This is a genomic window from Isoptericola luteus (assembly GCF_020297055.1).
In the GTDB taxonomy this organism is placed as follows: Bacteria; Actinomycetota; Actinomycetes; order Actinomycetales; family Cellulomonadaceae; genus Isoptericola; species Isoptericola luteus.
In genome coordinates, this window is record NZ_JAIXCQ010000003.1 from 1 (window position 1) to 115,343 (window position 115,343).

The 115,343-nt window shown below is 73.0% G+C and carries 83 protein-coding genes and 2 pseudogenes (1 of these 85 running past the window's edge); 35 read left to right on the top strand and 50 right to left on the bottom strand.

Translation table 11 applies throughout. The features are described from left to right. From LEP48_RS05060 to LEP48_RS05070, 3 genes and pseudogenes are all read right to left on the bottom strand, one after another. Positions 1-518 (bottom strand): annotated as a pseudogene (locus LEP48_RS05060) (UDP-N-acetylglucosamine 1-carboxyvinyltransferase); the annotation flags it as partial. Between the two features lie 288 nt (positions 519-806). Continuing rightward, a complete protein-coding gene (locus LEP48_RS05065) occupies positions 807-2,528 on the bottom strand; it encodes a Stealth CR1 domain-containing protein (RefSeq protein WP_225564501.1) in 1,722 nt (573 codons plus the stop codon). Positions 2,529-2,540: 12 nt separating this feature from the next. After that, a complete protein-coding gene (locus LEP48_RS05070) occupies positions 2,541-4,037 on the bottom strand; it encodes a stealth family protein (RefSeq protein WP_225564502.1) in 1,497 nt (498 codons plus the stop codon). A 558-nt stretch (positions 4,038-4,595) separates the two neighbouring features. Between LEP48_RS05070 and LEP48_RS05075 the strand changes: the two genes are divergently transcribed. The 5 genes from LEP48_RS05075 to LEP48_RS05095 all read left to right on the top strand — a co-directional run bounded on the left by LEP48_RS05075 (position 4,596) and on the right by LEP48_RS05095 (position 14,089). Beyond that, the gene (locus LEP48_RS05075; RefSeq protein ID WP_225564832.1) at positions 4,596-5,855 is read left to right on the top strand and encodes a nucleotide sugar dehydrogenase; all 1,260 of its coding nucleotides are present in this window, start codon (positions 4,596-4,598) and stop codon (positions 5,853-5,855) included. A gap of 73 nt (positions 5,856-5,928) precedes the next feature. Beyond that, positions 5,929-6,927, top strand: a complete 999-nt coding sequence (locus LEP48_RS05080; RefSeq protein WP_225564503.1) for a class I SAM-dependent methyltransferase — start codon at positions 5,929-5,931, stop codon at positions 6,925-6,927. A 45-nt stretch (positions 6,928-6,972) separates the two neighbouring features. Continuing rightward, entirely contained in the window at positions 6,973-9,096 is a 2,124-nt protein-coding gene (locus tag LEP48_RS05085; RefSeq protein ID WP_225564504.1) for an acyltransferase family protein, read from the top strand. Positions 9,097-9,135: 39 nt separating this feature from the next. After that, complete coding sequence (locus LEP48_RS05090) at positions 9,136-11,493, top strand: glycosyltransferase (protein WP_225564505.1); 2,358 nt, start codon at positions 9,136-9,138, stop codon at positions 11,491-11,493. Positions 11,494-11,587: 94 nt separating this feature from the next. Beyond that, the gene (locus LEP48_RS05095) at positions 11,588-14,089 is read left to right on the top strand and encodes a glycosyltransferase family A protein (RefSeq protein WP_225564506.1); all 2,502 of its coding nucleotides are present in this window, start codon (positions 11,588-11,590) and stop codon (positions 14,087-14,089) included. Here LEP48_RS05095 and LEP48_RS05100 read toward each other — a convergent pair whose 3' ends face one another. From LEP48_RS05100 to LEP48_RS05145, 10 genes are all read right to left on the bottom strand, one after another. After that, positions 14,090-14,509: a hypothetical protein gene (locus LEP48_RS05100; protein ID WP_225564507.1), complete on the bottom strand. Its 420-nt coding sequence runs from the start codon at positions 14,507-14,509 to the stop codon at positions 14,090-14,092. A 118-nt stretch (positions 14,510-14,627) separates the two neighbouring features. Continuing rightward, positions 14,628-15,701, bottom strand: a complete 1,074-nt coding sequence (locus LEP48_RS05105; protein WP_225564508.1) for an ATP-grasp fold amidoligase family protein — start codon at positions 15,699-15,701, stop codon at positions 14,628-14,630. Beyond that, positions 15,698-16,468 carry a hypothetical protein gene (locus LEP48_RS05110; protein WP_225564509.1) on the bottom strand — a complete coding sequence of 257 codons (771 nt, stop codon included), beginning with the start codon at positions 16,466-16,468 and terminating at the stop codon, positions 15,698-15,700. Before LEP48_RS05110 ends, LEP48_RS05105 begins: the two co-directional genes overlap by 4 nt. Positions 16,469-16,637: 169 nt before the next feature. Next, positions 16,638-18,734, bottom strand: a complete 2,097-nt coding sequence (locus LEP48_RS05115; RefSeq protein WP_225564510.1) for an acyltransferase family protein — start codon at positions 18,732-18,734, stop codon at positions 16,638-16,640. Between the two features lie 57 nt (positions 18,735-18,791). Next, on the bottom strand, positions 18,792-21,041 hold the full coding sequence (locus LEP48_RS18710; protein ID WP_225564511.1) for a CDP-glycerol glycerophosphotransferase family protein: 2,250 nt from the start codon (positions 21,039-21,041) through the stop codon (positions 18,792-18,794). Positions 21,042-21,071: 30 nt separating this feature from the next. Then, positions 21,072-22,331, bottom strand: coding sequence for a nucleotide sugar dehydrogenase (locus LEP48_RS05125; RefSeq protein WP_225564512.1), 1,260 nt, complete (start codon positions 22,329-22,331; stop codon positions 21,072-21,074). A gap of 70 nt (positions 22,332-22,401) precedes the next feature. Beyond that, complete coding sequence (locus tag LEP48_RS05130) at positions 22,402-24,084, bottom strand: CDP-glycerol glycerophosphotransferase family protein (RefSeq protein WP_225564513.1); 1,683 nt, start codon at positions 24,082-24,084, stop codon at positions 22,402-22,404. A 204-nt stretch (positions 24,085-24,288) separates the two neighbouring features. Further along, a complete protein-coding gene (gene cysN / locus LEP48_RS05135) occupies positions 24,289-25,596 on the bottom strand; it encodes a sulfate adenylyltransferase subunit CysN (RefSeq protein ID WP_225564514.1) in 1,308 nt (435 codons plus the stop codon). A gap of 3 nt (positions 25,597-25,599) precedes the next feature. Continuing rightward, positions 25,600-26,502: a sulfate adenylyltransferase subunit CysD gene (gene cysD, locus LEP48_RS05140; RefSeq protein WP_225564515.1), complete on the bottom strand. Its 903-nt coding sequence runs from the start codon at positions 26,500-26,502 to the stop codon at positions 25,600-25,602. Next, entirely contained in the window at positions 26,499-27,353 is an 855-nt protein-coding gene (locus tag LEP48_RS05145) for an inositol monophosphatase family protein (protein WP_225564516.1), read from the bottom strand. Before LEP48_RS05145 ends, cysD begins: the two co-directional genes overlap by 4 nt. A 147-nt stretch (positions 27,354-27,500) precedes the next feature. Here LEP48_RS05145 and cysC point away from each other — a divergent pair, with 147 nt between their 5' ends. Then, positions 27,501-28,784: an adenylyl-sulfate kinase gene (gene cysC / locus LEP48_RS05150; RefSeq protein ID WP_225564517.1), complete on the top strand. Its 1,284-nt coding sequence runs from the start codon at positions 27,501-27,503 to the stop codon at positions 28,782-28,784. 76 nt (positions 28,785-28,860) lie between these two features. Here cysC and LEP48_RS05155 read toward each other — a convergent pair whose 3' ends face one another. Both LEP48_RS05155 and LEP48_RS05160 read right to left on the bottom strand, forming a co-directional pair. Beyond that, positions 28,861-29,820 carry an ABC transporter ATP-binding protein gene (locus LEP48_RS05155; protein WP_225564518.1) on the bottom strand — a complete coding sequence of 320 codons (960 nt, stop codon included), beginning with the start codon at positions 29,818-29,820 and terminating at the stop codon, positions 28,861-28,863. Beyond that, the gene (locus tag LEP48_RS05160) at positions 29,813-30,814 is read right to left on the bottom strand and encodes an ABC transporter permease (protein ID WP_225564519.1); all 1,002 of its coding nucleotides are present in this window, start codon (positions 30,812-30,814) and stop codon (positions 29,813-29,815) included. Before LEP48_RS05160 ends, LEP48_RS05155 begins: the two co-directional genes overlap by 8 nt. Before the next feature lie 146 nt (positions 30,815-30,960). On the opposite strand from LEP48_RS05160, the gene LEP48_RS05165 reads away from it, so the two are divergent. After that, positions 30,961-32,247: a CDP-glycerol glycerophosphotransferase family protein gene (locus LEP48_RS05165; protein WP_225564520.1), complete on the top strand. Its 1,287-nt coding sequence runs from the start codon at positions 30,961-30,963 to the stop codon at positions 32,245-32,247. 73 nt (positions 32,248-32,320) lie between these two features. Here the strand turns inward: LEP48_RS05165 and LEP48_RS05170 are convergent, their stop codons facing one another. The 3 genes from LEP48_RS05170 to LEP48_RS05180 are packed head-to-tail and all read right to left on the bottom strand — an operon-like array spanning position 32,321 to position 35,748. After that, complete coding sequence (locus tag LEP48_RS05170) at positions 32,321-33,013, bottom strand: phosphocholine cytidylyltransferase family protein (RefSeq protein WP_225564521.1); 693 nt, start codon at positions 33,011-33,013, stop codon at positions 32,321-32,323. Next, positions 33,010-34,329: a CDP-glycerol glycerophosphotransferase family protein gene (locus LEP48_RS05175; RefSeq protein ID WP_225564522.1), complete on the bottom strand. Its 1,320-nt coding sequence runs from the start codon at positions 34,327-34,329 to the stop codon at positions 33,010-33,012. Before LEP48_RS05175 ends, LEP48_RS05170 begins: the two co-directional genes overlap by 4 nt. Before the next feature lie 21 nt (positions 34,330-34,350). Beyond that, positions 34,351-35,748, bottom strand: coding sequence for a glycosyltransferase (locus tag LEP48_RS05180; RefSeq protein ID WP_225564523.1), 1,398 nt, complete (start codon positions 35,746-35,748; stop codon positions 34,351-34,353). Positions 35,749-36,065: 317 nt separating this feature from the next. On the opposite strand from LEP48_RS05180, the gene LEP48_RS18715 reads away from it, so the two are divergent. Next, a complete protein-coding gene (locus LEP48_RS18715; RefSeq protein WP_225564524.1) occupies positions 36,066-38,438 on the top strand; it encodes a glycosyltransferase in 2,373 nt (790 codons plus the stop codon). Between the two features lie 12 nt (positions 38,439-38,450). On the opposite strand, the gene LEP48_RS05190 is transcribed toward LEP48_RS18715, so the two are convergent. Further along, the gene (locus LEP48_RS05190; protein ID WP_225564525.1) at positions 38,451-39,308 is read right to left on the bottom strand and encodes a TylF/MycF/NovP-related O-methyltransferase; all 858 of its coding nucleotides are present in this window, start codon (positions 39,306-39,308) and stop codon (positions 38,451-38,453) included. A gap of 152 nt (positions 39,309-39,460) precedes the next feature. Between LEP48_RS05190 and LEP48_RS05195 the strand changes: the two genes are divergently transcribed. Both LEP48_RS05195 and LEP48_RS05200 read left to right on the top strand, forming a co-directional pair. Then, the gene (locus LEP48_RS05195) at positions 39,461-40,480 is read left to right on the top strand and encodes a hypothetical protein (protein WP_225564526.1); all 1,020 of its coding nucleotides are present in this window, start codon (positions 39,461-39,463) and stop codon (positions 40,478-40,480) included. Then, positions 40,477-41,769, top strand: coding sequence for a DUF6716 putative glycosyltransferase (locus LEP48_RS05200; RefSeq protein WP_225564527.1), 1,293 nt, complete (start codon positions 40,477-40,479; stop codon positions 41,767-41,769). The genes LEP48_RS05195 and LEP48_RS05200 overlap by 4 nt, the downstream gene beginning before the upstream one ends. Before the next feature lie 62 nt (positions 41,770-41,831). On the opposite strand, the gene LEP48_RS05205 is transcribed toward LEP48_RS05200, so the two are convergent. From LEP48_RS05205 to LEP48_RS05215, 3 genes and pseudogenes are all read right to left on the bottom strand, one after another. Further along, a complete protein-coding gene (locus tag LEP48_RS05205; protein ID WP_225564528.1) occupies positions 41,832-42,917 on the bottom strand; it encodes a glycosyltransferase in 1,086 nt (361 codons plus the stop codon). Positions 42,918-42,929: 12 nt separating this feature from the next. Next, on the bottom strand, positions 42,930-43,844 hold the full coding sequence (locus tag LEP48_RS05210) for an N-acetylneuraminate synthase family protein (RefSeq protein WP_225564833.1): 915 nt from the start codon (positions 43,842-43,844) through the stop codon (positions 42,930-42,932). 189 nt (positions 43,845-44,033) lie between these two features. Next, a pseudogene (locus LEP48_RS05215) lies at positions 44,034-45,143 on the bottom strand (cytidylyltransferase domain-containing protein); the annotation flags it as partial. Between the two features lie 196 nt (positions 45,144-45,339). Here LEP48_RS05215 and manA (LEP48_RS05220) point away from each other — a divergent pair. Further along, a complete protein-coding gene (gene manA / locus LEP48_RS05220; protein WP_225564529.1) occupies positions 45,340-46,602 on the top strand; it encodes a mannose-6-phosphate isomerase, class I in 1,263 nt (420 codons plus the stop codon). Between the two features lie 191 nt (positions 46,603-46,793). Continuing rightward, positions 46,794-47,843 (top strand): type IV toxin-antitoxin system AbiEi family antitoxin domain-containing protein, encoded by a 1,050-nt coding sequence (locus tag LEP48_RS05225; RefSeq protein WP_225564530.1) that lies wholly within the window; start codon positions 46,794-46,796, stop codon positions 47,841-47,843. Positions 47,844-47,913: 70 nt separating this feature from the next. Here LEP48_RS05225 and glf read toward each other — a convergent pair whose 3' ends face one another. The 4 genes from glf to LEP48_RS05245 form a co-directional block, all read right to left on the bottom strand. Further along, the gene (gene glf / locus LEP48_RS05230; RefSeq protein WP_225564531.1) at positions 47,914-49,050 is read right to left on the bottom strand and encodes a UDP-galactopyranose mutase; all 1,137 of its coding nucleotides are present in this window, start codon (positions 49,048-49,050) and stop codon (positions 47,914-47,916) included. Between the two features lie 23 nt (positions 49,051-49,073). Continuing rightward, positions 49,074-50,918, bottom strand: coding sequence for a glycosyltransferase (locus tag LEP48_RS05235; protein WP_225564532.1), 1,845 nt, complete (start codon positions 50,916-50,918; stop codon positions 49,074-49,076). Between the two features lie 10 nt (positions 50,919-50,928). Beyond that, positions 50,929-52,788: a glycosyltransferase gene (locus LEP48_RS05240; RefSeq protein WP_225564533.1), complete on the bottom strand. Its 1,860-nt coding sequence runs from the start codon at positions 52,786-52,788 to the stop codon at positions 50,929-50,931. Positions 52,789-52,889: 101 nt separating this feature from the next. After that, a complete protein-coding gene (locus LEP48_RS05245; protein WP_225564534.1) occupies positions 52,890-54,908 on the bottom strand; it encodes a peptidoglycan recognition protein family protein in 2,019 nt (672 codons plus the stop codon). A gap of 149 nt (positions 54,909-55,057) precedes the next feature. On the opposite strand from LEP48_RS05245, the gene LEP48_RS05250 reads away from it, so the two are divergent. Next, entirely contained in the window at positions 55,058-56,386 is a 1,329-nt protein-coding gene (locus LEP48_RS05250; RefSeq protein WP_225564535.1) for a SpoIID/LytB domain-containing protein, read from the top strand. 82 nt (positions 56,387-56,468) lie between these two features. Here LEP48_RS05250 and LEP48_RS05255 read toward each other — a convergent pair whose 3' ends face one another. The 3 genes from LEP48_RS05255 to LEP48_RS05265 all read right to left on the bottom strand — a co-directional run bounded on the left by LEP48_RS05255 (position 56,469) and on the right by LEP48_RS05265 (position 60,189). Then, the gene (locus tag LEP48_RS05255; protein ID WP_225564536.1) at positions 56,469-58,385 is read right to left on the bottom strand and encodes a glycosyltransferase; all 1,917 of its coding nucleotides are present in this window, start codon (positions 58,383-58,385) and stop codon (positions 56,469-56,471) included. Positions 58,386-58,549: 164 nt separating this feature from the next. Then, positions 58,550-58,753, bottom strand: a complete 204-nt coding sequence (locus LEP48_RS05260) for a Trm112 family protein (RefSeq protein WP_225564537.1) — start codon at positions 58,751-58,753, stop codon at positions 58,550-58,552. A 2-nt stretch (positions 58,754-58,755) separates the two neighbouring features. Beyond that, positions 58,756-60,189, bottom strand: coding sequence for a phosphomannomutase/phosphoglucomutase (locus LEP48_RS05265; protein ID WP_225564538.1), 1,434 nt, complete (start codon positions 60,187-60,189; stop codon positions 58,756-58,758). Between the two features lie 90 nt (positions 60,190-60,279). Here LEP48_RS05265 and manA (LEP48_RS05270) point away from each other — a divergent pair, with 90 nt between their 5' ends. Beyond that, a complete protein-coding gene (gene manA, locus LEP48_RS05270; protein ID WP_225564539.1) occupies positions 60,280-61,527 on the top strand; it encodes a mannose-6-phosphate isomerase, class I in 1,248 nt (415 codons plus the stop codon). A 25-nt stretch (positions 61,528-61,552) separates the two neighbouring features. On the opposite strand, the gene LEP48_RS05275 is transcribed toward manA (LEP48_RS05270), so the two are convergent. Both LEP48_RS05275 and LEP48_RS05280 read right to left on the bottom strand, forming a co-directional pair. Beyond that, positions 61,553-62,989 carry a polysaccharide pyruvyl transferase family protein gene (locus LEP48_RS05275; protein WP_225564540.1) on the bottom strand — a complete coding sequence of 479 codons (1,437 nt, stop codon included), beginning with the start codon at positions 62,987-62,989 and terminating at the stop codon, positions 61,553-61,555. 207 nt (positions 62,990-63,196) lie between these two features. Beyond that, positions 63,197-63,556 carry a DUF3499 domain-containing protein gene (locus tag LEP48_RS05280; RefSeq protein ID WP_225564541.1) on the bottom strand — a complete coding sequence of 120 codons (360 nt, stop codon included), beginning with the start codon at positions 63,554-63,556 and terminating at the stop codon, positions 63,197-63,199. A 141-nt stretch (positions 63,557-63,697) separates the two neighbouring features. Between LEP48_RS05280 and LEP48_RS05285 the strand changes: the two genes are divergently transcribed. Next, positions 63,698-64,057 (top strand): metallopeptidase family protein, encoded by a 360-nt coding sequence (locus tag LEP48_RS05285; RefSeq protein WP_225564834.1) that lies wholly within the window; start codon positions 63,698-63,700, stop codon positions 64,055-64,057. A 7-nt stretch (positions 64,058-64,064) separates the two neighbouring features. Here LEP48_RS05285 and LEP48_RS05290 read toward each other — a convergent pair whose 3' ends face one another. The 3 genes from LEP48_RS05290 to LEP48_RS05300 form a co-directional block, all read right to left on the bottom strand. Next, the gene (locus LEP48_RS05290) at positions 64,065-65,690 is read right to left on the bottom strand and encodes a DUF5719 family protein (RefSeq protein WP_225564542.1); all 1,626 of its coding nucleotides are present in this window, start codon (positions 65,688-65,690) and stop codon (positions 64,065-64,067) included. After that, positions 65,687-69,136 carry a glycosyltransferase gene (locus LEP48_RS05295; RefSeq protein ID WP_225564543.1) on the bottom strand — a complete coding sequence of 1,150 codons (3,450 nt, stop codon included), beginning with the start codon at positions 69,134-69,136 and terminating at the stop codon, positions 65,687-65,689. The genes LEP48_RS05290 and LEP48_RS05295 overlap by 4 nt, the downstream gene beginning before the upstream one ends. 89 nt (positions 69,137-69,225) lie before the next feature. Then, on the bottom strand, positions 69,226-69,558 hold the full coding sequence (locus LEP48_RS05300) for a WhiB family transcriptional regulator (RefSeq protein WP_225564835.1): 333 nt from the start codon (positions 69,556-69,558) through the stop codon (positions 69,226-69,228). A 159-nt stretch (positions 69,559-69,717) separates the two neighbouring features. Between LEP48_RS05300 and LEP48_RS05305 the strand changes: the two genes are divergently transcribed. Both LEP48_RS05305 and rfbA read left to right on the top strand, forming a co-directional pair. Beyond that, positions 69,718-70,473, top strand: coding sequence for a TIGR03089 family protein (locus tag LEP48_RS05305; RefSeq protein ID WP_225564544.1), 756 nt, complete (start codon positions 69,718-69,720; stop codon positions 70,471-70,473). Between the two features lie 79 nt (positions 70,474-70,552). Then, on the top strand, positions 70,553-71,416 hold the full coding sequence (gene rfbA / locus LEP48_RS05310) for a glucose-1-phosphate thymidylyltransferase RfbA (protein WP_225564545.1): 864 nt from the start codon (positions 70,553-70,555) through the stop codon (positions 71,414-71,416). A gap of 34 nt (positions 71,417-71,450) precedes the next feature. Here rfbA and LEP48_RS05315 read toward each other — a convergent pair whose 3' ends face one another. Beyond that, on the bottom strand, positions 71,451-72,218 hold the full coding sequence (locus LEP48_RS05315; protein ID WP_225564546.1) for a class I SAM-dependent methyltransferase: 768 nt from the start codon (positions 72,216-72,218) through the stop codon (positions 71,451-71,453). A 4-nt stretch (positions 72,219-72,222) separates the two neighbouring features. After that, positions 72,223-73,068 (bottom strand): dTDP-4-dehydrorhamnose reductase, encoded by an 846-nt coding sequence (rfbD, locus tag LEP48_RS05320; RefSeq protein ID WP_225564836.1) that lies wholly within the window; start codon positions 73,066-73,068, stop codon positions 72,223-72,225. Between the two features lie 111 nt (positions 73,069-73,179). On the opposite strand from rfbD, the gene LEP48_RS05325 reads away from it, so the two are divergent. Continuing rightward, entirely contained in the window at positions 73,180-73,794 is a 615-nt protein-coding gene (locus tag LEP48_RS05325) for a dTDP-4-dehydrorhamnose 3,5-epimerase family protein (protein WP_225564547.1), read from the top strand. Between the two features lie 41 nt (positions 73,795-73,835). Here LEP48_RS05325 and LEP48_RS05330 read toward each other — a convergent pair whose 3' ends face one another. From LEP48_RS05330 to LEP48_RS05345, 4 genes are read right to left on the bottom strand one after another with little or no spacing between them, the layout of a single operon-like run. Continuing rightward, on the bottom strand, positions 73,836-74,801 hold the full coding sequence (locus LEP48_RS05330) for a lysylphosphatidylglycerol synthase domain-containing protein (protein ID WP_225564548.1): 966 nt from the start codon (positions 74,799-74,801) through the stop codon (positions 73,836-73,838). After that, positions 74,798-75,973 (bottom strand): glycosyltransferase, encoded by a 1,176-nt coding sequence (locus LEP48_RS18720; RefSeq protein ID WP_225564549.1) that lies wholly within the window; start codon positions 75,971-75,973, stop codon positions 74,798-74,800. Before LEP48_RS18720 ends, LEP48_RS05330 begins: the two co-directional genes overlap by 4 nt. Further along, positions 75,970-77,016 carry a glycosyltransferase family 2 protein gene (locus LEP48_RS05340; protein WP_225564550.1) on the bottom strand — a complete coding sequence of 349 codons (1,047 nt, stop codon included), beginning with the start codon at positions 77,014-77,016 and terminating at the stop codon, positions 75,970-75,972. Before LEP48_RS05340 ends, LEP48_RS18720 begins: the two co-directional genes overlap by 4 nt. Then, positions 77,013-78,671: a DUF2142 domain-containing protein gene (locus LEP48_RS05345; protein WP_225564551.1), complete on the bottom strand. Its 1,659-nt coding sequence runs from the start codon at positions 78,669-78,671 to the stop codon at positions 77,013-77,015. The genes LEP48_RS05340 and LEP48_RS05345 overlap by 4 nt, the downstream gene beginning before the upstream one ends. Before the next feature lie 71 nt (positions 78,672-78,742). Between LEP48_RS05345 and rfbB the strand changes: the two genes are divergently transcribed. The 4 genes from rfbB to LEP48_RS05365 all read left to right on the top strand — a co-directional run bounded on the left by rfbB (position 78,743) and on the right by LEP48_RS05365 (position 83,877). Further along, entirely contained in the window at positions 78,743-79,738 is a 996-nt protein-coding gene (gene rfbB / locus LEP48_RS05350) for a dTDP-glucose 4,6-dehydratase (RefSeq protein WP_225564552.1), read from the top strand. Positions 79,739-79,853: 115 nt separating this feature from the next. Next, the gene (locus tag LEP48_RS05355; protein WP_225564553.1) at positions 79,854-81,206 is read left to right on the top strand and encodes an LCP family protein; all 1,353 of its coding nucleotides are present in this window, start codon (positions 79,854-79,856) and stop codon (positions 81,204-81,206) included. 14 nt (positions 81,207-81,220) lie between these two features. Continuing rightward, the gene (locus LEP48_RS05360; RefSeq protein WP_225564554.1) at positions 81,221-82,615 is read left to right on the top strand and encodes an LCP family protein; all 1,395 of its coding nucleotides are present in this window, start codon (positions 81,221-81,223) and stop codon (positions 82,613-82,615) included. 203 nt (positions 82,616-82,818) lie between these two features. After that, positions 82,819-83,877 (top strand): DUF389 domain-containing protein, encoded by a 1,059-nt coding sequence (locus LEP48_RS05365; protein ID WP_225564555.1) that lies wholly within the window; start codon positions 82,819-82,821, stop codon positions 83,875-83,877. 25 nt (positions 83,878-83,902) lie between these two features. Here the strand turns inward: LEP48_RS05365 and purE are convergent, their stop codons facing one another. From purE to LEP48_RS05385, 4 genes are read right to left on the bottom strand one after another with little or no spacing between them, the layout of a single operon-like run. After that, on the bottom strand, positions 83,903-84,433 hold the full coding sequence (gene purE / locus LEP48_RS05370) for a 5-(carboxyamino)imidazole ribonucleotide mutase (protein ID WP_225564556.1): 531 nt from the start codon (positions 84,431-84,433) through the stop codon (positions 83,903-83,905). Continuing rightward, positions 84,430-85,683 (bottom strand): 5-(carboxyamino)imidazole ribonucleotide synthase, encoded by a 1,254-nt coding sequence (locus tag LEP48_RS05375; RefSeq protein WP_225564557.1) that lies wholly within the window; start codon positions 85,681-85,683, stop codon positions 84,430-84,432. The genes purE and LEP48_RS05375 overlap by 4 nt, the downstream gene beginning before the upstream one ends. A 35-nt stretch (positions 85,684-85,718) precedes the next feature. After that, entirely contained in the window at positions 85,719-87,065 is a 1,347-nt protein-coding gene (locus LEP48_RS05380; RefSeq protein ID WP_225564558.1) for an ATP-binding protein, read from the bottom strand. Positions 87,066-87,091: 26 nt separating this feature from the next. Continuing rightward, positions 87,092-87,775: a response regulator transcription factor gene (locus tag LEP48_RS05385; protein ID WP_225564559.1), complete on the bottom strand. Its 684-nt coding sequence runs from the start codon at positions 87,773-87,775 to the stop codon at positions 87,092-87,094. A gap of 177 nt (positions 87,776-87,952) precedes the next feature. On the opposite strand from LEP48_RS05385, the gene LEP48_RS05390 reads away from it, so the two are divergent. Both LEP48_RS05390 and LEP48_RS05395 read left to right on the top strand, forming a co-directional pair. After that, positions 87,953-89,326, top strand: a complete 1,374-nt coding sequence (locus tag LEP48_RS05390) for a sensor histidine kinase (protein WP_225564560.1) — start codon at positions 87,953-87,955, stop codon at positions 89,324-89,326. Continuing rightward, positions 89,323-90,033: a response regulator gene (locus LEP48_RS05395; protein WP_225564561.1), complete on the top strand. Its 711-nt coding sequence runs from the start codon at positions 89,323-89,325 to the stop codon at positions 90,031-90,033. Before LEP48_RS05390 ends, LEP48_RS05395 begins: the two co-directional genes overlap by 4 nt. A 130-nt stretch (positions 90,034-90,163) precedes the next feature. Here the strand turns inward: LEP48_RS05395 and LEP48_RS05400 are convergent, their stop codons facing one another. Continuing rightward, a complete protein-coding gene (locus tag LEP48_RS05400) occupies positions 90,164-91,096 on the bottom strand; it encodes an endonuclease domain-containing protein (RefSeq protein ID WP_225564562.1) in 933 nt (310 codons plus the stop codon). A 418-nt stretch (positions 91,097-91,514) separates the two neighbouring features. On the opposite strand from LEP48_RS05400, the gene LEP48_RS05405 reads away from it, so the two are divergent. Genes LEP48_RS05405 through LEP48_RS05415 form a run of 3 tightly spaced genes read left to right on the top strand, consistent with a single transcriptional unit; the run spans position 91,515 to position 98,994 of the window. Beyond that, the gene (locus tag LEP48_RS05405) at positions 91,515-92,315 is read left to right on the top strand and encodes an ABC transporter ATP-binding protein (RefSeq protein ID WP_422723799.1); all 801 of its coding nucleotides are present in this window, start codon (positions 91,515-91,517) and stop codon (positions 92,313-92,315) included. After that, a complete protein-coding gene (locus tag LEP48_RS05410) occupies positions 92,312-94,924 on the top strand; it encodes an ABC transporter permease (RefSeq protein WP_225564563.1) in 2,613 nt (870 codons plus the stop codon). The genes LEP48_RS05405 and LEP48_RS05410 overlap by 4 nt, the downstream gene beginning before the upstream one ends. 59 nt (positions 94,925-94,983) lie before the next feature. Then, complete coding sequence (locus tag LEP48_RS05415) at positions 94,984-98,994, top strand: FtsK/SpoIIIE domain-containing protein (RefSeq protein ID WP_225564564.1); 4,011 nt, start codon at positions 94,984-94,986, stop codon at positions 98,992-98,994. 7 nt (positions 98,995-99,001) lie between these two features. Here LEP48_RS05415 and LEP48_RS05420 read toward each other — a convergent pair whose 3' ends face one another. Continuing rightward, on the bottom strand, positions 99,002-99,487 hold the full coding sequence (locus tag LEP48_RS05420) for a hypothetical protein (protein WP_225564565.1): 486 nt from the start codon (positions 99,485-99,487) through the stop codon (positions 99,002-99,004). 233 nt (positions 99,488-99,720) lie between these two features. Between LEP48_RS05420 and LEP48_RS05425 the strand changes: the two genes are divergently transcribed. Continuing rightward, positions 99,721-99,969: a WhiB family transcriptional regulator gene (locus LEP48_RS05425; RefSeq protein WP_166849954.1), complete on the top strand. Its 249-nt coding sequence runs from the start codon at positions 99,721-99,723 to the stop codon at positions 99,967-99,969. Between the two features lie 209 nt (positions 99,970-100,178). Here the strand turns inward: LEP48_RS05425 and LEP48_RS05430 are convergent, their stop codons facing one another. Beyond that, a complete protein-coding gene (locus tag LEP48_RS05430) occupies positions 100,179-101,660 on the bottom strand; it encodes a sensor histidine kinase (RefSeq protein ID WP_225564838.1) in 1,482 nt (493 codons plus the stop codon). A gap of 63 nt (positions 101,661-101,723) precedes the next feature. Between LEP48_RS05430 and LEP48_RS05435 the strand changes: the two genes are divergently transcribed. The 6 genes from LEP48_RS05435 to LEP48_RS05460 all read left to right on the top strand — a co-directional run bounded on the left by LEP48_RS05435 (position 101,724) and on the right by LEP48_RS05460 (position 108,681). Beyond that, positions 101,724-102,245, top strand: coding sequence for a DUF2505 domain-containing protein (locus tag LEP48_RS05435; protein ID WP_225564566.1), 522 nt, complete (start codon positions 101,724-101,726; stop codon positions 102,243-102,245). 212 nt (positions 102,246-102,457) lie between these two features. Continuing rightward, positions 102,458-103,789 (top strand): ABC transporter substrate-binding protein, encoded by a 1,332-nt coding sequence (locus tag LEP48_RS05440; RefSeq protein ID WP_225564567.1) that lies wholly within the window; start codon positions 102,458-102,460, stop codon positions 103,787-103,789. A 122-nt stretch (positions 103,790-103,911) separates the two neighbouring features. Continuing rightward, positions 103,912-105,072, top strand: coding sequence for a carbohydrate ABC transporter permease (locus LEP48_RS05445; RefSeq protein ID WP_225564568.1), 1,161 nt, complete (start codon positions 103,912-103,914; stop codon positions 105,070-105,072). Beyond that, positions 105,069-105,992 (top strand): carbohydrate ABC transporter permease, encoded by a 924-nt coding sequence (locus tag LEP48_RS05450; RefSeq protein WP_225564569.1) that lies wholly within the window; start codon positions 105,069-105,071, stop codon positions 105,990-105,992. Before LEP48_RS05445 ends, LEP48_RS05450 begins: the two co-directional genes overlap by 4 nt. A gap of 96 nt (positions 105,993-106,088) precedes the next feature. Continuing rightward, positions 106,089-107,660: a glycoside hydrolase family 1 protein gene (locus LEP48_RS05455; protein ID WP_225564570.1), complete on the top strand. Its 1,572-nt coding sequence runs from the start codon at positions 106,089-106,091 to the stop codon at positions 107,658-107,660. A gap of 10 nt (positions 107,661-107,670) precedes the next feature. Continuing rightward, positions 107,671-108,681 carry a LacI family DNA-binding transcriptional regulator gene (locus tag LEP48_RS05460; protein ID WP_225564571.1) on the top strand — a complete coding sequence of 337 codons (1,011 nt, stop codon included), beginning with the start codon at positions 107,671-107,673 and terminating at the stop codon, positions 108,679-108,681. 318 nt (positions 108,682-108,999) lie between these two features. On the opposite strand, the gene LEP48_RS05465 is transcribed toward LEP48_RS05460, so the two are convergent. The 3 genes from LEP48_RS05465 to LEP48_RS05475 all read right to left on the bottom strand — a co-directional run bounded on the left by LEP48_RS05465 (position 109,000) and on the right by LEP48_RS05475 (position 114,557). Beyond that, on the bottom strand, positions 109,000-110,049 hold the full coding sequence (locus tag LEP48_RS05465) for a 1-acyl-sn-glycerol-3-phosphate acyltransferase (protein WP_225564572.1): 1,050 nt from the start codon (positions 110,047-110,049) through the stop codon (positions 109,000-109,002). Continuing rightward, positions 110,046-110,876: a patatin-like phospholipase family protein gene (locus LEP48_RS05470; RefSeq protein ID WP_225564573.1), complete on the bottom strand. Its 831-nt coding sequence runs from the start codon at positions 110,874-110,876 to the stop codon at positions 110,046-110,048. The genes LEP48_RS05465 and LEP48_RS05470 overlap by 4 nt, the downstream gene beginning before the upstream one ends. Before the next feature lie 114 nt (positions 110,877-110,990). Further along, on the bottom strand, positions 110,991-114,557 hold the full coding sequence (locus LEP48_RS05475; protein WP_225564574.1) for a proline dehydrogenase family protein: 3,567 nt from the start codon (positions 114,555-114,557) through the stop codon (positions 110,991-110,993). Positions 114,558-114,610: 53 nt separating this feature from the next. Between LEP48_RS05475 and LEP48_RS05480 the strand changes: the two genes are divergently transcribed. Then, positions 114,611-115,343: the 5' portion of a helix-turn-helix domain-containing protein gene (locus LEP48_RS05480; protein ID WP_225564575.1), read on the top strand. It continues 53 nt past the right edge of the window; the window shows 733 of its 786 coding nt (coding positions 1-733); the start codon lies at positions 114,611-114,613; its stop codon lies off the right edge, out of view.

Here is a 115,343-nt window from a genome sequence, read left to right on the forward strand (position 1 = left end):
TCCGTGGCACCCACCGACGGATACGGCAACGCGATCTTCGTCCCCTGCAACCGCCGCGGCGCCCGCAGATGAATCCCGTTCGGCAGCTTGTCCACCACCGCACCGAACTGCCGCAAGATATCCAGATGGAAATTGATCGGACGATCCCCGATCCGACACCCACCCAGATCCGGGATGAACGCCTCCCCCAACCGGTGCAGCAACGGACCACAGAACAGAATCGGAATCCGGCTCGACCCCGCATGCGCATCAATATCCGCCACATGCGCCGACTCCACGTTCGACGGATCCAGCACCAACGTCCCCGCACCCGGATCCGACGCCACCGTCACACCATGCAGCTCCAACAAACCCGTGACCACACCCACATCACGAATCTGCGGCACATTACGCAACACACTGGCCGACTCACCCAACAACGACGCCACCATCGCCTTGGACACGAAGTTCTTCGCCCCACGCACCGTAATCGTGCCCTCGAGCGGAGTACCACCGTTCACATACAGCAGATCGTTCACAAGGCACCTTCCAAGAACAACGGGCAACGAGTGGGTGACGTCGGGGTGCCGACGGCTCCCCGGTCGGCAGAATACGCGACGGTCCCGTCCCAGACTGCGCCCTGCGCCACCGTGGTACCCCGCACGGAACGTCACCGTGCCTCCTAGCAGGAACGACAGGTTCGGCTCGAACTTCCGAGCCGGCTGGGGTCCGCGTGTAGCGTCAGACCGTCAATGCCGAGGCTGACCTGAGGGTCTCGACGGCGTCGAGCGAGCATCGCGGGGAGTGGCCGCACGTCGTCGTGGATCTCAGGCGCCCCGCGCGACCGGCCCCTCGTCCTCGATCTCGAAGGGAGCTCGGATCGGGTACACACGCTGGAGCCAGTGCGCGAGCCACTCGGGATCTGCCTCCTGCTCGCCACCGGGCGGAGGGACGTCGTTCAGGCAGATCACCTGGAACTTCCGGACGAACTCCAGGCGGTCCATCTTCTGCCGAACGGCCGTGTTCCCGATGTTGAAGTACCCGAACCTGATGTTCGCGCGCACGGCACGGCCGGTGAAGAGCGCCGTGTAGAGGTGCAGCCAGGAGTTGATCACCACATCGGTCTCAGCTCGGAACGGGCTCGCGACGGTACGGCGGATCTCCTCGCCGTACCGCTGCTCCAGCTCGAGCGCGACGTCCTTGCTCTGAGGTACCGGTACGTGGCCGAAGAGCGACGAAGCCCGGTGCCCGTGGTCGCGCTCCAGGAGGGCGGCAGAGTTCGACCGGGCCAGCTCGAGCGAGGTCTGGCTCTCGCGCGGGATGTCAGGGCGACGTGACCGTGAGAAGTTGACCCGGAGCTGCCCGGTCGAGGTGAAGAATGAATACGGCGTGACCGGTCGGTTGAACATCACGTCGTCGTTCATCAGCAGGTAGTGGTCCGCGAGGCCCGGGATCCTGTGGATCTGGGAACTGATCGCATGCGAGTTATACGAAGGCAGCACTCTCGGATCGGCGAAGATGTCGCGGTGGTCGACTACCTGCACCCGGCCGTGCTCCGAATCCAGCCAGTCTGGGCGCTGCTCGTCGGTGACGAGGTAGATGTTCCGGATCCAGGGCGCGTACATCTCGAGGGAGCGCATCGAGGCCCGCAGCTCGCCTCGATCCCGGAACCGGTGCGCCGCGACGCTCTCGTCCGTCGACGCGGGTGACGGCTCCATGCCGAGGGAGAGCCGCACCGCCTCGCGCTTCTCACGCCACCGCGGATCAGAATCGTCGACCCACAGGTACACCGCGTCCACGGGAAACTCGATGGAGAACGCGTCGTGCTCCGATGCCGCCAGCCGCCGCTCGAGGCGCCCGTCCCATCGAGGACGCTCCACGAGCTCCGGCGCGCTTGCGGCCCCGATTTGCTGGATGATGCTGTCGCGATCCGGAGATCGGAGGTTCCCGTCCTCGTCTTCGTCCCACACGGCGACGTCGCAGCCCTCTGGCGGGCCAAAGAGGCGCCCCGTCTCGGAGCATCGCACGTACTGGAAGAGGGTGAAGGACCGTACTGCCTCAAGTTCGCGGCTCGTCAGCCCGCGAAGCACCAGCTGCGAACCGCGCTCAATCCCTTCGAGCGCGTAGTAGAACCCCAGCTCCCCCAGCTCGTCCTTCAACACCTTGACCAGAGCGGGAAGGTCCTTTCGCCGCACGGCCCAGCGCGACACGCGGGTATAGGGGGCGTGCGTGGCAAAGTACTCCACGCCCGCTTGGTCGAGCGCTCGCACCACATGGTCCGCAGCGACGGCCGACAGGTGCCAGGGTGTCGCTCGTTCCGAGAATGTCGAGATCACCTGGCGTCCGCGATACACGGTCACCTCGCGGCGCGGAGCAAGCGTTTCGAGCCTCAACAGCTCGGGGTCGACAAGGCGCCGCAGGACGGGGAACCGCCGACGCCGAGCGACGACCGCGCGATTGGCTCTCGACCAGGCCCGGATCGCACTTCGTCTGGCGATGCGCCTGAATCGCGCCGCTACTTTACGCATGAACTCCTGCGCCTCCGCCATGATGGAACACGGTCATTTCTTCTCGAATCCGCTTGGCAGCGGGAATCGTCGTGCAAGATATTTGGAAAGCAGTCCGACAGCCCGGTCGGCCCTCGGCCCGGGCTGGAGCTGCGTGTCGTTGAGGCAGAACACGTCGTGTCCTTCGTCGTCGATCAACGTCAGGTCGCGCAGAGTCCTCAGCGTGGAGATGTCACGATAGTGATACCTCAGCGATCCGATCACTGCCCGGCCGGTCGCGTGCGCGTAGTAGTGGTACAGCGACGAAGCAACCGAGATGTCGTCGGGATGCCGGAACACCGACGCTGCGACCCGCGCGAACTCTTCCGGGAACCGCGCCTCCATCTCCGCCAGGACGTCGCGACGCTGCGGGTGGGGAGTGTGCTGGAACTTGTTCGTCACCGTGCGCCCGAACGTCCGCTCCAGAAGCTCCCGGTTGTTCTTGGCCGCTGACAGCACCGGCAGGTCACAAGCGCTCGGCGGGCCTACGTCCAGGAGCATGGTCGACAGGAAGAACCGGGTGAGCCCGTTCGCCTCGAAGAACTGCTCGGGCGTGACGGGACGACCGAAGAACACGTCGTCGTTGAGGTACAGGTAATGGTCGGCCAGCCCGTCGATGTGGTGGAGCTGCGACTCGATCGCATGCGAGTTGAACACTGGGAGCACCGACGGGTCGCGGAAGATCTCGCGATGGTGCACGACGTTCACGCGAGGGTCGCTCTGGTCGAGCCACTCCGGGACCTGCCCGTCAGTGACGATGTGTACCTGCCGGACCCAGCCCGCGTACATCTCCAGCGACCGCAACGAATATCGCAGCTCGTCGCGGGCGGTGAATCGCGAGGCGGCCATCGCCGTCGCGTTGTGGGCACCCTCGTCGATCGACCGTAACGCCGCCTCCTTGCGCCGTAGCCAGCGGGGGTCGCTCCCGTCCACCCAGGTGTAGACCACGTCGACGGGAAACTGGACGTCCAACAGGTGCGGTGAACGAAGCACCGCCCCTCCGCCCTGGGCGGTGGCGACGGACCATGCCTGTGGGGTGAGGTAGGGGAACGACGAGTTCGGGCCGGGTGCGACGCGCGTGTCCTGCACGTGCCCGCCACCGTCAACCCGCGCCGTGCCCACCGGGACGGTGGGCCACAGCTCGACGGTGACGCCGTGCTCCGCGTTGCCGACGACCAGGCCCGACGGTGAGGCGAGCACTCGGAAGAGGGTGAATCGAGGCGGCAACGTCCCGACGCGCCGTACCCACGACGCCAGGGGACGATGCCACGCACGCCACCCGCTGCCGAGGGCCACTCCCCACTCACGGTCGCTGGAAAGAGCCTTCAGGGCGCTCGCGACGGCCAGTTCGTCGTCACCGTCGAGAGCGACGAACGCGCGCCCCTCCACCGGCCGGGGTAGCACCACATGGGCGATCCCGGCACGATCGAGGGCGGCGCGCAGCGACTGCAGCGTCTGCTCCTCGACCTGCGGCGACTCAAAGGCGTTGACGATCCGGGCGTCGTAAGCCACACCACCGAGCCTTGCGGCCACGTACCCCGGCGACGGCCGACGTGACGCGTCGAGCCAGGCTCCGACTCGGGAGGCCAGGCGAAGTCGCAACCGTCCCGCTCGGCGCGCCACGGCACGCGCTGCTCCGACAATGACTCGCTTCGCCATGATCCGTCGTTCGTCCGGTTCCCCGAACGCACTTCTCCCTCTTTGTGCACCACTCGGTAGGCCTTGCGTTCACGGCTGTCGACGAGCACGGTCGCCGGTCCAGCCCGACCGATTGTGGCAGACATCGGGGGCTCATCCGATCTGAAAGTGTCGGTGCGCTCTGAGCCCGCCGGCGTCGAGGAGGTGGAATGCCGGTACGTCGGCGGCGCGCTCGGTCACGGCTTCGACCGAGGACGATGAGCCCTCGATGCCCGGATGTCTGCGGAACCTCGCCCGAGCCGTTGCTCGTCGCGAGTATCCTCGAGCGTTGACTGGACCTCACGTCCTGTTCGTCAGATGTACGCCGTGGCCTCCTGCCGGTCACGTGCGGACGTCCACGCCACATTCAGGAATGGAAGGGACATGGGCTCCATGCCTATCGACATCGCCGTCATCGGACTCGGCTACGTCGGGTTGCCGCTCGCCCGCGAGGCCGTGCACGCCGGACTGCAGGTCCGCGGCTTCGACGTCACCACGCCCATCGTGCAAGCCCTGAACGATGGGCGCTCCCATGTCGACGACATCTCCGACTCAGACGTCGCGGCGATGGTCGCGGCGGGATTCCGTGCAACCGGCGATGTCGAGGAGATCCGTGGCACGTCTGCGGTGGTGATCTGCGTGCCGACGCCGTTGGGTCCTGACGGTGGTCCGGACCTGGGTGCGGTGATCGCGGCGACGCGCACGGTGGCCGGGATCCTGGAGCCGGGGATGCTCGTGGTGCTGGAGTCCACGACGTACCCGGGCACCACGGAGGAGGTGCTCAAGCCGATCCTGGAGGAAGGCGGTCTGCAGGCCGGTCAGGACTTCCACCTGGCCTTCTCCCCGGAGCGGATCGACCCCGGTAACGCCGTCTACGGCATGAAGAACACCCCGAAAGTGGTCGGTGGGCTGACTCCGGCCTCCACCGAGCGTGCGGCGGACCTGTACGGCAGGTTCGTGGACACGGTCGTGGTGGCCAAGGGTGCGCGGGAGGCGGAGACGGCGAAGCTGCTGGAGAACACCTACCGGCACATCAACATCGCGCTGGTGAACGAGATGGCGCGGTTCTGCCACGAGCTGGACATCGACCTGTGGAACGTCATCGACCTGGCCAAGACCAAGCCGTTCGGCTTCCAGGCGTTCTACCCGGGCCCGGGTGTGGGTGGGCACTGCATCCCGATCGACCCGAACTACCTGAGCCACAACGTGCGGTCGCGTCTGGGGTACCCGTTCCGGTTCGTCGAGCTGGCGCAGGAGATCAACGCGACCATGCCGACCTACGTCGCACGCCGGGCACAGGACATCCTCAACGAGGATGCGAAGGCCGTGCGCGGCTCGCGCGTGCTGCTCCTCGGCGTCACGTACAAGCCGGACATCGCCGACCAGCGCGAGTCGCCCGCGGTCGCCGTCGCGCAGAACCTCATCGCCCAAGGGGCCGACCTGGTCTTCCACGACCCGCACGTGGAGCAGTGGCGGGTCAACGGTGACGTCCTCGACCGGGTCGAGGATCTCGACACGGCCGTCCTCGGCGCAGACCTGGTGATCCTGGTGCAGAACCACAGCGCCTACGATGTTGACGCTCTCGCGGAGAAGTCCGCGCGCTTCTTCGACACCAAGGGCGCGTCGACGCACGAGGGCGCCGTCCGTCTCTGACCGGCACGCGGAGACCAGGATCAGGCTCGACGGCCTCTGACCCGACCCGAACACCCGACGTCGAAGGAGTTCCATGCGCTCTCGAAGCTTCGCAGCCCTCGTCGCGACTGCCGTGGCGGTGGCCGTGGGGGTCGTTGCTGCGCTGCTCGGCAGGACCGACGTCGCACTTGCTGTCGTGGTGGTCCTGCTCGGGAGCACCGCCCTGCTCACCGTGCAGGTCTACCGCCGCACAGGAGCCGCGGCCGTTGGGGCGCGGGCCGCTGGACGCGAGGTGGGGCGCCTGCGCAAGGAGCTCGCACGACGGGAGAGCGCCGTACCGACCGCCACGGCGGTTCACCGTGATGCCGCAGCGGCCCGCGCGTCGGTGGCGAAGCTCGATGACCTGGCCTCGCAGATCGGTGAGCTCCGTGAAGAGGTCACCGCCGTCCACAGCCTGGCCCATGCCGCACGGCCAGGAAAGCTCCTCTCGCAGATCCAGGCGCTCGACCAGCTGCGCGACAAGTTCCGGGTCGAGGGTCCGCTCCCGGACGTCGGCGGCTGGGCCCTCGATCCGACGGAGCTGCTGTGGCTGATCGACGAGGTCGAGCGACGTCGTCCCGAGTTCGTCGTGGAGTGCGGGAGCGGCACCTCGACCTTCTGGATCGCCATGGCACTGAGGAGGAACGGCCACGGCCGGATCATCTCGCTGGAGCACCAGGGCAAGTTCGCCGCGCGCACGCGGGCCGTCCTGGAGCGCCACGAGCTGTCCGACGTGGCTGAGGTCCGGCACGCGCCGCTGGCCGAGGTGGAGACGCCGCGCGGCACGTTCCGCTGGTACGACGTCGAGCCCGACTCCCTCGGACCGATCGATCTGCTCGTCGTCGACGGTCCGCCGGGCACCACCGGACCTCTGGCGCGCTACCCCGCCCTTCCCGTCCTGCATCGCGCGCTCAACCCGGGAGCGTGCGTCCTCGTCGACGACATGCACCGTACCGACGAGCAGGAGGCCGTCAGGCACTGGCTCAGAGAGCTGCCGGCGCTGCATCGTGCGGGCTACACGAACGGCAACTCGGAGGTGCTCACGTATGGGTGAGCGCTCCCCGGACGCAGGCAGCTTCGGGACGGCGAGCCCACGAGCATGAGCACGGGCATCGAATCCCCTACCGCCCAGACGACCTCCTCCACCGAGGCCGCCGAGGCCGTGCCGACTTCTCGCGCCACCCGATTCCGCCCGGACGTCGAAGGGCTGCGCGCGATCGCGATCGGCAGCGTCCTGCTCTTTCACGCCGGGATCGTCGCCGTGCCCGGCGGCTTCGTCGGGGTCGACGTCTTCTTCGTCATCTCCGGCTTCCTGATCACCGGGCAGCTCGTGCGCGAGGTGGAGGGAACCGGGAAGGTCTCACTGGTCCGCTTCTACGCACGTCGGGCGCGACGCCTGCTCCCCGCCGCAGCACTGGTGCTCGTCGTCACGGCCGGGCTGGTCCTGTCCCTGGGAAGCATCGTCGACCGGAAGGTCTTCGCGGGTGACATCGTGGCCGCCGCCGCGTACGTGGAGAACTGGCGCTTGGCGGGCAGGTCCGTCGACTACCTCGCCGAGGGGGTCAGCGTCTCGCCCGTGCAGCACTTCTGGTCGTTGTCGGTCGAGGAGCAGTTCTACATCGTCTGGCCGATCCTCCTCCTCGTGGTCGCCCTGCTGGCCCGGCGGTTCCACTGGCCCACCCGGTGGGTCATGGCCGCCGGCCTCGCCGCCATCGTCGTCCCGTCGTTCGTCTGGTCGGTCGTGATGTCCGCGGCGAGCCCTGCCAACGCGTTCTTCGTGACCACGACCCGCCTGTGGGAGCTCGGGGTCGGTGGCCTCGTGGCCGTCGGCATCACGCTCTGGCCGCACATCCCGAGAGCCGTCGGACTGGTCCTGGGCTGGGGCGGAATCGCCGCCATCGTCGCCGGGGCGCTCCTGCTCGACGAGTCGGCGATCTGGCCCGGCCACCTGGCGCTCGTTCCCGTCCTGGGCACGGCGGCAGTGATCATCGCCGGCACGACGGACTCGTCTCCCGGGTTCCTCGGCCACCGACTCATGGTGTGGCTCGGAGGGCTCTCGTACTCCCTCTACCTGTGGCACTGGCCGCTCCTCATCGCCGCCACCTGGGTCTGGGGCGAGCTGGGCCAGAAGCGCGGCCTCCTCATCGTGGTGCTGGCCGTCATCCCGGCCTGGCTCTCGTACAAGCTCGTCGAGAACCCGATGCGACGGATCGCCCAGGCGCGGTGGTCCCCTGGCGTGACTCTCTCGGTCGGGCTCAACCTCACGGCGCTCACCGTGATCGCCGGTCTCCTGCTCGCCAACAGCACCCCGACGAGCGCACCCGCGAACGCCAGCACTCAAGGGAAGGGCGCTCAGGAGCTCGAGCTCCAGGACGGCCGGGCGACCGGAGTCCCCGATCCGGTCACCGTGGAGAGCTTCGCACCACTCCCCCAGGACGTCGTGGCGGACCGGCCCGACGCCTACGACACCGGCTGTCAGGTGGACCAGCAGACCAATGAGCCTCACCCGTGCGCGTACGGGGACAGGACCGGGTCCACGCACGTCATGCTCCTCGGCGACTCGAAGGCACTGCAGTGGATCGACGCGCTCGACCCGATCGCGAAGGACCAGGGCTGGGTTCTCGACGTGGCGACCAAGAGCTCGTGCGGTTTCTCCCCGGCGTTGCAGGCGAAGGCGAGCGGTGCCCCGTACAAGAGCTGCCTCGCCTACAACGCCGCCCTCCTCGACCTCGTCCTCGAGGAGCGGCCCGACGCGGTGATCGTCTCGCAGGGGGCGGGAACGGCTCTTGACAGCTCAGGCGACCTCACGCGGGACGAGATGGTGGGCGGTCTTGTCTCCGTGTGGCGAACACTGGAGGACGCCGGGATCGACGTCGTCGTGATCGCGGACAACCCCCGCCCGCACGAGCTGCCCTCGGGTGGGCACGAAGCCTACAAGTGCGTGGCGCAGCACCTGGATCAGCTGCCGAGCTGTGCCTTCGACACCGGGACCGGGCTCGAGCAGAGCGGCACGTTCGCCCTGGAGCCCGCGGCCGACCTGGTGCCGGACGTCGACCTGATCGACATGAACGACCTCGTCTGTGACGACGTCTGCCCGCCAGTCATCGGCGAGGTCCTCGTCTATCGACAGGGTTCTCACCTCTCCCGCACCTATGTGCGGTCCACCGTCCCCATCCTCAGCTCGAGGCTCGTCCCCGTGCTCCACGACGCCGCCGCCTCGTAGCACCGCGCAGTCGCCAGACCCCCGCAAGGAGACCCACCCATGGTGAACGAACTCACCGCGTCCGCACAGGGCGTCTCGTTCGGCGTCGACCCCGAGGTGGTCCGCGCGCACGCTGATCTCTTCAGGACTCGTCGCGGCGGGGTCGACCGCCTCGTGGCCACCGCGCTGCGCACGCGGTCGTACGACTGCCGACAGGTCATCGCCGCCGTGATCGACCCCGAGCTGTCGCTCCCGGACCTCGTAGCCCAGGTGCGTGAGGCGCGGGTTCCCCACGGAGACGATCTCGAGACCGCGGCACAAGCCCTTGCCGGTCTTGCGCGTGTGTTCGCGCTCCAGTCGCTGCTTCCGACCGACAGGGCGGACGCGATCGCGTTGTACCGGGCCGCTGGGACCCTCCAGCCGTACACGGCGTGGAAGCGTGTCGACGTGCTGACCTTCGCGCAGCTTCTCCTGGAGGCCGGTGAGCTGGACGACGGCGACCACGACCGCGTCCTCGGTCGCGTCACCCGGCTCGAGCGGCACTTCCTGCGCGCCGACCTCGAGGCGCGTCGCACGCCCGCGGAACGCGAGGGATGGTTGTCGCACGTGAATGCCGCACTCGAGTCGCTCGGTGTCGCACCCGTGGCCCTCCGATCGCCGGCCGCCGCGTTCGACGACCTGACGGGTGCGGCACCGCTGCCCCCGGTCGAGGGCCCGCTGGTGACCGTGATCATGCCGGCGTACGAGCCGGGCGACGAGATCTTCACGGCTGCACGATCGATCCTCGAGCAGACCTGGTCCCACCTCGAGCTCATCGTCGTGGACGACGGATCCGGGGCCCAGTTCTCGACGGTCTTCGCGGACGTGGCAGAGCTCGACCCCCGCGTCACCGTGCTGCGGAACGCCCTGCACGACGACGGCGCCACCACGTGCGACGGTGCTCTTCGTGCGGCCCACGGCGATCTCGTGACCTTTCAGAGCGCGGACGGCTGGTCGCACCCCGAGCGTCTCGCCCACCAGGCGCAGGCACTGCTCGACGACACGGACGTCCCGTACACGCGGGTCCGCGCGGCCCGGTGCCGCACAGACCTCTCCTTCACCCGACTCGGGTACGGCACGGTGTCCGATGACGCCGATTCCCTCATGTTCCGCCGCGCCACCCTCCAACGGCTCGAGGAGTCCGGCCCACACGCGAACACGGCCGCACGTCTCGGCGAGCACCTCGACGAGGCATTTCCCGGCGAGGGCCGCACCCTCAACACCCTGCTCGCCTTCGCCAGGGACGTCGAGCGCCGCTCGACGACTTTTCCGCTCCCCCGTGCCGGCTCCGGCACCGACGAGCGCGCTCACTTCGACGTCGTGTTCGCAGGCGACTGGCGACGGTTCGGAGGGCCTCAACGCTCGATGCTCGAGGAGATCGGGGCTCTCGTCCCGGCCGGACTCCGGATCGGCGTCATGCAGATCGAAGCCCTGCGCTTCGCGACGACCCGGGACGAACCCCTGTGCGCAGCGGTCCGGGAGCTCATCGCTGACGGTGTCGTCCACCTCGTGAACCTTGACGACCCGGTCATGATCGACGTCCTGCTCATCCGTTACCCCCCGGTCCTCGAGTTCCTGAGCTCGGTCTTGCCGACCGCGCAGGCGGCGACCGTCGTCATCGTCGCGAACCAGGTCCCCATCGAGAGCGACGGCACCGACCGGCGGTACACCGTGGCTGACTGCGACGCCCATGCCCGCGCCATGTTCGGTATCGAGCCCTACTGGCTGCCGCAAGGACCACTGGTCCGCACAGCGATCGAGGCCGAAGGAGCTCCGGCCGGACTCCTGCCCTATGACAACCCGGGGATCATCGACGTCGACGCGTGGTCGACTCCGCGCCAGCGCCTCCGAGGCGTCCGACCTGTGATCGGCCGGGTCTCCCGGGACGCCGCACTCAAGTGGCCGAGCGATCCGGACGAGCTCTTGGAGATCTACCCGGTGACGCCCGACGTCGACGTCCGCATCATGGGAGGCCGCCGCACCGTCACGGCCGTCCTGGGTGCTGTCCCCGCGGAATGGCTCGTCTTCGACATCAACGAGGTGCCCCCGCGGACGGTCCTCAACCAGATCGACTTCTTCGTGTACTTTCACCACCCGGTGTTGCAAGAGGCGTTCGGCCGGGTCATCCTTGAGGCGCTCGCCGCCGGGTGCGTGGTGATCCTTCCGCACCACTTCGAGCCCGTCTTCGGTGATGCCGCTCTCTACTGCACGCCCTCCGAGGTACAGGATCTTGTCCGCCGCTACCACGCCGACCCGCCTCTCTACCGGGCGCAGGCACGCCGTGGGCAGACGGCTGCGCGGGATCAGAACGGACACGAACATTTCCGCGAGCTCGTGAAGAACCTCGCCGCCCTCCCGACGCTGGCGGGTGCCCGATGAGCCACCGTCCCGGTGCGGCAGCTGTCGCACACCACCGTCCCGTCCGCGCGCACCGTACGCCGGTGCGGGCTCGCCCTCTTGCGGAGAAGCCTCAGTGAGCCACCCCCTCGACTCGACATTGCGCACCGATCAGGACGTCGTCCTCACTGCTGCCCGCCACTTCGCACAGGATGTCGAGACTGGCGCCGCTCGTGCCGCGACCGCGGCGCTCGACATGAAGTCGGTCAGCGCCCGCGAGGTCATCGCGCGGATGATCGACCCGCACTCCGACTACGCGACGCTCGTGTCGGGCGCCGCCGACCCGACGGGGTCGCTGATCAGCGGGCCCGGCGGGGAACCGATCGGCAGGCTCCTGACCGCTCTCGCGCGGACCGTGGCGCATCAGCGGTTGCTCGAGGACGACCTCGGTGACGCGCTGAAGCTGTTCCGCGACGCTCGTCGCCACATGCGCGTCGAGGACTGGGAGAGGCAAGACGTCATCACCTTCGCCCAGACCTTGTGGATCGGCGGCGGGCAGGAGGCGCTGAAGTCAGACGAGGAGCTCCTTGCCGCGCTCCCTCGCGAGACGCAGAAGTTCCTCAGGATCGACCTCCACGGGATCGAGCGCGGCGTCGGATCCGACTCATGGCTCGAGCTGCTGAACAACTATCTCGTGGACCACGGGGTCACGCCGATCGCCCTGGGCCCCGCGACCGCTGCGCCGACCACCTTCGACCGGCTGCGCCCGGGCGAGACCAGCGTGGCAGCCTCCGGCCCGTTGATCACCGTGGTCATGCCGGCCTTCCGGCCGGGCCGTGAGATCGTCACCGCCGTCCGGTCGATCGTCGACCAGTCCTGGCAGGACTGGGAGCTTCTCGTGGTGGACGACGCCTCAGGGCCGGAGTTCGGCGCCGTCTTCGACGAGGTCGAGGCCATGGACCAACGTGTCCGGGTGCTGCGACAGCCCGTGAACCTGGGCACCTACGCCGCCCGCAACCGCGCGCTCGACGAGTCCTCCGGCGAGTTCATCACCTGTCAGGACATCGATGACTGGTCCCACCCTGAGCGCCTCGAACGACAGGTCCGCCCCCTGTTGGAGGACCCCCGGCTCCTGAGGACCCTGAGCCGTTCCATGCGCTGCAGCGACGACCTCGTCTTCCAGTACCCCGGATACCCGTCGTCGCGCAGCAACGCGTCGTCGCACCTCTTCCGCAGAACCGTTCTCGACACCGTGGGTCGGTTCGACTGGGTGCGCAAGGGTGGTGACACCGAGTTCGACTGGCGGCTCGAGGCGGCGTTCCCCGGACGACGCCTCCAGGTCCGCGAGCCTCTGGCCTTCGTCCGCCTCCAGCCCGAGTCGCTCTCACGTGGAGACTTCACGCCCGAATGGATGCACCCCGCCCGGGTCGAGTACCGGGCCTCGGTCCTGCACTGGCACAGGCAGATCACCGCGGGCACCGCGAGTCCGCTGATCCCGCCAGACGTCGCAGACCGGCCCCTCACGGCCCCCCGGCCGTTCCTACCGGATCGGGGCGCGAGCCAGCGGCCGGTCGACATCGCGTTCGTGGCCGACTGGACCATGAACGGAGCCGCCCACCGCGCCGCGCTCGACGAGATGCGCCTGCTCGCACGCGCGGGGGCGCACGTCGGTATCGTCAACGTGCGCAGCATCTTCAGCGAGGCTCCGCGGCGCGCCGAGTTGACGATCGAGACGCGTCGTGCCCTCGCTGCGGGAACCCTCACGTCCGTGTCGCTCGAGGAGTCGGACCACATTCCCACCATCGTGGTCCGGCAGCCCGAGGTCCTCGAGTTCCCGCCGTTGCGTCCCGTGCGGCTCACGACCGACCAGGTCCTGGTCGTGGCGGACTCCGTTCCCGAGGAGGGCGTCCGCGACCGTCGGTGGACCGTCTCCGACGTCGACCGCCATGCGCAGGCGATCTTCGGGGGCCCGGTCACCTGGATGGCGCCGGGCGACGAGACCCGGCGCTCGATGTCACGCCAGATCGAGGCCGACCGGCTGTCGGACGTGCCGTATCCCGTGGTGCTCGACCTTGACGCCTGGCCGAGCGTGGGACCACGTCAGCTCAGGGGCGAGCGCGCCGTGGTCGGCTGGATCTCCGGCCACGACGCGACGAGCGTCCCGGCCGACGAGACGAACCTGCTCCGCGCTCTGCCCACCGACGGATCCGTCGATGTTCGCGTTCTCGGCGGCCGCGCGGCCGTGAGTCGGACGCTCGACAGCCTTCCCCCGCACTGGCTCGTCTACGAGACCGGGGAGCTGAGTGCGCGTGCGTTCGCCCAGCAGATCGACTTCATGGTCGGCTTCCCGCCGAGCGGGCCCACGTCGGAGACGCTGCGAACGGTCAGCGAAGGTCTGGCGGCCGGCTGCGTGACCGTGGTCGACCGATCCTTCGAGCCCTACTTCGGGGACGCCGTCATCGGGTGCGAGCCCGAGTCGGCCCCGGCAGTGGTGGACGCGCTCCGAGCAGACCCGGCCGCATTCCGTGCTCAGTCGGACCGGGGAATGCAGTGGGCGGCAGACCGCTTCTCGAGCTCGGGCGCGCTTCTGGCGGCCGTCCTCGGCACGGCGAAGCCGGCACGCGCCGTGCCTGCCTGATCAGTCGGAGGCGGCGGCGAACCGATCGGCGGCCTCGAGCCTCGCAGCGTTGATGTCGGCGATGATCCGTCGGGTCATGGCGTCCGTCCGCTGCTCGACGCGATCGCCCTGGGCCGTCGCCACACGGGCGGTCTTGCGCTGTGCCCTGACCACCTGGTCCGTGTGGGTCGCGATCTCCTTGACGCTCGCCTCGAGCTGCGCGAAGCTGCCCTTCGACGCGGCGGCCAGCTTCCGCGTCCGCTCATGAGCGAGACGCTGCTCCCGCGCGGCGCTGTGGATGAGCAGCGCACCGAATGCCATGCCCCCACCCAGCGCCGCACCACCGAGCTCCGGACTGGACAGGGCGTACCCGACGGCGGCCCCGATCCCCGCGATGACGACGAGAACCGTGAGGACGTTCGTCCGCGACAGCTGGTGCATCTGTACTCCCGAATCTGGATGGACCTGCGCGACCGTCGTCGAGGATACCCGGTGCACGCCTATCGGCGGTCCCGCGCCCGTTCTCCGGTATGGGAGCAGCGAAGCGAGGCCACGTCCGTCAGTCTGCCGACCGCGTCAGCCGCTCTGCGTCGTCGCCGAACTCGACGTGCAGCGCACCCTCGGCGACGAGGTCGGTGAGAAGCCGGGCATAGGCGTCCTCGTAGGCCTCGCCGAGCTTCTCGTCCCACTCCGGCACCAACGCCGGGAGATGACCGGGGTTCTGCGTGACCTCGCCGAACACGAGTCCGTCGTCCGTCTCGAAGAAGTCCAGCCGTTCCAGCGGGCGACGGATCGCCCCGGACAAGGTGGCGCTCGCCTCCAAGATCTCGGCCAGGTCCGCCGGCGCCTTGAGCTGGTCGCCCATCTCGATCAGCGCCCGGACGTCGACGAGCTCCGTACCGTCCGCCGCGAAGGCGCGGGCCTGCGACCGTACGTCCTTCGCCCGGGACCAGTCCCCGGTGCGCACCTCGAGGTACATCGGCCGGCCGTAGAAGCAGAACACCTTGACGTCGCTCGGTACCGTCCCCGGCCCGCCGCCGCGTGCCGTGAGGAACTCCTCCGCGAAGTAGTACGAGCGTCGCTCGTGCTTGGCCCAGAGCTTCTGCCGGACCTCGTCGCTCGTCGTCGACTCCCCCGTCAGCACGTCGGTGTACCCACCGTCCGCGTCCCGCACCAGGGGGAAGACGTTCACCCCGCCGCCGCCCACGTTGCTCTTGAGCACGAACCGCTCGGGCAGCGACTCCCACTCGACCGCGTCCGGATCGGCCCAGCGGCCCAGGACGCGCGGGACACGCACGCCGTGCTGCGCGGCGAACTCCTGCCCCGCCAGCTTCGTGTACAGCTGGAGGATCGGCTCGTTGAGACCCTCGCGCACGTTGACACCCTGCGTGTTGTGGCGACGGTGCATCCTGGCGGCGAGCGAGTAGGACGGCCGGCCCAGCGTCGTCTCGGGATCGCGAGCGTCGCCGATCGTGCGTTCCGCCGGCGACCTGACCTCCTCGGAGAGGATCGCCACCTGCGCGGTCACCGTCGCGACCGACCGACGCCGACGACGCAGGGTCTCCTCGATCCGCTGCATCTTGGCCCGTCGGCCGCTCACCGGAGCCTCGCGGTCCGCGGTCTCGTCGCTCATCGGGTCTCCTCAGGCCGGAAGGTGCCACCGGGCACGCGGTTGGCGAGCGCTCCCGCCCGGTACGGCTGGAGCAGCATCCGAGCGTGCGCGGAGTCGAAGAGACTCCCCAGGCGCAGGTCCCACTCGGGTTGCAGCACGGGGATGCGTTCGGGGTCGACGTCCACGGCCACCAGCACCGGGCCGTCGTGCGCCTCGACCCAGATGAGCTGCACGTACGGTCGCGAGATGTGGCTCGACAGCGTGACGCTCCACGAGCACAGGGTGGAAAGTGATGCCGGTGCGGGGAACTCGGGGTCATAGGTGGCCGCCGGTCGGATGTCCCCAGGGTCCTCGCCGGCGGGGTCCAGGTGACGTACACGGTCACCCTGCCGCAGCTCGACGAGCCCCACCACGCCGTGGAAAGCGTGGATGACGACCAGGGCGCCCGTCCCGGGGCCCGCGGCCGGCGCGACCGTCGCCGGGACGCCGTGCGACCGGACGAACTCCTCGGTACGCGCGGGGTCCGCGAAGATCGCCCCCGCGCCGTCGATCCCGTGCGCCGGGTTCGCGGCCCTCCGGTGGACCCGCTGGAGGAGCCGCACCCCGGCGACGAAGCTCGGGGTCCCGTTGGTCTTCTCGACCTTGGCCAGGGACATCACGCTCTTGCCCGCCTGTTCACCCAGGACGCGCTGCAGACGGCGACGCTCCTCGACCAGAGCGGTCCGCTCGGCGTCGAGGGCAGCCACCTCCTGCCGGGCGGCGTCGAGCTGCTCGCGGGTGGGGGGCACGACCGGGGCCGCGACCGTGCCGATCGGGAGCGGGGAGCTCAGCCTGGCACGACGCCGGCCGATGAGCCGGAGCAGTGCACGGGGACGCGTTGCCAATGAAGACCTCGGGGGGTGAGTCGCGATGAGGGCGGCTCATCATACAGCCGCGACTCCCCCCGGAAGTCCGTCGTCAGAAGGCCTTCTCGACCGCCGGAACGAGCTGCTCGCGCAGCGGGTCGATGAGGGTCTGGGCATAGGTGTCGGTCAGGTGCGACGTCTGCCGGTACACGAGCACGTTGCCGATCACCGGCACGCACTCCTCGCCCGGGCAGATCTCCGGTGCCATGTCGACGACCTGCGTCCCGGGCACCTGCTCGGCGGCCGGAGCCTGGGCCGCAGCGCCGCTCTCCTTGATGCCCTGGTCGCGGTCGAACGTGCACGCGGCCAGGTCGTCCGGGTTCTCCGCCACGCACTCGTAGACCGTCAGGCCCTGGGGATTCGGGTTGTCGAGGATGACGACCAGCGGGATGTCCGCGTCGGTGAGCGCGGTCCATCGCCGCACCTGCGCGTCGACCATGGCGTCGACGGACCGGCTCTCGACGTCGGACGGGTCCGCCAGGACGTCGTTGACCCGCTGCGACGTCAGGACGAGGTCCGGGTCCAGTGCCACGAGCTCGTCGAAGACGGCGTCGTTCCAGGCCGCGCACGACTCGTAGGGCTCGCCCTTGTTCACCTGCATGCCGTCGTGGAACCCGCACGCGGACTTCGTGTACGACACGATCCGCCACCCCTCCTCCTCGGCGATGTCGCCGAGCGGGGTGTACCACTGCATGATCTTCGAGTCGCCCACGACGGCGACGGTGACGTCCCCGTCGGGGTCGCCCCACTCGCAGCGCACGGGGTCCGGAGAATCCTGGGAGACCTGGCACTCCCGTGGGTACGGGGGCACGTCGTCGACCGCGACCACGGCGTCCGGCACGAACCACTCGACGCTCGCCAGGCTCTCCACCGTTCCCGCCTCGGGCTCGGTGTCCGAACCGACCACCGCCGCACCCGCAGCCTGCCGGTCGCCGCCACCGCCACCGCCGCTCGTCGTCGGGACGAGCAGGACGAGGACCAGCCCCGCGACCACGCCGATCGCGGTGAAGTTCGCGCCCACCGAGAGAGTGAGGCGGTTCGACCTCGACAGCGACGGCGCGAACCGCACCGGGTTCTCGATCAGCTTCAGCGAGAGGTACGCCGGGATGATCGCCGCAGCGACGACCAGCAGCCCGCGCTTCGCGCCCAGCTCGCCCCAGTACGCCGTGGCCGCCACGATGAGCGGCCAGTGCCACAGGTACAGCGAGTACGACATCCCGCCGATCCACACCGCCGGCTTCCACGACAGCAGACCGGCGACGCCCACCCGGCCCGAGGTGTAGCCCGCCACGATCATCGCCGCGGTGCCCACCGTCGGGGCGAGCGCCGCAGAGCCCGGCCACGCCGACGCCGTCGTGAAGAAGAGGCCGCTGACCACCACGACGACGAGGCCGACCCAGCCGCCGACGATGGCGGCCGCCCGCGGGATCCGCAGCCACATCGGCGCGCCGATGGCGACCAGCGCACCGATCCCGAGCTCCCACAGTCGGGTGGGCGTCACGAAGAACGCCGTGGCGGGGGTCGAGGCCGTGAGGTAGATCGAGTACACGAACGACGGCACGATGACGGCGAGGATGCCCACCATCAGCACGGGGCGCAGTCGCAGCCCCGCATACCGGCGGAGCAGCCACGCCAGGAGGACCAGCAGCAGCGGCCAGACGATGTAGAACTGCTCCTCGACCGCCAGCGACCAGAAGTGCTGCACCGGCGAGGCGCCGACGTCCTCCGCGAGGTAGTCGACCGAACGGTCGGCCAGGCGCCAGTTCACCACGTACGTCGCCGCACTGACGATGTCCAGGCCGAACGTGCGCCACTGGACCGGGGAGACCGTCAGCCAGGTGAGGACGGAGGTGACGATGAGCACGAGCCCCGTGGCCGGGAGCAGCCGCTTGGCCCGCCGTGCGTAGAACGTCACGAGCGAGACGCGGCCGGTCCGCTCGATCTCACGGATCAGGAGCCCGGTGATGAGGAACCCCGAGATCACGAAGAACACGTCGACGCCGACGAACCCGCCGGGGAGCTGGCGCACCCCCGCGTGGTAGATCAGCACCAGCCCGATCGCGATGGCACGCATGCCCTCGATGTCGGGCCGAAAGGATGCCGCACCACGGCCCTTGACGGGGCGCACGCCGGTCTCGCTGCTGGTCAAAGTACCTGGTCCTCAAGAATCGTCTGGCTGGGTGGGCGGTGCGGGACGTTCACGCGCTCAGCGACCCCGTCGCTCAGGGATGCGGGCCTCGATCGCGGCGACGGTCCGTGCGCAGTTCTGCTGGTCCCGCGAGGCGAACGTCGCGTCGACCCGCGCAGCGTAGTAGGGGTCGGGAGCACAGTCACGCTCGAGCAGTGCCTGCACGGCATCGAGGGTCTCGTCGAGGGTCCTCACGACCGGCCCGAACCCGTCCTTCTCGTAGTCGAACCACGACGGCGACGCGTGCTTCGTCTCGAAGTCGTCCTCGTCGAAGCGGGCGTAGACGATCGGGGTCCCCACGTACGCGACGTCGAAGTGCACCGAGGAGTAGTCGGTCACGAAGGCGTCACAGCCCCGGATCAGGTCCTGGAACGACACCGTGTTGGTGTCGGCGACCTGGATCCGGTCGCCCGCGACCCTCGCGTCCACGAAGCGCGGCGCCATGTTGTAGTGCGGCACGAACTGGAGCCGGTAGTCGTGCTTCTCCAGCATCTTCTGGAGACGCTCGCTCTCCAGCAGCCCGGTCATGAACCGCTGGTAGACGGAGCCCTCGTACGGGACCTCGCCGTCCGTCGCGCCGTCCAGCACCTTGGTCACCAGGTACTTGCGCCACGTCGGCATGAACAGGATGGTCCGGCTCGGCGGCGTCGGCGTCAGCGCGTCGTACCGGGGCATGCCGGCCTCCACGAGCTGGCGGTGGTACCCCGAGCCGGAGGCCAGGGCCTTGGTCTCCCCGGGCATGACGGTGAGGCAGACGTCGTAGCCCGTGGTGCCGCGCTTGACGGCGTTCGGGCTCAGGTGGACCCCGTGCTTGAGGTAGACGCGGATCGCCCCCACCCGCCAGACAATGTGTCGCGTGTACGCCCCACCCCAGCTGTCGGGGATCAGGTACCGGATCGAGTAGGCGTTGGCGACGACCGCGGCGTGGAGCATCAAGAGCTGATGGCGCCAGGACGAGTGCGCGATCACGTTGCCGTAGGGAGCCACGCGCTGGTACTGGGGGCTCGAGGGATCGATGATGTAGTAGACGCTTCGCCGGGGGTACGTCTGGCGGAGGTGCTTGAACAGGTGCACCCCGTTGTCCTGGGCCGTGTCCCGGCGCTCGCCGATCAGCCAGATCTCCCGCCCGGCGAAGAACGGCATGGTCAGCAGCCGCAAGAGGCGCAGCCAGCGCATCCGCCGGAGCCTGCGGCCGCGAAGGATGAAGCCGAGGTCCTTCTTCAGCAGCGTTCCGGCCCATCGCAGGCGAGACGTACGGCCGGACCCCACCTGCGTCGTGAGGTACGACGCACCGCCGCCGCCCGTGGTGTGCAGCAGGTACGTGACCACTTGCGGGTCCTCGGCGTCCGGCGCCGCCTCGCCCGCGACGGGCATGCGCACGGTCCGGGCGCTGATGAGGGCACCGCGCCGCGGCCTCAGGTTGCGCCGCAGTGCGAGCTCCGGGAACTGCGTGTCCAGCTCGATGACGAACTTGCTGTGGCCGTTCCCCGCACCGGCCAGCGGCAGGCGCGCCCGCAGCTCCTCCCAGCGGACGACGCCCTTGGGGTCGATCCGCGGGGTGAGGGAGATCGGGTCCGAGCTCACGACGTCGCCCGCGGGGCGCGTGAGCACGTACCGGTAGCGCCACAGCGGCTCGTCCATCTCCGGCATGAGCTGCGCCGAGAGGAACGCGAGCACCTCGATGTCCCCGTCCAGCGGGTCCACCGCCTCGAGCATGGGGATCGCCGACGCGAGGGCCAGCCGGCCGAGGAAGTCGGCCCGCAGCGTCCCGGGCTCCACGTCGAGTGTCAGCAGCGTGCGGTGGATGTACAGCGACGAGCACTTCCGGATGCAGTGATCCGTCCACACGAACAGCGGCACGCCGTCCGACAACGGGACCTCGTCGAGACGCCGGACCTCGCGCAGGATCTTTCGCTGCCACGAGTTGACCTTCGTCGCTCGCGGCACCAAGGAGGCCGAGACGTACCGGGTCGTCGCAGCCTCGAGCCAGTCGCAGGCGGCGACGGCCAGGTCGGCCTCGGACTCCGAGGCGGACTCGATGACCGTGACCGCGCGGCCCCCGACCTGTGGCCCGCCGACGTCCACCCCTGGCGCGCGGACGATCGCGAGCGAGATCTCCTGCAGCGCCGGCGAGACCTGGACGTGCTCGAGCGCGGCGGGGAGGTCCTCGACGTTCTCCTCGGTGACGAGAAGGACGAGGGACAGGTCGGCGGGCTGGTCGACGTCGTCCGCTGGGTCGTACACGAGGTCGTTCACGAGGTCGTTCACAGCCAACTCACTTGGGGCGTCGGTACAGGGTCAGAGACGGACGGCGCTCGGGTCGCTCGACGCGCCCTTCGCGTCGAAGAAGCGCCGGGACCGGGCCACCAGGTCGTCGACGTCGTAGGAGGCGTGGTTCTGCACCAGGATGACCAGGTCTGCCTCGCGGACCGCCTCGTCGAGGTCGGGGACCCGCGTCAGGACGGTTCCCTCGACGCTCCACTCCTCCACCGCGGGGTCGTGGAACCACAGGTCCGCGCCCTGGGTCATCATCGCGTTCGCGAGGGGCTTGGCCGGAGACTCGCGCTGGTCGGCGATGTCCGGCTTGTACGTGACGCCGAGCATCAGGATCTTGGACCCGCGCATCGCCTTGCCGTCCTCGTTGAGGACGTCCTGGACACGGCGTGCCACGTACGTGGGCATGGTCGCGTTGATCTCCTGCGCCAGCTCCACGAACCGGAACGGGTAGCCCAGCCGCGACCGCACGTTGTGGCTCAGGTAGTTCGGGTCGATCGGGATGCAGTGCCCACCCACGCCCGGGCCGGGGTAGAACGCCTGGAACCCGAAGGGCTTGGTCTTGGCCAGGTCGATGACGTTCCACAGGTCGATGTCGAGCTCGTGGCAGAACCGCGCCATCTCGTTGACCAGCGCGATGTTGATGTGCCGGTAGGTGTTCTCCAGCAGCTTCGCGGTCTCCGCCTCGCGGGCACCCTTGGCCACCACGACGGTGTCGACGAACTTGCCGTACAGGTCCGCGGCACGCTGGGTGGAGTCAGGAGTCAGGCCGCCGACCACCTTCGGGGTGTTCTTCATCCCGTAGACCGGGTTGCCCGGGTCGATCCGCTCCGGCGAGTAGGCGAGCTGGAAGTCGCTCTCGACGCTCAGGCCGCCCTCCTCCAGGATCGGCTTGAGGACCTCCTCGGTGGTGCCCGGGTACGTCGTGGACTCCAGCACGACCAGCATCCCCGGCTCCAGGATCTTGGCCACCGTGCGCGTCGCCGCGATCACCGCACCGAGATCAGGACCGCCGTCCGCCCCCAACGGCGTCGGAACGCAGATGACCACCGCGGACGCGCCGCGGATCTCCTCGAGGTCCGCCGTCGCGACGAACCCGCCGTCGACCATGGCTTGCACGTCGCCGTCAGAGAGGTCGTCCACGTGCGACGCACCCGAGTTCAGCCCGTCGACGATCCGCGGGCTCACGTCGAACCCCCGCACCGAGAGGCCGGCCCGGACCGCCTCCTGCGCGAGCGGCAGGCCTACGTACCCGAGTCCGATCACCACGAGATCAATCGACATTTCTCTGCTCCAGTTCTCCACAAGGCATGGTCTCAGCACACCGACAATGAGAATTCGTACGAGCCGTCGCCTAGGACGAGACTCTGCGTCGCAGACCCCGGAGGGCCTCGGCAAGGCGGTCGACCAGCCGCCACCAGTGGACTGCGGGCCCTCCTGCGTGGCGGACCGAGTCCGCCACCCGCTCGCAGTTGCGGCGGTCATGATAGCGAACCATGCGTTGCGCACGCTCCCAGTGATCTGGGGACATCGTGAAGCCGCTGGTCGCAGCCCTGGCCACCTCGTCAGCCAGCCGGTCGACCTCCGTGACGATGGTTCCCGGCAGGTCCCGCTCGACGTCGAGGAACGAGCCGTGCGGACCGAAGAACCTCTCCTGGTCGAACTGGTAGTACAGGACGGGCCGGCGCAGGAGCGCGAAGTCGAACGCCACGGAGGAGTAGTCGGTCACGAGGCAGGCGTGCTCGCGCATCAGGGTCTGGACGTCCACCTCGCCCTGCCGCAGGACCTGGACGCCGGGGGCGTCGAACAGGTCGGCGTAGTGACGCATGTTCGGGTGCAGGATGAACGTCACCTGCAGACCGTCCCGCATCTGCGCGGCCAGCACCGGGTGCGTGAGGAACGACTCCCACCGATCGCGGTACTCGCTCGAGGAGAACGCGTCGTGCTGGCCCAGCCACTCGCGCCAGGTCGGGATGACCAGCAGGCCCTCCGGCTCGCGCTCGATCGGCGCCAGCAGGCTGTCGAACCGCGGGAGACCGGTCACCCGGACCTGGCCCGGCCGGTAGCCGAACGCCTCGAGGGCGACGTCGCGCTCGCGGTCCGAGCTGACGTGGAACCGGTCGGTGAAGAACCCGGGAGCGCGACGCCCGTAGTTGGCCGTCATGTTCTTGGTCCCGGAGATGCCGTGGCGGATGAAGACCCGCACCCCGCGGATCCCGGCGACGACCCGGGGGTGCCGTGACGGGAGCAGGTACTCGGCGTGGTGCGTCCCGACGATCCTCGACGCCAGGAACGCGGCCCGGATGTGCTCGCGCGAGCCCCGCAGCACCACGTTGCCCAGCCCGTCGAGCCGGGGCAGGTCGGGCGACGACTCCTCGATGACGTAGTAGACCGCCCGGCGCGGGAAGTGCTCGCGGACCCACCGGAAGAGGTGGTAGCCGTTGTCCTGGGCTTTGTACGGCAGCTCGCCCACGAGCCAGACGCCGAGGAACGGGCGCACGAGCGGCAGCAGCCACGCGAGCCGGGTCCACCGGCGCAGGTACGCGAAGGAGTCCTCGCTCATGCGCTCCACGCGGACCGACACGTTGGCCGCACGGAACGTCGCGTACGGGAGGAACTGGACGACGTCCCCCCCGAGGCTCGCCCTCCCGGGGCGCAGCACGCTCACGCGCCCCTTCGTGCTCACCCGCTTGCTCTGCACGAGCCCGTCAGCGTCCTCGACCTCGACGAACAGGTCCAGGGTCTCGTCGTCCTCGTCCAGCCTCTCGGCGAGGTCCTGCAGGTCGACGACGGCCGTGGCGCGCTGGACGGCCACCGCGGGATCGCGGCGCGACCCCTGCGCGTCGTCCTCGACGAGGCAGGCAAACCGGTGGCGGGCGGCGCTCTCGCGGGACGCCACCACGATCCGCACGTCGTGCGCCCGGCGGTCCACGCCGCTGACGGTCACCTGGAAGCGGGCGGTCTTCTCGCCGAGCCTCAGGTCGTCCACCACCACCTGGAACCTGCGCACGCCCTGGACGATGTCGCCACCGCTCACCGGCGCCGGCACCTCCCGGCTGCCGAGCGCGGGGACGATACCGCGCAGGTGCTCTCGGATCGGCCCGACTCCATCAATACTCCTTACGGCAAGCCCATGGACACTCGCGGGTGGCCACGACAGTGTATGCCCTGGGCCCCCGGCCTCCGCCCGCACCGAGGCACGACGAAAACCGCCATCACCTGCGGCGACGTACCTCATGAGCTACGAGACGTGCGGGAGCCCACCGACCATGCCCGCCGCGACGGTCTTGTTCGTGACCTCGTCCACGAGGATGAACGAGCCGGTCTCCCGGTTCTGACGGTACGGGTCCACGAACAGCGGCTGCGTCACGCGGAGCTGGACGCGGCCGATCTCGTTGAGGCCGATCTCGGTCGCCTCCTCGTCGCGGTGCAGCGTGTTCACGTCGACGCGGTAGTTGATGTCCTTGACCATCGCCCGCGCCCAGCGGGTGGTGTGCTTGATGGCGTACTTCTTCCCCTTGACCAGCGGCGACGACTCGTCCATCCAGCAGACCTGCGCGTCGATGTCCTGCAGCGCGGCCGGGGAGTTGTTCGGCCGGCAGATCATGTCGCCGCGGGAGATGTCGATCTCGTCGGCGAGGCGGACGGTCACCGACATCGGCGGGTAGGCCTCGGCCACCGGGCCGTCGGCCGTCTCGATCGTGGCGATCGTCGTCTCGAGCCCCGACGGCAGCACCCGCACCTTGTCGCCCGGCTTCATGACCCCGCTCGCGACGGTGCCGGCGTACCCCCGGTAGTCGCGCGCGTCGTACGACTGCGGCCGGATGACGCACTGCACCGGGAAGCGGACGTCCTGGAGGTTGCGGTCGCTGGCGACGTGCAGGGTCTCGAGGTGGCTGAGCAGCGGACGCCCGTCGAACCACGGCGTGTTCTCGCTCCGGTTCACCACGTTGTCGCCGACCAGCGCCGAGATCGGGATGAACGTCAGGTCCGGCACCCGCAGCCGCGACGCGAACGCGGTGAAGTCGCGGCGGATGGACTCGAAGACCTCCTCCGCGTAGTCGACGAGGTCCATCTTGTTGACGCAGACCACGATGTGCGGCACGCCCAGCAGCGTGGCCAGGAACGTGTGCCGGCGGCTCTGCTCGATGACGCCCTTGCGGGCGTCCACGAGGATCAGCGCGACGTCGGCCGTCGACGCACCGGTGACCATGTTCCGGGTGTACTGGATGTGCCCGGGGGTGTCCGCGATGATGAACTTGCGCTTCGGCGTCGCGAAGTAGCGGTAGGCGACGTCGATGGTGATGCCCTGCTCGCGCTCGGCACGCAGGCCGTCGGTGAGCAGCGCCAGGTCCGTGTAGTCGTTGCCACGGTCCTTGCTGACCTGCTCCACCGACTCGAGCTGGTCGGTGAAGATCGTCTTGGAGTCGAACAGCAGCCGCCCGATGAGGGTGCTCTTGCCGTCGTCGACGGAGCCCGCGGTGGCGAAGCGCAGCAGGTCCGCGCTCGTGTCGACCACGGCGGGGGCGGTCGTCTCAACAGTGGTCATGGCTTAGAAGTAGCCCTCTCGCTTCCGGTCCTCCATGGCGGCCTCGCTGACCTTGTCGTCGCCGCGGGTCGCTCCGCGCTCCGTGAGGCGCACGGCGGCGACCTCCTTGACGATCTCGGCCAGCGTCGACGCCGTCGACGCGACGGCGGCCGTGAGGTTGGCGTCGCCGACCGTGCGGTACCGCACGGAACGCACCTCGGCGGTCTCGCCGTCCCTGAGCGGCGTGAACTCGTTGACGGCGAAGAGCATGCCGCCCCGTTCCACGACCTCGCGCTCGGCGGCACGGTAGAGGTCCGGGATGTCGATGTCCTCGGCCTCGATGTACGCCCAGATGTCCAGCTCGGTCCAGTTGGACAGCGGGAAGACCCGGATGGACTCGCCCTGGTGCACCCGGCCGTTGTACAGGGTCCAGATCTCCGGGCGCTGGTTCTTCGGGTCCCACTGGCCGAAGTCGTCGCGGAAGGAGAAGACGCGCTCCTTGGCGCGGGCCTTCTCCTCGTCCCGGCGGCCGCCGCCGAACAGCGCGTCGAAGCCGTTCTTCTCCGCGGCCTCCAGCAGCACCGGAGTCTGGATGCGGTTGCGCGACCCGTTCGGCTCCGGCGTGACGAGCCCCCGGTCGATCGCCTCCGGCACGGACGCGACGACGAGCTGGACGCCCAGGCGCTCGACCCACCGGTCCCGCGTGGCGAGCACGGCCGGGAAGTTCAGGCCCGTGTCCACGTGCATGATCGGGAACGGGATGCGCGCCGGCGCGAACGCCTTGGCAGCCAGGTGCAGCATGACGATCGAGTCCTTGCCGCCCGAGAAGAGCAGACAGGGGCGCTGCATCTCCGCGACGACCTCACGGATGATGTGGATGCTCTCCGCCTCGAGGCTGCGGAGCTGACTCAGGACGTGAGTCGTCACGGCTGGGCACCTTCCTTGATGTCGACCCCGGCCTGGACGAGCGCCGCGCGCAGGTGCGCGGCGAGGGCCGGGTGGCACACGAAAAGATCGGGAAGCCAGGGATCCTGGCGGTTGTAGCGCAGCGGCGAGCCGTCCAGCCGCGTGCAGTCGAGGCCCGCGGCCCGGGCGACCGCGACGGGTGCGGCGGAGTCCCACTCGTACTGGCCGCCGGCGTGCAGGTACGCGTCGACGGTGCCGTCGACCACCGAGACCACCTTGACGCCTGCGGACCCCATGGGCACCAGCTCGACGTCGCCCCGCTCGGCGAGGGCGGTGACGAACGCCGGCGGGCGGCTGCGGCTCGCCGCGATCCGCAACGGCCGGCGCCCGTCGAGGACGTGCTCGACGCCGGCCGGGGTGCGGCCGTCCGCGGTGCTGAGCACCGCGTCGCGGGCGGGCAGGCCGACCGCACCGGCGGTCAGGCCCCCGTCCCGCTCCCACAGGGCGACGTGCACGGCGAAGTCGTCGCGCCACTGCCCCGCCGCGCCGCCGCGGGCGTGGCGCTCGGCGAACTCGCGGGTACCGTCCAGCGGGTCGACGATCCACACGCGGTCTGCCTCGAGCCGCGAGAGGTCGTCCCCCGCCTCCTCGGAGAGTACGGCGTCGCCGGGGCGGGCGCGGGAGAACGCGGCGGCGAGCCAGGCCTGGGCGGCGGCGTCCCCGGCGTCCTTGAGCTCGGACGCCACGAACCGGCCGCCCTCGGCGTCGACGGCCTCCCGCAGCCCGCGCAGCACGGCGCCCGCGCCCGCGACGAGCGCCGCGGCGAGGTCGACGTCGCTGAGCGACGGCGCCGGAAAGGCGGGAATCGACAAGACGGCTCCTCGGCGAAAGGCTCTGGACGACACACCCGGACGGGTGCGGCCGACGCTACCATTCGTCCATCTGATGGTCCGGATCTTCCCGATCCGCGGACATTTCCGGGTGAGAGCCCCGACCCTCCACCGACAAGGACCGGTTTGATGACCACTCCCGCCAGCACGCGCGTCCTCACCGAGGACGAGCTCGACCTGCTCGAGCTCGCGCTCGGAGGCGGCACCGGCATCGTCCCGGGCTGTGTACCGGGCGCACCTGGCGGCGTCGTCGACGACGTGACGCTCACCGATGCGGAGAACACGCCGATCGCCGTCGTCGGCGCCGCGGGCGTGCACGCGCTGCGACCGCTCGCCCGCGCCGCCGGACCGCACTGGGACCCGACGTCGCGACGGACGGCGGACGACGTCCGCGCGGCGCTCGGGGACGCCGCCGGTGCGCCGGGGACGGTGGCCGTCGTCGTCGACGACGTTCCCACCCGCGTCGAGGCCGAGGCGCTGCGCGGCCTCGTGGCCGACGCGCGGCACGTGCTCCTCCTGGTGCCGGCCGCCCGGCGGGCCCCTGGCAGCGGGCGGCTCGGCGCCCCGGGTCTCGTCCGCGCCGTGCGGTCCCTCGTGGCTGCCGTGCACGCCCCCGAGGGCGGCGACGCGCCCGGGCCCGAAGCCGTCGAGGTCGTCGTCGTCCCCTGGCCACGGACGGCGCCGGACGGACTGCGGTGGTCGGACGTCGGCGGCCGGTACGGCGCCCACCGGACGGTCGTCCTGGCCGAGCACCGCGACGCACGGACCAACGCGCGGCTGACGGCGCTCGACGACCTGTGGTCGGACGAGGTCGCCGCGCTCTACCCCGCAGGGTGTGCCCGCGAGGTCGCCCGCGCCGCACGCGGCGCGCACGCCCCGGGCGCGGTCGTCTTCTTCACCGGCCTGTCCGGCTCCGGCAAGTCGACCCTCGCCCGAGCCCTCGCGGCGGAGCTCGACGACGAAGGCCTGCGCGCCACGCTGCTCGACGGCGACGAGGTGCGCCAGCACCTGTCCCGGGGCCTCGGCTTCGACAGGGCCTCCCGCGAGCTCAACGTCGAGCGCATCGGCTACGTCGCCGCCCTGGTCGCCTCGCACGGCGGGGTTGCCGTGGCCGCGCCGATCGCGCCGTTCGCCTCCGGGCGGGCACGGGTGCGAGAGCTGGCCGAGGGCGCGGGCGCGTTCCTGCTGGTGCACGTGAGCACGCCGCTCGAGGTGTGCGAGGCGCGCGACCGCAAGGGGCTGTATGCCAAGGCACGCCGCGGCGAGATCGACGAGTTCACCGGGATCTCCTCGCCCTACGAGGAGCCGACCGACGCGGACATCGTCATCGACACGTCGCGGACGAGCGTCGACCACGCCGTGGCGCAGGTGCGCGAGAAGCTGCTGGCGCACCTCGAGGCCGCTGCCGGCTGAGCGTGGCACGCCGACCGAGCCCGTCGAGACCTCGACTCAAGAAAGCTCGGTCTCGACGTGCTCGGTCCCGCCAGGCTCAGCGACCGGTGCGCGAAGGCTTCTGCCGCGCGCGCGGCGCGACGCCGCCGGCACGCCCGGAGGTCTGGGCCTCCCGGTGCGCGCGCACGAACTTCTTGTACTGCGCCAGGACCTCGTCGGTAGGCCCGTCCATGACGAGCTGGCCCTGGTGCAGCCACAGCACGCGGGTGCACATGGCGTCGATCGTGCTGATCGAATGGCTCACCAGGAAGATCGTTCCGGCGTCCTTGCGCACCTCGTCGATCCGCGCCTTGGAGCGGGCCTTGAACGCTGCGTCACCGGTGGCGAGCGCCTCGTCGATCATGAGGATGTCCGGGGTCGCCGCCGACGAGATCGCGAACCGCAGCCGCGCCCCCATGCCAGACGAGTACGTCTTCATCGGCATGTAGACGAAGTCGCCGATGTCGGCGAAGTCCACGACGTCGTCGAAGCGCTCCTCGACCTGCTTGGGCGTCAGCCCGAGGGCCAGGCCACCGATCCAGATGTTGCGCTCGCCCGTGAGCTGCGGCATCAGTGCTGCGTTGACGCCGAGCAGCGCCGGCTCGCCCGCCGCGTAGACGGCGCCCTGGTGCGGCGGGATGAGACCCGTGATGGCGCGGAGCAGCGTGCTCTTGCCGGAGCCGTTGATGCCGACGATGCCGATGGACTCGCCGTGGTGCGCGACGAAGGAGACCCCTCGCACCGCGTGCACCTCGCTCACGGCGCCCACGTGCTGCGACGTCGAGGAGAGCAGCCGCTTCACGAACGACCGCTTCGGTGCCTTGGCCTCGCGCACGTTCTCGTTCCCGGCCGCCGCGACCTGCTTCGCCTTGCCGCCGAACACGCGGTAGACGATGTGCAGGTCGTCGACCACCAGGACCGGCTCGCCGACGTCCGCGACGGGCGGCCCGTCCACGAGGTCCTCGGGGTCGAGCTCGGCGTCCAGGTCGACGTCGAGATGAAGATCGGACTCAGTCACGGCCGTACCGCTCCTCACCACGCCAGAACACGATGAACCCGACCACGAAGACCACGACCGCCCAGCCGGCGGCCCACGCCCACATCATCGGGTCCGGGGGGATGTTGGGTTCCTGCGTCAGGGTCGAGCGACCCAGGTACAGGAAGACCGCGACCGGCTGGTACTCCAGGATCGGCCCGACGACCGCCTGGACGCCGTCCGACAGGTTGGAGACGTAGTGCGTCACGGGGAAGATCACGCCGGAGCCGTACATCACGAGCCGCAGCACGAAGCTGATGATGTTGTCGAGGTCCGGGGTGATCGCCACGGCGCGCGCCACCATGAACGCGAGCCCCGTGTTGAAGAGCCACAGCAGCGCCACGAGGCACGGCAGCAGGAGCCACTGCCAGGTGACGTACACCGTCGGGTACCTCGGGGACAGCCCGCTGAGCAGCACGATCGCGCACATCACGACCAGCGAGGGCACGAGCGTCGCGAGCAACGACACGACCTGCGCTATCGGGAGCACCGCCCGCGGGAAGTGCAGCGACCGGATGAGGTTCGACTTCTGCGCGATGCTCCGGGCCCCGCCGTGCACCGACTGCTCCACGAACCGGAAGAGGAACGTGCCGATGACGATGAACGCGATGACGTTCTCGACGCCCCGGTTGGTGTTGAGCAGGAACCCGAAGATCAAGATGTAGGTGACCGCGTTGAGCACCGGGTTGAGGACCGCCCAGAGCTGACCGAGGTAGTTGTTCTGGTTCTTCGAGTAGGCGGTGGCGGTCCCCAGGACGCGGATGAACGCCCAGCGCGAGACGACGTCCTTGATGTAGGCGCGCAACGGGGGTCGCACACCCATCTGCTGGAGGCCGTGCTGCGCGGCGACGGCCCGAAGCTCTGAGGACGACGTCGTCGGGACGATCGGCTCCGGGGGGCGGAGCGGATCGTTCCCAGCGCCGCCCGGCGTCCCGCGGTCGCCCGAAGCGGCGCCCGTCGTGGTGTCGGTGGTCACGAAACTTGCATACCCGTCTTCCGAGGTACGGCCAGCGGCTGTCCGGCCCCGTCGATCCTACAGCGACCCGGACACCCCGAAATGTCCAGATGACCGTGGAATACTCGGTCTCCCCACCGAATCTTCACCTCCACGGGAAGGCCTCGATGTCGCACCTCACCCCGCCGCGGCGCCCGCTCACGGAGCGGGCCCGCCGGCGTGCCGCCGGTCTCGTCCTGAGGGTCGGGGCGCGCGCGAAGCGGATGGTCGAGAACTCGATCGCCGGCAGGCCCGAGACCCCCGACCCCGGCCTCGCGCAGCTGCCTTCGTACCCGGTCGTGGCGTACTTCGGCGAGCACCCCGCGCAGGCCTACCAGCTGCGCCAGTGGCTGCCCGTGCTCGAGCAGGTCGCGGAGCACCACGCCCTCGCCGTCGTCACCAGGGACTGGTCCGCCACGGCGCAGCTTCGCGAGATCACCACGCTGCCCGTGATCTATGCCCGGACCCTGGACGACCTCCGGCACGTGTACGCGCACGTGGACGTCAAGACGGTGATCTACGTCAACAACGGCATGCACAACTTCCAGTCGCTCATCTACCAGCGGGCGCTGCACGTGCACGTCAACCACGGGGAGTCCGACAAGATCTCCATGGTCTCGAACCAGGCGAAGGTGTATGACCACGTCGTCGTCGCCGGACGCGCGGCGATCGAGCGCCACGAGCGGGCGCTGATCAACTTCGACCTCGACCGGCTGGTCGTGTGCGGGCGACCCCAGCTCGACCTCGACATCACCCGGGCCCTCGATCCCGTCCCCGGCCTGCGGACCGTCCTGTACGCGCCGACGTGGTCGGGCGAGGACGAGGCGAACAACTACACGTCCGTGGACCGCTACGGCGTCGAGATCGTGCGCACGCTGCTGGCCCGCGACGACGTTCGGCTCGTGTACAAGCCGCACCCCCGCGTCCTGACCGCCGAGGACGAGGGCGTGGCGTCCGCCCATGCGGAGATCGTGCGGCTCGTGACGGCGGCCACCACGGCCGAGCGCCCGCACCAGCTCCCGCTCCGCGCGGACGTCCTGAGCCTCTTCGACGGCACCGACCTGCTCGTCACCGACATCTCCTCCGTCGGCCTGGACTTCCTGTACCTCCGCCCCGACGCACCGATCGTCCTCACCGACCGGCGCACCGACCGGGAGCGGATCCTCGTCGAGGCGCCCGTCGCGAGCGCGACCGACATCGTCGACGGCGACACCGTGGGCGACGTCGCGGACCTGCTCGCCGCCAACCTCGCCTCCGACCCGCGACGCGACGCGCGCGCCGCGATCCGGGACCACTACTTCGGCTTCAGCCGCGGCGAGAGCAGCCGGCAGTTCCTGGAGCTGGTGTCGCGCTGCGTCGCACGCCGCGACGCCCTGGTCGGCGGCACCGACGGCACCGACGGCACCGACGGCTGACCGTACGACGAGGGGTGACGACCGGGACTCGGTCGTCACCCCTCTCGTGGTCGCCCCGTCCGCGGGCGGGCGTTCAGAGCTCCCGGTTCGCGCGGTCCAGGTCCTCGGCGAAGTCCACCTCGATGGCGTACAGGTCCGAGATGTCGACGGGCGTCACCTTCATCCCGTCGTGCGCGATCGCCAGCTCGACCCCGCGCTCGAAGTACGCCTGGTCGTCGACCTCCGCCAGGCGCTCGATCAGGGTCGCCTTGTCCCGCGGCGCCACGTAGTTGATGCCGACGGCCTCCCCCAGCCCGCCGACGACGATCTTCGAGAGCTCGGCGATGTCGCCGTCGTCGTCGACCGTGTACTTGACCTCCTCGTCCCCCACGGACGAGGTGTTGACGCACACGAACGACCTGCCCTCGTCGATCAGAGGCTGGAGCCGGCGCAGCACGTCCGGGTGGAAGACGACGTCGCCGTTCATCCAGAGCACGCCCCGGTCCCCGGTCACCCGCAGCGCACGCAGGAGGCTCTTCGACGTGTTCGTCTGGTCGTAGAGCTCGTTGTAGGCGAAGGTCGCGTCGGGCATCGCCTCGAGGATCATCTCGAGCTTGAAGCCGACCACGATGAGCACCTCTGCCTCGCGACCGTAGACCGACCGGAGGTTGCCGATCTGCTGGGCCAGGATGGTCCGGCCGTCCCGGAGCTCCGTCAGCGGCTTCGGGTGCGGGCGCCCGAGCCGTGTCCCCATGCCCGCCGCCAGGATCACTGTCTGGATGCTCATCGCGTGCCTTCCTCGTCCCCGGTCGCGCTGCCGGTGCTCTGCGCGTTGGTGGTGCCCCGACCGTACTCGGCGGTGATCCGCGCGACCTCCTCGTCGCGCACGGCCATGAGCCGCTCGCACGCCTCGATGAAACGCCGCGTGGCCGCCCCCGGCTCCGTGTCGCCGAGGTAGTGGTCCCGGAGCCGGAGCCGCTCGGCCCTCGTCGGGTCCTCGGTCAGCTCGCGCTCGACGAGCCCCGCCACGTCGTCGAGGTCGTCGACCCGCAGCGCCGGCGCAAGCTCCAGCAGGGGGCTCGTGGCGATCACGGCGTCGCCCACCGGCCGCGTGACGACGATCGGCTCACCGGTGGCGAGCCAGTCCATGGCCACTCCGGAGACGTCGCACACGAGCAGGTCCGCGGCGGCGAAGGCCGGTGCGAGCTCGCGGTGCGTGTCGGTCCCGTGTGCGGCCCCCTCCGCCGGCGCGGGCGCCGACGCGAGGTACTCCCTGATCGCCGCGTCCGCGTCGCCGTACGCCGCCACCCGCACACCGGTCAACGGGTGCGGCCGGTAGAGAACGCGGTAGCGCCCGGACTCGACCAGCGCGCGCACGATCCGAGGACCGTGGGTCGCCACCGAGCCGTACTCCGCCGAGGGCTGGCCGCCCTCCCAGGTCGGCGCGTACAGCACCGTCGGCAGGGGGCCGCGCGGCGTCGTCGCGCGCAGCCGCAGCTGGTCGTCCAGCTGGGGGCGACCCACGGTGACGCAGCGTGCGTGGGCGTCGTACAGCGTGCTGAAGCGAGCCATCCGCTCCACGGCCGCCTGCCCGGCGACGAACGAGAAGTCGTACGCCTTGGTCTGGTTCGAGACCGTCACGAGCTTGTCGCTGTCGCCGTGCATGAGCGAGGCGTGCACCAGGTTGCCGAAGCGCAGGCAGCTGAAGTTCTCAGGGTTGTGGTTCACGTAGAGCGCGAGCTTCGTGGCCGAGCGGCCGAGCACGTCGTCGAGCGTCGTGTAGTGCGCGACCGTGCGCACGTCCAGGCCGCTGTCACGCCGGATCGCCCTGGTGGTGCGCGAGTCTCGCGTCACGACGACCACCGGGTGCTCCGCGTGCAACGCCCGGAGCGCGTCGTACCACTGCTCGATCTGATAGAGCGCCTCGGTGGTGTCGGCGAAGTAGACGAGCACCTCGTACGGCCAGGACGTACCGAGCAGCGCGGCGTCCTCGCCCAGCCCGTCCGGAGTACCGGCCGGCAGGAGCCCGAAGCGCCGGATCACCTTGCCGCCCGTCGATCGGATCCGGCGCCGCAGCGTCGCGCCGCGGGGTGTTGCGGGCATGAGTCTCCAGGTCGTCGGCGGTCAGCGAATGACGCGTCGAAGCATACCGGCCCACCGACCGACGATCCCCTGCCGCCGCTCCTCGCCCCGCGTCGAGTTCGGCGCCTGCTCGGCAGCCGCCGGCGGCCGCCGGCGAGCCATGTCCGCGAAGGTCTCGGCCCACCGGCCGACGACGGCCTCGTCGGAGTAGCGCTGCGCGGCGGCGACGGCAGCCCGGCGCATGCGGAGCACGGCCTCGTCATCCATCGTGACGAACCGGCAGATCGCCTCCGCGAGGGCGTCGACGTCCCCCGACGGCACGAGAAACCCGTCGACGCCGTCCGTGATGGCGTCCGCCGGTCCGTACCGGATGTCGTAGGCGATGGGCACGCAACCGCGCGACATCGCCTCCGCGAAGACCAGGGGCAGGCCCTCGGCGCGGCTGGTCAGCAGCATGAAGGAGGCGTCGGCGAGCCGGTCCGCGGCGCCCGTGACATACCCGTGCAGGGTCACGCCCGGGACCTTGGCGGCGCTCGTCTCGAGCCGTTCCCGCAGCGGGCCGTCGCCGTACACGTCGAGCGTGAGCTCGAGGCCCGAGAGGCGACGCGCCCGGCGCAGCCCCTGGATCGCCTGGCCGACGCGCTTGCGCGAGCTGAGGCTCGCGACGACCGCGCCGCGGTACCGCTCCCGCTCGTCGGGGGGCTCCGGCGGGAGATCCGTGCTGTTCGGTATCACGTAGGTGTTGTCCCGGCCGCCGACCCGGTCCTGGACGTCGCGCCGTTGTCCCTCGGTCAGGAACACCACCCCGTCGAAGTCGTCGAGGTGCTCGATCAGGGCGGCGCGGGTGCCCACGAGGGGGCCGTGCGCGTCCGTGGCGCGCGACGACAGGTGTGCCCCGTGCACGACCTGCGCGGTGTAGACGTCGTCGCTGCCCAGTGTGGCGAAGAACCGGGTCAGCGCCTTGCTGTCGACGACGACGTAGGCAGGTCGGTCGGGAAGGATCTGCTCGACCCAGTACCGGTAGAACGCCCAGGTGGTCCGCCAGTGCCGGCCCGGCCGGCCGTCGCGGGAGTACAGCGTGACCCCGCGCCCGCGGCCCGCGCGCACGTCGAGCGCGGCGAGCGACCCGTCGGCCCGGAAGATCCGGTGCGTCACCGGGTCACCGTCGTCACCGAGCTCCACGCGTACCCCCTCCCCCGTTTCCCCGGCGGGCTGCCGGACTGCGGGTGCGGTGGGCGACGCCCCCACGGCGTCGTCCGGCAGCCGCCGGACGTCGTCCCAGAGGTTGTGCAGCGTCACTCCCGGCACGAGCACACCCCGCTCCTCCAGGTCGACCCGGGTGGCCTCCACGTCGAGCCAGGGGTCGAAGGTCAGCACCCGGACCGGAACCCCGGACCGCTCCACGAAGGAGCGCGAACGGCGCAGCAGTGCAGAGGTCATGCCGCCGTAGTCGTCGGGGATGGTCCAGGTGGCAGCGGCGTGGCTCCCCGGAGGGAGGTCAACGGTTTGACGGTGTCCCGGAGACGACAGCACGTCGCCTATCGTAGGGACGTCCCCACCAGGCACAACCGGGCGTCCTCCGCCGGCCGGCAGTCCCCGCGGGACCTGCGTCTCGACCCGTGTCCCCACCCAGCTCGCCGTCACAGAAGCCGGAGCTGCACATGTTGTCGCACCGCCCAGCCCACCGACTGCGCCTCGCGCTTCGTTCCCTTCGGGCCGCAGTCCTCGGACCGTTCGCCAGGCGCCGGCGGGCCCCCGTGGCGGAGCCTGCGACCCCGCTGCTCCGGGAGGTCCAGCAGCTCCTCGGCGCCGGTGAGCTGCTCGCCACGCAGTCGGCGGTCGATCGCGCGCTCGCGACGGCGTCCCCCGCGGCCGAGGTGCACCTCGCCGCCGGCCTGGTGGCCCAGCGCCGACGGCTCTTCCCGCTGGCGAAGCACCACTTCGACGCCGCCGGCGACGACGTCGCACTGGCCCTGGCGCCCGGTCCCTTCGTCGAGACCGTCTTCCGCACCGACCCGGAGCGCGGGCTCGCGCTCACCCGGCAGTGGCTCGACGACACCTCCCGCTCGCTCGGTGCGCGGACCTGGCACACGATCCTGCGCTACGTCTTCGCGCACGGCGACACCGGCCTGCGGCACGCGGTGCACGAGCGTCTCGTCGCCTCGTACCGGGGCAACGAGGCGCACTGGCCCGAGGGAGCCGCGGAGATCGAGTGGCTCGAGCGGTGGCGCCGCGCCGACCGGCACGCGACCGCGCCGGCTCCCGGGACGCGGGTGCCGTTCGCGGTCATGGACTACGTCCAGCCCGGCAAGGCCAAGACCTCGCAGAACATCGGCGACCAGGTCCAGACACTGGCCTCCCTCGGGCACGTCGTGCGCCGGCAGGACCTGCGCTTCCACGGCGACCCGGACATCGTCGGCTTTGCCGAGGAGATGCAGACGCGGGTGCGGCCCGAGCTGCGCCTGTCCGGCGAGGCAGCCGACGTGGAGCTGTACCGCGTCGACCGCGACGCCTCCACCTTCCAGGAGTTCCCCGAGGGGACCTGGATGCTGGAGTTCGGCTGGCACGCCCACGACCTCGCCGGCACTGGCGTGTGGGACTTCCCCCTGCACCAGAACCTGCGGCCGATCTTCGTCTCCTTCCACTGCAACAAGCGCGGCCTGCTCACGCCGGAGTCCCTGGAGTACCTGCGGGCGCACGGCCCCGTCGGCTGCCGGGACTGGACGACGGTGGACCTGCTCCTCTCGCTCGACGTGCCCGCCTTCTTCTCCGGCTGCCTCACCACGACGGTGAGCACCGTGTTCCCCGAGCTCGCGGCGCGCCCCGAGCCCGCCACCGTCTACGTCGACGCGGTCCGCAACCCCGTGCCCGCCGGGCACGACAACGTCAAGCAGAGCTACCGCGGGGTGAAAGCCCGCACGTTCGTCGGAAACATGCGTGCGGCCGTGGACCTCCTCGAGTGGTACCGCACCGCCCACACCCACGTGGTGACGAAGCGCCTCCACTGCTACCTGCCCGCGACGTCCCTCGGGCTCGACGTCGACTTCGAGCCCGCGAACTACGCCGACGTGCGTTTCAACGGCCTGTACCCGCTCGACCACGACGGGTTCGAGGCCATCCGCTCGGGCATGATCGCCCGCCTCGAGCCCGTCCTCGGCGCGATCTTCGCAGGCCGTGACGCGGAGGACGTCTACGCCCTGTGGCGCGAGACCGTCGCCGGTGAGGTCGAGGTGGCTCGCGCCCGGCACACCGCCTCGACGCCGCTCCCGGCACTCCCCCGAGACCCCGCAGCGCTCGCCGCACCCGCCGCGGTCCGGGCCGAGCCCATGACCGACGTCGTCGACGTCGTGCTCCTGCCTCGGCGCGAAGAGCTCGCCCACGTCGGCGAGGTCGTGCGAGCCCTCGACGCGGCCGCCGGCCACCCGCTGCGGGTCTGGATCGTGGGCGCCGGTCTCCAGAAGATCCAGCTCCCCGAGGTCTCGGCCGGCACCCGCGTGCTCCGCGTCCCGAGCCGGCCGCTCGACCTCGACGTCGTGGGGATCACGCGCGGCCAGCGTCCGCACCTCGCGCTGCTCCCGGACCTGCTGCCCGACGTCGGGCGCGCCGTCGTCGTGCCGGTGGACTCGGTCGTCGTCGGCGACCTGGCCGACCTCGCGGCCGTCGACCTCGGGGACCACGCCGTGGCGGCCCGCCACACCTCCGCCGCCGACCCCAGCGGGTTCGGCCTGCTCTACCGCGCCGCCCGGCGTCTCGACGACGCACCGGTCAAGGCGTACGACTTCTACCGACGCATCCACGCGAGGCACGAGTTCGACTTCAACGCGTTCGACACCGGCGTCATGGTGCTCGACCTCGCCCGGCTGCGGGCCGAAGGCTTCTCCGCGACGGCCCTGACGGCCATGCGGGAGTTCCGCATCGACTCGCGCGAGGCGCTGCACCTGCACGTCGGGCCGCACCGCACCGAGCTCGACCCCGCCTGGGACCACGTCCCCACACGCGACGTGCCGATGGCGGACGCCCGGCTCGTGCACTGGGCCGACGCGACCAAGCCCTGGGGCGACGACTACGTCGCCCAGCAGGAGCTGTGGCACGACCGCGCCGAGGAGGCCCCGGTCGCCGCCGCATCGTGACCAGCGGCGGCGTCAGCGCCGCACGAGGTGGAGCCGGGAGTGCATCTCGCGGGTGAGCCCGTCGTGCTCGGCGAGGTACTCGTCGACCGCCTTCCGGCAGCCCGACCACGCGAAGTAGTCGTCGATCACCAGGCGGCCGCCCGGCACCAGCCGGGGCGCCACGCGCTCCAGGCACGTGCGGGTGGACGCGTACCAGTCGCCGTCGAGATGAGCCAGCGCGACGGGCTCGTCGCCCGTGACCGTGTCCTCGAACAGCCCGCGCACGAGCCGCACCCCGGACGTCTCCACGGGCAGCCCGTGGCGCGCGAACGAGTCGTGCACCTCCGTGTACAGGTCGCCGCGGTAGCCGTAGTACTCCTCGCCGCCGCGCCCCCGCGCCTCGCCCGCCGTGATCTTCGCGTACCGGGCGTGCACGTCCTCGCCGTCCTCGTCCGTGGGCGGCGGGATGAGGCCGAAGACGTCGTGGACGCTCAGCAGCCGCTCGGGCGACTTCGCCGCGGCCATGACGATGGCGGAGCCGCCGCGCGCCGTCCCGCACTCGAGCATCAGTCCGCCCACGCCCTGCGCCTCGACGTCCAGCACCGCCTGAGCGAGCTCGGCCAGCGGCCGGGCTCCGAGCAGCGTCAGGTGCTCCGTGCGGACCGCGTGGGCCACGGACGACACCGAGTCCGGCAGGTCGTCCAGCAGGGTGACCTCGAGCTCGCGCACCCGGCGACGCAGCCGCCGCACCTCGTGGGTGCGCCGGTCCAGCTCAGCACGGGCCGCCGACAGCTCGGCCCGGGCGGCGTCCAGCTCGACTCGTCCCCCCAGCGCGCTCGCCGCCCGCCGGCGCACCGCGTCGATGGTCTCCCGCACGCTCCTGCGCTGCATCGGCCCATCACAGCGCACCCGCACCGCTCGCGCCCGTCGACACGCCATGCCCGGGCACCGGACGGCCCGCCACGAACCGAGTTCATCGGGCCGTCACCCGCAGGTCGTCCGGCCGACGCCACCAGGCCGCGTCCCGCTGCGACCATCGACGCGTGACCGCACTCGTCGAGTCCCCCTTGCAGCTGCTGGGCGCCATCGAGGCGCACGCCGCCGGTCACTCCGGCGGCCGCACGCTGGTCCGAGCGCGTGACGACGTCCCCGCACTGCGGACGGCCGCGTCCGCGGTGGAGGCCCTCGGGCTCCCGGCCGGGCTGGACATCGTCGTCGGCCCTGGGCCGCGGCACCTCCCTGACGGCACCGTCGTCGTGGGCGACCCGTTCTCGGGCGCCTTCCAGAGCGCGCTGGTCCGGGCGCCGCGTACCCCCGAGCACCTCGTCGTCGTCGACGACGGCACCGCCACGCTCGACCTGGTGCGGCGCCTGCTCACCGGAGCTCCCCTGGTGCGTCTGACGGCGGCCGCAGGCCCGCTGCGGTGGACCCTGGGCACCCTCGCGGCACGTCGTCTGACCCGGCTCGCCCGCTCCGGCCGGGTGACCCTGTGCACGGCGCTGCCGCTGGACCCGGCCGATCGCGACGGCCTGCGGGAGCTCGGCGTCGTCGTGGCCGGGCACGGGTTCGAGTGGCTGCGCACCCGGCCGCAGAGCGACGTCCCCCAGGAGGCGACGGTCGTCGTGGGCTCCGCGTTCGTCGCCGACGGGCTCGTGCACGCCGACCGGTACGCCGCCTGGGTGAGCGGCATCGCCTCCGAGGGCCCGGTGCGGTATCTGCCCCACCGGCGCCACGACCCCCTCGTGACGGCCCTGTTCGCCCGGCTGCCCGGCGTACGGGTCGACGCCCCCGGTGCGCCCGTCGAGGTGCGCCTGCGGGGCCTGCGCCGCGGGCAGCGCGTGGTCTCCCTGCCATCGACGTCGGCGGTCACGCTGACCCGGCTGCTCGCTCCGCACGGCGTCCCGGTCACGCCGCACGCCGTCCCGGACTCATGGTGGACCGACCGCGTCACACCGCAGCTGCGGGCCCACCTCGACGCCGCCCGGACCCTCGCGGCTCGCGTGGCCCCGGCAGCGGCCGCCGGCTGCGCCGCCGCGGGCTCCCTGGCTCCCTCTCCCGTATGACCGGACCGCTCCGGGTCCTGGCCGTCGCCGACTCCGACTCCTACCTCAAGTGGGCCGCCTGGACCGTGGCCGGCCTGCGCGACGCCCTCGGCACGCCCGACGGACCGTCGTTCACCGACGAGCCGCCGCTCACCGGCGAGCCGCCGCTCACCGGTGAGCCGCCGCTCACCGGTGAGCCGCCGCTCACCACGGCGCCGCGCTCGTCCGTCGTCGTGGTCCGCTCCCCCATCGCACCCACGGCGGACCAGGCGCGGGCCGCCGTCGCGGGCACCGGCCTGCCCGCACCGCCCGTGCTCGGCACGGGTGCGCTGCGGCGGCTCGTGCGCGACACGCGACCCGACGTCGTCCTCGTGGCGGCCACCGGGCCGGTCGCGGAGCTCGTCGCGCGGCAGGTGGTGCGGGCCGCGGGGCCGCGCCGCCCCGCCCTGGTCACCGGTCTGCCCGGGATGGCCCTGCCCGCGACCCCGCAGGGCACCGGCTGGCGACGCTGGTGCGACGCGTTCGTCGTGCACGGGCGCGTCGAGGTCGAGGCCTATGCGACGGCGTTCGCCGCGCACGGTGTGCGGCCCGCGCTGCCCCTCGCCCCGCTGCCGTTCCTCGCCCACGGGCCCCGACCCGCGTCCGGTGCCGTGCGGCGCGTGCTGTTCGCCGCCCAGGCGAAGGTCCCGGCCGGGCGGTCCGACCGGGTGTCCCTTCTCGACGGGCTCGCCCGGCTGTCCGCCGACGGCCCGGAGGTCGTGGTCAAGCTGCGGGCGCGCGCCGGCGAGCGGCAGACGCACAACGAGGAGCATCCCCTCGACGCGCTGTGGGAGTCGGAGCACGCCCGGCTCGGGCACCCTGCCGGCACCCTCCGGTTCGCCACCGGGCCCATGACGGACCAGCTCGTGGACGGCACCGCCCTGCTCACGGTGAGCTCCACCGCCGGGCTCGAGTCGCTCGCCGTGGGGCTGCCGACGGTGTTCCTCGCCGACTTCGGCGTGCGCGCCGAGCTGCTCAACGAGCCGTTCTCGACGTCGGGCTGCATGCGCCGCCTGGACGACGTCGCCGCGACGCTGGCCGCCGGCGGGCCCGACGTCGACCCTCGGTGGGCCGACGACCACTACCTGCAGCGAGCGCCGTCCGAGCTCCCTGGCGCCGTCGCGGACCTGGTCGCCCGGGCCCGCGCCGGGGCGCTCCCGACCCGTCCTGTCCGCCCCTGGTCCGCGCACCGGCACGCGTACACCGTGCTGCGCTCCGCCCTGCCCGTGGCCACTTCCCTCGCCCTTCCCGTGCGCCGAGCACGCGGCTGACGTCGCCATGACGGTTCCATGACGGTTCATGGCGGCGTCGACCGCGTGCTCGGCGTAGGAGACTACGCGCGGTGGTCCGCGACGGCCCGCGCGGTGAGCCCGCGCAGGAACCCCGCGCCCCAGGCCAGGTGCATCGTGGCGATCACGACGGGCAGCAGCAGCGCCTCCCGGGTACCCAGCCGCGGACGACGCCCCGTCGCGTGCACGACGGCGAGCAGCAGCCCCGCCACGTAGGCGACCGGCAGCAGCGCCGCGAGCGCGAGCACCCAGGCGAGCCCGGCCAGCGCACCGACCACCCCCACCACGGCCGACGTCGCCAGCCCCGCGACCAGCGCCGGCGGGGCGAGGTAGCGCGCGCTCGCCGTCGTCGGGTCCCGCCGGATCACCTCACGACGCCACATGCCCGTGCGCCAGAACTGCTTCGCCACGGCCTGCACCGTCCGGCGCGGTCGGTAGGTGACCTCCAGCGACGGGTCGAACCACAGCAGCCCGCCGGCCCGGCGCAGCCGCAGGCACAGCTCCCAGTCCTCGGCCCGCACCAGCGACGGGTCGTACCCGCCGACCGCCTCCACCGCGGACCGGCGGAAGACGCCCAGGTACACGGTCTCCGACGGTCCCCGCTCGCCCCCCACGTGGAACGGCGCGGCCCCGATCCCCGCGGGATGGCTCATCGCGCGCGCGACCGCGCGCTGCACCGTCGTCGTGCCCACCGGGTGCATGCGGCCCCCCACGCCGACGGCGCCGGTGCTCCCGAGCGTCGCGACGGCACGGCGCACGTAGTCCGGCGGGAGCACGGTGTGCCCGTCGACGCGCACCAGCAGGTCGCCGGGCCCGCCGGCGAACGGCGCGGACGTCTCGATCGCGGCGTTGAGGCCGATCGAGCGCGACCCGGTCGGGTTGTCCACGAGATCGACGCGCGGGTCCGCGGCGGCGAGCGCCGCCGCGACCTCCGCCGTCGCGTCGTGCGACGGCCCGACGGCGAGCACGAGCCGCAGGGTGCCCGCGTAGTCCTGGGCGAGGACCGACCGGGCGGCCTCCGCGAGGTAGGCCTCCTCGTCGCGCACGCACGCGACGACGGCGACGGCCGGCGCCTCGGCGCGGTCCCGTACGGGGACCGCGGACGAGGCCACCGGCCGGCTGTCGGACATCCGGCCCCGCCGTCAGGCGTCGACGCGGCGCAGCCGCGACATCGGCGACAGCTCGCCGGGCATGACCCGCTTGGTGCCGTCACCCATGGCCTGCTCCAGGATCCGGATGTCGCGCACCAGGTTCGTCAGGCCCTTGGGCTCGAGCGAGGCCGCGTGGTCGGAGCCCCACATCGCGCGGTCCAGCGTGATGTGCCGCTCGACGGCGACCGCGCCCAGCGCGACGGCACCCAGCGAGATCTGCAGGCCGGTCTCGTGGCCCGAGTACCCCACCGGCACCCCGTACCGCTCGCGCAGCGTGGAGATGGTGCGCAGGTTCGCCTCCTGGGGCGGCAGCGGGTACGTGGAGGTGGCGTGCAGCATGACGAGGCCGTCGGTGCCGAGGATCTCCACGGCGGCGTCGATCTGCTCGAGCGTCGACATGCCGGTCGACAGGATCAGCGGCTTGCCCGTGTCCGCGAGCGCCCGCAGCAGCTCGTGGTCGGTCACGGACGCGGACGCGATCTTGTGCGTCGGGACGCCGAACTCCTCCAGGAACGCGACCGAGGGCACGTCCCACGGTGAGGCGAACCACTGGATGCCGCTCGACTTCGCGTACTGGTCGACCTCGGAGTACTGGTCGTGGGAGAATTCGACCCGGTACTTGTACTCGAGGTACGTCATCTCGCCCCAGGGCGTCTGCCGGATCTTGTCGCGCTGATCCTTCGGGGTGCTGATCTCCGGGGTGCGCTTCTGGAACTTCACGGCCTGGCAGCCGGCGGCCACCGCGACGTCGATGAGCTGCTTGGCGATCTCGACGTCGCCGTTGTGGTTGATGCCGATCTCGCCGATGACGTAGACGGGCCGGTCGGCGCCGACCTCGTGGTCGCCGATCCGAACGGTGCCGAGGGTGTTGTCGGTGGTGTCGGCGGCGGCAGTCGTGGCGGTCATGGTGTGGTCCTCTCGGGGTACGGGTCGTGCGGCAGGTCGTGCGGTGCCGGCGGCGGGCGCCGGGGTCGTGCTGGTCGTGCAGGCCGCGAGCACTCGGTCGCAGGCCTCTCGGACGGCGCCGTGGCCGCCCGCGGCGTCCAGGACGACGCGGGCGGCGGCGATCACCTCCTGGCGGGCGTCGGCGACGGCCACGGGCCAGCCGACGACGCGCATGGCGGGAAGGTCGTTCAGGTCGTTGCCGACGTAGGCGATCCGCGCGGGGTCGAGCCGGTTGACGGCGCACCAGTCGCGCAGCGCGGCGGCCTTGTCGTCGACGCCGTGCAGCACGTCGATGCCGAGCTTCCTGGCGCGGGCGGCGACCACCGGGTTCGTCTCCGTGGAGAGCACGAGCATCGGCATGCCGGTGCGGCGCAGCCTGGCCACGCCCAGCCCGTCGCCCCGGTGGACGCGCACCTGCTCCGTGCCGTCCTGCGACACGTAGGCGCCGTCGTCGGTGTGCACGCCGTCAAAGTCCGTGACCAGGGCGTCGACGTCGATCGGCTCCGCGCCGCCCGAGCGGCCGGGGACCACCACGGCGGTGGCCTCGGCCGACGCCACCTCCTCGAGCAGCGTGCGGGCCAGCCACAGGTCGCGCGGCTCGTCGATCTCGAGCGAACGGTCGGCGTCGACGACCTGCAGCCCGACGGATCCGAAGAACCGGCTGCCCGTCTCGCGCAGGCCGGCGGTGCGCATCGCGTAGAACGCGCCGGTCTCCCGGAAGTGGGGCGCGCGCTCCTGGCGGCGCGGGCGGTGTGCGGTCGTGTGGCCCACCGGGACCGGCACGGCGGCGGCGCCCGCGCCGTCGAGCCGCCACTGGAAGTCGTGCGTGCGCGCCACCGCGACGACGACGTCGTGCGCGCCGGCCGCGACCCGGCGCACCGCGGCGTCCAGGTCGGCGGCGTCGATGAACGGCGACGTGGCCTGGAGCAGCACGGTCACGGCGGGGTCGGCGCCCAGCGCGTCGAGCGTGTGCACGACGGCGGACTCGGAGCTCGCCGTCGCGCCGGCGAGCTCGGCGGGGCGGCGCACCACCCGGGCGCCGTGCGTGGTCGCCTCGGCGGCGATCTCGTCGTCGTCGGTGGAGACCACGACGGCGGTGACGGCCGGTGCGGCGAGCGCCGCCCGCACGGCCCGTGCTACGAGCGTGACGCCACCGACCTCCTGCAGGTTCTTGCGCGGGACGGACACCGAACCGCCGCGGGCGGGGATCACCACGAGGGCGTCCCCACCAGGGCCGGGTTCGGGGTGGATGTCGTTCATGGGGCCGACACTAAGAGCCCCGGACGACGCGACCGACCCATTCCGGGGAACTGTCGCCGAACATCAGGGTGCGACAAGATGAACAGTGGTGGATATGACGCCGAAATGGTCGTCCACCTGGAAGTTCGCGAATATGTTCAACATTGCCCGACGAATATCACGACGGCGTCAGAAATGGTTGACGCCCGGAGACGACATGGTGGACGCCGCGATGATGAACACCCCGCAGATGACCCGCACCGAGACCCTGCTCCGGCTCGACAACCCGGTGCGGCCCTACGCCTGGGGGTCGACGACGCACATTCCGGAGCTCCTCGGCCGCGACACCGACGGCCGACCCGCCGCCGAGCTGTGGCTCGGCGCGCACCCGGGGGCGCCGTCCCGCGTCCCGGCACCGGACGGCGGTTCCCACGCCCTGGGCGACCTGGTGCGCCACGACCCGGAGGCCCTGCTCGGGGCCCGCGTGGCCGACCGGTTCGGCCCCCGGCTCCCGTACCTGCTCAAGGTGCTCGCCGCCGAGCAGTCCCTGTCGCTCCAGGTCCACCCGCGGCCGCACCTCGCACGGGCCGGCTACCAGCGGGAGCGTCGTGCGGGGCTGGCCGCCGACGACCACCGTCGCTCCTTCCACGACGAGCACCACAAGCCCGAGATGATCGTGGCCCTCAGCGCCTTCGAGGCGCTCGCCGGGTTCCGCAGCCCACGGTCGGTGCGCGCCCTGCTGGACGGGCTCACCGGACGCCTCGTCGACCGGGTGCGGGCGGAGCTCGAGCGCCGGCCCTCCGCCGCCGGGCTCCGTGCCGCCACCGAGGTCCTCGTCGACGCGCGAAGCTCGGCCACCCGGGCCACGGACGTCGCGCAGGCCGTGGCCTCCGTCGCCGCCCGGCACGCCGCCGCCACGTCGCCGGGCACCGCGCGCGCCGACGCGACGGTGCTGCTGCTCGCCCGGCAGCACCCCGGCGACCCCGGCGCGCTCGTGTCGCTGCTGCTCCACCGGGTGACGCTCGAGCCCGGCGAGGCGATGTTCGTCCCCGCCGGCGAGGTGCACGCGTACCTCTCCGGGCTCGGGGTCGAGGTGATGGCCTCGTCGGACAACGTGCTGCGCGCCGGGCTGACCGCCAAGCACGTCGACACGGCCGCCCTGCTCGAGTGCGCCTCGTTCGCACCCCGGCCGCCCGCGCGGCCGGAGGTGAGCGTCTCCGGCGGCGAGAGCGTCGTCACGACGTACCGGGCCCCGGTCGAGGAGTTCGCCCTGACGTTCGCCGACGTCGTGCCCGGCGAGCCCGTGGCCCTCGCGCCCGACGGCCCCCGCGTCGTCCTCGTCCTCGACGGCGAGGCCCGGCTGCTGACGAGCACCGGGGACGTCGTGCTGCGGCGCGGCGAGTCGTGCTTCGTACCCCATGCCGCCGGCTCCGTGACCGTCGACGGTGCCGCACACCTCGTCTGCGCCTGGACCCCCTGACCCCTACCCGACCCGCCCACCCCGCCCACCCCGCTGGTGCCGAACAGGAGGTTGACACCGTTATGCGCGGCACATTGCCGCCATAACGGTGTCAACCTCCTGTTCGGCGGGCGACTGTCCACAGATGTGGCGGAGGGGCCCCGGAGATGATCGGGCGGTGCTGCGATGTCTGGGTGCGAACTCCTGCCCCGATGCCCCCGAGCCTTCTCGACCTGGCGGAGGCGCAGGAAGGCCTGCTGAGCACCGAGCAGTGCGGCCGGCACGGCGTGGGTGCTTCACGCTGCTCGCGCGCCGTCGCCGGCGGCCGATGGTCGCGCGTCACGCGGGGAGTCGTCGACACCATCACCGTCCCACCGGCGTCCCGCACCGCGTTCGACGTCCCCCGCTCCCCCGTCCCTCCGCTCTCGGTCACCAGCGCGCCGGATCTCGTGCCGTGGCCTCCCCGGTCGGACGGCGACCGGCTGTTCGGTCACCTCCGGCGACGTGCCGGCTGGCTCGGGCACCTGGCCCACGGCGCCACGTCGATCCCGGTCGGGACGTCCGCGCTGGCGTTCCTCGGCATCGAGGGCACCCCTGTCACCGCGGCGCCGGACGTCGCGCTGCCGTGGGCCGCGAAGCGGCAGCCACGCGCCGGGGTCCCGCTGCGGCAGTTCGACGACGGTCTGACGACGGTCCCGTTCGGCGACGGGCGCACCGGCGAGATCCGCATCGCGGCTCCCGAGTGGGCGCTCGCGCAGGCGGTGCCGGAGCTCACGATGGAACGTGGTCTCGCGGTGCTGGACTCGGCCCGCAGACTGCGCCTGGTCGACCGCCACGGCGTCGAGCGCTCGCACGACCACGCCAGAGGGCGCCGTGGCGTCGCCGCCCGTCACGACCTGTGGGACCTCGCCGACCCGCGGGCAGCGTCACCGCTGGAGTCGTTCGCGCGATGGCAGTGCATCGCGGAGGGCGTGCCCCCTGACACGCTGCAGCTCGTGGTGCGCGACCTGGCGGGCGCCCCGTTCGCCGTCGGGGACCTCGCGTGGCGCCTGGGCCCCACGCAGTGGCTCGTCGGCGAGCTCGACGGCTACGAGTGGCACGACGGTGATCCCGCACGCGTGGTACGAGACCGTGACCGGGACAACGCCTTCACCGCGCTGGGGGTGCGGCTGCTCCGGTTCGACGCCGGGCACCTCCGACGCGGCGAGGTGGGCACCGCCGTCCGCCGAGCTCTCCACGCCTACCGCCGAACAGGAGGTTGACACCGTTATGGGCGGCAGATCGCCGCCATAACGGTGTCAACCTCCTGTTCGGCAGCAGCCGGGGGGCGGGTCAGGGGGTGAGCTTGTTGTCCACCATCGAGAGGGCGGAGCCGATGGCCATGTGCATGTCGAGGTACTGGTACGTGCCCAGCCGGCCGCCGAAGTGCACGTCCTGCTCCCCCTTCATCAGGTCGCGGTAGCGGGTCAGGCGCTCGCGGTCCTCGGAGGTGTTCACCGGGTAGTACGGCTCGTCCGCGCGCTCGGCGAACCGCGAGTACTCGCGCACGATGACGGTGCGGTCGTCCGGGTAGTCGCGCTCCGGGTGGAAATGGCGGAACTCGAGGATGCGCGTGTACGGCACCTCGGTGTCGGCGTAGTTCATCACGGGCGCGCCCTGGAAGTCCCCGACGGGCAGCACCTCGCGCTCGAAGTCTAGCGTCCGCCACGAGAGCGAGCCCTCGGCGTCGTCGAAGTACCGGTCCACCGGCCCGGTGTACACCACGGGGACCTGCCCGACGACCGCGTCCTTGTGCACCGGCTGCGACGGGTCGAAGAAGTCCGTGGCGAGCCGGACCTCGATGTTCGGATGGTCCGCCATGCGCTCGAGCCACGCCGTGTAGCCGTCGGTCGGCAGACCCTCGTGGGTGTCGTTGAAGTAGCGGTTGTCGTACGTGTACCGCACGGGAAGCCGGGCGATGATCGACGCGGGCAGCTCGCGCGGGTCGGTCTGCCACTGCTTGGCCGTGTACCCCTGGATGAAGGCCTCGTACAGAGGCCGCCCGATGAGGGACACGCCCTGCTCGTCGAGGTTCTGCGGCTTGCGGCCGTCGAGCTCGGCCGCCTGCTCACGCACCAGCGCCCGCGCCGCGTCCGGCCCGTGCGCCGACCGGAAGAACTGGTTGATGGTGCCGAGGTTGATCGGCATCGGGAACACCTCGCCACGGTGCGTGGTGTACACGCGGTGGACGTAGGAGGTGAACGTCGTGAACCGGTTGACGTACTCCCACACCCGCTCGTTCGACGTGTGGAACAGGTGCGCCCCGTAGCGGTGCACCTCGATCCCGGTGGCCGGGTCGGCCTCGCTGTACGCGTTGCCGCCGATGTGGTCACGACGGTCGATGACGAGCACCTTGCGGCCCTGGCCGGCCATCTGCTCGGCGACGGTGAGGCCGAAGAAGCCGCTGCCGACGACGACGAGGTCGGTCATGGGTGTCCTCCTGGGTGTGGGGGTCAGTCGGGGACGTAGCCGCCGCGCTTGCGGGTGAACGTGCGGTAGCCCGCCTTGCGGACCGTCTCGGGCACGACGCGGTAGCCGGCGCGCACCACCACGTTGCGCACCATCTGAGGGGCGGTGAGGAACCCCTCGGAGTGCAGGGTGCGCTGGAGCGCGAGCTCGGAGGCGAGCAGCCGTCGCCCGCCGCGCCGTGCGTACGCGCCGGCGCCGACCCGGTACAGGACCAGCGGCTCGACGACGTTCTCGGCGCTCGCCCCCGCCCCGATCATGCGAGCGAACAGCAGGTAGTCCTCCATGAGGTCCAGGTGCTCGTAGCCCCCGGCGGCGGCCACGGCGGACCGTCGGTACACGACGCTCGGGTGGTTGAACGGGTCACGGAACCGAGCGGTCGTGGCGATGTCCGCTCCCGTGGGGGGCACGCGCACCATGCCGAGGTCGGTCTCGTCCTCGTCGAACTCCTGGATGGCCGAGCCCACGATGTCGTGCCCGTCCGCGACGAGGGGCACCTGGACGGCGAACCGCTCCGGCCGGGAGATGTCGTCGGCGTCGGCGCGGGCGACGATCTCGTGCTCGCACACCTCGAGGCCGGCCTCGAGGGCACGCGCGAGGCCGACGTTGTGCTCGAGCGGGACCAGCGTCACGGGGATGGGCGTGAGCTCGTGCAGGCGCGCGAGGACGGCGGCGACGTCGTCGCCCACCGGCCCGTCGCGCACGACGACGACCTCGTCGGGCGCCAGGGTCTGGTCGCGCGTGACCGACAGGAAGCCACGTTCCAGGTGTGCCGCGTCGTCGCCGGCGTACACGGGCAGCAGGACGGAGAACCGGCGGTCCTCGAGCGGACCGCGCACCGGCTCCACGGACCGCACCGTCGCGGCGCGCGCCGACGGGGCGCTCGCCTGACCGGCCTCCAGGCGGGCCACGCTGAGCGCGGCCGGGCCGACGCCGGACAGCGCCTCGGTGTCGGCACGCGGCCGGCGGAACACGCCGTGCCGCAGGCCTCGGAACCCGGAGGTCGTCAGCGTCTTGCGGTCGGAGGAGTGCGCGGCGGTGCGCGCCCAGCGCCGCAGGGTGGACCCGCCGTACAACAGCCGCTCGGAGGCGCTCAGCGCGGGCGAGCGCGTGAACGTCCACACCTTGTTGCGCACCTCGAAGTAGAAGCGCGGGCCGGGGTCGTTGTCCGTGCCCACCAGCCGCGCGGTGCGGTGCTCGACGACGCTGCCGGGCACGTACAGGCCCGTGCCGTGGCGCAGCAGCCGGGTCGAGTACTCGAAGTCGTCGTTCCAGATGAAGAAGTCCGCCACCGGCAGCCCGTGCCGTCGCACCGCGTCGGCGTCCACCAGCATCGAGACGAACGACATCGACCGGACCGGAACGGCGCCTGCCGCGCGGGCCCGTGCCAGGTCCGCGGCCGAGGCACCCGGGCGGGTGCGCGGCGTGTTCATCGGGTGGTCCGAGCCGTCGGTCCACACGACGCGGCTCGCCATCGCCGTCACCGGCCCGTCGTACGCGTCGCGCGCACCCAGCAGGTTCTCGAGGGCCGTCGGCGTCGGGACCGTGTCGTCGTCCATGATCCACACGAGGTCCGCGCCGAGCTCGGCGACGGCGGTCGCGAGGCCGACGGCGAAGCCGCCAGCGCCGCCGGTGTTGCGCTGCAACGCCACGACCTCCGGCCCGCTGGCGTGCTCGCGCGCGACGGTGAGCGCGTCGTCGGTGGAGGCGTTGTCGACGACGACGACGCGATCCACCGGGCGGGTCTGCGCGGCGAGCGCGTCCAGGGCCGCGACGAGCAGCTCGGCACGGTTGTAGGACACGACGACGGCGACGACGGTGGGTGTGGACATCCCGCACATCTTAGTGGCGCGCGTGGCGTGCGAAGGTCGCCCGCCACGTCTCCGGCGCGGCGAGCTCCGGGGCGGCCTCCCGCCACCGTGCGGAGACGGCGGTCCAGCGCACGGCGAGGCGCAGGTGCGCGACGACGGACGCCGCCGCGAGCCGGAAGAACGTGCGCGGCCGACGGCGCAGCCAGACGCCCGACGCGCCGTCCGCGCCCAGCACGAGCACCGAGTCGTGGTGCGGCAGCTCCCACCAGGTCGCCTGCTCGCGCCGCAGCGCGTGCCGGGGCTTCGCGCTGGACCCCGCGCCCGGCCGCGCGCCGCGCCCCGCGGGCCGCAGGTGTCGCGCCAGCCCGCGCAGCGCGAGGCCGGCCAGCGCCCCGGCCCCGGCCGGTTTGGGCCGCTCGCCACCGGTCCATGGCCGGGCCGCGGCGGCGTCGAACGGCGCGTCGCCGGCCCGGTACGTCGTGGTCTCGGCGAACGCGGCGCCGTGCGCGCGCAGCTCCGGCACCAGCCCGGCGAGCCCGGCGTGCAGGTCACCCGGGCCGTCGAGGATCTCGCGGAGCGCGCGCAGGTGCAGGTCGACGGCGTAGTAGCGCATCGAGAGCAGCAGCTTGAGGTCGGTCGCGAGCAGGCTCGGCAGCAGGAGCCCGCCACGGGGGCGGCGGGCGTGCAGGAGCGCGGCGAGCACCCGGTTGCGCACGTGCAGGTACGCCTGCCACTCGACCGTGTCGTCCTTGTCGGTCCAGGCCACGTGCCACAGGGCGGCCCCCGGCAGCGTCACGGTCGGGTGCCCGGCGTCACGGGCGCGCAGCCCCAGCTCGGCGTCGTCCCACTTGAGGAACATCGGCTGGGAGAGCCCGATGTCGCGCAGCACGGTGGTGGGCAGCAGGCACATCCACCAGCCGTTGAAGTCGCTCTCGCCGCGCTCGTGCAGCCATGGCGTGCTCCGCAGCGGGCCGGCGCCGAGGTCGTGCCACTGCTGCTCCATGCGGGGCGGGCCCCACTGGAAGCCACGCTCGTGCACCACCTCGCTGAACGAGTTCAGCACCGTGGGCCGGTGGAGGTCGAGCATGTGGCCGCCGACGACGACGGGGGTGCGCGCCGCCTGGTGGAACCGGACCGCGCGGAGCAGCGCCTCGGGCTCGACCTCGACGTCGTCGTCGAGGATCAGCACGGCGTCGGCCCCGTCGCGATCGAGAGCCTCGAGCATGCCGCGCGTGAACCCGCCCGACCCGCCGAGGTTGTCCTGCTCGACGATCCGCAGCTGTGTCCCGAGCGCGGCGGCGACCTCGTCGAACCCCGGGTGGTCGACGACCCGGCGCGAGCCCTGGTCGACGACCAGGACGGTGCCCACGGCCGCACGCAGGGCCTCCGAGGCGGCGAGCCGGCGCAGCGTGGCGACGCAGAACTCCGGCTTGTCCATCGTCGTGATCGACAGGAAGACCTCGCCGCTGCGCCGCGGCGCGACGTCGACCAGCCACTGCGCGCCGGCGACCACGACGTCGGCGTCGGCGGCCTCGATCTCGAACCACAGCCACCCGCCGTCGCCGGCACCGGCCACGGCCGCCTCCAGGACCGTCGCCCCGGTGCCCGCGAGCGCCGACGTCGCGACGACGGCGGCGACCCCCCGCGCGTCCGACCGCACCAGCCGCACGGTGCCCGGTCCCGTGGACTCGAGCTCGAGCCGCACCGTCGCCACGCCCGCCCAGCGCACCCAGTACGACGCGGGGAACGCGTTGAAGTACGTGGCGAAACCTTGGGTGCCGCCCGCGGGGACGAGGACCCGGCCGTCATCGACGACGGCGGGGCCGTCCTCGACGCACAGGGCGCGTCGGTCGGGCGGGTCGAGGACGACGAGCTGCTGAGCGAGGTGCACGCGCCCGACCCTAGCGCTCCCGCACGACTCAACGGTCGAGCCCGTCGGGCCCGTCGAGACTGGGACTCGACGGGCCCGACGGGCTCGACCCGTGGTGACGGTTACCAGCGCGTGAGAGCGATCGAGCTGATCCGCACCTTCTTCCCGTCATTCACCTTCCGCAGCGTGACCGTGCCGTCCAAGGACCTCGGCAACGTCACCGTGAACTTGCGGTTGCCCGCGCTGGCCTGGCTGAAGTCGAGCGTCTTGTACGCCTTGCCCCCGACCCTGACCTGCAGCTTGCCGTCGACCGGGTTCGTCGGTCCGCGAAGCACGACCCTGCGCACCTGGTTGGCGCTCCCGAGCCGGATGTAGGAGCCGCCCCGGGTGGTCTGGTAGGCGCGGTCGCCGTAGTAGCTCCCCTTCGTCACCTTCTTCCACCCGCTGGAGAACGTCCAGTAGTTCGGGTGGACGGGGCGGCTGGTGCGCACGACGCTCCTCATCGGCCCACGGACGCTGTCCTTCGACACCGCCCTGACCGCGATCTCACGCGACCAGCCGGAGCTCGTGCTCACGGTGATCGACGTCCTCGTCGTCCGCGACGTCATCATCCGCCAGTTGTTGGTGCTCGGCATGTCCGAGTTCCAGAACGCCCGGCGGTAGAGCACCTGGTAGTGGGACGCGCCCCGCACGGGCTTCCACTTGTAGGTGGTGGTGCCGCTCCACTGGACCGGGGCCTGCGCGGATGTCGGCGAGACGCGGGTGGGAGCGTCGACCGGGGACACCTGCGGCCCGTACCTGTCGATCGCCGCCCGCCTGCGCGACTCGGCGTTGTTGCGGATCGTGCCCATCTTCGCTGCGAGGTACCTGCCGGGACACGCGGTCTCGTTGGTGGTCCGGTGCATCAGCACCCGGGGCACCCGCACCTTCTCCCCGGGGTCGGCGCGCGTGCCGGAGCCGGTGCTCCCGCCGGTGACGAGCGTCGTCGAGCCCTTGACGTTGAAGTGGTACTGGTACGCCTTCCACGCGACGACCTTGCTGATGGCGTTCAGCAGCGCGCTGGTGGGACGTGCCGTCTCGAAGTTGCCCATCGCCGAGATGCCGATGGTGCCGGTGTTGTACCCACCGGCCTGGGCCCCGACGGGGTTGTCGTAGCGGGACTTCTTGCGTCCCTCGAAGATGTTGCCGTACTTGTCGACGAGGAACTGGTAGCCGATGTCCGGCCACCCGCGTGACCGGGTGTGGTACGCGTAGATGCCGCGCACCAGCGCCGCGGACTGGCTCTCCCGGTAGCTGTTGGTCCCGACGGTGTGGTGCACGTAGATCGCACGGAGCTTCTTGGAGTACTCGGGCCAGCTCCCGCTCAGCGACTCGTCCGCTCCCCACCCGGCGCGCGAGACGATCCGCGGTTTGATCTCGAACCCGTTGCCCGCGTTGGCCGAGGCGGCCGGGAGCCCGTCGTCACCGACGTGGGCGTCCGCCGCGGACGTCCCGGGGTCGACGAGGTCGACCTTCAGGCCTGCCGGCGAGTCACCGTCGGCGGTCTTCACCCGGACCTGCACCCCGTCGGCCCCGGTGGAGACGATCGGTTCCGTGCCGGCCCGGGCGTCGGCGAACTCCTCGCTGCTGGTGTCGAGGTCGCCCTGGCCGATACCGTCGATACCGAGCGACTGCCAGGGGGTCCAGCGGCCGTCCTCGCGGACGCGGACGGCGACCTCCGTCACCTCGGTCGCGTCAGCGGCATCCCACGTCACACCCGCCACCAGGAACTCGTCGGTCGCGGTCCGCGTGCTGAGCGCCGCGAGCTCGCCCTCGTCCTTCTCGGAGTGCTCCTCGACGTTCGTCTCGTCGGCCGGCTGCCCCGTCGTCGCCGAGGGGTCACCCTCCTCGGGCGCCACGTGCTCGTGCCCGACCGCGTCGTCCAGCGCTCCCGCCTGCTTCTCGGCCGCGCGGTCGACGCCGTCGACGTCGACGTGCTCGACGTCGGGCGACACCGCGTGCGCCTCCGGCACCGGCAGGCTCAGCGTCGGGACGACCACCCCTGCGAGCGCGAGCGCGCACACGGTCGTCGTCGCGACCGTCAGCCGCGCGGCGCTCGGGCGGCCTCGTGTGTCCCCCGGCATGTCCGTCAGCTCTCTCATCCTTCGTCGCACCCCTGCACCCCTTGGATTCGTCGCCGCTGGCATCAACCCCTCGACCGTAGAGGGCGCTTCGTGCATAGGCACCTGGAACGCGCGCACGGGATGCCCCGTGCCACGACCTGATGCACAGTAAAACTGGGGGGAAGATCATGACTCTGTCTCAACGCGGGCGGCCCACGACGGTCCGCCGCCTCGTCGCCGGCATGACCGCCGCCGTCGTCGCGGTCGGGGGCGCGCTGCTCACCGCAGCACCCGCACACGCGGCGGACCCGCCGGCCTCCTTCACGCTGACCGGGTCCGGTTTCGGGCACGGTGTGGGGATGTCGCAGTTCGGCGCCTACGAGCTCGCGCGACAGGGTGCGCTCAGCGGGAACATCCTGAAGCACTACTACCGCGGCGTGTCGCTCCCGTGGGCTTCGACGCCGAGCAACGTCCTGGTCCAGGTCTATGGGAAGGACCCGCTGGGCCGGTCCGGGTACGGGGACTCGAACAAGGCCACCACGGTCACCGTGCGCGGCGGTGACTGGCGCCTGCGCGACGAGGACTTCAAGACGCTCGCCACGGGCACCGGAACCACCAAGTTCGCCGTCACCGTGACGGCGGGCGGGCGTTCTCGGGTCACGGTGGACGGCAAGAAGTACTACGACCAGGTGCTGCGCATCCAGTGGTCGGGGACCCGGTACTACAAGCGCACGGGCAAGACGGCCGTGGCGTCGGTGGCGGGGGCGCACGGCACGTACAAGAACGGGCAGCTCACGACGTCGGCCCGGAACGGGATCGCGAACATCACCAACGACGTCCGGCTCAACACCGAGTACCTCTACGGGATCGCGGAGATGCCGTCGTCGTGGGGCCTCAACGGCGGGCTGAACGCGCTGACCGCGCAGGCGATCACCGCGCGCTCCTACGCGATGACCAAGTCCCTGGACAACCGCTGCCGCTGCCAGGTCGTCGACGACGTGCGCGACCAGAACTACACGGGCTGGAAGAAGGAGTCCGAGGGCACGAACGCCAAGTACGGCAAGGTCTGGAAGAAGGCGGTCGACCGCACCACGCGCAGCACGACCAAGGCCCGCGTCCTCACCTACGGCGGCAAGCCGGTCGCGACGCACTACTACTCCTCCAGCGGCGGCAGGACCTCGGACTCCGAGGACGTGTGGGTGTCCCGGATCGCGTACGAACGCTCCGTGTCCGACCCGTACAGCAAGGCCGCCCCGGGGAACTCCTACCGGTCGTGGACCCGCAAGATCACGCAGTCGCAGGCCAAGGCTCTGTTCGGTCTGAGCAACGTCGCGTCGATCAAGGTCACCAAGAAGTGGACGAGCGGTCAGGCGCGCACGCTCACCGCGACGAGCACCTCCGGGAAGAAGGCGACCGTCACGGGCAAGGCCGACGCGATCCGCTCCAAGGTGGGCAAGCGGACCACCGCCGGCAGCATGCCGGCGTCGTGGATCACGAAGATCACGGCGAACTCGTAGCCGCCTCTCGTCGACGACGCGTGGCGCCCCGTGCACGGGCGCGCCACGCGTCAGCGGGCGGCGGCGGAGCCCCCCAGGACCATCATCCCCGCCGGCTGCGGTAGTACTGCGCGGCGACGCCGCTGCCGACGGCGAGGGCGGCGACGGGCCCGGTGGTCCGCTCGAGCGTGCGCAGGGCGTCGCGCCGGCGCCCGAGCCGGAGCTGCGCCACCGCGAGCTGGCGCTGCTCCGTGGCCGTGAGGCGGCGCTTGCGGGCGGTGTCCTCGAGCAGCCGCACGGCGGGGTCGGCCTGGCCCGCGGCGAGGTGCTCCTTCGCGGTGCGCAGCACCTCGGCCGGGGGCGCGGGCGGTGCGGTCGTCAGGTCCGTGCGCCGCCGCAGGTCGCGGATCAGCTCGTTCTTCTCGGTGTCGGTCAGGTAGTCGAGCCACTCGAGATCGAGCGCATCGTAGCGGGGGTCGTCGGCGGGCTCCCACGGCTTCTTGCCCACGTAGTGCAGCACTCGCACGTCCTCGTCGTGGAAGAGCTCCGGGTGGTGCGAGGCGATCCGCTTCGTCGTGTTGTCCTCGGGGCCCAGCGCACGCCAGGAGTCGAAGAAGACGTTGAGGAACCCCTGGTCGCCACCGTCGTACGACGGCGTGGTCCGCAGGCGGGACATCATCTGCTCGAACATCCCGTACGACGGGGTGAAGGCGAACACCCCGGAGTTGAAGACGTGCGGGTTGGGCAGGTCCAGACCGGCGTCCGGGACCGCCGCGAAGTCGTCGCCGGCGAACAGGTCGTCGATGTTCTGCTTCACGACGGCGTCGCTGTCCACATAGACGGCGCGGTCGAGGAGGTCGAGCCGGAACACGTGCAGCTTGGTGTAGGTGGCGGCGAAGCGCTCCTGCACCTTCTGCCGGCGTCTGCGGCCGGCGTTCGCGGCGAGGACCGGGTTGACGATCGGCGGCACGTCCAGCGTGAGGATGCCGCTCGCGGCGAGCGCCGCCTTGTCCGCGTCGGGCGTGCACAGCGCGACCAGCGGGACGTCGGTCACCCGGCGCAGCGAGTTCGCCAGCGCCCGAGCCCCGTGATGGTAGGCGCCGGAGACCACCGTCACGTAGGCGCACCGGCGGCCGTCGACCTCCTTCCACAGCGGGCCCTTCACTCGGGGCACGGTGAGCGCGTGGGCCCCGTGCGCTGCCGGGAGCACGAGCTCGACCGTGTCCTTGGTGCTCCCGACCGACGCCTCCTCCCCGGGCTCCAGGTGGGGACGGTCCACGAGGTCCTCGGCGGGCCGGACGTACAGGTGCAGCACCTCGGACTGGCTCACGGAGCGGACCGTGGCGTCGGGGTACTCGGCCAGGCACGACCGGAGGAAGGCGATGTCGCTGTCGAGCCCGTGCGCGGCCTCGTAGCCGGGGGTCGCGTCCTTCGCCTCCAGGCCGAGCTCGGCCACCTGCGGCATCGTGTACCCGTAGCGCGCGTCCTTCGACTCGTACAGGTCGATGCCCGCGAGGTACACCTCGCGGAAGCCGACCCCGAGGCCGAACGCCAGCGCCTGCATGCCCGTGGTGGGCAGGCCGGGCCGGCTCATGAAGTGCCGCGCCAGGCGCGGGCTGCGGGCCGGGATGCTCCACGAGTCGAGCTCCGTGACGTCGGTCAACGGTTCGAGGCCGTACCTGTCGCCGTCGCGGTGCGCCGCGTGCCGCATGGGCGACAGGACACGCCGGACGTCGTAGCGGCCGGTCCGGATCTCGTCCTGCAGCAGCGTCTCGAGCTTCTCGTGCGGCACGGCGCTGAACCACGCGTCGACCCGGTCGCCGAAGTGGTAGTTGCTCTCGAGGAAGAACCAGTTCATCCGGAAGACGACCACGTCGGCCGGGATGCGGTGGTACGGCGGCATGGCCGACGACGGCCCGTTGCCGACGACGAGCAGCGGCCGGTCCGTGAGGCCGGCGAACGAGTCGATCTCCGCCGCGCCGGGCTCGCGACCGAGCGGGACGCTCCGCATGGTGGACATCGATGTGCTCCTCTGGAGGTGGCGGGTCCGGGTCAGCGTGAGCGTAGGCACGCGATGACTGGCGAAAGGCCGCTTCGCGCCGGGAGCACCGGCTGCTCATCGACTGTTCATCCGCGGGCAACGGCGCGCTGGGCAGGTGTTCGCCCACGGGCCGTGACGGCGGTTCAGAACCCGCGGGCCTCGTCCTCCAGGAGCACCGGCACGCCGTCGCGCACGGGGTAGGCGAGCGGGCGGTCCGGGTCGGTGGAGCGCAGCTCCGGCTCGCCGTCGGGCCCGACGGCGTCCACGAGCTCCGCGCCCGTCACGGGGCAGCGCAGGAGGCCGCGCACCCAGGGGTCGAGCCCGCTCGAGTCCCCGGGTGCGGGCACGCTCACTCCGGCGCTCCCCCGCGCACGAGCCCGAGCACGTCGTCGCGCACCTTGACCATGATGTCGGCGTCCGCGGCCTCGACGTTGAGGCGCAGCAGCGGCTCGGTGTTGGAGGCCCGCAGGTTGAACCACCACTGCGGGTGGGCGTCGTCCCAGTGGGAGACGGTCAGCCCGTCCATGTCGTCGACGACGGCGTCCGGGTACGCGGCCGCGTACGCCTCGCGCACCCGGGCGGCGGTCGCGGCGGCGTCGTCCACCGTGGAGTTGAGCTCGCCCGAGGCGACGTACGGGGAGTACATCTCCGCGAGCGCCGACATCGGGTGCGGCTGGGTGCCGAGCGCTGCGAGCACGTGCATCGCCGCGAGCATGCCGGTGTCGGCGAAGAAGAAGTCGCGGAAGTAGTAGTGGGCGCTGTGCTCGCCGCCGAACACGGCGTCGTTCGAGGCCATCTGGGCCTTGATGTACGAGTGCCCCACACGGGTGCGCACCGGCCGTGCCCCGGCCGCCGCGAGCAGGTCCGGCACGGCGCGCGACGTGATGAGGTTGTGGATCACCGTGGGCGTGCGCCCGGCCTCGAGCTCCTTGCCGACCTCGCGCAGCCCCACGAGCGCCGTGATCGCCGACGGCGAGACGGCGTCCCCGTGCTCGTCGACGACGAAGCAGCGGTCCGCGTCGCCGTCGAACGCGAGCCCGAGGTCCGCGTCGTGCTCCACGACGGCTGCCTGCAGGTCGAGCAGGTTCGCCGGCTCCAGCGGGTTGGCCTCGTGGTTCGGGAACGTGCCGTCGAGCTCGAAGTACAGCGGCACGACGTCGAGCGGCAGGCCCGCGAGCCCGGCGGCGGTACCGAGGACGGCGGGCACGGTGTGCCCGCCCATGCCGTTGCCGGCGTCCACGACGACCTTGAGCGGGCGGATGCCCGACAGGTCGACGAGGCCGCGCAGGAACGCGGCGTAGTCGCCGAGCATGTCCTGCTCGGTGACCGCTCCAGTGATGTCGACGGCGCCGAGCTCCGCGCCGTCGAGGATCTCCTGCGCGAGCGAGCGCACCTCGGCGAGGCCGGTCTCCTGCCCCACGGGCCGTGCGCCGGCACGGCACAGCTTGATCCCGTTGTAGGCGGCGGGGTTGTGCGACGCGGTGAACATGGCGCCCGGGGCGTCGAGCACGCCGGACGCATGGTAGAGCCCGTCGGTGGAGCACAGACCGATCGCGACGACGTCGACGCCGCGCGATGCCACGCCCGCGGTGAAGGCCCGGGCGAGCTCCGGCCCGGAGTCGCGCATGTCGCGGCCCACCGCCACGCGCGGCGCACCCTCGGGCAGCGCCACCACCTCTGCGAACGCCTGCCCAACGGCGTGCGCCACCTCGGGCGACAGCTCCTCGGGCACGAGGCCGCGCACGTCGTAGGCCTTGATGATCCTCGCCAGGTCGATCGTCACGAGCCGAGCCTACGGGGCCGGGGCGCGTCCGGGGCCTGCGCGGGCGTCCTCGCCACCCAGGATCACCCGGGCACCCGACCCTCGGCCTGCGTGCCGCGTGCAAGGATCGTGGGCGTGGCCGAGCTGTACGCGCTGGAGAACACCGTCCAGCACTACGACTGGGGTTCGACGACGCGGTTGCACGACCTGCTCGGGACCCCGCCGGACGGGCGTCCGGCGGCGGAGCTGTGGCTGGGCGCCCACCCGAGCGCGCCGAGCCGGGTGGCCGGCCCGAGCGCCCGGGCGGGGACCAGTCTGCTCGACCTGGTCCGCGACGACCCCGACGCGATGCTGGGCCGCCGGGTCGCGGACGAGTTCGGGCCACGCCTGCCGTACCTGCTCAAGGTGCTCGCCGCCGAGCGGGCCCTGTCCCTGCAGGTGCACCCCAAGCCGCACCTGGCGCGGGCCGGGTTCAACCGCGAGAACCGGCTCGGCATCGCGCCCGGTTCCCCACGACGCTCGTTCCACGACGACCAGCACAAGCCAGAGCTGGTCGTGGCGCTCACCGAGTTCGACGGGCTCGCGGGCTTCCGGTCCACCCGCACGGTGCTGGACCTGCTCGACGGGCTGGACGGCACGCTCGTCGGTGCCGTCCGCGAGCGGCTGCTCCGCGACCGTTCCGCGGTCGGCGTGCGGGACGCGTTCTCGCACCTGGTCGCGGCACGGCACGACGCCGGCGCGCGCGACGACCTGGCCACGACCGTGGCGTCCGTGCGGGCCCGGCTGGCGGACGGCTCGCCGTCCACCCGCGCGGACGCGACCGTCCTGCGGCTCGCGGCCGAGCACCCCGGCGACCCGGGCGCGATCGCGTCCCTCATGCTGCACCGGGTCACGCTCGACCCGGGCCAGGCCCTGTTCCTGCCCGCCGGCGAGGTGCACGCCTATCTGTCCGGGCTGGGCGTGGAGGTCATGGCGTCGTCGGACAACGTGCTGCGCGCGGGGCTGACCACCAAGCACGTCGACGAGGCGGCGCTGGTCGAGTGCGCCTCCTTCGTGCCCCGCGCGCCGGCGTCCCCCGACGTCCGGGCGACCGGTGCGCGCGGGCAGGTGCAGACGTTCCGCGTGCCCGTGGCCGAGTTCGCGCTCACCCTGCTCGACGTGGAGGACGGCGAGGTGCTCGACCTGCCCGCCGCCGGGCCGCGCACGGTGCTGTGCCTGGACGGGAAGGTCACGCTCGACGCCGCCGCGGGCAGCTCCTCCGCCCCGCTGGCCCGCGGCGGGTCGCTGTTCGCCCCGCACGCCGCCGGGCCGCTCCGCGTCTCCGGCGACGGGCACGTCGTGTGCGCCTGGGTCCCCTGAGCCTCCCCGACGCACCCCGCCCCCGTCAGCCCTGCGGCAGCCCCAGACGCCGGCGCGCATACCGGACGCCGCGGCCGAGCATGGTGGTCGGCGCCCCGGGGTCGGTCACGACCTCCAGCGCCCGGCGCACCTGCGTGGCCCGCGCCGCGTCGCCGCTCGCGTACAGCTCCTCCTGCTGGTCGCGCAGCCAGCCGCGGGCCGCGGCGGCGCGGTCCGACGTCTCCACGGCCCGGCGGTCCGCCTCCCGGCGCGCCGCGTCGCCCCGGGTCCGACTCTCCAGCTGCATCGTCTTGCCGTGCAGGCGACCGGACAGCCACACCTCCAGCTCGCCGAGCGGCAGGCACTCGCGCTCGGAGGGGAGCTCTCCGGTCAGGGAGCGGTAGATCTGCGCCAGGTTGTCCAGCGTGATGCCGTACAGCCGCTCGCGCTCCTTGCGGGCGCGCTCCTGCATCGCGTCGTAGTCCTCGTAGCAGCGCTCGACGTTCGCCACGATGCGGGCGCCGAGATCAGGGTCGTCGACGTCGATCAGCAGGTCCTCGATGCCCACCTCCTGGGCGAAGTAGACCATCTTCGGCGAGTTGTCGATCGGCACCACCAGCGAACCTGCCCCGAACGGGACCATCGCCCCGTGACCGCGCGAGGACACCACGATCGGCACCTGGGAGAAGTGCCGCGGACCCGACAGCACGTCCCGGCCCTGCGTGTTCATCTCGACGAACGTGAAGTCGTCGAACCCGTGCGCGCGCAGGTAGTCGACGACCGGCACGTCGAACTTCGCGAAGAACGAGGCGAGCTCGATCTCGTAGCCGGCTGCCTTGAGCGTCCGGCAGGCCGACAGGACCTGGTCGGCCATGCGCTCGTAGCCGTCCCACGGCGACCGCGTGAGCTGCAGCGTCACCCGCCGCGCCCGCTCAGGTGCGGCCGCCGGGTCCCCCGCGCCGTCCACGAGGTGCCGGATGAACGTCGTCGGGCAGGGCTGGAACACGATGCGGTCGTGGAACCGCTTGTCCACGATCTCCTTGATCCGCTCGATCGAGCCGTGGTTGCGCATCCCCACGAAGGGCGAGTCCTCGATGACGGCCTCGAAGTGGTCCTTGAACACCGGGGCGAGGCCCCGGTGGTGGCGGTACACGTTGAAGCCGAGGGCGAAGACGATGGTGCGGCGCATCAGGCGCGCCGTCTCGGTGCTGGACCTGAACGCCCAGCCGGAGAGCTTGGGGTTGCGCGGGATGATGAGGCCACCGCCGGCGATGAGGCCGGCGTCGAACGTGTTGGCCCGCTCCACCAGGCGCGGGCGGATCATGTAGCGGCTGTCCGCGCCGTCCTCGATACGGAAGTAGCGCCGACCCCCGAACGAGTGGAACAGGTAGCGGATCGCCTCGGCCAGCAGGGCGTCGCCGTAGTTGTTGTGCGTGTAGAGCTGCCAGGAGAACAGCCGCGCCGGTTCCGTGGTGGTTCGCATGAGGTTCCTCTCGTCCCAGGCCACCGTCACGACGCGACCGATCGCCTGCGCCCCCGGGACCTCTTCCGGGAGGTTATCCACGCGCACACGCCGCTTCGGCGCGCCTCCGGCCCTCTCACGAGAACGTCGACCAGACGTTCCAAGAGTTCATCGCCGGGCCGCTCGACGTTCACCACGAGCCGCGGTGCGCCGGGGAGGTGCGGTCTGTCAGTCGCCCTCGGCGCGCAGCACGCGCAGGTGCCCGCGGCGGGCGGTCTCCGTCACCGACGTCGGCTCGGCGCCCGGCGCAGGCCTCGTGCGGCCGGCCTCGCGCACGGCCTCGGCGAGCGCGGACAGGTCATCAGGGGTGGGGCCGGCCTCCTCGAAGGCCGGCATGAGCCGCACGACCTCCCACCCGCGCGGGGCGGTCAGGCGCTCGGCGTGGTCGGCGCAGAGGTCGTAGCTGTGCGGCTCGGCGTGCTGGGCGAGGGGCCCCAGGACGGCAGTCGAGTCCGCGTACACGTACGTGAGGGTCGCGACGGCGGCATGCGTGCATGCCGTGCGGGAACACTGCCTGACCGATCTCACGCTGGGAGGATACGCCGATCGTCGACCTCGCCGCGGAGGCTCGCCGGATCCGCCGCGGCGTAGGCTCGGCGGGTGGAGCAGAACCAGGTACCTGCCGTGCGCCGGCGCGACCGTCGGGGCCGCGGGCTCCGCGGCCCCCTCATGCCGCCCGGCACCCCTGCGCACCGCACGCGGGCCGAGGTCTTCGACGACCTCGTGCTCGACGTCGTGGAGCTCGTCGAGCGCCGCTGGGCCGCCCAGCTCGCGGGGACGGAGTTCGCCGTCGAGGAGGTGCCTCCGTCGGACCCCGCGCCCTGGGAGACGGACGGCGTCCCGCTCGGCCGGTGCTTCCCCGCGGAGTCGGGACGGCCCGCCCGCGTCGTCGTCTACCGGCGTCCGGTGGAGCTGCGTGCCGTCGACGACGCCGACCGCGTGGACCTGGTGCGCGAGGTCGTCGTCGAACAGGTGGCCCACCTGCTGGCCCGCACCCCGGAGGAGATCGACCCGCACCTCGGCCGGTAGTCCGGGCTCAGCCCGCGTCGACCGAGCGCACCTCGACGTCCCCGGCCGCCGTCACCGCGCCGGTGGGCGCCAGCGCGGAGACCAGGGTGCGGCGCGTCCCGGTGCCGTCGTCGGCCACGAGGACGGCGGACCAGGTGACCCCGACGCCGGCGTCCCCCGGCTCCTGCGCGCGGTCCACGCGCACCGCGGCCGGCGCCTTGCCCGGCGACAGGCTCGCCGCCGCGAGCGCCACGCTGGTGCCGGCGGGGACCTCGACGTCGCGCGCGGCGAGCTCGGCGCCCTCGGCGTCGTAGGTGACGACGCGCACGCGCGCGACGCCCTGCGGGTCGACGTCCGGTCCGCGGTCCGCGGGCACGCCCGTCAGCACGAGCCCCGCCCGCGCGCCCGACGTCAGCGCGAGCTGGCCCAGCGGGGCCTCGGCCGCCGACGCGGCGACGGCGGGCACGCCCTGCGCCCGCGACCATGCCACGTCGTACGGCGTGCCGGAGACCACGGAGTCCTCGGGCTGCGCGCCCGGGCGGTCGAACCGCCCGCCCCCGACGACCGGCACGTCGGCGTCGACCACCACCGTGTACGAGCCGGCGGGCAGCCCGCCGAGCGGCACGTCCGTCACGACGCCGGCGCGCAGGTCCACCGCGTCCGCACCACGGAGCGTGACCTCGCCCGACGGCCCGTAGACCCGGATCCGCGCCGCCCCGTCGTCCTCGCCCGGCGCGAGCAGCCGCAGCCGCGGGGCGTGGGGGTCGTCGACGGCCTCGCCGTGGCTCACGACGGCGCCGACCGCCAGGGCCGTCCGGGGTGACGCACCGGCCGTGACGAGATCGACCCCGGCGGGGACGAGTCCCTCGATCCCCTGGGTCTGCAGGTCGGCCGTCACGCGCGCCCCGGTGGAGGCGACGTGCACGACCAGCCGCTCCTGCTCCGGGGCGACCGCCTCGAGTCGCGTCGTGACCTGCGCGTGCGCGGCCACCGTGAACGTCCCACCGCCGCCGAGCGCCACCTTTCCGCTGGGCCCGAAGGCGTCGAGCGTGACCGTCGCCGGCCGCTCGGTCGGGTTCTGCACCCGCAGGGTCGTGGTCGCGCCCACGGTGGTGCGCCCGCCCACGAGCCACTGCGACGTGGACGGCGCCGCGCACTCCCCGGCGGCCAGGCCGCGCAGGTCGCCCTGCGTGGTGACGGAGGTCAGCGTGCCCGCGAGCCGGAACGCCCGGCCCGTGACGGGGGTGGCGCGCAGCACCCGCACGCCGTCGGCCCGTGACTGCCCGAGCCCGCCCGGCTCGCTGCCGTCGAGGGCGGTGCTGCGCGGCGCGGCGTCGTCCGAGCCCTCCGCTCCGCTCAGGACCACGGCGCCGAGGTCGTCGTGCGTCGGCACCGGGGCGGCGGCGAACGCCGAGTCCCCGACGTCGGCGCCGTCGGGGAGCGCCACGGGCTCCGGGCACACCCGCACCTGCTCGGCGGGGGCGACCGCCACGGTGCGGGTCCCCGCCGCGACGGCGCGCTGCTCGGCGCCCGTCCAGCCCTGGGCCCACTGGTCCCCGAGCAGCGCCACCGCGCCGAGCGCGGCCACGGCGACGACGGCGGTCGATCCCGCCACGGCGGTACGCACCCCGCGGGGCAGGCGGACGCTCATCATGCGGACCCCCTGCCTCGACGCCGGCCGACGGGCAGGGCGAGCAGCACGTGCACCAGCAGCACGACGGCGGCGAGCGTCAGCCACGCGGTGCGGTGCGGTGCGGTGTAGCCGACGTCGAGCCGGCCGGCGTCCGCGGGGACCGCGAAGGCCTGCAGCCCGCCGGCGTCGACGGCGACGAGCCGCCGGCCGTCCAGGGTCGCGTGCCAGCCCCGGTCCGCCGTGGCGGCGACCCGCAGGGCGCGCTCGGCGTCGACGGCCCCCACGTCACCGGAGGCGCCCATGCCGTCGGCGTCCAGGGTGCCCCGGGCGTCGGGCGGGGCGAACGGCGCGCCCGGCTCCGCGGCCTCGGCCGGTGCCCCGGTGACGACGGTGGCCCACCCGGCCGCGGGGCCGTCCGTGGTGACGCGCCACACGACGGGGCCGCCCTCGGTCACCCGGGCCAGGCCCGGCACCAGGTCGAGCGTCGTGACGAGGTCGGGGTCCCCGCCGGCCGGCACCTGCACCGCGCCGATCCCCGCGGCAGCGAGCCGCGCGGCGACGTCGGGCGAACGGCCGGAGACGACGTCGGCCACGAGGTCGTCAGCGAGCGCGACGTCCGCCCGCTCCCCGCCGGGCAGCAGGCCCGCGGCGCGGGCCCGGACCACCGTGGAGGAGTCCTGGAGCCGGGAGCCGTCGGCGTGCAGGATCGTGTAGTCGACCACCGGCCGCGCGTCGCCGCCCTCCGTGCCGCCCGACGTGCCGCCCGACGTGCCACCGGTCGTGCCGTCGGCGACGCCGGGCTGCACGCGGTCGACCTGCAGCACCCGCGCGGCACGCGGCGCCGCCTGGAGCTGCTGCCCGACGGCGGGCACGACCGGTCCCGCGTCGGCCCGCAGGGCACCCACCGCGGACCCGCGGTCCACGTCGAGGGTCCACGAGACGAGCTGCGCGACGGGGAGCGCGAGGCCGAGGACGCCGAGGGCGACCAGCACCCCGCTCCCGGCCCGGCGCAGCACGGAGTCGCCGCGCAGCGCGGCGAGCGGATCGGTGCCCACGCCGCACGCGGCCGCGGCGCCGAGGCCCAGGAGCAGCACGGACAGCCCGGGTCCCGGCCAGCCGGTCACCGCGGCACTCGTCCCGTCGGCGGTCGTGCCGCTGGCCACCGCCGTCGCGACGGCGGCCAGCGCCGTCGCGAGACCGACGACCGCGCCGAACCAGGCGAGCCGCACCCCGCGGGCCACGACGCGGCGCAGCAGCGCCACGACCGCCAGGCCGAGCACGACGACCCCGAGCAGCGCGGGGCCGTTCCGCCCCAGCGCACCGAGCGCGCCGTCGGCGTCGCCGAGCCCGAACCAGGAGGTGTCGCCCGGCAGCCCGGTCAGCAGCTCGAGGCCCGTCGGCGTGTCCTCCGCCACGACCGGGGCGCCGGGCTCGGCGACCAGCAGCCGCCATCCGCCGTCCGACCACTCGCCGAGCACGTGGCCCCAGAACGGCAGCGGGAGCACCACGGACGGCACGAGCACCAGCAGCAGCGAGCGCCACGAGCGCGGCACCGCCAGGATCGTCGCGCCGATCGCGAGGACCGCGACCGGCAGGAGCACGGGGGCGGCGCAGACCGCGACGGCCAGCAGGAGCCCGGCCGCGCCGGCGGCACCGAGCGACCCGCGACGGCGCGGCGCCGGAGGTCGCGCCACCGGCAGGTCCACGACGTCACGCGCCTGGGCCCCGACCGTGCGCACCACCGCCAGCAGCACCCAGGGCAGGGCCAGATGGGCGAGGACGGCGCCGATGCGGCCCGTGGCGAGCGACGCCCCGAGTCCCGGGGCCGCGGCCCAGACGAGCGCCGCGGCCGCACGGACCGCCACGTTGCGGGTCAGCGCCCCGGCGGCGAACCAGCCTGCCAGGGCGGCGAGCGGAAGGGCGAGCATCACCAGCGCGTTGACCGCCGTCTGCACGCCGCCACCCGCCAGCGCCGTGAACGCCGTCAGGGGCAGCAGGAGCGGGTCGGCGCCGGCGGCGGTGCCGAGCCCGTCACGCACCCAGCCCGACGTCGCCGCGTCCCACACGTCGCCGACGGTGCCCGGTGCGGGGAGCAGCCCACCCCCGACGATCCGGCCGCCGTCGGCGAGGATGCCCTGCCACGGCCCGAACAGCGCGACCGCCAACCCCGTCACACAGGCCAGCACGAGGGCGAGGCCGAGGCGGCGGGCCCGGGCGAGGCGCCTGAGCTCGGCGCGCTCCAGCTCGCTCGGTGCCCACCGGTTGCGGTGCGCCTCCGCGCGGGCGAGCCGCACGTCGCGACGCTCGGCCGAGACCTGGCGGACCGTGCCGAGCAGGGGTGCGAGCACGCGCCGTGGCAGCCGGCGCGAACTGGTCGCGCGGCGCCGGGCGCGGTACAGGGGCACGAGCCGCAGCGCCGTGACGACCGCCGCCCGGAGCTCGTCGCGGGCGAGCGCGGGACGCTTCAGGGCGAGACGGTACATGGCCGCGAACGGCGACCACAGGAGCATCGCCAGCCAGAGCACGGGCACGGCGGGCAACGGTGCCCACGCGAGCCTCAGGTAGAGCTGGCTGCGGCGGCGCGCGTACCGCGAGGAGTCGTCGTCCGGTGCCGTCCGGGTGCGGCGGCCCGCCCCGCGCGGCGCGGCGTCCCGCAGCCCGCGCAACGACGCCTGCGCGTGCCGCACCACGGCTCCCGGCACGACGACGACCCGGTGCCCCGCGAGCCGCGCGCGGCGGCACAGGTCCAGTCCGTCGCCGAACGGGCCCACCTCCGGGTCGGTGCCGCCGAGCTCCGCCCACACCGACCCGCGGACCAGCGCCCCGGCGAGGCCGACGGCGAGCACGTCCTCGCGCCCGTCGTGCTGCCCCTGGTCGATCTCCGTGTCGTCGATGCCGGTCATGCGCCGGCCCCAGCCGGAGACGGTGCTGCCGACCTCGATCAGTGCGCCGGTGTCCTCGGACGACGGGCTGCCGTCCCGGTCGAGGTCCCACCGTCGTTGCTTGCAGCCCGCCACGGCCACCGCGCTCGAGTGCTCGACGGCGCGCAGGAGCCGCGACAGGGCGTCCGGCTCGGGCAGGGAGTCGTCGTGCAGGATCCACAGCCAGCCGCCGTCCGGCGTCCCGACGGCCCGTACGGCGCGGTCGACGGCCTCACCGAGGGTGCGTGCGCCGGAGGCCGCCACGAACCGGGTCTGGCCGAGGCGCAGGTCCTCGTGGCGGGACGTCGACTCGTGCGCCCCGACGTCGACGACCACCACCTCGTCCGCGCCGCGCTCCTGCCCCGTGAGCGCGTCGAGCGTGGCGGGCAGGAACGGGGTGCGGCCGCGCGTGACGACGACCGCGGTCACCGCCACGGCGTGCGGGGCGGCCGCGCCGCTCGTGCCCGACGGCACCGTGGAGCCGGCCGCGCCCTGGGGCGCGACCTCACCGTGGCGGCGGGTTCCGATCGTGTACTGAGCAGTCATCCTGCTCGCCATGATGCGGCGCGGTGGCGCACCGGCGTGGGATCTCGGCCCGTGCGTGTCGGGCCGAGATCACCGCCGCGCGGCGGCCGTCAGACGGCGCGGCGCTTGAGCTTGCGCCGCTCCCGCTCCGACAGACCGCCCCAGATGCCGAAGCGCTCGTCGTTGGCCAGCGCGTAGTCGAGGCACTCGGCCCGCACCTCGCAGGAGGTGCAGACCTTCTTGGCCTCGCGCGTGGACCCGCCCTTCTCCGGGAAGAAGGCTTCCGGGTCGGTCTGGGCGCACAGGGCTCGCTCCTGCCACCCGAGCAAAGTTTCGTCGTCGGTGACCTCGCCGAACAGCGGCAGCACCGGTGCCACGCGCTCCGACTCTCGATCGACCTCAGACGGGAAGACCCCCCGGTCCCCATCAAGCAAGTTCCACATGGCGTGCCCCTCCATGCCGTTATTGGGGAAACTGCATACCTGGAATTACACGCGTGTCCTTCGCGGGCGTCAAGTCGAAATGTGCTAGTGAGCCGGATCTCCACCCGGCGTTCACACCATCGGGGACGCGTGCCCACGGGCGCTCGTAGGCTGGCCTGCGTGAATCCTGTCATCCCTGCCCGCGACCTGCCCGCCACGCTGAGCCTGGTCGTCGCCGACCCCGGCCGGCCCCGGCTCACCTGGTACGGCGACGACGGCGAGCGCGTGGAGCTGTCCGGCGCCGTGCTCCTCAACTGGGTGAGCAAGACGGTGAACCTGCTCGTCGAGGAGCTCGACGCCGCGCCCGGCACCACGGTCGTCGTCGACCTGCCCGCGCACTGGCGCACCGCGGTGTGGACCCTCGCGGCCTGGCGCTGCGGCGCGACCGTCGTCGTCGGGGCCGCACCGGGCGAGGGCTCGCCCGACGTGGTGGTCACCTCGCGGCCCGAGGCGTGGGCCGGCGCGCGGGCCGAGCTGGTGGCCGTCGCGCTGCCCGCGCTCACGCGGCGGTTCGACGGTGACCTCCCGTCCGGGACGATCGACGCCGCGGGCGCCGTGATGACCTACGGCGACGTCATCGGCTGGGCACCCGACGCCGAGGCGGAGCAGGAGGCGCTCGTCTCGCCGGGCCCCGAGCCCGTGCCGTTCTCAGCGCTGCTCGACGACGCGGGCCGCACGGACGCCGGCCACGGGGCGCGGGTGCTGGTCGCAGGCGACGGCCCCCTGGCCGGGGTGCTCCTCGACCTGCTCACGATCTGGTCGCGCGACGGCTCCGTGGTGCTCGTCTCGGCCGCGACGGCGACCGAGCTGCGGGCCGACGCCGCACGCCTCGCCCGGCTCCGCGAGTCCGAGCGGGTCACGGCCGGGGGTCTCTGAGCGGTTCACCCGCCCCCGGGCGGGTTCTCACCCGGTACCGCCGGGCCACGAGAGCCCGGCTGCACCAGAATGGGCTCCCATGCGCGGCATCATCCTGGCCGGCGGTTCCGGCACCCGGCTGCACCCCATCACCCTGGGCGTGAGCAAGCAGCTCGTGCCGGTCTACGACAAGCCGATGGTCTACTACCCGCTGTCGACCCTGATCCTGGCGGGGATCCGCGACATCCTCGTCATCACCACCCCGCACGACGCCGAGCAGTTCCGCCGGCTGCTGGGCGACGGTTCACAGTTCGGGGTGTCGATCGAGTACACCGTCCAGGCGGTGCCGAACGGGCTCGCGCAGGCGTTCGTGCTCGGCGAGGAGTTCCTCGGCACCGACTCCGCCGCGCTCGTGCTCGGCGACAACATCTTCTACGGGCCCGGCCTCGGCACCCAACTCGCGCGCTTCGGCGACGTCACCGGCGGCGCCGTCTTCGCCTACCGCGTGGCCGACCCGACGGCGTACGGCGTGGTCGAGTTCGACGCCGACGGCACGGCCGTCTCCCTGGAGGAGAAGCCTGCCGTGCCCAAGTCGAGCTACGCCGTGCCCGGGCTGTACTTCTACGACAACGACGTGGTCGAGATCGCCAAGTCCCTGACGCCGTCGGCGCGCGGGGAGTACGAGATCACCGACGTCAACACCGCCTACCTGCGCCGCGGAGCCCTGCACGTCGAGGTCCTGCCGCGCGGCACCGCCTGGCTCGACACCGGCACCTTCGACTCGTTGCTCGAGGCGAGCGACTTCGTCCGGACCGTCGAGCGGCGCCAGGGCCTCAAGATCGGCGCGCCCGAGGAGGTCGCCTGGCGGCGCGGGTTCCTCTCCGACGACGACCTGCGGGTGCGCGCCGAGAAGCTCGTCAAGTCCGGCTACGGCACCTACCTGCTGGGTCTGCTGGACGGCTGAGGGCGACTGAGCTCGGCCGAGCGCGGCCGAGGGCTCAGTCGGCGCGTGGCGCGCTGCCCCACGCGACCAGACCCGTGCCCGTGTCCGGGAACGCCCGCTGGCACCGTCGGAACGGCCACGTCGCCGCGGAGACCAGCCGTCCCTGCGTTGCCGTGGCCGGCTGGAAGAGCCGCCCGCTGCGCGCCGTGCGCTCGGCGGTGCTGCCCTCCTCCCGGAGCCCTGGACGCCGCGCCGCCAGCTGGTTGCGCACCGCCTCGAGGGCGTAGCCCAGCGGCATGCCGTACAGGCGCTGCCCGACGTCGACGAGTCCGGCGTCGCGCAGCAGGCGGTCCAGGGCGGGCGGGTCGTACCGGCGGAAGTGGCCGACGGCGGTGTCCATGGGCCCGAAGCGGGACTGCCAGGCCGGCGTCGACACCACGACCGTCCCGCCCGGCCGCAGGCGCGCCACCCACTCGGCGAGCGCGGCGGCGTCGTCCTCGATGTGCTCGATCACCTCGAACGCGCAGACCAGGTCGAAGTGCTCGGCGTCGGGCAGCGAGTCGAGCGGGCCGTGCACGACGGCGCCCGGCACCCCGGCGCTCGCGAGGCGGGCCTCCGCGGTGCGCGCGCTCTCGACGTCGAGCTCCACGCCCGTGTACGAGGCCGCGCGGGCGGCGAGGCGCACGGCGACGGCACCCTGCCCGCAGCCCACCTCGAGCACACGGCCGGGAGCGGCGGGCAGCAGTCGTTCGACGACGTCCCAGCGCAGGCTCCCGTACAGGGTGAGCGGCGGGACGAGGGCGGCATCGAGGGCGCGGGGCACGGCGTCAGCCTGCCAGCACCTGGGCCGCGGCGACATCCCACCGCGCGGACCAGTCGCCGATCGGCGCGACGCCGACCGCCCGCAGGGCGTCGTGCCCGAGCACGGAGTACGCCGGGCGCGGGGCGGGGCGGACGAACGCCGCGCTGGTCGTCGCCTCCAGCCGCACCTCGGCGCGGGCGGAGGCCACGACCGCCCGGGTGAACCCGAGCCACGATGTCTGCCCCGACGACGTGCCGTGATAGGTCCCCGACGGCGCCCGGGACTCGACGAGCCGCACCATCAGCTCCGCCAGGTCACGGGTCCACGTCGGCTGCCCCACCTGGTCGTCCACGACCTGCAGCACGTCACGCTGGGCGGCCAGCCGGGCCATCGTCCTGGGGAAGCACGCGCCGTGGGCACCGTAGAGCCAGGCGGTGCGCACCACCAGGTGGTCGGGCGACTCCGCGCGCACCGCCCACTCCCCCGCCGCCTTCGTGCGGCCGTAGGCCGAGACCGGAGCGATCGGGGCGTCCTCCGCGTACGGCTGCGTCGCGCCGCCGTCGAACACGTAGTCGGTCGAGACCTGCACCATCCGTGCGCCCGCGGCCGCCGCGGCGCGCGCCAGGTGCGCGGCGCCCACGGCGTTGACCCGGAACGCGTCCGGCTCCCGGGTCTCGGCGTCGTCCACCGCGGTCCAGGCCGCGCAGTTCACGACGACGTCCACGTCGCGCACCGCGGCCGCCACCGCCGCGGGGTCCGTGACGTCGAGGTCGTTGCGCGCCGCCGCGACGACGCCGGCGCCCGCGGCGTGCAGGACGTCGAGCAGGTCGTGCGCCAGCATCCCGCCCGCGCCCGCGACGAACCAGCGCAGGTCTCCCGCGGCCGGACCGCGCTCGTCGGCCGGGGTGGCGTCCGTGGTGCTCACGCCTAGGATCCTAGGGGCCGCCGATCCCGGCCCACCGTCCCGGCCCCTGGAGGACCCGTGCAGTTCCGCGAGCTGGCCGTGCCCGGCGCGTTCGAGATCACCCCGAAGCAGCTCGGCGACCCCCGCGGCGTGTTCCTCGAGTGGTTCAGGGCGGGCCCGTTCGCCGAGGCCGTCGGCCACGGGCTCGACCTGCAGCAGGCCAACTGCTCCGTCTCCGCCGCCGGCGTCCTGCGCGGCATCCACTTCGCCGACGTCCCACCCGGCCAGGCCAAGTACGTCACCTGCCCGAAGGGAGCCGTGCTCGACGTCGTCGTCGACCTCCGTGTCGGCTCCCCCACCTTCGGCCGGTGGGACTCCGTGCTGCTCGACGACACCGACCGCCGCGCCGTCTACCTCGGCGAGGGGCTCGGCCACGCCTTCTGCTCGCTCGAGGACGACTCCACCGTGCTCTACCTGTGCTCGACCGGCTACGCGCCCGAGCGCGAGCACGGCATCCACCCCCTCGACCCGACCGTCGCGATCACGTGGCCCACCACCGCCCGCGACGGCTCCCCCCTGACCCCGCTCCTGTCCGACAAGGACACCGCCGCCCCCTCGCTCGCGGAGGCGCAGCAGCAGGGCCTGCTGCCCACGGCGAACGCCGTCGAGGAGTACCTGGCGTCCCTGCGTTGAGCAGCCCGCCTCGTGGCCGTCGGGTCGACGACGAGGCGGTCTCAGGTCCGGCGGGCCAGGGCGCCCAGGGCCCCGAGCAGCAGGTCGGCCACGGTGACCAGCACGCGGCTGACCAGCACGACGAGCAGCACGGCGGCGTGCGGCAGGCTGCCGGCCAGCACGGCGAGGAGCACGAGCTCGCGGGCGCCCGCACCGGCGGGCACGATCACCACGACGAACCCCACGACCCACGCGAGCGCGTACCCACCGACGGCCAGCGCCACGCCCCGCGGGTCGGCGGGCATGCCGAGCCCGACGGCGAGCACCCACACCTGGACGCCGGCGCACAGCCAGCCCGCGACGGACCAGAGCGCCGCCGCACCGAGCCCGCGCCAGGACAGCGGCTGCTCCAGGGGCTCGCGCCGCGCCAGCCGCAGGGCGCGGGCCACGAGCCGGTTGAGCACCGGCGGCAGCAGCACGACGGCGACGGCGGGCAGCACCCACAGCGCCCAGGCCGCCCCGCCCAGCTCCTCGGTGGCCACGAACGGCAGGGCGACCAGGCCCACGACCGCCCCGGACACCACCCCGACGAGGGTCGCGACCGCCGTCGTCGTCACGGACCGGCGCCGCGGGATGCCGTGGTCGGCGCCGATCTCGGCGGCGGCCACCACGTTCCAGACCCCGCCGGGCACGTACTTGCCGAGCTGGCTCAGCCCGAAGACGCTCAGCGCGGGCCGCACCCCGACCGGGGACCCGAGGTCGGCGAGCACCGCCCGCCACGCGCCGAACGTGCACCCGACGAACACGACGGACGCCACGAACGCGACGGCGACCCGCCCGGAGCTGAGGGACTCGGCCGCCCGGGCGAGCTCGTCCCCCGCCGCGACCACGGCATAGACCGCCAGACCCACCGCGACGAGGAGGAACCCCCAGCGCACCCACGGCGAGCGCAGGACGCGCAGCACCCGGCCCGCACCGGTGCCGGCGCCCGGCGCGCCACGCCCGACCGTGTCGTCCCGGCCGGTCACCCCGTCACGCCCCGGGAGCGCAGCGCGTCCGCGAGCGGGACCACGACGACGTCGGGCCGCACGGCGTCCCGGCCGGCGGCGGCACGCTCGCGCGACCGCGCCAGCACGGCAGGGTCCGTGAGGGCGACGAGCCGGTCCGCGAGCACGCCCGCGTCGGCGGGCGGGACCATGTCGAGGGCACCACCGAGCAGGCGGCGCTGGGGCGGCGTGTCCGAGGTGACCACGACGCATCCCGCGGCGAGCCCCTGGAAGACCTTGTTCGGCACGACCCGCAGCCCCTTGGGGGTGTCGGAGAAGATGCCGAGGCACACGTCGTGCGCGGCGACCAGCGACGGCAGGGCGGCGGCGTCGACCCAGCCGTGCCACGTCACTCCCGGGACGCCGTCCAGGGCGGCACGTGCCGCCGACAGGTCCTGGCCGCCGCCCACCATCGTCACGTCGATCGGGCGCCCGGCCGCCGCCGCCCGCGGCAGCGCCTCGGCCAGCGCCTCCGCGAGCACCACGGCGCCCTGCAGCGGCGTGAACAGGCCGAAGAACACCACGCGCAGCGCCGGGCGCACGACCGGCCCGTCGCCGTCGGGTCCGGAGGCGACCGGTGGGTCGTTCTCGGGGACGGTGCGCGGCGCCGCGTCGAGCCACGCCTGCGGCGCCCCGACCGGGACCACCACCCCGCGTCGGCCCGCCGCGGGGGCGACGTCGCGCAGCATCGCGAGGTGCTCGTCGGTGTCGAGCACGACGACGTCGGCGCACGCCGTCGCCACCCGGTCGAGGCCGCGCAGCAGCCGCACGCGCAAGCCGCGGGCTCCCCGGTCCGCGGCGGTGTCCCCGGCGAAGACGAGGTGGTCGAGCACGATCGGCGTGCGGCCGAACAGCAGCCGGGCGAGCAGCACGTCGAAGTGCCCGAGGTACCCCACCAGCACGGCGGACGGGCGTCCGTGCCGGGCGCGGTGCCTCGCGACGTCGCCGACGAGGAGCGCCCAGCAGCGCACCAGCCGCACGAGCAGCAGGGGCAGCCGCCACGGCTGGCGCAGCATGCGCACGCGTTCGGCGGTGCTGAGGCCGAGCGGGCGGTCGAGCTCGTGCACGGTGTAGCCGTAGGCGCGCAGGCCGGCCACGAGGACGCCGACGCGCGGGTGCCGGTCGACGTCGTATGTGCCGAAGGCGACGATCACGCGCGCGCGTCCTCGGCCCGCGGCCCGCGCTCGGCGTCCGCGCGCTCCGGGTCCGGGCGCTGGTCCGGGCGCTGGTCCGGGCTTGAGCCGGGGCCGGAGCCCGAACGGCCGTACTGGATCACCTTGATCCGCTCGAGCGCCTCCTCGGCGAGCGTGCGGTTGGTGCGCAGCAGGTCGGCGATCACGAGCAGCGCCAGGCACAGCAGCGAGCCGACGAGCATCGACGAGGCGAAGACGAGGGACTGCACGTGCCCGCCCGCGTCACCCTGGGCCCAGAACACGAGGAACCGCACGGCCGGGACCGCCGCGGCGGCGAAGAACACCGCCGCGAGGGTGAGGAACACCAGGTGCGGCCGGAACATGATCGACGAGCGCACGATGGCCCGGCCGGAGCGGCCCATGTGCTGCCAGATGTTGGTGAAGAGCCGCGACTCGCGGGTCTTCGCGTTGGTCGTGATGGGCAGGCTGGCGATCCGTAGGCGCTTGTTCCCCGCCTGGATGATCGTCTCCATCGTGTAGCTGAACTGCGTCACGACGTTGAGGCGCAGCAGCGAGGCGCGCGAGTACGCGCGGAACCCGCTCGCGGCGTCGGGCAGCGACGTGCCCGCCGCGGCGCTCACCACCCGGCTGCCGACGCGCTGCATGAGCTTCTTGAACGGCGAGAAGTGCGCGATCGTCGCCGTCTGCCGGTCACCCACGACGATGTCCGCGGTGCCCTGGAGGATCGGCGCCACGAGGTCGCCGATCCGGTCCGAGGGGTACTGGTTGTCCCCGTCGGTGTTGACGACGACATCGGCGCCGTGCGCCAGCGCGTAGTCCACGCCGTCCCGGAACGAGCGCGCCAGCCCCATCGTGCTCGGGTGCCGCACCACGTGCTCCACGCCGAGCCGGCGTGCCACCTCGGCCGTCCCGTCGGTCGAGCCGTCGTCGACGACGACGACCTCGACGCTGTCGAAGCCGGTGACCTCGCGCGGGATGGTCGCCAGCACGAGCGGGAGCGTCTCGGCCTCGTCGAGGCACGGGATCTGGACGAAGAGCTTCATCGATCATCCTTCGTGGGGCCGGTCCCCGGGCGGGGCGCCGCGAGTCTATGCGGCGACCGGTACGCCCATGCGACGGCGACCCCCAACGCGGCGACGCCCGTGACGGCCGCGAGCCCCAGCAGCACCTGCAGGGGCACGGCCTCGAGGGGGCTCCAGGCGAGCCAGCGGTCGACGGCGTCGCCGACCGACTCCCCCGGCCCGAGGTAGAACGCGCGGAACGCCCACGCGAGTCCGCCTCCGGCGGCGGCGAGCCCGAGCCCGACGGCGACCGGCACCGCCGCGGCGAGCCGCCGCTCTGACCTGCGCACCACCTGCCAGACGGCGATCCCCACGACCACCGCCAGGGCGGTGACCCCGCCGAACACGTACCGCCCCTGGATCGCGACGAGCACGCCCGTCTCCGCGTGGAGGTCCCAGGCGTTGAACGCCACCCCGGCGGCGAGCGCCGTGGGCAGGAGCAGCAGCGCGGCGGCCGCGCGCCGCGCCCCCGGCACGGCCAGGGCCACGAGGCCGGCCGCCGTCAGCGCGGCAGAACCCCCCACGACCCAGGCCCCGGGCAGGTGGATCTCCAGCCACGACAGGTTGCCGAAGAACGACTGCGCGAGCCGGCCCGCGATGGTCGACGGCACCTCGGCGTCGGGCACGGTCGCGAGGAGGGTGAGGTCGCGTGGCCGGCCGACCGGCTGCACGGCCCCGAGCGTGACGACGTTGCGCACCCACCACCAGCCGCCGACCGCCAGGGCGATCAGCCCGACCGCGACGGCGCGTCCGAGCCGGGCCCACGGTCGCGCACCGCGGGCGAGCAGGTATGCCACGAGCACGGTCGGCAGCGTGAAGGCCGCCATCACCTTGACGAGCAGCCCCAGCCCGATCGCGACCCCGAGCGCGACCACGACGCGCCACCGCAGGTCGCCCGTGACGACGCGCGCGGCCAGGTACGTGACGACGGCGCACGTCAGCACCACCAGGGCGTCGTTGTTGACCGCGCCCATGACGTGCCCGAGCTGCGGCAGGAAGAGCGGGAAGGCCGCGGCCACCAGCCCTGCCGACGGCGAGCCGGTCACCCGGCGCGCGGACTCCGCCGCGAGCGGCACGACGAGGGCGAGGAGCACGACGTCGAGGAGGCGCAGCGCCAGCATCGTCACGTCCCAGCGCGCCTCGGTGAGCCCGGTGGCGTGCAGCACCGCGGCGCCCAGCGCGTAGTAGAGCGGCGGGTGCTGCGTCATCTGGTCCACCTCGGTGCCGGACGCCGGCCCGCCGATCGCGTTCGCCGCGTCGACCCGGGCGCGCTCGGGGCGGGGCACCGGCACCACGTCGACGAGCTGCCGCTGGTCGTCGCGGTGCACCCAGCGCCCCGGCGCGTCGGCCGGGTAGGCGGCCTCCTCGACGGCGAGCGCCACCACCGGCGCGATGTACGCGTCGCCCGGTGCCGGCCACCCGCCGCCGTGGGCGATCCGCAGCACGCTGTTGACGTGGTTCTGCTCGTCGGGCGAGCGGAACGTCGGCGTGACGACGGCCCACACGAGCCCCCAGGCGGCCACCGCGAGCGTCAGCACCGCGAGGACGCGCCGGTAGCGGCGCAGGCCGCTGCCGGAGGCGCGCGTGGCGGCTGTCGGGGCGGGCTCCGGCCCGGCCTGGGGCGTGGTGTCCGTCACGACGACCAGTGTTCCAGACGCTCCGTGCGGCCCGTGGTCGGCCGGGGCCCCCGGCGGCTAGGGTGCCCACCATGCGAGTCCTCGTGACCGGTGGTGCCGGTTTCATCGGTGCGAACTTCGTCCAGCAGACCGTCCGGGAGCGTCCGGACGCCGTCGTGACGGTGCTCGACGCCCTGACGTACGCGGGTGACCGGTCCTCGCTGGAGCCGGTCGCGGACCGGGTCACGTTCGTGCACGGCTCGATCACGGACACGGACCTGGTGGACTCCTTGGTCGCGGACGCGGACCTGGTGGTGCACTTCGCCGCGGAGTCGCACAACGACAACTCGCTGGCCGACCCTGCGCCGTTCGTGACCACGAACCTGGTGGGGACGTTCACGCTGCTGGAGGCGGTGCGCCGTCACGGGGCGCGGCTGCACCACATCAGCACCGACGAGGTGTACGGCGACCTGCCGCTGGGCACGCCGCAGCGGTTCACCCCCGACACCCCGTACAACCCGTCGAGCCCGTACTCGTCCACGAAGGCCGGGTCGGACCTGCTGGTGCGGGCGTGGGTGCGGTCCTTCGGGGTCGCCGCGACGATCTCGAACTGCTCGAACAACTACGGGCCGTACCAGCACGTGGAGAAGTTCGTCCCGCGCCAGGTCACGAACCTGATCGACGGCGTCCGTCCCCGCCTGTACGGGGCGGGGGCGAACGTGCGCGACTGGATCCACGTCGAGGACCACAACAGTGCCGTGTGGGCGATCGTCGACCGCGGCCGCATCGGGGAGACGTACCTCATCGGCGCGGACGGCGAGACGTCCAACCTGGACGTGGTGCGGACCCTGCTCGAGGTGTTCGGGCGCGACCCGGACGACTTCGACCACGTCGCCGACCGGCCCGGGCACGACCTGCGGTACGCCATCGACGCGACGCGCCTGCGCGAGGAGCTGGGCTGGGCTCCCCGGTTCACCGACTTCCGCGCCGGGCTGGCCGCGACCGTCGACTGGTACCGCGCGAACGAGTCCTGGTGGCGGCCCGCGAAAGCCGCGGTAGAGGCCAAGTACGCCCAAAGCGGGCAATAATGCTGGTCAACGCCGTGTCCGTGCCCTGCGGGGCCGCCCACCCACACAGTTCCTCCACCGTCCGGGTCCGAGGGCCACTCCGGCCTGCGACACGGACCCTTTATGCTCGCTTCCCGTGACCCGCAACACCGCCCGCCATGTCGCCGCGCACCCGGAGCCCACCACGGGCCCCGCGCACGCGCGCACCCTGCGTGACCACTCCGTCATGCGGATGATCGGCCTGGGGGTGACGGCGGTGCTCGCCTTCGTCTCCGTCGGCGGTGCCACCGCCGCGCTCCGGCTCACCGGGAACATCGCGGCGGTCGACGCGGACGCGGTCCTCGGCGACGACCGGCCGGAGAAGATCCTGCCCGACGACCCCAACGCCGGCGCCCCGCTGAACATCCTGCTGCTCGGCTCCGACAGCCGCGGCGGCGACAACGCGGACATCGTGGGCGACGGCACCGAGGGAGCCCGCTCCGACACGACGATGATCATGCACATCTCCTCCGACCGGAAGCGCGTGGAGATGGTGTCCATCCCCCGCGACACCACCGTGGACATCCCGTCCTGCCCCACGACCAAGGGCACCGAGACGTCCCCCATGTACGGGGTCAAGTTCAACGCCGCCTTCTCGCAGGGCTACTCCGGCGGCGACGACGTCGAGTCCGGCGCGCTGTGCACCATGAAGTCTGTCGAGACGCTCACCGACGTCCCGCTCGACGGGTTCCTCGTCATCGACTTCGCCGGGTTCGAGAAGATGATCGACGCCGTCGGTGGGATCGAGCTGTGCATCCCGAACGACATCGACGCGCCGAAGGCGGACCACCTCGTGCTGTCTGCCGGCGTGCAGGACCTCGACGGCGAGACGGCGCTCAAGTACGCCCGTGCCCGCACCGGCAAGGGCCTCGGGGACGGTTCTGATCTCGGCCGCATCGGCCGCCAGCAGGAGCTGGTCGCCTCCCTCTCCCGTGAGGTGCTCAGCGCCGGCATGCTCACCGACCCGGCCAAGAGCCTGAAGTTCCTCAACGCGGTCACGAGCTCCATGACCATGAGCAGCAACTTCGCCTCGGTGCAGGGACTCGCCGGGCTGGCGTACAGCGCCCGCAACGTCCGGCCTGGGACGATCGCCTTCATGACCGCGCCGTACGCGACGGACCCGAACAACTCGGCGAACGTCGTCTTCGCGCCCGAGGCCGCGGAGGTCTGGCAGAACCTCAAGCACGACCGCCCCGTCAGCGACGTCATCGAGGAGCCTGAAGAGACGAAGGACGAGGAGGGGGGCGACGAGGCCGACTCGTCCGCCACCCCGGTGTCCGACGACGACACCGACGAGAGCACCGACGAGAGCACCGACGAGAGCACCGACCAGGCGACGGACGAGACCGAGGACGAGGCCGACGAGAAGTCGGAGCCGGAGCCGACGCACACCCGCGAGGCGGGCAAGGAAGCATTCACCGGCGCCGACGTCACGTCGGTGTGCGGGTGAGCGCAGGGGGACCCATGAGTGACGACCAGCACATCCCGCCGAGCTTCACACCCTCGGGCGGCCGGTCCGACCGGCCTGCAGCGCCCGGCGACGCCATCCCGGTGGGCGGTACCGCCCGCCGCGCCGCTCCGCCCACGGGCGGCCGCGTAGGACGCCGTGACGACGCCGCTCCCCTCGAACCCCGCGTCCGGCGGCAGTCGTCGCGCGAGATCCCCACGACCCCGCCCGAGCGGCGCGGGTCGGCGCAGCAGCGTCCGCGTTCCTACTCTCCCCGCTCCGCGCCGTCCACCCCGCCCCGTGCGGCCGCGAACGGCTCCGGCACCCGCGTGATGCCCGCCCAGGGGCGGCCCACGCAGGCGCGCCCCGCGCAGGGGCGCTCCGCGCAGTCCGCGGGGCGCATGCCCCCGCCCGCCGCCCCGGGCCGCGCCGCGGGCGGCAAGGACGGCCACGGCGGCTTCCGGGTCCGCAAGGGCCGGGTCGCCGGCCTGGTGCTGGTCCTGGTGCTGGTGCTCCTCCTCGCATGGCCCGTCGGGCTGGTCCTGTGGGCCAACGGCAAGATCCAGCACGTCGAGGCCCTCTCCGGTGCCTCGAACACCCCCGGCACGACGTACCTGATCGCCGGGTCGGACGAGCGCGGCACCGGCTCGGTGTCCGACGACGGCACCTCGGGCGCCCGCACCGACACGATCATGGTGCTGCACAAGCCCACCAGCGGGCCGACCGCGCTCATCTCGATCCCCCGTGACACGTACACGCCGATCCCGGAGCACGACCCGAACAAGATCAACGCCGCCTTCGCGTGGGGCGGGCCCCCGCTGCTCGTGCAGACCGTGGAGGGCCTGACCGGGCTGACGGTCGACCACTACGCCGAGGTCGGCTTCGGCAGCGTCGAGGAGCTCGTCGACGCCGTGGGAGGCGTCGAGCTCTGCTACGACGACGACGTGGACGACCCGAAGAGCGAGCTCGTCTGGGAGGCCGGCTGCCACCCGGCCGACGGCGAGACGGCGCTCGCGTTCTCCCGCATGCGCTACTCCGACCCCAAGGGCGACATCGGCCGGGCCGAGCGGCAGCAGCAGGTCGTCGCCGCCGTCGCCGCCAAGGTGGTCAAGCCCGGGGTGCTGCTCAACCCCGCGAACCAGGTGCGGCTCATCGACGCGGGCACCGGCGCGATGGCCGTGGACGAGAACACCGGCATCGTGAACCTGGGCCAGCTCGCGCTCGCGTTCAAGGGCGCCACGGGGCCCGAGGGCGTCACCGGCACGCCGCCCATCGCCGACCCCGGGTACAACCCCGGCAACGGTGTGGGCTCCTCCGTGCTGCTCGACGAGGAGACGGTCGGCCAGTTCTGGGCCGACGTCCGCGACGGGAACCTCGAGCCGGGCTCCACCGTCGGCGGCATGCCCGGCTGACCCCGCGAGATAGAGAGCACCACCTCGCGAGATAGAGAGCACTACCCGCCGAGATAGAGAGGTCCCTCGCCGAAGGGACCTCTCCTCTCGTCCGTCCGCCCCCCACCGCGCACCATCGCCGCCTGCGCGGGAGAATCACCTCGCCGCGTGGCACCGTGCCCGGGCTGCCCGGCCGCCCGGGCACGGACCGGCCCGGAGGCACCATGTCCTCGACCCCGGCGGACGCCCCCACGGGCGGCACCACGTCGCAGCCGCCCGCCCGCTTCCTCGGCCGTCTCGTGCCGTCCGCGCAGCGCCGCCCGCTCGACGAGCTGTCGGACCGTCTCGACCTCGGCTCCGGCGACGTGCCGGCCAAGCGGTCGGCGTTCTGGGCGATGCTCGTCCTGTCGGGCGTGATCGCGGTGGCCGGCGTCGTCACGGACTCCACCGCCACCGTCATCGGCGCCATGATCATCGCGCCCCTGTCCACGCCGATCCTCGGCGTGGGCCTGGGGATCGTCACCGGTCAGGGCCGCCTGGTCGCTCGCTCCGCGCTGTTCGTCGCCGGCGGGACGGCGATCGTCGTCGCGCTGGGGGCGCTCGTCGCGCTCGTCCTGCCCGAGACGTCGGGCGTCGTCACGAACTCCCAGGTGACCGGGCGCACGTCACCCGGCGTGGGCGACCTCGTCGCCGCGTTCGCGACCGGCTTCGCGGGCGCCATCGCGCTCGCCCGGCGAGACCTGGGCGACGTCCTGCCGGGCATCGCGATCGCGATCTCCCTGGTCCCGCCACTCGGCGTGGTCGGCGTGTGCCTCGGGGCGGGCCAGCCGGCGCTCGCAGCCGGCGCGCTCCTGCTGTTCTGCTCCAACGTCGTCGCCCTGGTCATCGCGGCCACCGTCGTCTTCACGGGCACGGGGTACGCGGGCGACGCCGCCGACGCGCGCCGCGCCGCGGGCGGGCGAGGACGGCCACGCCGTGCGGTCGTCCTCGGCGCGATCGCCGTCCTGGTGGTGGCGCTGCCCATGATCGCCAACACGGTCCAGGCCGCGCTCGCCGACCTGTGGGCCGGTCAGACCCGCGCCGCGGCCGAGCAGTGGCTCGCGGGCACTCCGGGAGCCGACGTCGAGGGCGTCGCCTGGCAGGGCTCCGACCTCGTCGTCGAGGTCCGCGGCCCGGGCTCCGTGCCGGACGTCGCAGACCTGCGGGCCGCCGTCGACCGGCTGGTCCCGTGGAACCCGGAGGTCGTCGTCGTGCACACCGTCGGTGAGCGCTACGAGGGCTGAGACGGGCCCCGGCGACCCAGAGACCTCAGAAGCCGGTGCGCTGCGCGCGGCTCGCCCGCAGCTTCTCGCCCTTGGCGCGGGCGACGTCGCCCAGCTCGACCTGGAACGCGACCATCCGCTCGCGCAGGGCGAGCGACCCGGCGTCGGTGCCCGCACCGAGGATGCGCGCGGCAAGTAGCCCGGCGTTGCGCGCCCCGCCGACCGACACGGTCGCCACCGGCACGCCGGCGGGCATCTGGACGATCGAGAGCAGCGAGTCCATACCGTCCAGGTAGCGCAGCGGCACGGGCACGCCGATCACCGGGAGCGGCGTCACGGCGGCCAGCATCCCGGGCAGGTGTGCCGCGCCGCCCGCGCCGGCGATGATCACCCGCAGGCCGCGCCCCGAAGCGCTGGCGCCGTACTCGATCATCTCGGTAGGCATGCGGTGCGCCGAGACGACGTCCACCTCGACGCCCACGCCGAGCTCCCCGAGGGCGTCGGCCGCGGCCTCCATGACGGGCCAGTCGGAGTCCGACCCCATGACGATCCCGACGACGGGCGACTGCTCGCTCATGCCTGCTCCTTGATGACGGTGGTCCCGGCGGGTGCGGCGGACTCGGGCGCCTCGCCCCGCAGCAGCGCGGCGGCGGCGGCGGCGCGTCGGCGGACCTCGGCGAGATCGGTGCCGCTGACGTTCACGTGACCCAGCTTGCGGCCCGGGCGGATGCCCTTGCCGTACAGGTTGACGCGTGCCTCCGGGAACCGCGCGAGCAGCTCGGGCAGCGCGTCGGTGAGCGCGTCCAGACGCGAGCCCAGCACGTTCGCCATCACCGTCCACCGCGCCACCGGAGCGGTGTCGCCCAGCGGGAGGTCGAGCACGGCGCGCAGGTGCTGGGAGAACTGGCTCGTCACCGCGCCGTCGATGGTCCAGTGCCCGGAGTTGTGCGGGCGCATCGCGAGCTCGTTGACCAGCACCTGCGACGTGCCGTCGCCGTCCACCACCTCGAACAGCTCGACGGCGAGGACGCCCGTGACGTCGAGCCCCGTCGCCACCGTCTCGGCGATCTCGCGGGCCCGCGCCGCCACCTCGGGCGCAAGGTCCGGCGCGGGGGCGACCACCTCGGCGCACACGCCGTCGCGCTGCACGGACTCGACGACCGGCCAGGTGCGGACCTCGCCCGACGGCCGGCGCGCGACGAGCGCGGCGAGCTCCCGGGCGAACGGCACCTTCTCCTCGACCAGCAGCGCGGGCCCGCCGGCGGCAACCGCCTCGAACCAGTCCGCGACGTCGTCGGCGGCCGAGACCACGCGCACGCCCTTGCCGTCGTAGCCGCCGCGCGACGTCTTGACCACGGCCTCGCCCGACGGCGCCCCGGCGAGGAACTCGGCCAGTGCGGCGCGCCCCTCGGCCGGGTCGGTCGGCAGCGCGGACCAACGGGGGCACGGGACCCCGAGCTCGGTCAGCCGACGGCGCATGACGATCTTGTCCTGCGCCTGCACGAGCGCGTGCGGGCCGGGGCGCACCGGCGTGCCGTGGTCGATGAGGTCGGCCAGCAGCGCGTTGGGCACGTGCTCGTGCTCGAAGGTGAGCACCCTCGCCGCCGGGCGGCCGTCGTCCGGGGCGATGAGGGCGCGGATCGCCGCCTCGTCCGAGGCCACGCCCACGGGGGCGTCCGTGACGACCTGCGCGGCCGACGAGGCGGCGTCCTCGACGAGCACCCGCAGCCCGACTCCGAGCTCCGCGGCCGCGGGGGCCATCATCCGGGCGAGCTGCCCGCCACCGACGACGGCGACGACAGGGTGGTCAGCGGTGGGTCCGGTCACGGGGCACGAGGATACCCGGCCCCCGTCCGCCCGGTTCACTCCCCGTGGTGGTGCAACCAGCCGCGACGGCGCCCGCGCGAGGAGATCGTCGTGCCCGGCGGGAGCACCAGCCGTGGGTCCAGCGTGCGCGGCACGCCCGCGAGGAAGAGCGCGAACACCGGCGGACGCCGCTGCGCGAGCTCCAGCCGGCCGCCGTCCGCCGCCGCCAGGTCCCGCGCGAGCGCGAGGCCGAGCCCGGTGCTGCCGCCCGTCGTCGTGCCCCGTTCGAAGATCTTGGCGGCGATGTCGTCCGCGACGCCCGGGCCCTCGTCCGCGACCTCGATCGCGAGCGCACCCTTCGGACCCGAGGGGCGCGAACGCACCGTCGTGGTGCCGTCGCCGTACTTGAGCGAGTTCTCCAGCAGCGTCGCGATGATCTGGGCGAGCGCCCCCGGCGTCGCGAGCACCCGGTGCTCGGCGGGGACGTCGACCACGAGGGGGCGGCCGGCCCGCTCGAACGTCGGCCCCCACTCCTCCTCCTGCTGGTGCATGACCTCCGCGAGGTTCACCGCCTCCGTGGTGCCGCCCGACGAGCGGCGGGACGCGGCCAGCAGGTCGTCGACCACGGAGACGAGCCGCTCCACCTGCTCGAGCGAGATCCGTGCCTCCTCGACGACCTCGGGGTCGTCCGAGGCGAGCGTGATCTCCTCGAGCCGCATGGTCAGCGCCGTGAGCGGCGTGCGGAGCTGGTGCGAGGCGTCCTGCGTGAACTGGCGCTCGGCCGCGAGCCGCCCGGCGAGCCTGTCGGCGCTGCGCACCAGCTCGGCGGCGACGAGGTCGATCTCCTCGACCCCCGAGGGTTCCAGCCGCGGGCGCACCTGCCCCGAGCCGAGCTGCTCCGCCGACGCCGCGAGGTAGACCAGCGGCGCGGACAGCCGGTTCGCCTGCCACACCGCCATCGCGATGCCCGCGCCGATCGCCACGATGCCGGCGATCACCACCAGCACCACCGTCTGCGCCGACTTCACGTACGCGCCCACGGCGGACACCGTCATCGTGACCGTGGCGCGGCCGTCGGTGAAGGCGGCCTTCTGGATGACGGGCCCGCTGGGCATCGCGCCCGCGACCAGGCTGGTGCCGTCCGGGAGGGTCACCTCGACGTGGGCGAGCAGGTCGTTCTCGCGCGTGCCCGTGCTGGCGCGCTCCACCGTCGCCTCGCTGACCGGGTCCCCGCGCTCGATCGCGCCGTCGACGGAGCGCGCGAGCGTGTCCACCCGGTCGGTGACGCGCTGCTCCTCGATGGCCAGCACGTAGCGCGCCCCGAAGATGCCGAGCGGCACGCCGAGCAGGATGACGGCGACGGCGACCGCGGAGATGGTCGCCAGCAGGACGCGGCGACGCACGGCCGTTGCTCCTGTCTACCCGCGCGTCAGCTCGCGCCGAGCTCGAACCGGAAGCCCAGCCCGCGCACGGTCGAGACGTAGCGCGGTGCGTTGGCGTCGTCGCCGAGCTTGCGGCGCAGCCACGACACGTGCATGTCGAGCGTCTTGGTCGACCCGACCGGGTCGGTGCCCCACACGTCGCGCATGAGGGTGTCGCGCACCACCACGGAGCCGGCGTTGGCCACCAGCACCTTGAGGAGGTCGAACTCCTTGGTGGTCAGGTGCAGCTCGCGGTCGCCCTGGAACGCACGGTGCGCGGAGACGTCGACCCGCACGTCCTGGGCGCGCAGCTCCTCGTCGTCGCCCGTCTCCCCGTGGGTGCGGCGCAGCAGCGCCCGCACCCGGGCCAGGAGCTCGGCGAGCCGGAAGGGCTTCGTGACGTAGTCGTCGGCACCGGCGTCGAGACCCACCACGAGGTCGACCTCGTCGGCCCGCGCCGTGAGCACCAGGACGGGGACGGTCAGGCCGGCGCCGCGGATCTCGCGCGCGACGTCGAGCCCGTCCATGTCCGGCAGGCCGAGGTCGAGGACGACGATGTCCGCACCCCCGGCGTGGTCCACGGCTCCTTGACCAGTTCCTTGCACGATGACGTCGTAACCCTCACGCGCAAGAGCCCTCGCCAAAGGCTCCGCAATAGCCGGGTCGTCTTCGGCCAGCAGTACGTGGGTCATTCCCTCATGCTAGCGGCATCCCCCCTGGTCCTGGGTGCCCGCCCACGCCGACGCCGTGTGACATGGGCGGCAGGGGCGCGACCGCGCTCGTCCTCCCGCCACGGGATGACGCCGCCGCGGGCGGCGTCCGCCCCCGGGCGGACGCAGCAAGCCCGGGTGCCGCCTACGCTTTCGCCCATGGGCTGGTACGAGCGGACGGGACGCTGGTTCGAGGCGCACCGGTTCGGTGTCGACCTGACCGTGACGCTGCTCGTCGCGCTGCCCTTGATCGCCCCGGCCGGCGACCCCTACGCGACGGCCCCGTACAGCAACGAGGACGTGTACTGGTGGACCGTCGCCGTGCTCGCGCCGCTCCCCTGGCGCCGCACCCGCCCGGTCGCGTCGGCCGCCGTCGTCTTCCTCGTCACGCTCGCCCACATGTTCGCCGGCCTTCCCGTGGTGCTGCCGGGCGACCTCGTCGTGCTCGTCGCGCTGTACTCCGTCACCGTGTACGGGCCGTCCTGGGCGCACGTCGGGGCGATGTCTCTCACGGCGGTGGGGACCCTGGTCGCGCTGCCGCTGGCGGTCGGCGGACGGGACGGCGGCCTCGACGTCGTCGTCAGGACGATCCCCATCGGGGTCTTCTGCCTCGTCACGGGCCTCGCGGTCTGGGCGATCGCGCTCGCACGCCGCTCACGGCGCGTCACCCTGGAAGCCCTGCGTGACCGCGCGCACCGGCTCGAGGTCGAGCGTGACCAGCAGATCCAGATCGGCGCCGCGGCCGAGCGCGCCCGGATCGCCCGCGAGATGCACGACATCGTCGCGCACTCGCTGTCCATCGTCGTCGCCCAGGCCGACGGCGGTCGGTACGCCGCCGCGTCGGACCCCGCGGCCGCGGTGCACGCCCTCGCGACCATCAGCGAGACGGGACGCACCGCCCTGACCGACATGCGCCGGCTGCTCGGCGTGCTGCGCGAACAGCCCGACGGCGACGAGGCCGGCAGCACGCCGCCAGGCGGCGCGCGCGATCTCGCGACCCTGCGGCCCGCGCCCCAGCCCGACGCCGACCAGATCGAGGACCTCGTCGCCCAGGCCCGCGCCGGCGGCCTGCGGGTGGCGCTGGTCCGCGTGGGCGACCCGCGCCCGCTGCCCGCCGGGATGGGCCTCACCGTGTTCCGCGTGTGCCAGGAGTCCCTCACGAACGTGCGCAAGCACGCTGGGCCCGACCCGGCCGTCACGGTCACCCTGCGCTGGAGCGACGAGATCGTGCGGCTGGAGGTGCTCGACGACGGGCGCGGCGCGGCGGCGTCCGCCCGGACCGACCCCGGCTTCGGGCTGCGCGGCATGCGCGAGCGCGCCAACCTGTACGGCGGCACCCTCGAGACCGGGCCGCGCCGCGGCGGCGGGTTCCGCGTGTGCCTGGAGCTGCCGCTGCCCGGTGCACCGCTGGGCGCGCCCGCCGGTCACACGGCGGAGCAGGCGTCCGAGCAGGCGCCCGAGCTGACTTCCCGCGAGAATGCCGACCACACCCTCGGCACCACGCCCGACCCCACCACGGAGGCCCCCGCATGACCCTGCCCGACGGCGCCGCGACGGGCGGGCCCGGGCCCGGCGCTCCCGTGCGCGTCGCCCTGGTGGACGACCAGCAGCTGGTGCGGGCCGGGTTCCGCATGGTGATCGACTCTCAGCCGGACCTGGAGGTGGCGGTCGAGGCGGGCGACGGCGCCCAGGCCCTGCGGCTCCTCGGCGACCACCGTGTCGACGTCGTCCTCATGGACGTGCGGATGCCGAACCTCGACGGGCTCACCGCCACCGCGCGGCTCACCGCGAGGGCCGACGCCCCGCGCGTCATCGTGCTCACCACCTTCGACCTGGACGAGTACGTGCTGGAGGCGATCCGCAGCGGCGCGTCGGGGTTTCTGCTCAAGGACGCCCCGCCCGAGGAGATGCTCGCGGCCATCCGCACGGTGCACCGCGGCGACGCCGTCATCGCGCCGTCGTCGACCCGCCGGCTGCTGGAGCACCTGGTGGTGGCGCTGCCCGCCGAGGAGTCCGCGCCCCAGGTCGACGCCCTGGGCGGCCTCACGGACCGCGAGCGCGAGGTGCTCGTGCTCATGGCGCGCGGGCGGTCCAACACCGAGATCGCCGGCGACCTGTTCGTCGCCGAGGCGACGGTCAAGACCCACGTCGGCCGCATCCTCGCCAAGCTCGGCGCCCGCGATCGCGTCCAGGCCGTGGTGACGGCCTACGAGACCGGGCTCGTCCGGCCGGGCGCCTGATCTCGGCCGGCCCGGCCCGGCGAATTGTCAGGTCGACGTGCACGTTCCGGTGCACCTGGCCCTGACAACTCGCAGTGCCACTGAGTTGTCAGGCGCTCGTGCACGTTCCTGTGCACCTCGTCCTGACAACTCAGTGGCGGAGGTGACGACGCACGACGGCGAGCACGCGCTCGGGCTCGTAGCGCGCTGCCATGGCGGGCAGCCGCACCCTCACCGTCGCGGCGTCGGCGCCGATCTCGGCGTCCCGGAGCAGGTCGTCGTACCAGCGCTCGCGCTCCATGTGCCCGACGCCGTCGATCTCGACGACGAACTTCCGGCCGCCCGGGAGCCGCCACTCGACGTCGAGGAACCGGCGGCGGCCCGCAGCGTCGGTGCGCACGGCCTGCCGTGACGGCTCCGGCAGGCCGGCATCACGGCAGAGGCGGGCGAAGTCGATCTCCGCGAGCGAGTCGGCGCCGCCCACGACGTCCGCGAGCGCCAGCCGCATGACCTTGCGGTGGCGTACGCGGCCCACCGAGTCGAGCACGGCGAAGAGCTCGTCGGTGGTCGCGAGGCGCTGCTGCACGACGGCGGCCATCAGCCCCGCCGCGGTGCGCCACGAGCGCTGCCACGCCGCGGCGTCGACGGCGGCCCGTGCGGCCCGGTGCACCGCCAGGCCGTCGACGGAGGCGACGTCCTCGTCGCACAGCCGGCGCGACTCGTGCACGACGAGCCAGGGGTGCCGGACGGGGGTGGACCCGCGGGCGACCACGAGATGGATCGGCGCGCGGTCCCAGCCCCGGAGCCCGTGCAGCTCGAGCGCGCTCCAGGCCCCGATCACGCTCCCGGCGGGAGCGCCGAGCAGCGCGACCCATCGTTGCCCGGCGCGGGTGAGCGGCCCCCGGTGCGCGACGACGACCGGCCCACCCAGCACCCGCCACCGCAGCGCAGCCTGGTGGTTCGCCACCTGCGCCGGCCCGATCCCCAGCACGGACAGCTGTGCCCGCGTCACGACGCCGTGCTGCCGGCGCAGCAGCGCGCGCAGCCCGCCGACCGTCGAGTAGACGCTCCGTGACCCCGTCATGACGACCGAGCGTGCTCCCTCCGGCGGCGTAGACGCCGTCGGGTGGTGCACGTGTGGACGACGCCCCCGCACCGTCCCCTGGGGACGGGCTCCGCCCCGTGAGCTGTCAGGACCACGACCACCAGGACATGCACGTGATCCTGACAACTCACACCCCCGTCGAGCTGTCAGGACCACGATCACCGGAACGTGCACGTCATCCTGACAACTCGGTATGGGCGCTGGTCAGGGAGCGATCAGGGGCGGCGTCGGGGTCCGGTCAGGGGCGCGTCATACCTGGGGATGACCTGGGAGCCCGTCAGGACCCGCCCGAAGACCGATGTCGGCGCCTCCGGCGCTCCGTAGCGTCAGGGATGTCCTGGCCCGCCTGCTCCCCGCCGAGCGCGGTGCCACCCCTCGACCACACCGGAGAGCTCCCGTGGACACGACCGTGTTCGTCCCGATCCCCGACGACGCCCCCGCGCCCGGCGCAGGTGCCGCCGTCACGCCCGCCGTGCGCGCCCGCGCCCTGACCAAGACCTACGGTCACGGCGAGGCCGAGGTGCGAGCCCTCGACGGCGTCGACGTCGACTTCGCCGCGGGCCGGTTCACCGCGATCATGGGGCCGTCGGGCTCCGGCAAGTCCACGCTCATGCACCTGCTGGCCGGCCTCGACTCGGCGACGAGCGGGCAGGCGTTCGTGGGCTCCACCGAGGTCACGGGCATGAACGACAAGGCCCTGACGGCTCTGCGCCGCAGCCGCGTCGGCTTCGTGTTCCAGCAGTTCAACCTGCTGCCCATGTTCACGGCGGAGCAGAACATCACCCTGCCCGTGGAGCTCGCCGGCGGCACGGTCGACCGCGAGTGGCTCGGCACCCTGGTGGACACGCTCAGCCTCGGCAAGCGCCTCACCCACCGCCCGAGCGAGCTGTCCGGCGGGCAGCAGCAGCGCGTCGCCATCGCGCGCGCCCTGGTCGCCCAGCCCGACGTCGTCTTCGCCGACGAGCCCACCGGCAACCTCGACTCCCGCTCCGGCGCGGAGGTGCTGAGCTTCCTGCGCCGCTCGGTCCGCGAGCTGGGCCGCACCATCATCATGGTGACCCACGACCCCGCGGCGGCCGCGTACGCCGACCGCGTCGTCCTCATCGCCGACGGCAGGATCGCCGGCGACATCACCGACCCCACCCCGGAGTCGGCGCTCGCGGGCCTCGACGCGCTGCGGACGGTGGGCGCGCGATGATCCGGATCACCCTCGCCCAGATGCGGCGCAGCGTGGGTCGGCTCGCCGCCGCCGGCATCGCCATCGTCATCGGGACGGCGTTCGTGGCCGTCACCCTGCTGGCGGGCAACGTCATCACCAGCACCACCTACGACTCGATCGCCGCGCAGTACCGGGGCTCCGACCTGGTCGCCGGTGGCGTGCCCGTGGACGACGCCGGGCTCGACGCGGTCCGGCAGGTGGCGGGCGTGTCCAGCGCGGACGAGCAGCTCCTGTCCTTCCAGCAGCTCGAGCACGGCAACCGCACCATCTTCCAGGGCGTGCTCGCCACGCCGTCGGACCCCGCGATGCTGCCGCTCGACCTCGCCGACGGCGCGCTGCCGGCCGGCGCCGGGCAGATCGCGCTGCCGCCCGACGTCGCCGAGCGGTTCGGCGTCGAGGTCGGCGAGGACATCACGTTGGTCCGCAACACTCTCGTCGACGCCGACGCCGACGTGTGGGAGTGGGAGGAGGCCCGCGAGCAGCTCACCGTGACCGGCATCGTGGACGACCCCTACGGCGCGTACTCGATGTTCGGCGGCGCCGCCGTCGCACCTGCGACCGAGGTCCAGGCCTGGGAGGCGGACCTCCTCGCGCCCGGCGAGGTGTCGACCGAGCCGTCGACGGTGCTCGTCGGCCTGGACGACGGCGCGGACGTGGAGCAGACCCGCGCCGCGATCGACACCGCGCTGAGCAGCGCCGTGACTGCGGCCGGCGGGGACGCGTCCGACCTGGAGGTCGTGACGCCCACCGAGCACGCCGAGTCCGTCGCTGCCCAGATGACCGGTGGCGACAACATCATCTTCACCACGTTCGTGCTCGTCTTCGCGGCCGTGGCGCTGCTCGTCGCCGCGCTGGTCATCGCGAACACGTTCCAGGTGCTGGTGGCGCAGCGGACCCGCACTCTGGCACTCCTGCGCTGCGTCGGTGCGGACAAGGGCCAGCTGCGTCGGTCGGTGCTCTTCGAGGCCTCGGTCCTGGGGCTCGCGTCCTCCGCGCTCGGGATCCTGCTAGGCACGGGCATCGCCCAGGCGGCGCTCACGATCGGCAGCGGCATGGACCTCGGCATCCCCCTGCCCACGAGCATCGACATCACTCCCGCCGTGGTGATCGCACCGCTGGTCGTGGGCACGCTCGTGACCCTCGTGGCCGCGCTCGCCCCGGCCCGCGCCGCCACCCGGGTGGCACCCCTGGCGGCGCTGCGGCCCGCCGACGCGCCCTCGTCGGCACGCGGCGCCGGACGTTTCCGCCTGATCGCGTCGCTCGTCGCGACCGTGATCGGCTTCGTCGTCCTGGGCGGTGGGGTCGCGATCAGCACCGTGGGCGACGCCCCCAGCGACGGCATCCTGGTCGCCCTGCTCGGCGGCTCGATGTCGTTCGTCGGCGTGCTGGTCGGGTCCGTCTTCTGGCTGCCGCGCGTGGTGGCGCTCGCGGGCCGCCTCGTGGGCGCGTCCGGCCCGACGGCGCGGCTCGCCGCGGCGAACACGCTGCGCAACCCGCGTCGCACCGCGGCGACGTCGACGGCCCTGCTCATCGGCGTGACGCTCGTGGGCATGATGTCGACCGCCGCGGCCAGCGCCCGGCTCACCATGGACTCGGAGCTCGACGCCCGCTACCCCGTGGACGTCACGGTCTCGTCGGACCTGTCCGGCGACGGGTCGGACGCCGCGGCGATGCCCGTCGGGCTCGCAGGTGCCATCGGGGACGTCGACGGCGTCGCCACGGTCGTCGAGGTGCCCGCGACGCTGTCCGGGCTCACCGGCCCGGGGGTCGACCCCGGGGCCGAGGTCATGGTGCGCGGTGTGACCCCCGACGACGCCACGTCCGTGCTGCGCAGCCCCGAGATGGTCGCTCCGCTCGCCGCCGGGACCGTCGTGGTGCCCGAAGGGATCGCCGAGGTCTGGAGCATCACCGACGGTCAGACCCTGACCTTCGACCGGCCCGACGGTGAGCTCGAGGTCACCGCCGCGGTCACAGAGCTGCAGGACGACGCCGTCGTCGTCGTCCCCGCCGACCTCGCGACGCTCGACGCCGCCGCACCGACGACGGCCCTGTACGTGGGCCTGGAGCACCCCGGCGACGCCGCATCCGTGGTGCCGGACATCCAGGACGTCGTCGCCGACACGGAGGCCCCGGTCAACGTCATGGGCGCGGCCGTCGAGCGGGCAGGCTTCGAGCAGGTCATCGACACGGCGCTCGCGATCGTCGTCGGCCTCCTGGGCGTGGCCGTCGTCATCGCCCTGATCGGCGTCGCGAACACCCTGTCGCTGTCGGTCATCGAGCGGCGTCGCGAGTCGGCCACGCTGCGGGCCATCGGGCTGTCGAAGGGGCAGCTGCGCGGGATGCTGGCGGTCGAGGGCGTGCTCATCGCGCTGGTCGGCGCAGTGCTGGGCGTGCTGCTCGGGCTCGTGTACGGATGGACGGGCGCGGCTGCCGCGCTGGGCTGGGCCGGGGAGCCGGCGATCGTGGTCCCGTGGGCCGACGTGTCGCTGATGATCGGAGTCGCGCTCGTGGCCGGGCTCGTCGCGTCCGTCGTGCCGGCGCGCTCCGCCGTGAAGACGTCGCCGGTGGAGGCGCTCGCCACGGAGTGACGCACGAGTTGTCCACAGGCCGTCCCTGACGGCCGCTCCGGGCGGGCACCCTGGAGGTCATGTCCCTGACCTCCGCGGTGCCCGCCCTCGCGCGTCCCGCCGCAGTCCCTGCCGCAGGCCACGGCGCCGGTACCGGCACCGTCCGGGTGACGGTCCTTCCCGGCGAGGAGGTGCTGCTGCCCGCCGGGACGCCGCTCGGGCGGGTGCGGTCCGGCCTTGCGGAGCTCCTGCGGCGACCGGAGCTGCGGCATGCCTCGCTCACCGCCGACGGCGTCCCGGTGGCGGACGGTGACCTCGTCGGCGCACGCCCGCTCCTGCCCGGGGCCACGCTCCGGGTGGCCGGCGAGAGCGTGGCCCCCGAGGCCGATGGCCTGGGCAGCCGCGGCGAGCGAGACGCCGTGCTGCGTCATCCGTGGCTGGTGGCCCGCGCGGACGGGCCGCGGGCGGGCACCGTCCGCGGCCTCGTCCCGGGCACGACGACGCTGGCGAGCGCGCGGGTCCACGTCGCGGCGCGGCGCACGGGCCGCGTGCACGTGCGAGGTCCGCTCGGCGGCCCGGTGCCCGGCCGGGCCTACCTGCGACGCAGGTCCCGCCGTTCGCGGGTCGGACCGGTGCCGCGGCGGTGGCGTCCGGACGCGGTGCTCGAGGCCGGCGGAGAGCGGTTCACGCTGCATCCCTCGGGGGACGCCGACCGGTGGCTGGCCCCAGCCGATCCGTCCCGCACCGGGTCGTCCGGCACCGGGTCGTCCGCACCGGATGTCCCCGCCTCCGGCGGGCTCGGCCTGGCGGCCACCGCAGTGGTCCCGGTCGTCGGTTCGCTCGCCCTCGCCGCGGTGCTGCGCCAACCCGTGTACGCGCTGTTCGCCCTGGTCGGGGTGCTGGCCCTGGTGCCGCAGCTGCTCGCCGCACGCCGACGTCGTGGCGCCCGTGCCGGGCACGGCCCTGCGGCGCCCGCCCCCGCCCCGCCCGCTGAGCACCCCGGCGGGGCACCCGGCCTGCTGCTGGCACGGGTCGTCGCGACGTCCGAGGCCTCCGACGAGACGTGGCGGCGGGCAGTGGCCCAGGCCCGGTCCGCCGCCCGGGCGGCTGCGTCGACCTCCGAGGACCCCGTGCGTTCGCTCGTGCCCGACGGCGCCCTGGCGGTCGTCGGGCCGCTCGGCCCCGCGCGGGCTGTGGCGCGTGCCGTCGTGACGGACCTCGCCTCGCGGGGCGCGGCCGTGGACGTGACGGGCGCCGGCCGCGACGTCTGGTCGTGGTGCCGCTGGCTCCCCGGCGGCGGACCACGGGTCGTCGTCGTCGACGAGGCCGACGGCGCGTTGCGGGCGGACCGTCCCCCAGGCGCCGTCGTCGTCCTGCTGTGCCTCTCCCCCGACGCGGCGGTGCCCGCATGGTGCCGCTCCGTATGGCGCGTCCGCGCCGACGGCAGCGTGCACCGGGCCGGACCCGACGGCACGGACGAGACCGGCCCGCTCGTCGGGGTCGCTGCCGACTGGTGCGAGCACGTCGCACGGCTCCTGGCCGCTGCGGCCGGTCTGGGACGCGCCGTCGATGGCCTCTACCCGGCCGCCCACCAGCGGCTCGATGCGCTCGGCGGCGTGCTCGGCAGCGGGCTCGACGTGGTTGGGGCGGCCGGACCCGTCGTCTGCGACCCCACGGACCCGCGGCTCCCGGGCCAGGTGTCGCTCGCCGGGTTGCTCGGCGGATCGACCGACGGATCGGCCGGGGGCCCGTCGTCCCAGGACGCCGGCGGGCTCTGGGACCGCACCGAGCGCAGGCCCGGCTGGTCGGTCCCCCTCGGCGTGGACGCGCGCGGCACGACCGTGACCCTGGACCTCACCACCGACGGCCCGCACCTGCTGGTCGCGGGGACCACGGGAGCGGGCAAGTCCGAGCTGCTGCAGTCCCTGCTGCTCGGCCTCGCCGCGCGCCGCTCCCCCGCGGACCTGGCCCTGGTGCTCGTCGACTTCAAGGGCGGGGCGTCGTTCGGCGCCTGCGGCCGGCTGCCGCACGTGGTGGGCCAGGTCACCGACCTCGATGCGGGCCTGGCGGGTCGCGCGCTCGCGGGCCTCCGGGCCGAGCTGCACCGGCGCGAACGACTCCTGGCTCGCCTCGGCGCCCCCGACGTGGCCGCCGTGGCCGGGCACCCGGACGCTCCGCCCAGGCTCGTCGTGGTGATCGACGAGTTCCGGGCGCTCGCCGACGACCTCCCCGAGTTCCTCCCCGGCCTGTTGCGCGTCGCGGCCCAGGGCCGGTCGCTCGGTGTCCACCTGGTGCTCGCGACGCAGCGGCCGGCGGGCGCCGTCAGCGCCGACGTCCGGGCCAACGTGTCCGCACGGATCGCCCTGCGCGTGGTCGACGCCGCGGACTCCCTCGACGTCGTCGAGACACGGGACGCGGCCCGCATCCCGGCCGGCGTCCCGGGACGGGCGGTGCTGAGGCTGGCGTCGGGCCCGCCGATGGCGTTCCAGGGCGCACACGCCGGCACGGCGCCCGGCGACGGACCACGGGTGTGCCGCGCGCCGGCCTGGCGGGCCGCCCCGCACCGCCTCACCGACCTCGCCCGGAGCGGGTCGGCGCTCCGAGCCGTCGCGCCGCCGGTCGACACCGCGGCTCTCCTTGTCGCGGACCTCCGTACCGCGGCGGCCCGACGCGGGCTCACCGCCGGCCGGCCGCCGTGGCAGCCGCCGCTCCCGGACCGCGTGACGACCGCCGAGGCCGTGCGCGCGTGCGGCGCGATCCCGGCGCCCGGCGCGCTCCCGCTCGCGCTCGGGGACGACGTCGCGCACCAGCGCCGCACGCTGGTCACCTGGGCGACCGACGACGGGCCGCTCGCCGTGCTCGGCGGTGCACGGTCGGGCCGCACCACGGCGCTGGTCACCCTCGCCCGCGAGGCGCTCGCCCGCGGCTGGCACGTGCACGCCCTCGGCCCACGGTCCCTCGTCGAGGCGCTCGGGACGCTCGTCGAGCACCCGGGTTTCGGCACCTGCGCGGGTCCGGACGACCCGCGGCGTGCGGCGCGGCTGCTGCGGGTGCTGGCCGACCCGGTGGCCCCGCCCGGCGGCGCACCGGTCCTGCTCGTCGTCGACGGGGCGGAGCAGCTGCGGGCGGCGTTGACCGGGCCGTCGTCCTGGGACCCGCTGGCGGGCGTGCTGACGACACCGGGGGTGGCGGTCGCCCTGACGGCCGCCTCGGCGAGCGTCGGAGGGCTCGCCCCGCGCGTCGGTCCGCGGCTGGTCCTGCTGAGCAGCGACGCGCACGCCGACCTCGTGCTGGGTGCGCCGTCGCCGCTGGCGGGCACGGGCCGGACGCCCGGGCGAGCGGCGTGGCTCGGCGCCGACCCGCTCGCCTGTCAGGTGTGCTGCGGCGGCCCGGACGGCAGCGCCCCCGCGCACCGCACGGGTCCACCGCCCGTCACGATCCGGGCGCTGCCCCGCGTCGTGAGCGCCGCCGGTCTGCCCGAGCCCGCCCTGCCGGACGAGGTCCTGCTCGGTGTCGGCGGTGACGGGGCCGGACCGAGCACGCTGGACGTCGGCGCCGGTGCCCTGGTCTGTGGGCCGCGGGGTTCGGGCCGCACGGGCGTCCTGCGCCGGGTCGCGCGCCGCCTCGCCGCCACGGGACGGCTCGCCGCCGTCGTCGGCAGCGACCCCGCACTCCGTGCGGAGGCACCCGACGTCCGCTGTGCCGGGCACTCCGGCGCCCTGCGCGCGCTGCTCGACCACCTCGCAGACGGCGTCACCGGGGTCGTCCTGGTCGACGACCTCGACGCGCTGGCCCAGGCGTCCCCGCTGGAGGTGGAGCGGCTCGGGGCCCTGCTCGACGCCGGCCGAGGTACCGGCGTCGGCCTGGTCGCGTCGGCGACCGTCACCGGGGCCTTGCTCGCCCACCGCGGGCCGCTCGCCGAGCTGCGCGCACGGCGCACCGGGGTGGTGCTCCACCCGGGCGAGCGCGGTGCGGACGAGGTGTTCGGCACCCCGCTCGACGGGGTCACGGATCCCGGGCAGCCGCCGCCGGGACGCGGTGCGCTCGTGGTCGCCGGGCGGGCGTGGCCGCTCCAGGCGGCCGTGCCGTGACGGCCGATCAGCTCGAGGTGGCCTCGACGACGCGACGGCTCACGAGCGACACCAGCACGACCAGCGCCACGAGCAGGAGGCCCGCCGCTGCGGCGAGCACCCACGGAGTCGCCCCTTGGGTCAGCAGGCTGACGCTCACGAGGCCCTGCATGATCTGCCAGACCACGAGGGGAGCCCGCCCTCCGCGCCGTCCCGACCACAGGGAGCGCGTGGCGGTCACCAGGACCCAGGCCACGCCCACGAAGAACGCCACGAGGAAGATGCTCACGCCGGTGCTGTTCGACCCGCCCCGGACCAGCTCGATCGTCACCAGGAGCGCGATGGCGCAGAGCACGACGGCCTCGATGCCCACGCCCACCGCGACGAGGCGCAGACCGAGGGGACGCCCGGCACCGTCAGGGCTGTCGCCCGGCCCGGTGCCGACCCCGCCACCGCCGCTGCCGGGGTCGGCACCGGGATCCGGATCGGAAGAAGGGGTGACAAAGACGCCCATGGCACGCCAGAATACGTGCGACCTGCGGTCGCACCAAAGTGTGAGCAAGCACTCAGCCTTCATGCGCCAGAAACTTTTGCGCAACCTCTTGTGCGGCGGTTCACGAGGTGTGACCCTGGATAGCAGTTCGCTGAACTCCCCGACCACCGGACCCGGAAGGGCGCGCTACGTCGCGCCCTCAGTACTGCGTCGCAGGACTGCCCCCGGGGTCCCCTCCCGTAGGAGATGACACCATGGACTGGCGCCACAAGGCTGCCTGCCTCGATGAGGACCCTGAGCTCTTCTTCCCCATCGGCAACACCGGACCTGCCCTCCTTCAGATCGAGGAGGCGAAGGCCGTCTGCCGTCGCTGCGACGTCGTCGACACGTGCCTCAAGTGGGCGATCGAGTCGGGTCAGGACGCCGGCGTCTGGGGCGGCATGAGCGAGGACGAGCGTCGCGCGCTCAAGCGCCGGACCGCCCGCGCACGCCGCGCCGGCTGAGTCCCACCGGCTCGACAAAGCGTCTCGACGAACGAGGGGCGGGGCCCCCCGCGGGGGGGGCGGGCCCCGGGGGGGGGGCGGCGGGGGGGGGGGGGCCGGGCTGCCCCCCCCCGCCCCCCCACCCGGGCCCCCCCACGGGGGGGCGCCCCCCCCGGGGGGGGCCCCGCCCCTCGTTCGTCGAGACGCTTCGTCGTGCGAGCAGGCGGTCCCTACCTCGGCGCGGGCGAGCCGTCGCGCAGCTCGAGCTGCAGGACCACCTGCGTGCCGCCGCCCTCGCGCGCCTTCCAGTCGATGGTGCCGCCCAGCTCGTTCGTCACGAGCGTCTGGACGATCTGCGACCCAAGCCCGCTGCGCGAGGCGCGGCCGAGCGCCGCGATCCCCTCGGGCATGCCGACGCCGTCGTCGGACACGACCACGCGCATGACGGACCCGGTCCGCTGCGCGTCGATCTCGACCGTCCCCGACTCGCGGCCGGGGAACCCGTGCTCGACGGCGTTCGTCACCAGCTCGGTCAGGATGAGCGCGAGCGGCGTGGCGTCCTGCGCCGGCACCAGGCCGAACGACCCGGTCTGCCGCGTGCTCACGTGTGTCCGTGTCGAGGCGACGTCCGCGGCGAGCCGCAGGGCGCGCGACAGCATGTCGTCGAGCTCGACGTTCTCGTCGAGCGTCTGGGACAGCGACTCGTGCACCATCGAGATGGTCGCGACCCGCCGCATGGCCTCCTCGAGCGCGGCCCGCGCCTCCGGGATGTCCATCCGCCGCGCCTGGAGCCGCAGCAGCGCGGCCACGGTGGCGAGGTTGTTCTTCACCCGGTGGTGGATCTCGCGGATCGTCGCGTCCTTGGTCATGAGCTCGCGCTCGCGCCGGCGCAGCTCGGTGACGTCGCGGCACAGCAGGACGGCGCCGATGCGCTGACCGTGGTCGGTGAGCGGCAGGGCTCGCAGGGAGAGCGCCACGCCGTTGGCGTCGATGTCGGTGCGCCACGGCGCCCGGCCCATGACGACGAGCGGGAGTGACTCGTCGACCGTGTTCTGGTGCTGCGCGATGTCGGCCGTGACCTCCACGAGTGACTGTCCGACGAGCGGTCCGATGACGCCGAGCCGGTGGAAGCAGGACAGCGCGTTCGGGCTGGCGTACAGGACCTCGCCCTCGGAGTTGAGCCGGATGAGGCCGTCACCGACGCGGGGCGCACCGCGGCGCGGCCCGGTCGCGGCGTTCGGGCTGGGGTACTCGCCCCGCGCGACCATCGCGAGGATGTCGTCCGCGGACTCGACGTAGTTGAGCTCCAGCCGGCTCGGCGTCCGCCCGGAGCCGAGGTTGGTCTGGCGCGCGACGACGGCGATCGGCCGTCCCTTGTGGACGACGGGGACGGCCTCCTCGCGCACGGCGTAAGCACCGAACCAGCGCGGCTCGCGCGAGCGCTGCGGCCGGACCTCGGACATGGCCGCGGTGAGCTGGGGCCGCTGCCCCTCGGGGGCGAACGAGCCGACGATGTCGTCGTAGTGCACGGTGGCGCCGGTCGACGGGCGGCACTGCGCGATCGCGACGAAACCGCCGTCGCTGGTCGGCAACCACAGCACGAGGTCGGCGAACGCCAGGTCGGAGACCATCTGCCAGTCACCGACGAGCAGGTGCAGCCACTCGACGTCGCCGTCGGCGATGTCGGCGTGCTGGAGGATGAGGTCACTCATGGCGGACACGCCCACCAGACTACGGGCGTGGGCGCGCCGCCCGAGCCTCGGTAGGGTGATCCCGTGCACCTGACCGTGGAGCTCACCTACCCGGCGGACGCCGACGCGGTCGCCGCGATGCTCGCCGACGAGTCGTTCGTGCGCTGGCGTGCGGAGCGCGCCGGCCCGGGACGCGTGGAGCAGGTCGACGTCGCCGGGGACCCGGCCGGCGGTTTCACGGTCTCCGTGCGCCGGACGCTGCCCACCGACCTCATCCCCGCCCAGGCCCGCCCGCTGGTGGGCGACCACCTGGAGGTGCGCCAGGCCGAGGCCTGGGAAGGGGCCGCGAGCGGGCCGCGTGTGGGCACGGTCGCGGTGGAGATCGCCGGGACGCCGGTACGGGTCACGGGCCGCGTGGTCCTCGAGCAGCTGCCCGACGGCGACACGCGCCAGGTCTACGAGGTCGAGGTCCGCGCGTCGATACCGCTGTTCGGGGCAACCGTGGCGGACGCCGCTGCGCGTGCGGTACGCACCACCCTCGAGGCAGAGGGTGCAGCGGGGCGCGAGTGGCTCGAGCGGCACCTCGGACCGACCGACGAACGGTAACGATCGGATCACACCCGCAGGAGCAGCAACTCTCTGACCTGCACTAACGCTCCTGCGCGCATCACAATGCCGCATCGCTGCCCCGCCTGGGCTTGACGCCGTCACCAGGATCGGACGACGATCATCGTGGTCATGGGAGCGCTACCACCACGGCGGTGGCAACGCTCCCATCATGTCCGCCTCGCAAGCCCGACCCAGACAAGGGAGTCACCGTGCTCAACAGCACCCGACCCGTCAACAGGACCCGCCGCGTCGTCGCGGCCACTGCTGGCATCACGACCCTGGCGCTCGCACTCACCGCGTGCGGTGGGGACTCCGACGCCGGCGACGGCGGCGACGCCGACAGTGACGAGAAGATCACTCTCACCGTCGCCACGTTCAACAACTTCGGGTACACCGACGAGATCCTCGCCAAGTACACCGAGGAGCACCCGAACGTCACCGTCGAGCACGTCACGGCGGCCAAGTCGGAGGACGCTCGCACCAACCTCACGACCAAGCTCGCCGCCGGCGGCTCGGGCCTGGCCGACATCGAGGCCATCGAGGTCGACTGGCTGCCCGAGCTCATGACGTACCCCGACCTGTTCACCGACCTGTCGGACAGCTCGCTGGACGGCCGCTGGGTGGACTGGAAGGTCCAGCAGGCCACCACGCCGGACGGCAAGCTCATCGGCTACGGCACCGACATCGGCCCGGAGGCCATCTGCTACCGCTCCGACCTGTTCGAGAAGGCCGGCCTGCCCACCGACCGCGAGAAGGTCGCCGAGCTCCTCGGTGGCGCGGACGCCACGTGGGAGGACTACTTCGAGGCGGGCAAGAAGTTCGTCGCCGAGTCGGACTCCGCGTGGTTCGACGGCGCCGTGCCGACCTACCAGGGCATGGTGAACCAGCTCGAGGGCGCCTACGAGGACCCCGCGACGGGCGAGCCGAAGGACCTCGCGACCAACACCGCCGTCAAGGACCTGTACGACCAGGTGCTCGCCGCGTCGGTCGACGACGAGCTCTCCGCCGGCCTCGAGCAGTGGGGCGACGACTGGCAGGCGGGCTTCCAGAACAACGCCTTCGCCACGATGCTCTGCCCGCCGTGGATGACCGGCTCGATCGAACAGTACGCGGGTGGCGTCGAGGGCTGGGACGTCGCTGACGTCTTCCCCGGTGGCGGCGGCAACTGGGGCGGCTCGTTCCTGACGGTCCCCGCGTCGGGCCCGAACACCGAGGCCGCGAAGGAGCTGGCCGCGTGGCTGACCGCTCCGGAGCAGCAGACGACGTTCTTCGAGCAGGCCGGTACCTTCCCGTCGCAGGTCGACGCCCAGGCTTCCGAGCAGGTGCAGGCGTTCACCAACCCGTTCTTCAACGACGCACCGGTCGGCCAGATCTTCGTGGCCCGCGCCCAGGCGATCGAGAGCGCCCCGTTCAAGGGCAAGAACTACTTCTCGATCCACACCGCCGTGCAGAACGCGCTGAACCGCGTCGACCTGAACGGTGAGGACCGCGACAAGAGCTGGGACGGCGCCATCGACGAGTTCACCTCGCTCGGGCTCTGACCCCCTCCCGGGCCGTGCCCCACGGCACGGCCCGGACCCTGCCCCGCCGCGCGCGCCGGGACCCTGACGTGGTCGGGGCCCGGCGCGCGCACCCCCGATCGGCGACGTACAGGAAGCAGCAGATGGCCGTCTTGTCCCCCACCCAGCCTGCGCACGGGCGCAGCGGTCCCCCGCCCCGCCCCCCGCGGCGCGTCGGATTCTCCCAGCGACTCGGGCGTTGGGACGTGAAGCTCTCCCCGTACCTGTACATCTCCCCGTTCTTCATCCTCTTCGCCATCACGGGCGCGTTCCCGCTCATCTACACCGCGTTCGTCTCGGTGCACGAGTGGAACCTGCTCGGCGGGCAGGGGGACTTCGTCGGCGTGCAGAACTACGTCGACGTGCTGGCCCAGCCGATCTTCTGGAAGTCGCTGGTCAACACCTTCTCGATCTTCGTCCTCTCGAGCATCCCGCAGGTGCTCCTCGCGATCACCCTGGCGGCGCTGCTCGACCAGAACATCCGTTCCGCGACCTTCTGGCGCATGGGCGTCCTCGTGCCGTACGTGGTCGCACCCGTCGCCGTGTCGATGATCTTCGGCCGCATGTTCGCCGACCAGTACGGCCTCATCAACGAGCTCCTCGGCCTCGTCGGGATCGACCCGGTCGGCTGGCACAGCGACCGCTTCGCGAGCCACCTGGCCATCGCGTCGATCGTCAACTATCGCTGGACGGGCTACAACGCCCTCATCTTCCTCGCCGCGATGCAGGCCGTGCCGCGCGAGCTGTACGAGGCGGCCGTGATCGACGGTGCCGGCCGCGTCCGCCAGTTCTTCTCCATCACCGTGCCGCAGATCCGCGCCACCATCATCTTCGTCGTCATCACCTCGACCATCGGTGGCCTGCAGATCTTCGACGAGGTCCGCATGTACGACCCCACGGGGCTCGGCGGGCCCAGCCGTGACTGGATGACCACGGTGCTCTACCTGTACGACACCGCCTGGGGCAACCAGAAGAACTTCGGGCGCGCCGCCGCCGTCGCCTGGATCCTCTTCGTCCTCATCATCGCGATCGGCATGGTCAACTTCCTCATCACCCGCCGGATCTCCGCGTCCGAGGGGCGCAAGACGAAGGTGAGCGGCAAGGAGCGCCGAGCCATGATCGCCCGGGCGCGCACCGCCGGGTCGGTCGCACCCGCCAGCCCGTCCGCTGCCGCACTCACCGCACCGCCCACGACCCCGCCGCCGGGGCCACCCGGCCCGCCGGACGGCCCGTGGCACCGCACCACCTCCGGGGAGGACCGATGAGCTCCGTCGCCGTCACCGCACAGACCGCCGGCCCGCGCGCCGCCCGGGCGGCAGCCCAGCGTCGCGACCGACGCCACCGCGCCTCGCGCTCGGCCAGCCGCCGACCGGGCTGGGTCAGCTACACCCTGCTCGGGGTCGCGCTGCTGATCTCCGCGTTCCCGCTGTACTTCACGCTGCTGCTGGGGTCGTCCGACCCCCAGTCGATCGCGCAGAACGCGGTGCCGCAGTGGCTGCCCGACCTGAGCATCTTCGAGAAGTTCGCGACGGTCATCGAGTCGTCGCAGATCAACTTCTACCTGGCGCTGCTCAACTCGGTCGTCATCGCCGTCGTGGTCTCCGCGTCCGTGGTGCTGTTCTCCACGCTCGCGGGCTACTCGTTCGCGAAGCTGCAGTTCCGCGGGCGCGGGCCGCTGCTGGTGTTCGTCATCGCGACGATGGCCGTGCCGACCCAGCTCGGCGTCATCCCGCTGTACATCCTCATGACCGACATCGGCTGGATCGGCAAGATCCAGGCGGTGATCGTGCCGGCCCTGGTCGCCGCGTTCGGGGTGTTCTGGATGACCCAGTACCTGTCCGAGGCGCTGCCGTACGAGCTCATCGAGGCCGCCCGCGTGGACGGTGCGTCGATGATCCGCACGTTCTGGTCCATCGCGCTGCCCGCAGCGCGGCCTGCTGCCGCCATGCTCGGCCTGTTCACGTTCGTCCAGCAGTGGACCAACTTCTTCTGGCCGTCCATCGTGCTGAACCAGAGCAACCCGACGCTACCGCTGGTCATCCAGTCGCTGCAGGCCACGTACTTCGTGGACTACTCGCTGGTCATGGCCGGCATCTTCCTCGCGACGCTCCCGCTGCTGGTCATCTTCGCCTTCGTCGGCCGCCAGCTCGTGGCCGGCATCATGGCCGGCGCCGTCAAGGGCTGACCGGAGGCTCCACGCACCGGGCCGCCGCGCACGCGCGGCGGCCCACGCCAGACAAGGCCCTGCCCGGGCCCCGTACCGATGGAAAGATCCGTTCCTATGACTCTCGTCATCCCCAGCACCGGCGCCCGCGTCCTGGCACCCGGCACCACGGTGCCGTTCGTGCCGACGACTCCGCTCGCCGTCCCGACCGCCAACGCCACGGGACCCGTCGCCTTCCCGGACGGCTTCCTGTGGGGCGCGGCCACGGCCTCGTACCAGGTCGAGGGCGCCGGTGCCGAGGGTGGACGACAGGACTCGATCTGGGACGTGTTCGCCCGCATCCCCGGCGCGGTGAAGAACGGTGACGACGGCATGGTCGCGTGCGACCAGTACCACCGGTACCCCGAGGACGTCGCCCTCATGCAGCGGCTGAACCTCGACACGTACCGCTTCTCGACGTCGTGGGCCCGGGTGATGCCGGACGGCAAGACCCTCAACCCCGAGGGCGTGGACTACTACTCCCGCCTGGTCGACGAGCTGCTCGGCGCAGGTATCCTGCCGTGGCTCACGCTGTACCACTGGGACCTGCCCCAGGCGCTCGAGGAGCAGGGCGGCTGGCCGGTGCGCGACACCGCGCTGCGGTTCGTGGACTACGCGGTCGCGATGCACGAGGCGCTCGGCGACCGGGTCAAGGTCTGGACGACGCTCAACGAGCCGTGGTGCTCGGCGTTCCTCGGCTACACCTCCGGCGCGCACGCGCCGGGCCGCAAGTCCCCCGCGGACGGGCTCGCCGCCGCGCACCACCTCATGCTCGCCCACGGCTCCGCCGTCCAGGCGTTGCGCGAGCGCGACCCGGAGGCCTCGCTCGGGCTCACGCTCAACTTCACGGTGTCCGACCCGGTCGACCCGGACGACCCCGCGGACGTCGACGCCGCCCGTCGTGACGACGGCATGTTCAACCGGCTCTTCCTCGACCCGATCCTGCGTGGTGCCTACCCGCAGGACCTGCTCGACGACGTCGCCCACCTCGGGCTCACGGACCACGTCCGGCCGGGCGACCTCGAGATCATCTCGACACCGATCGACGTGCTCGGCGTGAACTACTACAACGGCGGCGCGGTGTCGGCCCGGCCGCAGGTGGCGCGCGACGTGGAGCCCGACGGCACCGCCGGACCCGATGGCGCCCGCGAGACCACCGAGGGTGCGCCGGTCTGGGAGGTCCGCTCCCCCAACCCGGTGCCGGACGGCATCTACCACCACAGCCGCGGCCTGCCCACCACCGACATGGGCTGGGAGGTGCAGCCGGAGGGTCTCACCCGCCTGCTGCTCCGCCTCCAGGAGGACTACACCGGCCCCCGCGGCACCGCCCTGTTCATCACGGAGAACGGTGCGGCCTACCCGGACGTCGTGCAGGCCGACGGCACCGTCGACGACCAGGACCGTCTCGACTTCATCGACCAGCACCTGCGGGCCACGAAGGACGCGATCGACGCCGGCGTGGACGTGCGCGGCTACTTCGCCTGGTCCCTCATGGACAACTTCGAGTGGGCCCTCGGCTACTCCAAGCGGTTCGGGGTCGTGCACGTCGACTACGAGACCCAGGAGCGCACCGTCAAGGCGTCCGGCCGTTGGTACGGCCAGGTCGCGGCGGACAACGTCGTGCCCGAGCGGCACCCGGCCGAAGGGTAGTCTGCGCGTGGTGAGCATCGAGCACGCGAGCCCTACCCTCGACGACGTGGCCCGCACGGCCGGGGTGTCGCGGTCCACGGCGTCGCGCGCGATCAACGGCGGCGACCGGGTGTCCCCCGAGGCGCAGGCCGCCGTGGACGACGCGGTCGCTCGGCTCGGGTACGCCCCGAACCGGGCGGCCCGCTCGCTGGTCACCCGTCGGACCGACTCGATCGCGCTCGTCGTGCCCGAGCCGGACGCCCGCATCCTCACCGACCCGTTCCTCGCGGGTGTGCTGCGGGGGGTCAGCGAGGGGCTCACGGGCACCGACCTGCAGCTCGTGCTCCTGCTCGCCCGCCCCGGGGAGCACCCCGGGCACATCGCCCGCTACCTGCACAGCGGTCACGTCGACGGCGTCATCGTGGCGTCCCACCACAAGGAGGACCAGCTCGAGTCCGAGCTGTCCCGCTCCCAGCTCCCGGCAGTCTTCGTCGGTCGCCCGTTCGCGACGGAGATGGTGCACTTCGTCGACGTCGACAACGCCGCGGGCGGTCGCACCGCCACGCAGCGGCTCGTGGACCGCGGCTGCCGGCGCATCGCGACCATCACCGGCCCGCTGGACATGACGGCGGCCCTCGACCGGTACGACGCGTGGCAGCGCACGCTGGACGACGCCGGGCTCGAGCCGGTCGCCGTCGCGCACGGCGACTTCACGATCGAGGGCGGCGCCGTCGCCATGGCACAGATCCTGGCCGAGCACCCGGAGGTCGACGGCGTGTTCGCCGCGTCCGACCTCATGGCCAGCGGCGCCCTGACCACGCTGCGCGACAGCGGCCGCCGGATCCCCGAGGACGTCGCCCTGGTGGGCTTCGACGCGCTCGGTGCCGAGCGCACCACTCCCCGTCTGACGACGGTGCTGCAGCCCGTGGTCGAGATGGCGTCCGCCGCGACCTCCACGCTCCTCGACGTCGTCAGCGGCCAGGACGTGGGCTACGAGCCGCAGATCTTCGTGCCCCGTCTGATCGAGGGTGACTCCGCCTGAGGCGGAGGTGCAGCGCAGGGTGGGGGCCGAGGCACGAGGCACCCGCCCGTAGCGGAACCGCAGCCTCGGTCGGCAACAACATCGCCTGAGGCGGAGGTGCAGCGCAGGGTGGGGGCCGAGGCACGAGGCACCCGCCCGTAGCGGAACCGCAGCCTCGGTCGGCAACAACATCGCCTGAGGCGGAGGTGCAGCGCAGGGTGGGGGGCCGAGGCACGAGGCACCCGCCCGTAGCGGAACCGCAGCCTCGGTCGGCAACAACATCGCCTGAGGCGGAGGTGCAGCGCAGGGTGGGGGCCGAGGCACGAGGCACCCGCCGGCTCAGGTGCTCGCACGCCCTCCGACGGCGTCGGGGGTACGCCGCGCGATCCAGCCGTCGACGCGTTCCCACTGCTCGAAGAGCCACAGCTCGCGCCCGTCGCGGTCGGCGGGCAGGTCGGCGAGGCGCGTGACCCAGCCACCGAGGGCGATGGTCTTGTCCATCGGTAGCTCGCGCCAGATGTCCCGCACGGTGACGAGCCGCTCCAGCCCGGTGTGCGCGACGACGAGCACCGCGGCGTCGGGGTCCACGTTGTCGAGCACGGCGAGGTAGCCGCCCACGTGCGGGGCCATGACGTGCGGCAGTTGTTCGGCGCGGGCGGCGAGCGCGTCGTGGCCTGTGGCGCGCAACTTCTCGATGCGCGCCGTCCGGCGCCTCGGGGTGACGTTGCCGCCCTCAGGGAACAGGACGAGGGCGCCGCGTGCACCGAGCTCACGGGCGATGTGCGCGACGGACTCCGTCGCGCCGGGCTGGCCGGGCCGCCGCCGGGAGCGCGGGGTGACGAAGGCCGCGGGGAGCCGGTGCAGCAGGACGTCGACGGCGGGGTCCCACTGCAGGGTGTCCTTGAGGACGACCGCGGGGGTGCGACGGGCCAGTCCCAGCAGCGCGTCCAGCAGGATGAACGAGTCGCCGGGTCCGGCGTGCCGGCTCAGGACGACGAGCGGCACCTGCGGCAGCTCCGCGTCGGACGGGGCCTCGACGAGGACCATCAGCCGCAAGGTCCAGCGCACCTGCCAGAACAGGACCGCGAGCATGATGCGGGCGAGGGTGACGTGCGCCCGCTGCATCAACGGGCGGTCGAGCGCCAGGCCGAAGCCGGACGCCACCCAGAGCAGGAACAGGGCGACGAGCGCAGCGGCGTCCCACACCACGTAGAAGCCGAGCATCCACAGCATGCGCAGCACCCGGAGCCGCCCGGGCAGGATCCACGTGAGCGCCGCGCCGACGACGAGCGCGAGCATCAGCGTCGTCGGGACGAGGACCACGGCGAGCAGCACCACGAGCGGTGCCACGACGATCCGGCGCACCCAGCGAGGCGGCGGGGCGATCACGGTCGGTCCCCCAGCCCGGCGAGGTACGCGCTGCCCGCCGCGTAGGACTGCTCGATGCGACGGCGGGTGGCCTCCAGCCGCCGGAACGCACCGATCTTGTCGTCGCCAGGCAGCGAGCCGCCGCTGGGCAGCACGTGCACCGTCGCGACCCCCCGGGCGTCCTCCAGCTCGCGGAAGTAGCGGTGGCGGCGGGCGATCTCGAAGCTGACGCGCGCGACGTCGGACGGCTTGGTCGGGACGGTGAGCGGCTCCTCGACGCGCCCGACCTGCAGCACGTAGACCGTCGTGGCGCCGCGCCGGACCGCCTCCCCGAGCGGGATGGAGTTCACCATGCCGCCGTCGACGAAGTGCTCTCCGGCGATCTCGGTGGGCGGCAGCGCGCCCGGCACGGACGCCGAGGCCAGGACCGCCTCCACCAGGGGGCCGGAGTCGAACCAGTGCTCGGAGGCGTGCTCGATGCTCGCGGCGGCGACGACGAGCGGCACCTGCAGGTCCTCGAACGTCGTGCGCTCGCCGAGGGTGCCGACGATGAGGCGGCGCAGGGCCTGCGGGTCGTAGAGGTGGGTGCGGGAGCGCGCGAGCCGGCCGAGCTGGCGGTACCAGGCTTCGCCGTAGACCTCGTTCGCCGTCGTGGACGACCATGCCTCGGTGAGCCGGTCGACGACGGCGAGGCTCGGGTCCGCCGCCACCGCCGCCCCGTTGATGGCACCGATGGACGTTCCCACGACGAGGTCGGGCCGCACCTGCGCCTCGAACAGTGCCTGGAGCATCCCCACGTGCACGGCGCCGCGCACGCCGCCCCCGCCGAGCACGAACGCGACCGTCATGCGCCGATGCTTCCACGCGGGCCCCCGTCGTGCCCCCGCGAGATGGTGAACCCCCGAGCGCGAGACCGGAGTGCCTGCCTTCTCTCTCGCGCTCGGGGGTTCTCGCTCTCGCGGTCAGGCGTGCACGTGGCCGTAGCGGTGCCGCGTGCGGCTCACTGCCTGCTCGCGCACGAACCCGAGCAGCTCACGCCGCCCGCTGGCGACGACGGGGGCGTCGAGGACGGTCACCGAGCCCAGGCGGGTGGCAGCCGCCTCCGCCAGCCCCGGAGCGTCACCGATCACGCGGACACGCCCGCTGACCTGCCCGCTCGCGACGGCGGCCGCAAAGTCCTCGTGGGACACGGGGGTCTCGTGCGGCACGCCCCAGCCGGCGTCCGAGGCCGGGACGACGACGGCGGGCACGCCCGCACGGCGCGCGGCGGCCAGCACGCGGCGCAGCTCGACCGGCAGCGCGCCGTCGCCGACGCGGACGGTGATCCGCTCGAGCGGCCGGTAGCGGAACGTGTTCTCCTCCACGGTCAGCCCAGACCGGTCGTGCCCGACGCCGATCTCGGCGTCCCAGGCCGCTTCGTCGGAGCGCTGGGCCCACGCGAGCCAGCCCTCGGGGTCGTTCCCGCGCGACGGCACGACGGCGGCGTCGTCCGCCCACGCGCCGAGCTGCGCGACGTAGTTCGGCCCGCCCGCCTTGGCACCCGGGCCGACGGCCGAGGCCTTCCATCCTCCGAACGACTGCCGCTGCACGATCGCCCCGGTGATGTGCCGGTTGACGTACACGTTGCCGGCCTCGACGCGGTCGAGCCAGGTAGCGATCTCGTCGTCGTCGAGGGAGTGGATGCCGGCGGTGAGGCCGAACGCCACCTGGTTCTGCAGGCGCAGCGCCTCGTCCAGGTCCGTGGCCCGCATGATGCCGAGCACCGGGCCGAACACCTCGGTGAGGTGGAAGAACGACCCTGGCGCGACGCCGTCGCGCAGCCCCGGCGACCACAGTCGCTCGGGCGCGATGCCGGCCGCCTTCGCGGCGTCGTCCAGGCGGCGCGGCTTGACCAGCCACGACTCCCCCGGCTCGAGGGTCGTCAGCGCGCGCTCGAGCTTGCCCGTGGCGGGCTCGGTGAGCGGCCCCATCACGTGCGACAGGTCGGTGGGGACGCCGACGTCGAGCGAGCGCACGGCGTCGACGAGCTGGCGCCGGAACCGCTTGCCGGTCTCGGTGGTCGCGTCGCCCACGGAGCCGACGAGGATGACCAGCGACGCGGCGGAGCACTTCTGCCCCGCGTGCCCGAAGGCCGACTTCATGAGGTCGGAGACGGCGAGGTCGAGGTCCGCCGACGGCGTGACGACGAGCGCGTTCTTGCCGGACGTCTCGGCGAGCACCGGGCGCTCGGGGCGCCAGCCGGCGAACATCTCGGCCGTCTCGATCGAGCCGGTGAGGACGACGCGGGCCACGTCGGCGTGCGTCACCAGGTGCTGCCCCAGGTCGCCGTCCGGCACGCGGACGAACTGCACGACGTCGCGGGCGGTCTGCGGGTCGAGCCCGATCTGGTCGGCGACCTCCGCGATCCCGGCGACGGTGGCCTCGACCGCGAGCTCGTAGCAGCGCGGCGTGGGCGGTGCGGGCTTGGCCAGCACCGCGGAGCCCGCGGCGAGCGCCGCCACGACGCCGCCCGTCGGGATGGCGACGGGGAAGTTCCAGGGCGGGGTCACCAGGGTGACGCCGTCGGGGGTGAAGACCGCGCCGTCCACCTGCTCCAGTGCCTCCGCGGAGGCGGCGTAGTAGTTCGCGAAGTCGACGGCCTCGCTGACCTCCGGGTCGGCCTCGGCCACGGTCTTGCCGGGCTCGTGCACCATCGCCGCGACGAGGTCTGTGCGCCGCGTCTCGAGCTGGCGCGCCACGGCACGCAGCGCCGTGGCGCGGTCGGCGGGGGCGACCGCGGCCCAGGCACGCTGCGCAGCGACGGCACGCGCGACGGCGTCGTCGATCTGGGCGGTCCTGGTCGCCTCGGGCGCCTGCACAGACACATAGCCCGAGCCCGGTCCGACGACGGCCTTCGCCCACTCGCGGTGTGCAGCGACGGCGGGGTCGGTGTCGACGGCGTTGCGGAACTCCGTGCCGGCGCCTGCCGTGCCGGCGCCTGCCGTGCCGGCGCCTGCCGTGCCGGCGCCTGCCGTGCCGGAACCGGCGTCGGCCGCCGGTGCCGCGAACCTGTCGGCCCGGCGCGGGGCGACGTCGGACGGCGCGTAGTCGACGCCGTCCGCGACGGACGCCCGGAACGCGAGCTCCTGGCGGCCCATGGCCGAAGTCTCGACCCCGGCGCTGGCCGCCTGTGGCGCGAACGCGGCGTGCAGGAAGTTCTGCTCGGCGGCGTTCTCCTCGAGCCGTCGCACCAGGTAGGAGATCGCGACGTCGAAGTCCTCGTCGCGCACCACCGGCGTGTACAGGACGACGTGGCCGCCGTCCTTGGCGACCTCGTCGCGCACGAGCCGCGCCTCGATGGGCGCCATGCCCTGCAGCATCTCGACGTCGAGGCCGTCGGTGACGCCGCGGGTGCGGGCCAGCAGGACGGCGAGCGCCACGTGGAACAGGTTGTGCGAGGCCGCACCGAGGCGCACGGCGGAGGTCCGCTCGGGGCGCAGGTGGTGGTCGAGGATGCGCGCGTAGTTGGCGTCGACGTCCGGCTTCGTGGGGTACGGGGCCTGCGCCCAGTCGTGCAGCTCGGACTCGACGTGCTCCATCGCGAGGTTCGCGCCCTTGACGAGGCGCACCTTGATGCGGGCTCCGCCGGCCGCGACCCGCTCCTGCGCCCACGCGGTGAGGTGGTCGAGCGCGCCCATGGCGTCGGGCAGGTAGGCCTGCAGGACGATGCCGGCCTCGAGCCCCGCGAACTCGTCGCGCCCCAGGATCTCGGTGAACACCGCGGTGGTCAGCGCGAGGTCCTTGTACTCCTCCATGTCCAGGTTGAGGAACACGCCGTGGTCACGCGCCGCGCGGTACAGCGGCAGCAGCCGCTCGACGACACGGTCCCGGGATCCCTCGAGGTCCCACGTGACGAGCTGCGCCGCGACGGAGGACACCTTGACCGACACGTAGTCGACGTCGGGCCGCTCGACGAGCGCGATGGTGCGCGCGAGGCGCGCCTTGGCCTCGTCCTCGCCCAGCACCGCCTCGCCGAGCAGGTTGACGTTGAGGGTGTAGCCCTCGGCGCGCGTGCGCGCGAGATGGCCGGCGAGGCCCTTGCCCGCGTCCGCGACGAGGTGGCCGACGAGCTGGCGCAGGCGGATGCGCGCCGCGGGCACGACGACGGAGGGCAGCACGGGTGCCACGAGGGCGCCCACCTTGAACAGCGTCCGGTCGACGGGGCCGAGGAACGTCGCCGCGCCGGCGTCCCGGCCCAGCCGGGCCAGGGCCGTGGCGGCCACGCCCACGTCGTGGGGGCGGGCGACGTCGTCCACGAAGCCGACGGCCAGCTCGAGCCCGGCGGGGTCCGAGACGAGCGACCCGAGGCGCTCGGCGGTGGCCCGCGTCCGGCGGTCGGCGCGCGTCGTCGAACCGCCGGCGCCCTGCGGTGACGAGCCCGAGGCGACGGCGATCCAGTGGTGGGCGAGGGCGACGGCGTCCTCGACGAGGGCGTCGGCGCCCTGGTGCTCTGCGGGCGCGCCATCGCGCGCGGGAACAGTGGTGCTCATCGCACCAGGCTGCACCCTGTCGCGCGCACTCGTCTTGTACGATCGCACCCGCGATGAGCGCAGAATTCGACAACACCTCCGACGACGGCGGGTGGACGCAGGACGCGGGTCTGCTGTCCGCGCTGTCCCCCGTGATGGTGGCGCTCATGGACGAGCTGTCCGACGTGATGTTCTGCGCCAAGGACGCGTCCGGGCGCTACATCGCGGTGAACCAGGTCTTCGTGCGGCGCACCAACGAACGCTCGCGTCGCCAGGTGCTCGGCCGGCGCGCGTCCGACCTCTTCGTCCCCGAGCTCGCCGAGCGCTACGAGGCGCAGGACGCGGAGGTGCTGCGCACGGGCCGCCCGCTGCGGAACGAGCTCGAGCTCATCCGCCGCGTGGGCGGCACCCCCGGCTGGTTCCTCACGTCCAAGCTGCCGCTGCACGACGGCGCGGGCCGGGTGACCGGGCTCGTGTCGGTCTCGCAGGACCTGCGCTCCGGGGACGCCGACGACGCGACGATGGACGCGATGGCCCGGCTGGTGACCGCCGTGGACGCCCACCTGGACGCCACGCCGGAGGTGGCGCTGTCCGTCGCCGACCTCGCCAGGCTGGCGGGGAGCACCCCGGCGGTGCTCGACCGTCGCGTGCGCAAGGTCTTCGGGCTGTCACCGCGCCAGCTCGTGCTGCGGGCCCGCGTGGACCGTGCCGCGCACCTGCTCACGTCGACGACGGCGCCGCTGGCGCAGGTCGCCACCGTCGCCGGCTTCTACGACCAGCCATCGTTCACGCGTACGTTCGCCCGGC

What these genes read in the sequence shown, in the direction of transcription:
- LEP48_RS05455 (WP_225564570.1), top strand. Translation starts at nt 106,089, where the DNA reads ATGACTCTCGTCATCCCCAGCACCGGCGCCCGCGTCCTGGCACCCGGC.
- LEP48_RS05360 (WP_225564554.1), top strand. Translation starts at nt 81,221, where the DNA reads ATGAGTGACGACCAGCACATCCCGCCGAGCTTCACACCCTCGGGCGGC.
- LEP48_RS05075 (WP_225564832.1), top strand. Translation starts at nt 4,596, where the DNA reads ATGCCTATCGACATCGCCGTCATCGGACTCGGCTACGTCGGGTTGCCG.
- LEP48_RS05165 (WP_225564520.1), top strand. Translation starts at nt 30,961, where the DNA reads ATGTCGCACCTCACCCCGCCGCGGCGCCCGCTCACGGAGCGGGCCCGC.
- LEP48_RS05225 (WP_225564530.1), top strand. Translation starts at nt 46,794, where the DNA reads ATGCCCCCGAGCCTTCTCGACCTGGCGGAGGCGCAGGAAGGCCTGCTG.
- LEP48_RS05470 (WP_225564573.1), bottom strand. Translation starts at nt 110,876, where the DNA reads ATGACGGTCGCGTTCGTGCTCGGCGGGGGCGGCGTGCGCGGCGCCGTG.
- rfbB (WP_225564552.1), top strand. Translation starts at nt 78,743, where the DNA reads ATGCGAGTCCTCGTGACCGGTGGTGCCGGTTTCATCGGTGCGAACTTC.
- LEP48_RS05250 (WP_225564535.1), top strand. Translation starts at nt 55,058, where the DNA reads ATGACTCTGTCTCAACGCGGGCGGCCCACGACGGTCCGCCGCCTCGTC.
- LEP48_RS05190 (WP_225564525.1), bottom strand. Translation starts at nt 39,308, where the DNA reads ATGCAGCGCAGGAGCGTGCGGGAGACCATCGACGCGGTGCGCCGGCGG.
- LEP48_RS05235 (WP_225564532.1), bottom strand. Translation starts at nt 50,918, where the DNA reads ATGTCCACACCCACCGTCGTCGCCGTCGTCGTGTCCTACAACCGTGCC.
- LEP48_RS05175 (WP_225564522.1), bottom strand. Translation starts at nt 34,329, where the DNA reads ATGCCCGCAACACCCCGCGGCGCGACGCTGCGGCGCCGGATCCGATCG.
- LEP48_RS05105 (WP_225564508.1), bottom strand. Translation starts at nt 15,701, where the DNA reads ATGAGCGACGAGACCGCGGACCGCGAGGCTCCGGTGAGCGGCCGACGG.
- LEP48_RS05080 (WP_225564503.1), top strand. Translation starts at nt 5,929, where the DNA reads ATGCGCTCTCGAAGCTTCGCAGCCCTCGTCGCGACTGCCGTGGCGGTG.
- LEP48_RS05275 (WP_225564540.1), bottom strand. Translation starts at nt 62,989, where the DNA reads ATGCGAACCACCACGGAACCGGCGCGGCTGTTCTCCTGGCAGCTCTAC.
- LEP48_RS05210 (WP_225564833.1), bottom strand. Translation starts at nt 43,844, where the DNA reads ATGACCGCCACGACTGCCGCCGCCGACACCACCGACAACACCCTCGGC.
- LEP48_RS05180 (WP_225564523.1), bottom strand. Translation starts at nt 35,748, where the DNA reads ATGACCTCTGCACTGCTGCGCCGTTCGCGCTCCTTCGTGGAGCGGTCC.
- LEP48_RS05410 (WP_225564563.1), top strand. Translation starts at nt 92,312, where the DNA reads ATGATCCGGATCACCCTCGCCCAGATGCGGCGCAGCGTGGGTCGGCTC.
- LEP48_RS05445 (WP_225564568.1), top strand. Translation starts at nt 103,912, where the DNA reads ATGGCCGTCTTGTCCCCCACCCAGCCTGCGCACGGGCGCAGCGGTCCC.
- LEP48_RS05100 (WP_225564507.1), bottom strand. Translation starts at nt 14,509, where the DNA reads ATGCACCAGCTGTCGCGGACGAACGTCCTCACGGTTCTCGTCGTCATC.
- LEP48_RS05245 (WP_225564534.1), bottom strand. Translation starts at nt 54,908, where the DNA reads ATGAGAGAGCTGACGGACATGCCGGGGGACACACGAGGCCGCCCGAGC.
- LEP48_RS05255 (WP_225564536.1), bottom strand. Translation starts at nt 58,385, where the DNA reads ATGTCCACCATGCGGAGCGTCCCGCTCGGTCGCGAGCCCGGCGCGGCG.
- LEP48_RS05425 (WP_166849954.1), top strand. Translation starts at nt 99,721, where the DNA reads ATGGACTGGCGCCACAAGGCTGCCTGCCTCGATGAGGACCCTGAGCTC.
- LEP48_RS05420 (WP_225564565.1), bottom strand. Translation starts at nt 99,487, where the DNA reads ATGGGCGTCTTTGTCACCCCTTCTTCCGATCCGGATCCCGGTGCCGAC.
- LEP48_RS05390 (WP_225564560.1), top strand. Translation starts at nt 87,953, where the DNA reads ATGGGCTGGTACGAGCGGACGGGACGCTGGTTCGAGGCGCACCGGTTC.
- LEP48_RS05295 (WP_225564543.1), bottom strand. Translation starts at nt 69,136, where the DNA reads ATGACTGCTCAGTACACGATCGGAACCCGCCGCCACGGTGAGGTCGCG.
- LEP48_RS05170 (WP_225564521.1), bottom strand. Translation starts at nt 33,013, where the DNA reads ATGAGCATCCAGACAGTGATCCTGGCGGCGGGCATGGGGACACGGCTC.
- LEP48_RS05205 (WP_225564528.1), bottom strand. Translation starts at nt 42,917, where the DNA reads ATGTCCGACAGCCGGCCGGTGGCCTCGTCCGCGGTCCCCGTACGGGAC.
- purE (WP_225564556.1), bottom strand. Translation starts at nt 84,433, where the DNA reads ATGAGCGAGCAGTCGCCCGTCGTCGGGATCGTCATGGGGTCGGACTCC.
- LEP48_RS05125 (WP_225564512.1), bottom strand. Translation starts at nt 22,331, where the DNA reads ATGTCGATTGATCTCGTGGTGATCGGACTCGGGTACGTAGGCCTGCCG.
- LEP48_RS05290 (WP_225564542.1), bottom strand. Translation starts at nt 65,690, where the DNA reads ATGATGAGCGTCCGCCTGCCCCGCGGGGTGCGTACCGCCGTGGCGGGA.
- manA (WP_225564529.1), top strand. Translation starts at nt 45,340, where the DNA reads ATGGTGGACGCCGCGATGATGAACACCCCGCAGATGACCCGCACCGAG.
- glf (WP_225564531.1), bottom strand. Translation starts at nt 49,050, where the DNA reads ATGACCGACCTCGTCGTCGTCGGCAGCGGCTTCTTCGGCCTCACCGTC.
- LEP48_RS05340 (WP_225564550.1), bottom strand. Translation starts at nt 77,016, where the DNA reads ATGAAGCTCTTCGTCCAGATCCCGTGCCTCGACGAGGCCGAGACGCTC.
- LEP48_RS05385 (WP_225564559.1), bottom strand. Translation starts at nt 87,775, where the DNA reads ATGACCCACGTACTGCTGGCCGAAGACGACCCGGCTATTGCGGAGCCT.
- LEP48_RS05430 (WP_225564838.1), bottom strand. Translation starts at nt 101,660, where the DNA reads ATGAGTGACCTCATCCTCCAGCACGCCGACATCGCCGACGGCGACGTC.
- LEP48_RS05090 (WP_225564505.1), top strand. Translation starts at nt 9,136, where the DNA reads ATGGTGAACGAACTCACCGCGTCCGCACAGGGCGTCTCGTTCGGCGTC.
- cysC (WP_225564517.1), top strand. Translation starts at nt 27,501, where the DNA reads ATGACCACTCCCGCCAGCACGCGCGTCCTCACCGAGGACGAGCTCGAC.
- LEP48_RS05365 (WP_225564555.1), top strand. Translation starts at nt 82,819, where the DNA reads ATGTCCTCGACCCCGGCGGACGCCCCCACGGGCGGCACCACGTCGCAG.
- LEP48_RS05395 (WP_225564561.1), top strand. Translation starts at nt 89,323, where the DNA reads ATGACCCTGCCCGACGGCGCCGCGACGGGCGGGCCCGGGCCCGGCGCT.
- cysN (WP_225564514.1), bottom strand. Translation starts at nt 25,596, where the DNA reads ATGACCACTGTTGAGACGACCGCCCCCGCCGTGGTCGACACGAGCGCG.
- LEP48_RS05085 (WP_225564504.1), top strand. Translation starts at nt 6,973, where the DNA reads ATGAGCACGGGCATCGAATCCCCTACCGCCCAGACGACCTCCTCCACC.
- LEP48_RS05400 (WP_225564562.1), bottom strand. Translation starts at nt 91,096, where the DNA reads ATGACGGGGTCACGGAGCGTCTACTCGACGGTCGGCGGGCTGCGCGCG.
- LEP48_RS05475 (WP_225564574.1), bottom strand. Translation starts at nt 114,557, where the DNA reads ATGAGCACCACTGTTCCCGCGCGCGATGGCGCGCCCGCAGAGCACCAG.
- LEP48_RS05300 (WP_225564835.1), bottom strand. Translation starts at nt 69,558, where the DNA reads ATGTGGAACTTGCTTGATGGGGACCGGGGGGTCTTCCCGTCTGAGGTC.
- LEP48_RS05285 (WP_225564834.1), top strand. Translation starts at nt 63,698, where the DNA reads ATGCCGCCCGGCACCCCTGCGCACCGCACGCGGGCCGAGGTCTTCGAC.
- LEP48_RS05065 (WP_225564501.1), bottom strand. Translation starts at nt 2,528, where the DNA reads ATGGCGGAGGCGCAGGAGTTCATGCGTAAAGTAGCGGCGCGATTCAGG.
- LEP48_RS05200 (WP_225564527.1), top strand. Translation starts at nt 40,477, where the DNA reads ATGACCGGACCGCTCCGGGTCCTGGCCGTCGCCGACTCCGACTCCTAC.
- LEP48_RS05415 (WP_225564564.1), top strand. Translation starts at nt 94,984, where the DNA reads ATGTCCCTGACCTCCGCGGTGCCCGCCCTCGCGCGTCCCGCCGCAGTC.
- LEP48_RS05450 (WP_225564569.1), top strand. Translation starts at nt 105,069, where the DNA reads ATGAGCTCCGTCGCCGTCACCGCACAGACCGCCGGCCCGCGCGCCGCC.
- rfbA (WP_225564545.1), top strand. Translation starts at nt 70,553, where the DNA reads ATGCGCGGCATCATCCTGGCCGGCGGTTCCGGCACCCGGCTGCACCCC.